Consider the following 97961-nt stretch of genomic DNA (forward strand, 5'->3'; position numbering starts at 1 on the left):
GCATCATCGCCAGCTTCGGCGCGACGATCGAGAAAATGGTCGTGCTCGCCGCCCTCTCCCCCATCGTCGCCTCCATCGGCGGCAACACCGGCAACCAGACGATGGCCGTCATCGTTCGCGCGCTGGCAACGGGGCAGATGACCAACGCCAACACCCGCCGCACGATCCTGCGCGAAGCCGCAGTTGCCTTCCTGAACGGCGTCACCATCGCCCTGCTGCTGGGCACGGGGGTGGCACTGCTGTTCTCCAACGCCCAACTGGGCGGCGTGATCGCGGCAGCCACGGTGTTCAACCTCATCATCGCGGGCCTCGCAGGCGTGATGGTCCCGCTCGGCCTCAAACGCCTCGGCGTAGACCCGGCAGTCGCCTCCTCGGTCTTCGTCACCATGATCACCGATTCCATGGGCTTCCTGCTGTTCCTGGGCTTCGCCACGGCCTCAGGTCTCGCCGCGTAGGCACCGCGTTCAGGCGGCGCGCGCCGCCGCACAAGTCGCAGGAGCACACAGATCAGCGCGCCCCTTTTAGCCCCTCCCCTGCAGGGGAGGGGTTGGGGTGGGGGCTAACCGCTTGGCGCGAGGTTGGGGGTTGTTGCCAGCGGCGCTTTCGCGCGTGTCCCACCCACCTCTCCACCCGCCGCCCCGGACTTGATCCGGCGCCCCGCTTTTCGTCTCCCACGTTGCCGGAGAACAGCTGGCCCCCGGATCAAGTCCGGGGTGACGGGTGTGGGTGTGGGGATGTCAGCGGATCAGGCCCGGCGGTGACACCCCCTCTCCATCTCTCCCCCTTGCAGGGGGAGAGCGCTCCGTAGCGCCGCAGGCAATCAAAGCGGATCACACGCACAACGCTTGAGTTCGGGTGCGACGCAAATGTTGAGGGGGCAGGGAAATCATTTCCTTGGCACGGGTTCCAAGGGCAAAGCCCTTGGCCGCCGGAGGCAAAACCAACCACCACCGGCAAAACCCATCCACCCTCAACTACAACGCGTAGTCCCGGACCCGGTTGCCTTGGACGTGCAGCGCGCGCCGCCCGCAACGGTGATGTCGCCCGATCCGGTCACGCGCAGGTCGGCCGTTCCGGTCGCGCGGGCGTCGATGTCGCCGGAGCCGGTGGTGGTTGCGGTCAGCGTTTCGCAGGTGAGGCGGCTGGCGTCGATATCGCCGGAGCCGGTCACGGAGAGGCTACCGGTGCCGCAGCGCCCGGCCGCGCTGATGTCCCCGGAGCCGGAGATGGAGAGCGAGAGGGTCGGCGCGTTGACGGTGTGCAAATCCATCTCGCCCGATCCGCTGATCCGGCCCGCGAACGGCCCGTTCACCCGGTCCACATCGATATCGCCGGAGCCGCTGATCGTCGCTGCGTTGAGCGCCGGCACGGAAACGCGGACTTTCACCCCGTCGCGGCTGCTCCAGTTCCATTTGCCGGGCTTGGTGCCGATCAGCAGCCGCTTGCCGTCCACGCGGATGTCCATCCGGTCCAGATCGGCGTCTGCGCCGGTGGCCACCACAGAGGCCCGGCCGCCGGTCGTCACCGTGACGTCGGTGGAGCCGGCCAGCACGATCTCGCTGAAATCGGTCACGGGAAAACTGCGTTCAGCGGCAAAGGCGGGCGCAGATGCGGCAAGGGCAAGAATGAGGGCAAAAGAGGTGCGCAAAGGAAAACTCCCCGGAAGCGTGGTCCCTCTCTCGCCAGCCCTTTAGGCCAGCCGAAAGCGCGGCGCAACCGCCCAAAATCCTCCCCTGAAAGGGGAGGTGGCTCGAAGGGCCGGAGGGGTGACAAACCGACCGCCAAATCCACAACGCAAAAAAACCGCGGGCCGGTGCCAAGGCACCAGCCCGCAGCTTTCATCCCGCAATCGGTCAGGCCAGAACGGCTTACGCCGCCTTCAGCACATCCTCGATCTCGCGCTGGGCGGCCGGTTCGTCGATGTTCTTCATCGCCGCCACTTCCCGCGCCAGACGGCTGATCGCCGCTTCGAAAATCTGCCGCTCGGAATAGCTTTGTTCCGGCTGATCTTCGGCGCGGTGCAGATCGCGCACCACTTCGGCGATGGACACCAGATCGCCCGAGTTGATCTTGGCTTCATATTCCTGCGCCCGGCGCGACCACATGATGCGCTTGATCTTCGGCTTGCCCTTCAGCGTCAGCAGCGCGTCTTTCAGCGTCGCTTCGCTGGACAGCTTGCGCATGCCAACGCCTTCGGCCTTGTTCGTCGGAACCTTCAGCGTCATCCGCTCCTTGTCGAAGCGGAGAACGTAAAGCTCCAGCCTCGCACCGGCGATTTCGCTCGCCTCGATTTCAATCACCCGACCAACGCCGTGCTTGGGATACACGACATTGTCACCCACCTGGAAGCTGAGTGCCTTGGCTGCCATATCGACTACTGTCCTTTCCTCGGCGAGAAACCAGCCATTACCCCGGCCACCGGCATCCGCGGATGCGACGGAAACCTGCCGGGCGAGTCGCGAAAGGAAAGATTCGCAGACAGCTTCGCCGGATGGCAGGTCAGGCATGGAATAGAGCCGGTCTCGCGCGACATCATCATGATCGTGGCGACGAACCCTGCAAGACCGGCGGGCCCGTTCGCCAGTTGGCGACACTCGGATCGCTGAAGCAGTGGGTCTATTCCGCATCAGGTGCCGACCCCTTCTGGTCGTCCTGCGGACAATGCGCGCCAGCGCCTGACTCCGGCTTTCAAGCTTTCCGAGGCCCTAGGCCATAGCAGAAATATGACATCAATTCTACCCTGAAGGCCCCTCCTGACGTCAAATCAGGCCTGTTCAGGGGTAAAATTCCGCAATTACACGTCATCTTCCGGGTCCGGGCCGGCCATCAGCGCATCCGAAACACCCGCAGAGTTCGCCCGGATCGCCGAGTCGATCCGCGCGGCCATCTCTGGATTTTCCGTTAAGAACTTCTTCGCATTCTCCCGGCCCTGCCCGATCCGCGTGCTGTCATAGCTGAACCACGCGCCGGACTTGTCCACCAGCCCGGCCTTCACGCCCAGATCGAGGATTTCGCCCACCTTGGAAATGCCGCTGCCATACATGATGTCGAACTCGACCTGCCGGAACGGCGGTGCCACCTTGTTCTTCACCACCTTCACCCGCGTGGTGTTGCCGATGATGTCCTCGCGGTCCTTGATCTGCCCCGTCCGCCGGATATCCAGCCGCACGGAGGCATAGAATTTCAGCGCATTGCCGCCCGTCGTCGTCTCCGGATTGCCATACATCACGCCAATCTTCATCCGTACCTGGTTGATGAAGATGACGATGCAGCGGCTGCGGGAAATGGAGCCGGTCAGCTTCCTGAGCGCCTGGCTCATCAGCCGCGCCTGCAAGCCCACATGGCTGTCGCCCATCTCGCCTTCGATTTCCGCGCGCGGCACCAGCGCCGCCACCGAATCCACCACCAGCACGTCGATCGCGTTCGATCGCACCAGCGTGTCGGTGATCTCCAGCGCCTGCTCACCGGTGTCCGGCTGGGAGACGATCAGATTGTCGGTGTCCACCCCCAGCTTCTTGGCATAGATCGGGTCCAGCGCATGTTCGGCGTCCACAAAGGCCGCAACGCCGCCCGCCTTTTGCGCTTCGGCGATCACATGCAGCGCCAGCGTCGTCTTGCCGCTCGATTCAGGTCCGTAAATCTCGATCACCCGGCCCCGGGGAAGCCCGCCGATGCCCAGCGCGATGTCCAGCCCCAGCGAACCTGTGGAGATGGATTCGATCTCCAGCGTCTCGCGCTGCCCCAGCTTCATGGCAGAGCCCTTGCCGAAGGCCCGGTCGATCTGCGCCAGTGCCGCTTCGAGCGCCTTTTCCCTGTCCATGCGAATCCCTTGTTCTCAAATGCCCCAGCGGGCAAAGACCCCGTCACCTGCTAGCCGCGCAAGCGCCGCCGCGCAAGCTTCGTACCTGTTTTGTTCTTGCTCCGCAAGCAGCTTGCACGCCGCTTTTCAAACCAGTTCGCGCAACCGCTCGCCAAGTGTCCGCACGGTATAGGGTTTGGGCAGATATCCCACCCCCAGCCCCGGCACGGCCGCCCGCGCGCCTTCATCCGCATAGCCCGATGTCAGCAGCACCGGCAGCCCCGGCCACAGCTCGCGCGCGGCACTCGTCAACCCGATCCCGTCCAGCCCCGGCATGCGAATGTCAGACACCATCACCGCAGGCCGCTCGGCTGCCAGCCGCTTCAGCGCCGCCTCGCCGTCCGCCGCCTGCCGCACCCGCCAGCCCAGCCGCTCCAGCCCGCGCGCGACGGACATGCGCAGCATCAGCTCATCCTCCACCAGCAGCAACAGCCGCCCGGCGGGCTGCACCGGCGCGGCAGCCGCCTCCACCGCCTCCGACACTTCCGGTAGATAAACCGCGAAACGCGCGCCCTTCGCCGAAGGTTCCAGCAGCAGGAAACCGCCCGATTGCTTCACCAGCCCGAAGGCACTGGAAAGCCCCAGCCCCTGCCCCTTCGGCCGGGTGGTGAAATAAGGCTCAAAAATCCGCGCCGCCACCGCGCCGTCCACCCCCGGCCCGTCATCGCTCACGCTCAGCACGCCATAGGAAACGGCGGGCATGAAGGCCCGCCCGGCCTCCGGCCGCTCGCCCGCACCGATCCGCGCCGCCGCCAGTTCGATCCGCCCCCGCCCGCGCGTTTCCAAGATGGCGTCACGCGCGTTCAGCACCAGATTCACCAGCACCCGCTCCAGCGCCGTCGAATCCACCCGCACCCGCACAGCGGCTCCGCGCCGCACGGCCAGCGCCACCTTCGGCCCCGTCAGCGCAGAGAGCACGGGGGCCATCTGCTCCAGCAACTCGCCCAGATCGGCCACTGCCGGGTTCAGCATGTCCTGCCGGGAAAAGGCCAGAATCTGCCGCACCAGCTCGCTCGCCTTCACCGCCTGATCGACGATGGCGGACAGATCGCGCACCTCCTCGGCCCCCGCCGCCCGCGCGTGCAGCAGCTCCGCCGTGGTGACGATACCACCCAGCATATTGTTCAGATCATGCGCCAATCCAGCCGCCAGCAAGCCCACCGCCTGCGTGCGCACAACCCCGTTCGAACCCGCAACCCCAGACATAGCGACAGCCAAGACCTTCCCGGAAAGCCCCTGCCGTTCCACGGCCGCACCGCGTCTGGCTTAAGTGCGCCCCGCGCCCAGCCCGGCCGGCTGCCCGTCCCGCGCGGCCCTTATCCGCTTGCGCCGGTTCCAGCGCTGGCCCACCCACAGCCGCCAGCCCAGATGCACGCTCATCCAGCCGGCGGCCGCCCCCACCACGGCGAAGATCAGCAGCCCCACATAGGTCGGCCCGGCCAGATTCACCGTCCAGCCGATCGCCTGCTCCAGCCTGCCCGCACCCGGTGCCAGGCGGAACAAGGTATCATTCTGCATACCGATGGCCTGCTTCCCCACGATGAAGGCCATCACCCAGATAAAGGGCATGGTCAGCGGGTTGGTGATGAAGGTGGCAGCGGCAGCCACCGGCAGATTGGCGCGCGCGGCCACCGCGAACACGGCCGCGAACGGAGTCTGTGCCATCGGCACCGCGAATCCGGCGAACAGCCCCAGCGCGGTGCCGCGCGCCACGCCGCGCCGGTTGAAACGCCACACCAGCGGCGATGACAGGTGCCGGGCAAAGGGACGCAGGTAGCGATTCGCTTCCAGCTCCTCCCGCTTCGGCAACTTCAACCACCCCGGCACCGGAACAACTCCCCTTGGATTCGGCGCGATGCAGTTTTCGCGCGCGGCAGCCATTCAACCGCCATTGCGGCAAAGATGTGTCTGCGAAGGCTGAACCGCAACCGAACAGCCCCGGAAACCGGCGGAATGAGACGAGAATTCGACGAAAGTCGCAGCTGGAAGGGCGTTCAGCCCCGTTCGCGCAGCAGGCGGCCCTGTTCGCGCTTCCAGTCCTTTTCCTTCTCGTGCGCGCGCTTGTCGTGCAGCTTGCGGCCCTTGGCGACGGCCAGTTCCACCTTCGCCCGGCCGCGCTCGTTGAAATACACGCTCAGGGGCACCAGCGTCATGCCCTGCCGGGCCACCGCGCCGTGCAGCTTCTCGATCTCTCGCGCGCGCAGCAGCAGCTTCCTCGGGCGCTTCGGCTCGTGGTTGTGGCGGTTGCCGTGGCTGAACTCGGGGATGTTGGCGTTCACCAGCCACACCTCGCCATTCTTCACCTCGGCATAGCTTTCCGCGATCGAGCCTTCGCCAAAGCGCAGGCTTTTCACCTCTGTGCCGGTCAGGGCGATCCCGGCGTCGAGCACATCCTCGAAGCTATATTCATAGCGCGCGCGGCGGTTTTCAGCGACGGTCTTTACCTTCACCGTCTCATGTCTGGGGCGTGCCATCAGGGCGCAATACCCGCGTGCGCCAGCGCCGCATCCACAGCCGCCTTCGAAACCGCAGACGGCTCCACCACCGGCAACCGCGTGGTCGCTTCCATCCGCCCCAGCAGCGAAAGCGCATATTTGGTCGGCCCCGGCGAGGCATCGGTGAACAGCGCCCGGTGCAGCGGATACAGCTGATCCTGCAACGCCAGCGCGGTCGCGAAATCGCCGTCCAGCGCCGCCTGCACCTGCTGCGCGTTCAGCGCGGGCGCGACATTGGCCGTCACCGAAATCGCCCCATGCCCGCCATGGGCGATGATCCCCAAACTCATATAGTCATTGCCGGACAGGATCAGGAAATCCCGCCCGCACTCCTGCCGGATCTGGCTGATCCGCTCGATATCGCCGGTCGATTCTTTCACGCCGATGATATTGGAATGATCGGCCAGTTCCGCCATCGTCTCCGTCGCCATGTCGATGCCGGAACGGCCGGGGATGTTGTAGATCAGGATCGGCAGCGGCCCATGATCGGCCAGATGCCGGAAGTGCGCGATCAGCCCACGCTGCCCCGGCTTGTTGTAATAGGGGCAAACCACCAGCGCCACATCGGCCCCGGCCTTCGCCGCCGATTGCATATGGTGCAGCGCCACGGCGGTGTCGTTCGAACCGCAGCCCGCGATCACCGGCACGCGCCCCTTCGCCGCCTTTACCGTCAGGCCGACCACATGGTCATGCTCCTCGATGGAGAGCGTCGCCGATTCGCCCGTGGTGCCGCAGGGCACCAGCCCGCCCGAGCCTTCGGAAACCTGCCAGTCCACAAAGGCTTCGAACGCTTTTTCATCCACCCGCCCATCGCGAAACGGGGTGACAAGCGCAGGGATGGAGCCAGTGATGAGCGGCATGAAATCAGGTCCTTGGAATGCGGCAATTCGCCTTGGCGTGCGGCAGGGTGACACCCACCGGCCTTGGCGCAATCGTCCGGCCTGCCTAAAGACTTCCCCATGACCCTGCAATATCGCCTGTCCGCCGCAATAGTTGCCGTGGCCGCAATCGCCGCCCCCGCGCTGGCACAATCCGATCCCGCCTCGCGCGCATGGCTCGCCCAACAGTTCGCCAGTTACCGGGCCGGCTCCAGCATGGCCCCGCAAGGCGCGCCCACCCCGCTCGCCAACAGCCTCGCCACTTGGGAATGGCTCCGCCGCCCGGTGCCTGCGGGCGTGACCTATCCATTGTCTCTGCAATCGCAATGGCTTGCCGCACATCCCGGCTGGCCCGGCCACAGCGCCATCCGCCGCCGCGCCGAAACGCAGGCCGCAGACCAGACGAAAGCGTCAGACGCCGAAGCGCTGGCCTATTTCCGCGCCGTGCCGCCCATCACCTCGGCCGGGCAGGCGCGCTACGCCCTCCTCCTCGCCGGCCCCGAGGCAGTTGCACAGGCCCGCGCCGCATGGGCACGCCCGTCCATCCCGCCGGAACTGGAAAGCGCCCTCCTCGCCCGCTTCGGCAGCAACTTCACCCGTGAAGACCATGCCGCGCGTGCCGATCAGCTGATCTGGGCCGGGCAAACCAGCGCCGCCGCCCGCCTCATCCCCTTCCTTGACGATGAAGCCCGCGCGCTGGCACAGGCCCGCATCGCGCTGCGCACGGGCGCGCCAGACGCAGAGGCACGCGCGGCGTCCGTCCCCGCCAAATACCGCCGCAACGCGGGCCTCACGCATGATCGCTCCATCTTCCTTGAACGGCAGGGCCGCCTCTCGGAAGCCGAAGCCCTGCTCGCCGCCGGAGATACGGACGCAGGCGCCACCGCGCCGGAAACATGGCTGGAACGCCGCCTCACGCTGGGCCGTGCGGCCATGCGCCGGGGCGATCACCAAACCGCCTATCGCATCCTCGCCAACCACAAGGCCGTCGCGCCCGGCGTGAATCCGGCCAGCCTCCCCCTTTCCGTCCGCGTGGACTTGTCGGATACGGACTGGCTGGCGGGCTGGCTGGAACTCAGGAAGCTGGGCCGTCCCGAACATGCGCGGGAGCATTTCACCCGCTTCAACGCCGCTGTCACCACCCCCATCAGCCAGACGCGCGGCGATTACTGGCTGGGCCGCGCCGAAAAGGCCGCCGGCAACCCGGCAGCCGCCACGGCCGCCTTCGAACGCGCCGCCCGCCACAGCGATTATTACTACGGCCAGCTCGCGGCAGAGGAACTGGGCCGCACGCCCGCCCTCCCCATGGTCCCGCGCATCACCCCCACCGCGGCAGACCGGCAGAAAGCCGAAGGCTCCTCGCTCGGCCGCGCCCTGCAACTGCTGATCGATGCCGGAGAGGCAGAGCGCGCCTCCCTGTTCACCCGCGCGCTGGCAGACAGCCTGACCACCCCAGCCGAAGCCCGCGCGGCCGCCGAATATGGCCAGCGCATCAACCGCCCCGATCTCGGCGTCTGGACATGGAAGGCCGCCCGCCCGCGCGGAGACCTCGCCACCTTCGATCTCGCCTACCCGCGCCTGCCCGCCAGTTCGCCCGTGCCCTCGCAGGACTGGATCATCAGCCACGCCATCGCCCGGCAGGAATCGAGCTTCGATCGCACCGCGCTGTCCTCCGCAGGCGCGCGCGGGCTGATGCAGCTGATGCCCGCCACCGCACAGGACGTCGCCCGCAGGCTGGGCCTCCCCTACAATGCCCAGCGCCTGTTCGACGATCCGGCCTACAATGTCACGCTGGGCAGCGATTACATCCGCCTCAGGCGGGACAATTTCTCGAACGCCGCCATGGCCATCGCCGCCTATAACGCAGGCGCGGGCAACGTCCGCAAATGGCTGACAATGAACGGCGATCCGCGCGGTGGCACCACCAACGACCTGATCGACTGGGTCGAGATGATCCCCATCACCGAAACCCGCAACTATGTGCAGCGCGTCACGGAAAACGCCGTCGTCTATTCGCTGCTGGAGCCCACGCGGCAGGGCGCACAACCCCGAGCCTCGCAATGGCTGAAAAACCCCTGATCCGGCCCCGCCAGCCCCACCCCCAACCCGTCACCCCGGACTTGATCCGGGGTCCAGCTTCCTGTCTTGGCACCGCATGAGCGACCCGATCACCCCCGCAGGCATGGCCGCCCTGAAGGCCCGCTACGATCACCTGTTCGCCACCGAACGCCCGCAAATGGTGGAGGTCGTCAGCTGGGCGGCAGGCAACGGAGACCGCTCCGAAAACGGAGACTATCTCTACGGCCGCAAGCGCCTGCGCGAGATCGACCGCGAACTGGGGCACCTGTCGCGACGCATGAAAGACCTGCAAGTCGTCGACCCATCCCGCCAGCCGGACAAGACCCGCATCTTCTTCGGCGCGACAATCAAGGTGGTGGACGAAGACGACCGCGAACAAACCCTCACCCTCGTCGGCCGCGACGAAGCCGACGCGGGCGCCGGCCGCATCGCCTGGAACAGCCCGGTCGCCATAGCCCTGAAAGGCGCCCGCATCGGCGAAACCCGAACCGCCCGCCTCCCAGCCGGGGAGCGGTATCTGGAAGTGCGGGAGATCAACTATCCGGGCTGATTGAGGATTATTTTTGCCGCATCTAAACAATTCATCGATTTCTTCAGTGAAATTGTTAACGTCTATCATCAGACATATCCGCACGGGGGCGCGCGCAATGTCGACGATGGACCTGATCGAAGAAATCTACAGTTCGATCGACGACGATGAAGCTTTTGCCCGTCTTCCGGACACTATATCTGCACTAGCGCGCTCCAGATCGACGCTCATCTACCGTATCCGCAACGACGACGGCGCCTGCACCATCTCCGCCTATAGTCATTTCACCTCCGCCCAGCACGATCTTTATGAGAACCGATACGCGTTCGACAATCCATGGGCCCGCCGCGTCCAGTCGCTTGGGCTAACGGGCCGCGCGATTGCCCTATGCGATCTCGTGCCCGAACAGGAAATTATGCGAAGTGAATTCTACCATGAATTCATGCGCGCCAACGGGGACGACACCGGCCGCTGCATAGGCGGTGAGTTCCACATGCGGGACAGCCGGCTGATCATCGCCTCCCACCGTGCCCTTCGGGCCCGTCCCTATGGCGATGCGGACGTCGCCCGGATGGAGATGGCGCTGCGCCACGTCCGCCGGGCACTGTCCACCCGAGACGAACTGGCAAACCTGCGCTGGCATGGCGGCCTGCTGGAATCCCTGCTGAATCAGGAGGAGCGCGCGATGCTGGTGCTCGGCGCCGGTGCGCGCGTCCGTTACTGCAACGCCGCCGCCGAACATATCCTCTCCGGCGGCCACGGCATGCGCCTGCGCGGCGGGCACCTCCTTCTTGCCGGCGCGGCCAGCCAATCCGCATTGCAACGCGCGCTGGACGACATCCTGAACCGCCGGGCCGAAACCCCCTCCAGCTTCGCGGTGCCGCGCCGGGACGCCGCCACGGCGTTCGAATTCCGCCTCAGCCCGCTGCGGCTGAAGGGCGAGGATCTCTGCATCCTCACCATCCTGGACCCGGCCCGCCCGACCACGAACGACTGGCCCATGGTCGCCCGCATGTTCGGCCTCACACCGACCGAACTCGCCCTCGTGCAGGAACTGCACACCGGCCGGTCACTGGCCGACATCGCCGACAGCCGCCACCGCTCCATCGAAACCCTGCGCACGCAATTGAAGGCCATATTCCAGAAAACCGGCTTCAACCGCCAAAGTACCCTGCTGGGCGGCATCGAACGCCTGCTGCGGCAGGGCTGACCGCCCTGAAAATCACCCGGACGGGTGATGGAATGCCGCATCGCGGCAGATAGTTTTCCCGCGCATCCATGTGGATGAAACAGCGGGGAAAAAACATCATGCGTCATTCAATCATGGCGGCGCTATTCGTCAGCGCCGCAATCGCCACACCGGCTGCGGCCGTCACCATCACCAACCTGTTCAACTTCAGCCCGGCCAGTGGCTACTCTTCGCGTGGCGAACTCGTCGCCGATGCCGCCGGCAACCTCTATGGCACGACGAGATCAGGCGGCGCGAACGGAGTTGGCACCCTGTTCCGCCTTGGAACGGATGGCGTCTATTCCGTGTTGCACAACTTCAGCAGCGCGAGTGGAGGCGTTGCCGAAGCCGGGCTGACCATCGACGCCGCCGGCAATCTCTATGGCACGACCTCTGCAGGCGGCGCCAACGGCTTGGGCACCGTGTTCCGGGTTGGAACGGATGGTTACTCTGTGCTGCACGATTTCGACTCGGCTGGCGGAGGCAATCCTCGAGGTGGGGTCATCCTCGATTCGTCGGGCAACCTCTATGGAACGGCATATAATTACGGAGCAGCCAACCGGGGAACAATCTACAAGATCAGCACGGACGGCGATTACACCGTTCTGCACAATTTCACGGCGCTGCAAACCGGATACCATCCGCAAGCCGGCCTGACGTTGGGCGCGGACGGCTATCTCTATGGCACAGCGAGCGGCGGCATTCCTGCGGTCCAGGCCGGAACCATCTTCAAGCTGGCCACCGATGGCAGCGACTACACCCTGCTGCACAGCTTCGGGATCTCCGGGGACGGCAGATACCCGCAAATGGAGATGATCGCAGACGCTGCGGGCAATATGTACGGAACGACGAATCAGGGCGGTGGGAGCGGATATAACAGTATCGGCACCATTTTCCGTATTGGAACGGACGGCGAATATTCCGTGATCCATACCTTCGTCGGCGAAACCAACGGATCTTACCCCGTTGGCAACCTGCTTCTGGATGCCGCCGGCAACCTGTATGGCACAACCACCTCAGGCGGAATCAACCAGAATGGCACAGTGTTCCGGCTGAGCGCGGACGGCGATTATTCGGTGCTGTATAAATTCGCGACCTATGGGGGGTACGGCAGAAGCCCCTATGCCGGCTTGTTGGCGGATGCGGAAGGCAATCTCTATGGATCGACTTCCAGCTCGGACGGATCAAATCTCTACGGCTCCATCTTCAAATTAAGCGACGTGGGCTATGTGCTCCCTGCCGTCACCCCGCCCCCCGTGGGCGGCATTCCGGAACCCGCCACCTGGGCCATGCTGATCGTCGGCTTCGGGCTGGTGGGTGTATCCGCACGCCGGCGTGCGCGCATCATGAGCATCGGAAATTAAACAGTTCAGGCGCGATGCCCGGATGTTGCCGGGCGCCTGCCGGGCGGGGGACTTCCCCGCCCGGCGAAATTCCGTGGAACATGTCCAACAAATCCAACAGCTCCTACCCGCAACGCGTTGAAATCAAAGTGTAGGACAATGTTCCACGTGGAACAACCAATGTGGTTATAGCGGAGAGGAGCGGCCGGCGGCATAGCCGCCGAGTCCGCTTTGCCAATGGGGAAGAGATAGAAGGATTGCGGGCAAAGCCCGCTCGTCGGACGGGTTCGTGGGCAGTCGCCCACGCCCCGCCGTCCGGGCCTGCGGCGAGTCTGCCGGTCAGCGCTGCGCGCTGACGTCAGCCGCCTTCGGCCGGCTCCAGCGTGCAGCCCAGTTCCCGTTCGGCCAGCTTCTTCATCTCCACCGTCAGCGGCGGGTCGGTCAGGTCCACGCCGTCCGCCAGCGCGTCCGCGATGATCCGCAGCCCCTCGATCCGCGCCGCCTTCTTGTGGTTGGCGCCAATGATGTGCCAGCGCGCATGTTCGGTGTCCGTGCGCTCGAACATCTCTTCATAGGCGTCCACATAGGCCCGGCGCTGCGCACGGTTGCGGAAATCCTCCGCCGTCACCTTCCAGCGCTTCCAAGGCCGTTCCAGCCGGTCGATCAGCCGCTCGTCCTGCTCGTCCTGGCTGATGTGCAGGAACAGCTTCACGATCCGCGTGCCATAGGTCACCAACGTCGATTCAAAGGCGTTGATCTCGCCATAGGCCCGGCCCCAGTCCTCGGCCGAAGCAAAGCCTTCCACCCGCTCCACCGCCACCCGGCCATACCAGCTGCGGTCGAACACGGTCCAATTGCCCTTTTCCGGCAGATGCGCCCAAAAGCGGGTCAGATAATGCTGCTTGCGCTCATGCTCGTCGGGGGCCGCAACGGGCACCACCTTCAGGAAGCGCGGATCCATTTCCGCCGTCAACCGCTTGATCAGGCCGCCCTTCCCGGCCGCGTCCCAGCCTTCCAGCAGGATGATCGCCGCCCGCTGCTGCCGGTGATAGGCGATCAGGATTTCCAGCAGCCGCAGCTGAAGTTTCTTCTCGATCTCCGCATAATCGTCGGGGCTGCGCCGATGCTCAACCTTGTCCAGCCGCCCCTTCGCCATGTCAGGCGGCTGCCTTCTTCGCGGGCTTCTCTTTCCGCGCCTTGTCCAGCTTTTTCAACACCATGTCCCGCTTCAGGCGGGAGAGATGGTCGATGAACAAAATGCCTTCCAGATGGTCCATCTCATGCTGCAAACAGGTCGCCGTCAGCTCGTCCAGCACCTCGTCATGCGCCGCGCCGGTCTCGTCCAGCCATGTGGCGCGGATCGTCGCGGGCCGCTCCACATCCGCATATTGGCCGGGAACAGACAGGCAGCCTTCGTTGTAGACGCTATAATCCTCGCTTGGATCGAACAGTTCCGGGTTGATGAACACGCGCGGATTGGGCGTGCCCTTGCCCTCCTCATCCTCCGGCCCGTCGCCCAGATCCATCACCAGCAGCCGGATCGGCACATCCACCTGCGCGGCGGCCAGCCCGATGCCTGGGGCGTCATACATGGTTTCGAACATGTCGACGATCAGCGCGCGAATGTCCTCCGTGATTTCAACCACAGGTTCGGAGATGCGCCGCAGGCGCGGATCGGGCACTTCAAGAATGGGCAGAATGGCCATCCACCCTAGCTAGGAAAGGGGGGCCGCCCGGTCAAGCCAGAGGTCTGCGCAACCGCAATGCCTGCGCCAGCGTGCCTTCATCCAGATAATCCAGTTCACCGCCCACCGGCACACCATGCGCCAGCTGCGTCACCTTCGCCCCCAGCCCCTCCAGCGCTTCCGCCACGAAATGCGCCGTGGTCTGCCCCTCCAGCGTGGCGTTCATCGCCAGCACCACCTCCGTGATCGGCGGATCGCCCGCCACCCGCGCCTGCAGTTGGGCGATGGAGAGATCATCAGGCCCCACCCCGTCCAGCGCAGAGAGCATGCCGCCAAGCACATGATAACGCCCGGCAAACAAGCGCCCGCGTTCCAGCGCCCACAGGTCCGCCACATCGGCCACCACACACAGCAGGGCGGGATCGCGCTTTGGATCGGTGCAGATGCGGCACGGGTTGCGCGTGTCCAGATTGCCGCAAATATCGCAGGCAGACAGCGCCGCATCCACCCGTTGCAGCGCAGCCAGCAGCGGCTGCAACTGAGTTTCCCGGTTTTTCATCAGCTGCAGCACCACGCGCCGAGCCGATCGCGGCCCCAAACCGGGAAGCCGCGCCACCAGTGCCATCAGTTGCTGCAAAGCGTCGTCCATTCTATCGGCTGTGCCATGCGAATTGCCTTCATGGGAACCCCGGATTTCGCGGCCACCGCGCTGAATGCTCTGGTTCAGGCCGGGCATCAGGTCGCCGCCGTCTATACCCAGCCGCCGCGCCCGGCGAACCGCGGACGGCTGACGCCCTCTGCCGTGCAGTTGCGCGCCGAAGCGCTGGGGCTCAACGTGCGCACGCCCGCCAGCTTGAAGGGGGAGGCGGAACAGGCGGCGTTCGCCGCGCTCGATCTCGATTACGCGGTGGTCGCCGCCTATGGGCTGCTGCTGCCCAAGGCCGTGCTGGAGGCGCCGCGCCACGGCTGCCTGAACATCCACGCCTCGCTGCTGCCGCGCTGGCGCGGGGCCGCACCGATCCAGCGGGCGATTCTGGCCGGGGATTCGGAAACCGGAGTCGCCATCATGCAGATGGAGCGCGGGCTGGATACTGGCCCCGTCCGGCTGGAGGGGCGGATGCCGATAGGTCGCGAAACCACCGGAGAGTTGACCGTTGCGCTGGCGGAAATGGGCGCGCGACTGATGCTGGAGGTGTTGGCAGACCTGCCCGGCCATCCGCCGGTTCCGCAGCCGGAACAGGGTGTTACCTATGCCCACAAGATCGACAAGGCGGAAAGCCGGATCGACTGGAGCCTGCCCGCGCGACAGATCGACCGGCTGGTGCGGGCGATGCAGCCCAGCCCCGGCGCATGGTTCGACAGCGGCGGCAGCCGGGTGAAGCTGATCGCCGCCGAACCAGCACCCGGCGGCGGCGCGCCCGGAACGCTGATCGGCGACAGTGTGGCCGCCACCGGCGGCGGGGGCATGGCCGCCACCGGCGACGGCGCGCTGCGGCTGCTGACCGTTCAGCCCGAAGGCAAGCCGCGCATGGCCGCCGCCGACTGGCTGCGCGGCCGCCGCCTGCAACCCGGCGAGCCGCTTTGAGCCGCCGAATCCGCTTCACGCTGGAATGGGACGGCAGGCCCTACATGGGCTGGCAGCGGCAGCCGCACGGGCCTTCGGTGCAGCAGGCTGTGGAAACGGCGCTGGCCGAGATCACCGGTGAGCAGGCCGTGGTGCATGCCGCAGGCCGCACCGATACGGGCGTGCATGCCAGCGGCATGGTGGCGCATGCGGAACTGCAATCGGAGCTGGCCCCGTTCCGGCTGATGGAGGGGGTGAACGCGCGGCTGAAACTGGCGGGCCAGCCCGTCGCGGTGCTGGCAGCGGAGAACGCCGGGCCGGACTTCCATGCGCGCTTTTCCTGCACCGGTCGCGCTTATGAATATCGGCTGCTCTGCCGCCGCGCGCCGCTCACATGGAACAGCGGGCTGGTCTGGCGGCGGCCCAACCGCTTCGACATCGACGCCATGAACGAAGCCGCGCGGCATCTGCTGGGGCAACATGATTTCACCACCTTCCGCCACGTGCATTGCCAGGCACAAAGCCCGGTGAAAACGCTGGACCGGCTGTGGGTAGAGGAGGATGGCGAAGCCGTGACGGTGCATGCCGCCGCGCGATCCTTCCTGCACCACCAGGTGCGCTCGATGGTCGGCTCTCTGGTGCTGGTGGGAGAGGGGCGCTGGCGGCCTTCGGACGTCGCCGAAGCGCTGGCGGCGCGGAACCGGGCTGCCCTGCGACTGAACGCCCCGCCAGACGGTTTGTGGTTCGTTCGGGCCGAATATAGGCAACCGTCGGAATAATTTACATAATCTTGGCCAAAGACTCCATAACCCCTTGATATCATGAATGGCGGCGGTTGGCATATTCCTTGCATATTCTATAGCGGAAGTCGCGTTAACTATTTGAAGCAGACCGCGAGCATGAATGGTATGGAAGAACGGCCCAAATCCGGATTTCGAGGTGCCGTCCTCGTGTGGATCGTCGGGCTGACGCTCGGGGTTGCGGCAGGGGCTGCCACGGCGATGCTGCTGATGCCTTCCAACGGGTCACGCAACAGCTTGCAATCCGCTATCGCCGACCGATTCCGCTGACGCCGAAGCCGGTTGAGACCCGTCAGATCAGCCGCTCTAGCGGCAGTCTCAGATCAGCCGCTCCAGCGGCGGTGTCAGATCAGCCGCTCCAGCGGCGGTGTCAGATCAGCCGCTCCAGCGGCGGGGGATGCCCCAGAAACGCCTCCGGGCTGGCGGAGCGGCCATAGGCCCCGGCCATGAAAACTGCCACCAGATCGCCCACCCGGCTTTCCGGGAATTGCGCCTTCTCGGCCAGCCGATCCAGCGGCGTGCACAGGCATCCCACCACCGAAACCGGCCCGCGTGCACTGCTATCGCGGCTGGCGTTCACCACCGGATAGTTGCGGCGGATCACCGTGCCGAAATTGCCGGTGGCGGCCAGTTGATGGTGCAGGCCGCCGTCCGTCACCAGAAATATCTCTCCACCAGACTGCTTGATATCGGTGATGCGGCACAGGTAAACGCCCGCCTCCGCCACCAGCCAGCGGCCCAGTTCCAGCGCGAACCGGCTGCCCGCCAGCACCGGAGGGCGTTCGGCAAGGATCTCCGCCAGCCCGGCCCCCAGCGCGCCGAGGTCCAGTTCCGTATCTCCGGGGAAATAGGGCACACCGAAGCCGCCGCCCAGATTGATCAGCGGGGCCTGCAACCCGGCCTCCGCCAGCAGCTGAGCCGACAGGGCGACGGACTGGCGCTGCGATTGCAGGATCGCCTCCACCGAGAGATTCTGCGATCCGGCGAACAGGTGCAGCCCGCGAAATTCGAACGGGGCCTCTGCCATCCGCGTCAGCAGCGGCCCGGCATCCGCCGCATCCACGCCGAACGGGCTGGCCGCGCCGCCCATCTTCATGCCCGAGCCTTTGAGCGCAAAGGGCGGATTCACGCGCAACGCCACCCGTGCCGGGCGCGCCAGCCGCCCGGCGATCGCCGCCAGCCGTTCCAGTTCGCCCGCCGATTCCACGTTCAGCGTCACGCCCGTCCGCACGGCGGCTTCCAGTTCCCGGTCCCGCTTACCCGGCCCGGCGAAGCTGACATGCGCCGCTGTCATGCCCGCCGCCAGCGCCTTGTCCATCTCCCCCGCAGACGCGACATCGAAGCCGTCCACAAGGCCCGCCATATGCGCCAGCAGCGGCGGATAGGGATTGGCCTTCACGGCATAATGCAGCCCAAGTTCGGGCGGCAGGGTGGCGCGGAACGCCTGCACCCGCGCCGTCAGCAGCGCACCATCATAGAGGAACAGCGGCGTGTCGCCGGCTTGCCTCACCCAGTCCCCGGCGCTGCGGCCCGCCACAAGCAACTGCCCGGCCTCGTCGCGCCCGAACCCCGCGGGCAGGCGATCTGTCATGCGCTGTAGTTCGCGCGCAACGCGCTGCGATCCAGCTTGCCATTGGCCGACACCGGCAGCGCATCCAGCCAGACGATCCCGGCGGGCAGCATATAATGCGGCGCTTCCCGCTTGAAAAAACCCATCAGCTTCGCTTCGGCCGCTGCCGGTTCAAAACCCGGCGCAGCAGAGGCCACCAGCCGGATTCGTTGCCCCGCCACTTCATCCGCCAGCCCCAGAGCCACCACCTGCGCCACCGCGCCGCTCAGATAGGCCAGTTCCTCGATCTCCGTGGGGGAGACGCGGGTACCCATGGTCTTGATCGTTTCGTCCGCGCGGCCGACGAAGGTGATCAGGCCCTGCGCGTCGCGCACCACGGTATCGCCGGACCAGACCGCCATACCGCCGTAGCGCGAGGCAGGCGGCGCGGGTTTGAAGCGGATCGCCGTGCGTTCGGCGTCGTGCCAATAGCCCTGCGTAACCAGCGGGCCGCAATGCACCAGTTCGCCCGGCTCGTCGTCGGCGGTGATCTGGCCATCGGCGCGCACCACCAGAATCTCGGCTTCGGGGATCGCCCGGCCGATGCTGGCGGGGTGGCTGTCTGCGAGGTCGGGCGGCAGGGTGGTGGAGCGGAACGCCTCCGTCAGCCCATACATCAGGTGCAGCCGTGCAGCCGGGAACAACGCCCGCAGCGCCTTCACCGCGGGCACCGGCAGCCGCCCCCCGGTGTTGGAGAGCGTGCGCAGCCGCGCGACCACGTCCGCCGGCCAGTCCTGCGCGATCAGCTGCACCCACAGCGGCGGCACCGCGCCCAATTGGGTGATGCCATAGCGCGCGCAAGCCTGCACCACGTCGCGCGGGGTGAGATAATCCAGCAACGCCACCGATGCCCCGGCATGGAAGGCCGTGGTAAGCTGGGAAAAGCCGAAATCGAAGCTGAGCGGCAGCACCGACAGCACATGATCATCGGGCGCGGTGCCCAGATAGGAGGAGACGCTGCGCGCCCCCACCAGAAGATTGGTATGCGTAACCATCACGCCCTTGGGCGCGCCTGTCGAGCCTGACGTGTAAAGCAGCGCCGCCAGCGTATCGCCGCCCTGCCCCCGGCCTTCGAGCGGCGAGCCAGCGGCGAGATCGGCCCAGTCCGTTTCCAGCAGCAGCACCGGGCATGGCGGATCGGCGAGACCGCCCGCACGGGCGCGGTGGGTGATCAGCAGCGCCGCGCCGGAATCGCCGAGGATGTGCCGCACCTGCTGGGCACGTAGCACCGGGTTCACCGGCACCATCACCAGCCCGGCGCGCAGGCAGGCGAACAGCAGCACCACACATTCAAGGCTCTTGGGCAGCCACACCGCCACCCGCTCGCCCTCGGGCAGGCGCGCGGCGAGCGCGCCCGCCACGGCGGACACCTGCGCGTTCAGTTCGGCGTAGCTCAGCCGCCGGTCGCGGTCTGCCAGCGCCGGGGCCTCCGGTGCGCCGCGCAGCAGCAGTTCATCCGCGCGCTGCATGGCCGTCAGTTGCCGAAGGGGTTGCGGCTCGATCGCATGTTGATGCGGATCGGCAGGCCCTTCAGGTCCAGATCGTCGCGCAGGCTGTTCACCAGATAGCGGTTGTAGCTGTCCGGCAGTTCGTCCAGCCGGTTGCCGAAGACGATGAAGGTGGGCGGCCTTGTGCGCGCCTGCGTGATGTAGCGCATCTTGATGCGGCGGCCGCCGGGCGCGGGCGGCGGGTTGCGTTCCTGGGCATGTTCGAACCAGCGATTGAGCGCGGCGGTCGGCACCCGGCGGCTCCAACGCTCGCGGGTTTCGAAGGCCACTTCCATCAGCACGTCCAGCCCCTTGCCCGTCAGCGCGGAGACCGTCAGCACCGGCACGCCCTTCACCTGCGCAAGGCCATCTTCCAGCGCCTTTTTGATGCCGTTGAACAGGCGGCTCTGATCCTCTGCCGAATCCCATTTGTTGATGGCGACGATCAGCGCCCGGCCTTCCTGCAGCACCATGTCGGCGATGCGCAGGTCCTGTGCTTCGAGGCCCAGCGTGGCATCCAGCAGCAGCACCACCACTTCGGCGAAATCCACCGCGTGGCGGCCGTCTGCCACGGCGAGCTTTTCCAGCTTATCCACCACCTTGGCCTTGCGGCGCATCCCGGCGGTGTCGATCAGGTGCACCTGTCGGCCCTGCCACTCCCACGGAATGGCGATGGAATCGCGGGTGATTCCGGCTTCCGGCCCCGTCAGCAGCCGGTTCTGCCCCAGCAGCTTGTTGATGAGCGTGGACTTGCCCGCGTTCGGGCGGCCGACGATGGCGAGCTTCAGCGGCGCGTCTTCGGGCAGATCCTCGTCGCCCTCGTCCTCCGGTTCGTCGGAGGGTTCGGGGATCAGCGGGGCGAGCGCTTCGAACAGGTCGGCCAGCCCCTCGCCATGTTCGGCGGACATCGCGACCGGGTCACCCAGGCCCAGTTCGAACGCCTCCATCAGCCCGGATTCGGCGGCCCGGCCTTCGGACTTGTTGGCGACCGCGATGATCGGCAGCCCCGCTTCCTGCCGCAGCCAGCGGGCGAAGTGGCGATCCGCCTCTGTCAGGCCGGTGCGGGCATCCACCACGAACAACGCGGCGGTCGCCCCTTCCAGCGCGGCGCGGGATTGCGCGCGCATCCGGTCAGACAGGCTGCCGGCCTCGGCTTCCTCAAGGCCCGCCGTGTCGATCACGGTGAACTCCAGGTCCAGCAGCCGCGCCTTCCCCTCGCGCCGGTCGCGCGTCACGCCGGGCTGGTCATCCACCAGCGCCAGCTTCTTGCCGACCAGCCGGTTGAACAGCGTGGACTTGCCGACATTGGGCCGCCCCAGAATGACGACGCGGGGAAGGCGGGTGTCGGCCATGGGTCAGCGATAGGCCGTGACCGTGCCGTCGTCTGTCAGCACATACAGGATGTTGTTGGCGACGACGGGCGGCAGGTAAGCGGCGGAGGACAGCTTGCGGCTGGACCGGGTTTCGCCCGTTTGCGGCGACACGAACGACATCTGACCCAGCGACGAGACCAGAATCAGCTGATCGCCCGCAAGCACGGGGCCGAACCATTCGACCGCGCCCTTCTTCGACTTGGGGTTCTTCCAACGGCCCAGATCGGACACCCAGCGGATCTTGCCGTCGGTGCGGCTCAGCGCGACGAGCTGGCCTTCCACGGTGACGGCGAACACCCAGTCGCCAGAGGGCCATGGCGTGTTGACGCCCGCGAACTCCCGTTCCCACACGCGCTGACCGGTGGCCAGTTCCAGCGCCACCATGCGGCCGCCGTTGCCGATGGCGAACACCCGTCCGCGATCGATCACGGGGGAGCTGGTGATGCCCGAGAGCGCGCCGAGCGCGGTGGTGCGGCCGGTGCGGGCCAGCTGATCCTGCCAGGCGGTGCGGCCGTTTTCCACGCGCAGCGCGAACAGTTCGCCAGAGGGGAAGCCGGCCACAACGGTGTCGAGCGCGATAGACGGCGCACCCGGCCCGAGGATGGCGGCCGGTTCAACCGTGGCGTTCGCTTCCCACAGCTGCTCGCCCTTGTCGGCGCTGAGCGTGGTGAGCTGGCCGTCCTGGCTGGTGACGAACACCCGGCCGCCGTCAACCGCCGGAGCGGCGCGCAGCGGGGTGGCCAGACGGACGCGCCATGCTTCGGCACCGGTGGCGGCGTCCAGCGCGGCGATGATGCCGAAGCCGGTGGTGGCGAACACCCGTCCGCCCATCACGCTGACGCCGCCGCCGAAGGCCGGGCGGGTGCCCTCGCCTTTCAGCGCGATGGTCTGGCGCCACAGCGGGCGGCCCGTCGTTGCGTCGAACGCAGAGACAAGCCCCTCGGTGTCGATGGTGAACAGCCGGTTTTCGGCGATGACGGGCGTGCCGTTAAGCTTGCGCGTGGCATCCGAACCCTTGCCGATCTTCACAGACCAGAGCCGCTGCGGCGCGGCACCCAGCGTGACATGGCCCAGATTGCCCGCTGCATTGCCGGCGGGCTGATTCCATTCCGCGTTCACATGCGCGGCGGGCAGCACCACGTCCACGCCCTGAAGCTCGGCCTCTGCCTCCACCTGACGCTCGTAATCGAGCACGGAAATGCGCTCGCCCATGGTCGCGGGCTTCTTGCCCTTGCCCTTGAACGATGCGCAGCCGGGCATCGCCACCAGCGCCACCGAAACCATCCCGAGGATGGCGGCCGTTCTGTATCGTGAAACCCGCATCATTTGGCCGCCGTCTCCGCCGGAGTCTCACCTGCCGCCTTGGCTGCAGAATCCGCCTCAGCCTTGGCCTTGCGGGTGCGTTCCTCTTCGATCTTCGTCACATCCTGCCCCAGCGCCGCCGCCATCTGCTCGGCACGGGCGCGCAGCGATTGCGGCGAACGTTCATCCGAAGCAATGCGGTAAAACAGCGGCCCGGCCTTGTCGGCCTCGCCCGCCTTCAGATGCGCAAGCGCGGCCATTTCACCGGCAATCGGGAACCACGGGCTGTCGCCTGCGAGGAACGGCGCGGTGCGCTTGATCACCTCTGCCGGGGGCAGCTTGTCGAACTCCAGCCGCAGCTGCTTCATCGCGGCGGCATCGCGGAAGGCCTGCGCGGCGCGGCCATCGTCCACCACCTGCTTCAGATCGGCGATGGCTTTCGCTTCATCGCCGCCCTGCAGCGCGATTCCGGCCTTGGCCATATTGCCCAGCGCGCGATAGCCGCTGCTGGAGGATTGCGTCACCGAGTCCAGTTCCTTCAGCGCCTCGGTGGAACCGCCGCTTTCGGCCTTCTCCAGCGCGCCGCTGAACTGTTCGGAGATCGCCTCGATCCGGCGGGTCTGTTCCGCCTTCCACCAGAACCAGCCACCCAGCGCGACAAGGCCCAGCACCACGGCCAGCAGAATCCACCGGCCCCAGCTGGACATGAACTTCTTCAGCTCGTCTTCGCGATAGGCCTCATCAACTTCCCGGATGAAGGCCTGATCCCTCGGGTCGGAGGGTTTCATGGGCGGTGTGCTGGCCAAATCTCGTTCCCTAAGCATGTCCGGGCCGGGCAGGCCCTAATTTGTCCGGCCGGGGATCCCGGCGTCATCGACGTCGCCTGTCCTTTAGAGAGAGGTTCGGTAAACCGAAAGCCCCCTCCCGTCCGGTGCGTTCCTGACGGGCGGCTATCGGGCCGCAATCTTTGCCCGCCGATGAACGGAGCGGTTCAGGCCTTCGGCACCTTGGGCAGATACAGCTCCGCCTCTCCGGGGAAGCTGCGGTCGCGAACCGCCTGCGCATAGGCCGCCGCCGCCGTCGTCACATGATCCGCCAGATTGTCGAAGCGGCGCACGAAGCGCGGCACGCGTTCGAACATGCCCAGCATATCATCGACCACCAGCACCTGCCCGTCACACGCGGGCGACGCGCCGATGCCGATGGTGGGGCATTTGATGGCGGCAGTGATGGCGCGGGCCACCGGCTCCACCACGCCTTCCACCACCAGCGCGAAGGCCCCTGCCTCGGCGATGGCGCGGGCGTCTGCCTGAATCTTCTCCGCTTCGGCAGCACTGCGGCCGCGCGCGCCATAGCCGCCCAGCGCGTTCACCGCCTGCGGCGTCAGGCCCACATGCCCCACCACCGGGATGCCGCGCTTCACCAGAAATTCGACTGTCGGGGCCAGCACTTCGCCGCCCTCCATCTTCACCGCAGCCGCGCCGGTTTCGCGCATCACCCGTGCCGCGGTCGCAAACGCCTGTTCCGGGGAAGCCTCGTACGTGCCGAACGGCAGATCGATCACCACCACGCTGTGGTAACTGCCGCGCACCACCGCTGCGCCATGGGCGATCATCATCTCCAGCGTGACGCGCACCGTGGTATCCAGCCCGTAGATCACCTGACCAAGGCTATCCCCCACCAGCAGCATGTCGCAATGCGGATCCAGCAACTGCGCCATGCGCGCGGTATAGGCCGTGAGCATCACCACCGGTTCGGCCGTGGTGCCATCTTTCTTGCGGCCCTGAATCGCGGGCACGGTCAGGCGGCGGACAGGCTCCGGCACGGGATGCGCGCGGGAGGTGGCGGTGTCGAGCGTGAAGGTCGTGGACATGGGGCTGCCTTAGCGGGTTGCGGCAGCGCTGTCAGGCTGCGGGGTTTTCACAGGGTGCTGCATTACAGCGGCTTGCCATCTTCCTTTACGAAACCGGCAGGCAGCGGCTGTTCCAGCAGATCGGCCACCAGCCCGGCCGGGCGGCACAGGCGCACCCCTTTCGCCGCGCAGACGAACGGCCGTTCCACCAGCACCGGATGTTCGATCATCGCCGCGATCAGTGCCTCGTCGTCGGCGTTTTCCAGCCCGGCGGCTTCGGCCTGCTTCGTGCGCAGCGCCTGCCGGGGGGAAAGCCCGGCAGCGGCGAACAGGCCCCACAGCTGGCCGCGAGTCCAGCCGGTGGCCAGATACTCGATGACGACCGGCTCCGTGCCGGAGGCGCGGATGGCGGCGAGCGTGTTGCGCGAGGTGCCGCACTTCGGATTGTGGAAGATAACGATCATGGCCGCCGCTGTTAGCGCCGCGCGCGGCCCACCGCCAGAATGATTAGCGCCACTGCGATTCCCGCCGTGACCAGCCCGGCCGGGGTGCAGCGCGCCCGCGCCCGCAGGTGGATCAGATCGCCAAGGCGGAATTCATAATCCGCAGTCAGTTCCTCCGGGTGAGAGGCGTGATCGCCCCACGGCAGCCGGTCCGGTTGTTTGTCGGTCAGTTCCGTCATGGCTCAGTCCCTCCCTCGAATCGGCGCAGCCTCACTGCGGAGTTTCCGCCGCTGCCCCCTCCTCGCTTTGTTCGTCCACCGTGTCCCCGTCTCTCCGGCTGGCAACGCCGGACGCGGCCCGCCCGGCGGCAACCCCGGCCGCAGGCACTGCCGTGACGCCGCCGACAGCGACGGACGCCGCAGCCGGAACCGCCACCCGCGCAGCGCTGCCCGCCACCTGCCCCACCGCCTGAACCGGGGCCGTCACCACCTGCTTTGGGCTGCACGCGGTCAGCGCCAGCGCGATCAGCAGCAACCCTGCGCGCGAAATCATCGCCTGCCTCTTTCCTTTGCCCGAATTCCGGACATTGTTCGTGCGCGCGCGGGAACTTTCGATCAACCGGATTGTTCACCGCGAGACATGGGGAGAGGAAGGAATTTCCATGACGGACGCCGCAAACCTGCCGACGCCGAAGCTGACGCCGCACCTGTGCGTGGCGGGCGCATCGGACGCCATCGATTTCTACACCCGCGCGCTGGGGGCCACGGAGTTGTTCCGGCTGCCCGGGCCGGACGGGCGGCTGATGCACGCTTCGCTGCTGGTGAACGGGGCGATGCTGATGCTGAACGATGAATATCCCGAAATGGGCGGGCTGGGGCCGAAGGCGCGCGGCGGCACATCGGTGACGATGCACCTGCATGTGCCCGATGTGGACGCCGCCGTGGCGCGCGCGGTGGATGCGGGCGCGCGGCTGGTGATGCCGGTGGCGGACATGTTCTGGGGAGACCGTTACGGCCTGATCGAAGACCCGTTCGGCCACCAATGGTCATTCGCGACCCCGGTTCGCAGCGTCTCCCCCGAAGAGATGCAGGAAGCTGTCAGCAAGATGGGGGGCTGAGGATGGCGCGCGATCTGATGCCCTGCCTGTGGTTCGCGGGCGAAGCGCTGGAGGCGGCGGAACATTATGTCGCCACCATCCCCGGCAGCCGGATCGACCGGATCATGCGCGGCCCCGACGGCGCGGCAATACTCGTCAATTTCACGCTGGCCGGAAAGCCGGTGATGGCGCTGAACGGCAACCCCTCTCCGGGTTTTGTCGATGCCAGCTCCATGGTGATCAGCTGCGAAGGGCAGGCCGAGCTGGATCATGTGTGGGACGGGCTGCTGGCGGGTGGCTCGACCAAGGCCTGCGGCTGGCTGGCGGATCGCTATGGCGTGGCATGGCAGGTGGTGCCCGACAATCTGCCTGCCCTGCTGGACCCGGCGGACCCTGTTGCCGTCGGCCGGGTGATGCAGGCAGTGCAATCGATGATCAAGCTGGATATCGCGGCGATGGAAGCCGCACGCAGGGGAGACGGAGAATGACTTACGTGGACGGATTCGTGCTGGCGGTGCCGACAGCGAACAAGGCGCTTTACAAGGCGCATGCCGAAGGCACCATCGACCTGTTCCGCCGCTATGGCGCGCTGAAGATGGTGGAGACATGGGGCGTGGACGTGCCCGATGGCGAAGTGACGAGCTTCCCCATGGCGGTGAAGCTGAAGCCCGACGAAACCGTGGTGTTTTCATGGATCATCTGGCCCGACAAGGCCACGCGCGACAAGGCATGGGCGGAGATGACCAGCGACCCGGACATGGCGGCGATGGTCGAGATCCCATTCGACGGCAAGCGCATGATCTTCGGCGCGTTCGAGCCGCTGATGGAGGTGACGCTTGGCTGAAATTCCCTTCGATCCGGCGTTGGATCTGAAACTGGTGCGCGACGTCGAAGCCTCGCCAGAGGCGCTGTGGCGCGGCTGGACGGACGTGGACCTGCTGAAGCAATGGTTCTGTCCCAAGCCATGGCGGGTGATCCATGCCGAGCTGGACCTGCGGCCCGGCGGAATCTTTCACTCCGTAATGCAAGGCCCGAACGGCGAGCGCCATGAAGGGCCACCCGGCTGCTATCTGGAGGTGGTGCCGCACAGCCGCCTCAGCTGGACCGACGCGCTGGGGCCGGGCTTCCGCCCGAACGCGCAGAGCTTCATGTCTGCCACCATCGGCTTCGATCCTCTGCCCGGCGGCAGCACCCGCTATACGGCCGTTGCCTATCACGCCACCGCAGAGACGCGGCAGACGCATCTGGAGATGGGCTTTGAAGCCGGATGGAACGCAGCGCTGGATCAGTTGCTGGAGTTGCTGGGGCCATCGGCTGACAAGGGGTGACCCCCAGCGCCGCAGGCATCAAATCCCGAACGCGCAAGCTGAAAGCAGCGCGCGACGCAAACTTAGAAGATTGCCAAGGAAATCATTTCCTTGGCCCGCCGGAGGCAAATATCAGCCCTTCGCAGCACCGGCCCAGCGCTCCAGCGTTTCGGCGAAAGCGGGGAAGCCTTTCTCCAGCGCGGCCCCGCCCTCGCCTGTCGGCTGGCCGCCCGCATCCAGCGCGAGGGAGATTTGCCCGACGCTGAGGCCGGTGGGCATGATCAGCATGCCCTGCGTGGCGAGCGTGGGGTGCCATGCGGCATAGGATTTCGCCCCGCCGAAGCGGCCTGCGGAGTAACTGGCGATGGCCGCCGGGCGGCCGCCCCATTGAGGCAGGACGAAGGTATCGACCAGATTCTTCAGCCCCGGCTGCACGCCGGAATTATATTCGCCCGCCACGAAGACGAAGCCGTCCGCTTCCGTGATGCGTTTCGCCAGCGCGGCCATGGCGGGCGGGGCCTCGCCGGGCGGGTAATCGCTGAAGCGCTTGTCCAGCATGGGCAGGCCCACGGCCTTCGCATCCACCAGTTCCGCCTTATGCCCGCGCGCGGAGAGGTTGCGGACGAGATAATCCGCCAGCCGGATTCCCAGCCGCCCCTCGCGATAGGAACCGTAAAAGACAAGCAGGTCGAGGCTCATGGGTCAGGCTCCTTGTCGCGGATCAATCCAGCAGCGGATCGTAATTCGCGGCCACCACCGCCTGCAACTGCGGAAGCGCATCGACATCCGCCGCGATGGCGGACAGGTGCGGAGCCTCGGCACCGAACCATGCCCGGCCCGGACGCCAGCGCGTCATCACCGCCAGATAAATGTCGATGGCGGAAAAGCGCGGCCCAAGGAACCATGGCGCGCCCGCCGCCGCTTCCATCTGCGCCCAGAGCCGCTTTTCATAGGCGTTCACGGCGACGCGGAACGGCTTCTGCGCACCCTCTGTCGAGACGAAGCGGGCGGGATCGTCGGCATAGGTGAAGCAGGGATAGATGTTGGCGACGAGGAAGATCAGCCAGCGCAGGAAGTCGGCGCGTTCGGGCGCGGCAGGCCCCGGAACCAGCGTGTCCGAACCCGTAAGATCGGCCAGCCACAGGGTGATCGCGGCACTTTCAGTCAACACCCGGCCATCGTCCAGCAGCAAGGTCGGGATCTGGCCCAGCGGATTGTGCCGCTCCACTATCGCCCGCCCCGACGGGGACTGGAACAGGTCTTCCACGTCCAGCGGCTCGAACGGCAGGCCATAGACGGCCAGCTGATATTCGATCAGCGCAGACCCCCAACCAGCGCGGCGAAACAGTTTCATGCGCGCGGCTTCAGCACATCGGCGTAAAGGTCCGGCTTGAACCCCGCCAGCAGCACGCCCTCCCCTTCCAGCACCGGACGCTTGATACAGGAGGGATGCGCCAGCATCAGCGCGATGGCCTTCGCCTCGTCCAGATTTTCCCGTTCGGCCTCCGGCAGCTTGCGGAAGGTGGTGCCCGCGCGGTTCAGCAGCTTCTCCCAGCCCAGCGCCGCGCACCAGCGTTCAAGGCCGGCACGATCCACGCGGGAAACCTTATAGTCATGAAAGGCATAGGAAATCCCCGCATCGTCCAGCCATGCGCGGGCTTTCTTCATCGTGTCGCAGTTGCGGATTCCGTAGATCGTCAGCGCCATCCGCCTGTCCTTGCCCGTGTGGCTGCCGGGTTTAGGGCAGGTGGCCGCGCCGGGCAATCACGGGATCAACCGCTTCACGATGAACTCTGCGGCTTCGTCTGGTGTAACCTGTGTTGTGTCGATGTGGAGGTCTGGGTTTATGGGTGGTTCGTAGGGGCTGTCTATTCCGGTGAAGTTTTTGAGTTTGCCTTCGCGGGCCTTTCGATAGAGGCCTTTGACGTCGCGTTCTTCGGCGACGCTGAGTGGCGTGTCGATATGCACTTCCACGAACTCGCCCGGTGCCATCATCTGCCGCACCATGTCGCGCTCTGCCCGGAACGGGGAGATGAACGCGGTGATCACGATCAGCCCGGCGTCGGTCATGAGCCGGGCCACTTCGCCGACGCGGCGGATGTTTTCGATACGGTCGGCTTCCGTAAACCCGAGATCCCGGTTCAGCCCGTGGCGGACATTGTCCCCATCCAGCAGGAAGGTGTGGCGGTTCATCCGCGCCAGCTTCTTCTCGACCAAGTTGGCGATGGTGGATTTGCCCGCGCCGGACAGACCCGTCAGCCAGACGACCGCCGGCCTCTGGTTCTTGAGGGTGGCGTGGTGGTCGCGGCTGATGTCGGTGGCCTGCCAGTGGACATTCTGCGCGCGGCGAAGCGAGAAGTGCAGCATGCCGGCCGCGACCGTGGCGTTCGACATCTTGTCGATCAGGATGAACCCGCCAAGGTCGCGGGCTGCAGCATAGGGTTCGAAGACGATAGGGCGGTCTGTCGCCAGCGTGACCACACCGATGGCGTTCAGATCCAGCGTCTTCGCCGCCAGATGCTCCATCGTGTTGACGTTCACCTGATATTTGGGGGGCTGGACGGTGGCGGAGACCGTCTGGGTGCCGAGCTTCAGCCAGTAGGAGCGGCCGGGGACCAGTTCCTGTTCGTCCATCCAGACAAGGGTGGCTTCGAACTGGCCGGAGACCTCCGGCGGATTGTCGGCAACAGCGATGACGTCGCCGCGCGAGCAGTCCACCTCGTCGGCAAGGGTGAGCGTTATGGACTGGCCGGCGACCGCCTGCGGGAGATCGCCATCGAAGGCGACGATGCGGGCGACCTTTGTGACCTTGCCGGAGGGGAGGATGCGGACAGGGTCACCCGGCTTTATGCTGCCCGAGGCGATCAGCCCGGAGAAGCCGCGGAAGTCGAGATTGGGGCGGTTGACCCATTGCACGGCCATGCGGAACGGGCGGGCCTGATCGTCGGTGGTATCGACCTCGACGGTTTCGAGATGGTGGATGAGACTGGGGCCGCTGTACCATGGCGTGTTGGGGCTGGGGCCGGTGATGTTGTCGCCCCTGAAGCCGGAGATGGGGATGGCGGTGAACTGCTCAATGCCGATGCTGGTGGCAAAGGCGCGGTAATCCGCCACGATCTCGTTAAAACGCGCCTGATCATAACCGACCAGATCCATCTTGTTCACCGCCAGCACGATGTGGCGGATGCCGATCAGATGCGCCAGATAGCTGTGCCGCCGCGTCTGCGTCAGCACGCCCTTGCGCGCGTCGATCAGGATCACCGCAAGGTCCGCGGTCGACGCACCCGTCACCATGTTGCGGGTATATTGTTCGTGGCCCGGCGTATCGGCGACGATGAACTTGCGCTTTTCCGTGGAGAAGTAGCGGTAGGCGACGTCGATGGTGATGCCCTGCTCCCGCTCGGCAGCAAGCCCGTCCACCAGCAGCGCGAAGTCGATCTCGCCGCCTTGCGTGCCCACCCGCTTGCTGTCCGCCTCCAGCGCGGCCAGCTGATCCTCGAAGATCATCTTCGAATCGTAAAGCAGCCGCCCGATCAGCGTGGACTTGCCATCGTCCACCGATCCGCAGGTGATGAAGCGCAGCATCGACTTGTGCTGGTGGAGGTCAAGATAGGCGTCGATGTCCTCGGCGATGAGGGTGTCGACCTTGTACTGGCTTTCAGTGGCTGGTGTGGCGGCCATCAGAAGTAGCCCTCCTGCTTTTTCTTCTCCATGCCGGCACCGCCCGCGTCCTTGTCGATGGCGCGGCCCTGCCGCTCGCTCGTGGTGGTGAGCAGCATTTCCTGAATGACGTCGCTGAGCGTCGCCGCCTCGCTTTCCACCGCGCCGGTCAGCGGATAGCAGCCCAGCGTGCGGAAGCGGATGGAGCGCTGGATGGGGGTTTCGCCCGGCGCCAGCGGGAAGCGATCATCATCCACCATCAGCAGCATGCCGTCGCGCTCCACCGTGGGGCGCTTCGCCGCGAAGTAGAGCGGGACGATGGGAATGTCGTTCAGCTGGATATATTGCCAGATGTCCAGCTCCGTCCAGTTGCTGATGGGGAAGACGCGGATGCTCTCCCCCTTCGCCTTATGGACGTTGTAGAGGTTCCACAGCTCCGGCCGCTGGTTCTTGGGATCCCAGCGGTGGGTGGCGGAGCGGAAGGAGAAGATGCGCTCCTTGGCGCGGCTCTTCTCCTCGTCACGCCGCGCCCCGCCAAAGGCCGCGTCAAAGCCATATTGATCCAGCGCCTGCTTCAGCCCCTCCGTCTTCCACATGTCCGTGTGCAGCGGACCATGATCAAAGGGGTTGATGCCGCGCGCCTCAGCCTCCGGGTTGCGATAGACCAGCAGCTCCATGCCGCTTTCCACCGCCATCCGATCCCGCAAGGCATACATGTCACGGAACTTCCATGTGGTATCCACATGCAGCAACGGAAACGGCGGAGGCGAAGGATAAAATGCCTTGCGCGCCAAATGCAGCATCACCGCCGAATCCTTGCCCACCGAATAAAGCATCACCGGCTTTTCGCATTCAGCAACCACCTCGCGCAGAATATGAATACTCTCAGACTCCAAACGCTCAAGATGAGTTAGAGGCTGCTTGTCGACCATGGATGCGTCACTCCTTGCTTCGGCCTGCCCTAGCGAAAACTCTTGCAACCAGAGCCTCCCATATGGGAGGGTAATCGGCGATGACCTTGGCCCGCACAGATCAGAGGGAGTTGCTGGGCGTGCTGCACGCCGCCGCAACCGAGGGGCCAGCGGGCATCTCCGCTTTCCTCGAACGCGTCCGGCGGCGGGTGGGCGCAGCCTCTGCCCTGCTGATCGAGCGGCGGGCGCATGGCGAATGGCTGGAACGGCGCGCGGATGCCGCGCATCTGCCGCCCGCCCCCGCACCGGAGCATCGGCTGCTGCTGAACCTGCGGCCGGAACGGCTCTATACGCTGGCCGAAGCCGCGCCCGAAGCAGTGGGGGCCGGGCGGATCATCCGCTCCCGCAGCAGCAGTGGAGATCAGTGGCTGGTCGCGCTCAACGCGGAGGACAGGTTCGACGCCGCCGACGGCACGCTGATGTCAGACCTCGCGCCGCACATCGCCATCGCCTGCGAAACCGCCGCCCGGCTGGAGGAGGCCCGCGCCGACCTCGCGCTGGCCCGCATCGCGCTGGCGCGCGCCGGGGTCGGCTGGGCGCTGATGGACCGGGGCGGGCATGTGATCGCCGGAGACACGCCGCCCACCGGCCAGCCCCGCGCCGCCTTCGCAGACACCGCCGAGGGCCGAAACGGCGTGGTGGCGGGCGGCCTGATCTCCGTCCGCCCACCGCCCGACGAGCAGCGCGGCGCGGCGCTGGCGCTGTTCCGCACCGGCCGGGTGCCGGATGATGCCGTGCCCGCCTTCGCCGCCAGCCACAGCGTGCCCCCCAGCGAGGCAAGGCTGGCCGTCGCGCTGGCACTGGGCGATTCCATCGAACAGGCCGCCGCCCGGCTGGGGCTGAGCCTTGAAACGGCGCGCTATTACTCCAAGCGCCTCTACGCCGCGACCGGCGCGCGCGGGCAGGCCGATCTCGTCCGCCTGTTCTGGCAGGGCATCGCCGCGCTCGCCTGAACGCGGCGGCTTACTCCCACTCGATCGTGCCGGGCGGCTTGGAGGTGTAGTCGTACACCACGCGGTTAATGCCGCGCACCTCGTTGACGATGCGGGTGGCGACCCGGCTGAGGAAGGCGGGTTCGAACGGGTAAATATCTGCCGTCATGCCATCCACGCTGGTCACGGCGCGCAGCGCGCAGACGCGGTCATAGGTGCGGCCGTCGCCCATTACACCCACGGTGCGCACCGGCAGCAACACGGCGAAGGCCTGCCAGATCGCGTCGTAAAGGCCCGCCGCGCGGATTTCCTCCAGATAGATGGCGTCGGCCAACCGCAGGATGTCGCACGCCTCTTTGGTGACTTCGCCGGGGATGCGGATGCCCAGCCCCGGCCCCGGGAAGGGGTGGCGGCCCACGAATACTTCGGGGAGGCCCAGTTCGCGGCCCAGTGCGCGCACTTCATCCTTGAACAATTCGCGTAAGGGTTCCACCAGCGCCATATCCATACGCTCGGGCAGGCCGCCGACATTGTGGTGGCTCTTGATCGTCACGCTGGGGCCGCCGATGAAGCTGACGCTTTCGATCACATCCGGGTAGAGCGTGCCTTGCGCCAGGAATTTCGCGCCGCCGATCTTCTTTGCCTCGGCCTCGAACAGGTCGATGAAGGCCTTGCCGATAAACTTGCGCTTGGCTTCCGGATCGGTGACGCCCGCGAGGCCCGAAAGGAACATCGCTTCCGCATCCACATGCACCAGCGGGATGTTGTAATGGTCGCGGAACAGGGTGACGACCTGTTCGGCCTCGTGCAGGCGCATCAGGCCATGATCGACGAACACGCAGGTGAGTTGTTCACCGATGGCTTCGTGGATCAGCACGGCGGCGACCGCGGAGTCGACACCGCCGGAGAGGCCGCAGATCACCTTGCCCGTGCCCACCTGCGCGCGGATTTCGGCGATCTTGGTTTCGCGGAAGCTGGCCATGCTCCACACCGGGCTGGCCCCGGCCACACGCAGCACGAAATTCTCGATCAGCGCCCGGCCGTCCGGCGTGTGGACGACTTCGGGGTGGAACTGCACACCATAGAAGCCGCGCGCCTCGTCGGCGATGAAGGCAAAGGGCGCACCGTCTGAACGGGCGACGACTTCGAACCCGTCCGGCAGGCTGTCCACCCGGTCGCCGTGGCTCATCCACACCAGATGTTGCGCGCCGTCTGTCCAGACGCCGTCGAACAGGCGGCAGGGGGCAGTGACCTTCACTTCGGCGCGGCCGAATTCACGCGTGCGGCCCGGCGAAACCTGCCCGCCCAGCGCCTTCACCATCGCTTGCTGGCCATAGCAGATGCCCAGCACCGGCACGCCCGCTTCCAGCACGTCGCCGGGCAATTCGGGCGAGCCGCCTTCCGTCACGCTGGCCGGGCCGCCCGACAGGATGATGGCCTTCGGATGCAGCCGCTCCAGCGCGGCCTTCGCCGCATGAAAGGGCACCACCTCGCAATAGACATGCGCTTCGCGCACGCGGCGGGCGATCAACTGGGTCACCTGGCTCCCGAAGTCGAGAATCAGGATGGTGTTGGCGGCGGCTTCGGCAGAGACTGACATGGCGAGCCCTTAAAGCAGGCCACGGGCTTCAACAAGCTGGGAGCAGCAGGCCATGGCGAAAACCCCGCCGGCGCCCGGCACGCGGGTGGCACCTGATCGCAGATCAGTCGGTGGAAGCGGCGATCTTGCCCAGTACGGCCTTCCACTCCGGCGTCAGCGGTGCAGGACGGCGGGTTGCGCGATCGACATACACATGCACGAAGAAACCCTGCGCGGCCGGCTGAGGACTGCCCTTCACGAACAGGCCGATTTCATAGCGCACGGAGCTGTTGCCGATCTTGGTTGCAACGATCCCCGCCTGCACTTCCTCGGGAAAGGCCACGGGGCGGGCATAGGTGCAGCCGGTTTCCACCACCAACCCGATCAGCGGTCCGCGCTCGATGTCCAGCAGGCCATGCTCCACCAGCCAGGCGTTCACCGCAGTATCGAAGAAGCTGTAATAGACGACGTTGTTCACATGGCCATAAACGTCATTGTCCATCCAGCGGGTGGCGATGGCCCGCCAGGCGCGATACTCCCCTCGCTTCCGAAGCTGTGCCCGTTCCGCCATGCATCCCCCTGCCCTGCTACTGTTCCAGCGGGACTCGTTAACCCATCAGACAAACGAATGGCACTGCCAATCCGGCCATCCGGCGATTTTTCCGGTCAGCTTCGCTCCGCAATCATCGACTTGGGGAGAAGCAGCACACGCTCGAATCGGTGCCTGGCATCCGGGAAAAGATACCGAAAACGTGTCCGCTCCAGCAGCACCACATTGTCGACGTGGCGCATCGCATGGGCGACATCTTTCGGCGGCGAACTCCAGCCGACCTTCATGCTGCGCTGCGCCTTCAAACGCAGGCTTTCGGGCAGCCAGTGGTAGAATGGAAGGCGAGGCGAATGCGGGTCAATCGGAAAGCCGGCATAAGGCGTCTGCACATAATAGGCGGGCGCCAGCCGCCGGACCTCGCCGGCGAAGGCCATCATTTCAGGAAAACGCCCCACATGCTCGATGACGGAGTTGCTGTGGACGAGGTCGAAACTATTGTCGGCATAGCCATTCAGATCGCAGGCGTTGCCGGTTTCCGCCCGCAGCCGACCGCCGCCGTCTGCCGCATCGATCCCCAACTCGCTTTCGACATAGTTGATGCAGGTGACGATGATATCGTTCTGCTCCAGAAAATCGATGCCGACGCGATTCCAATAGGCAAAGGTTCCACCAAGGTCGGCTATTCGAAAGGGACCATCAGGCCTGCGCGCAGCCTTCACCTTCGACAGGAAGGCCCGCAAATCCTGATTGCGCCCATCTCGGAAGCGGGAGGACATTCCGTCGAGCCATTTTCCGTGCCCACTTTTCGTATCCGCCATCCGACACCCCTCATTTCCGATACCCCGCCCTTGTGCGCAAGTAAAAGGGCGGGCTGAACAATGTCCAGCCCGCCCTGTCAGAAATTCAAGCTGAATCAGATCGCCTGCTATTCCGAAGCTTCGACCGGGCCCGAATCCAGACCCTTGGCGCTGACGTCACGGTCGACGAACTCGATCACGGCCATGGCGGCCTGATCGGAAGGGCGGAAACCGGCCTTCAGCACGCGCACATAACCGCCGGGGCGGCCAGCGTAACGCGGGGCCAGCACGTCGAACAGCTTCTTCAGCTGCGCATCGTCCTGCAGGCGGGCATCAGCCAGACGGCGATTGGAAAGGCCGCCCTTCTTGGCGAGCGTCACCAGCTTTTCGATATAGGGGCGAAGTTCCTTCGCCTTGGGCAACGTGGTGGTGATCTGCTCATGCTTGATCAGCGAAGCCGACATGTTCTTCAGCATCGCCATGCGATGTTCGGTGGTCCGGCCAAGCTTCCGGTGAGCAACCTTATGACGCATAATCCAGTCTCCGTTCGTAAAGGGGCCGTTTCAGGTACCCCAGTCCCCGCTCATTTGGCCCTGAGCGTTTCGGGCTTTTGCCCCGAGGCCTGAAGCCCCGGGGCATTGTTCGATCAAAACCACTGCTCGAGCTTCTTCGCCAGATCTTCGATATTCTCGGGCGGCCATCCGGGGATGTCCATGCCAAGGCGAAGACCCATGGAAGCCAGAACTTCCTTGATTTCGTTCAGGCTCTTGCGGCCGAAGTTCGGCGTCCGGAGCATTTCCGGTTCCGACTTCTGCACCAGATCGCCGATGTAGATGATGTTGTCGTTCTTCAGGCAGTTGGCCGAACGGACGCTGAGTTCCAGCTCGTCCACCTTCTTCAGAAGGTTGCGATTCATCATCACGTCAGTCGGAGCTTCTTCCGCAACGCCGCCGGCCACCGGGGTGGCTGCGACCGGGCGGGCGGCCGGCTCTTCGAAGTTGATGAACAACTGCAACTGATCCTGAAGGATGCGCGCGGCATAACCCACGGCATCTTCCGGGGCCACCGAGCCATCGGTTTCCACCGTCAGCGTCAGCTTGTCGTAATCAAGGTCCTGGCCGACGCGGGTCGGTTCCACCTTGTAGGCGACCTGCCGCACCGGGGCATAGAGCGCGTCCACCGGGATCAGCCCGATCGGCGCATCTGCCGGACGGTTCTGCGCGGCGGGCACATAGCCCTTCCCCGTGTGCACCGTCAGTTCCATGTTGAAGGTCGCGCCGTCGTCCAGCGTGCAGATCACGAGATCCGGGTTGGAAATCTCGATATCGCCCGTCACCGCGATCTGGCCGGCCGTGACTTCGCCGGGGCCGGAAGCGGAGAGGGACAGGCGCTTCACCTGTTCACCCTGCATCTTCACGACGACCTGCTTCACGTTCAGCACGATGTCGGTCACGTCCTCGCGCACGCCGGGCAGCGAGGAAAATTCATGGAGAGCGCCGTCGATCTTGATCGCCGTCACTGCCGCGCCTTGCAGGCTCGACAGCAGCACGCGCCGCAGCGCGTTGCCCAGAGTGAGGCCAAAGCCGCGCTCCAGCGGTTCCGCCACGAACAGCTTCTTGCTTGCCGTTCCGCCAGCCTTCACGTCCAGCGCGTTCGGCTTCTTCAGTTCCTGCCAGTTCTTCGCATAGGCTGCTGACACGATGTTCTCACCTTTGCCTTGGCGCGAAGGCCCGTCGGCCGTGCGCACTGTGTTTCGTGCCCCTCAGGCGGTTCCTGGCTGTCCCCGTGGGGTTAGCAGAACCGCTGTCGCGCGGGTGGTGGGCACCACCCGCGCGAAACTGCGAAATCGTCAGACCCGGCGACGCTTCGGCGGACGCACCCCGTTGTGCGGGATCGACGTCACGTCGCGGATCGCCGTGATCTGGAAGCCGACGGCCTGCAGCGCGCGCAGAGCGGATTCGCGGCCCGAACCCGGGCCCTTCACTTCCACTTCCAGCGTGCGGACGCCATGTTCGGCGGCCTTCTTGCCCGCGTCTTCCGCCGCCACCTGAGCGGCGTACGGCGTGGACTTGCGGCTTCCCTTGAAGCCCATCGTTCCGGCGCTGGACCAGGCAATCGCATTGCCCTGCGCATCGGTGATGGTGATCATGGTGTTGTTGAAGCTGGCGTTCACATGCGCGACGCCGGCCGTGATGTTCTTGCGCTCGCGGCGCTTCAGCCTTTCGGGTGCGCGTGCCATTACTTCTTCTTCCCTGCGATCGGCTTCGCCTTACCCTTGCGGGTGCGGGCGTTGGTGTGGGTGCGCTGGCCGCGAACGGGCAGGCCCTTGCGGTGACGCAGGCCGCGATAGCAGGCCAGGTCCATCAGGCGCTTGATCGCCATCGCGTTGTCGCGGCGAAGATCGCCTTCCACCGTGTAATCGCGGTCGATCGTTTCGCGGATCGCCAGCACTTCGGCGTCCGTCAGGTCCTGCACGCGACGCTCAGGCGGGAAGCCGAGCTTGGCGGTGATTTCCTTGGCGCTGGTGCGGCCGATTCCGTGAATGTAGGTCAGCGCGATTTCCACGCGCTTGTTGGTGGGGATATTGACCCCTGCGATACGTGCCACAAACTGCTCCTGCTCCACGGCGCGCCTTGGGCTGGGCGCTCCATCTCGTTGCGTTGCCGCCTTCGCCGCAAATGTGAAACCGGCCGCCCGGCATGAATCGGGGCAACGGCTGCACGCTGGCGGGAATCGGAAGAGGCGTCGCTATAGAGGACGCGCGCTGCTGTCAAGGGCGCGCAACCGAAAATCCATCAACTGTCAAGCCTGTTTCGCAGGCTCCGCTGTCGCCCCATCGAGGATGGCGGCGATCGCGGCCGTCACCACGTCCATCTCCGCCATGCCGTCCACGTGACGAACCAGCCCGCGCGCGGCATAGATGGGAAGGATCGGCGCGGTCTTCGCCCGATATTCCGCCATGCGCGTGCGCACGGTTTCCTCATTGTCGTCCGGGCGGCGCTTGAATTCGGTGCTGCCGCACTTGTCGCACACGCCCGTCAGCTTCGTCGGCTTGTAACGGTCGTGATAGCCTTCGCCGCATTGCGCGCAGGTGAAGCGGCCGGTGATGCGATCCACCAGCGCATCTTCATCCACCACCAGCTCGATCACATAGCCCAGCTTGCGGCCGCGCGTGCCCAGCAGGCTGTCCAGCAGCTCCGCCTGTTTCTCCGTGCGCGGATAGCCGTCGAAGATCACGCCTTTGTCCAGTGGGATGCCGTCCAGATGCTCGCCAAGGATCTCGGCCATCAGTTCGTCGGGGAACAGCTTGCCGGCCTTCATGATCTCGTCGGCGAGCTTGCCCACCTCGGTTCCGGCCTTCACCGCCGCCCGCAGAATATCCCCTGTGGACAGCTGCACCATGCCCCGGCTTTCCACCAGCCGACTGGCCTGCGTGCCCTTGCCCGCACCCGGAGGCCCGAGCAGGATGATGTTGGTGGCGTCTGTTCCCCCCGTAATCGTCAACGTCGTCCCCCCGTCCGCAGCTTCGCCTTCTTGATCAGGCCTTCATACTGGTGCGCCAGCAGATGGCCCTGAATCTGGGCGACCGTGTCCATCGTCACGTTCACCACAATCAGCAGCGACGTGCCCCCCAGATAAAAGGGAATTGCCATCTGACTGATCAGGAATTCCGGGAGAAGACAGACCAAGGTCAGGTAAGCCGCGCCGATCACGGTGATGCGGGTCAGCACGAAGTCGAGATATTGCGAGGTTTTCTCACCCGGGCGGATGCCGGGGACGAACCCACCCTGCTTCTTCAGATTTTCCGCCGTCTCGTCCGGGTTGAACACCACGGCGGTGTAGAAGAAGCTGAAGAAGATGATGCCGCCCGCATAGAGCGCCATGTAGAGCGGTGCGCCATGTTGCAGCGAGGTGGTCACGGTCAGCAGCCAGTCCGGCCCGCCTTCCTGCCCCATGAACTGCGCGATGGTCAGCGGCAGCAGCAGCAGCGACGAGGCGAAGATCGGCGGAATCACGCCCGCCGTGTTCAGCTTCAGCGGCAGGTGGCTGCTGTCGCCCTGGAACATGCGGTTGCCCACCTGACGCTTCGGATACTGGATCGGCACCCGGCGCTGCGCCCGCTCCATCAGGCAGATGAAAGCGACAACGCCGAGGCCGACGATCAGCACGGCAAGGATGAAGCCGCCCGAAATGGCGCCGGTGCGGCCCTGTTCGAACAGCCCGCCGATGGCCACGGGCACCTGCGCGACGATCCCGGCCATGATGATCAGCGAAATGCCGTTGCCGATGCCCCGGCTGGTGATCTGCTCGCCCAGCCACATCAGGAACAGCGTGCCGCCCAGCAGGGTGATGATGGTGGAAATGCGGAAGAACCAGCCCGGATCGATCACGGCGGAAATGCCCGAGGACGCCCCCCAGCTTTCAAGGCCCACGGCGATGCCATAGCCCTGGAATATGGTGAGCAGCACGGTGCCGAAGCGGGTATATTGGTTCAGCTTCTTGCGGCCGCTCTCGCCCTCTTTCTTCAGCGCCTTCCACGGTTCGTAGATGGAGCCCATCAGCTGCACCACGATGGAGGCGGTGATATAGGGCATGATCCCCAGCGCGATGATCGACATCCGCTGCAGCGCGCCGCCCGAGAACATGTTGAAGAAGTCCAGCATGCCGCCGGTGGTCCGGCTGAACAGATCGGACAGCGACTGCGGATCGATGCCGGGCAGCGGCACGAACGAGCAGAGCCGGAAAACGATCAGAGCGCCCACGGTAAACCACAGGCGCTTCTTCAGGTCGGTCGCCTTCGAGAAGTTGGCGAAACTCAGATTCTGGGCAAGGGAGTCGGCGGCTGTCGCCATGGTCTCATCCTGTCTGGGGCCGTTACCTGCTCAGAGCCGGCAAGAGGCACGCCGTGATCGCTGTCCCGGAAGACGGGGAGCGCCACATCGGGATGGGATGTAGGCGCTGGCCCCCTTCTTGAAAAGACGTCTTGAAAAGGCGTCTTGGGAAGGCCGAAGCTTAGGCTTCGGCCGCAACCTTTTTCGCGGGCAGCGTGACGCTGCCGCCAGCAGCTTCCACAGCCGCCTTGGCGGAGCCGGTGACACCTGCCACATGCAGGTCCAGCTTGGTCTTCAGTTCACCCTTGCCCAGCAGACGCACACCGTCCTTGGGCTGGTTCACGAGACCGGCGGCTTGCAGCGCAGCCAGATCGACCGGCTTCGAAGCGTCGAGACGACCGGCTTCCACTGCGCGTTGCAGCGCGCCGATGTTCACTTCGCTGAACTCAGCCCGGTTCGGCTTGTTGAAGCCGCGCTTCGGCAGACGCATGTGCAGCGGCATCTGGCCGCCTTCGAAGCCCTTGATGGCCACGCCCGAACGGCTCTTCTGGCCCTTCTGGCCACGACCGCTGGTCTTGCCGAGGCCGGAGCCGATACCGCGGCCAACGCGTACGCGGTCAACGCGGGCGCCGGGGTTGTCGTTGATTTCGTTCAGCTTGGTCATTGCACTCGCTTTCGCTTGGTTCGCGCTGTCTTGAGAAGGGCCTCCCACCGCCCCGCTCCCCCGCCCAACCGCCCGACATTCTCATGCTTGGGGCGGTTGGGCGGGGGAGCGGGGCGGTGGGAGGCTACGGCCGGAAGGCCGCTGGAAAGGCGCTCAGCCCTCCACCTTCACCATATGTTGCACCTTGGCGATCATGCCGCGCACCTCGGGGGTGTCCTGCAGTTCACGCGTCCGGTTCATCTTGTTCAGGCCCAGGCCGATCAGGGTCGCGCGCTGGTCCTTGGTGCGGCGGATCGGCGAACCGGTCTGCGTCACCTTAATCGTCTTTGCGTCAGCCATTGTCACTCTCCTCAGGCGACAACCGCGTCGGCGTCGGCCGCGGCCTGAGCCGGGCTGATGTCGCCGCGACGGGCCAGCAGGTCCGCCACCTTCTTGCCGCGCCGTTGAGCAACCGTCCGGGGGGAGGTTTGCTCTTCCAGCGCTGCGAAGGTCGCACGCACCATGTTGTAGGGGTTGTTGGAACCGGTCGACTTGGAGACCACGTCGGCCACGCCCAGCGATTCGAACACGGCGCGCATCGGGCCACCGGCGATGATGCCCGTCCCGGCGGTCGCCGAGCGGACATGCACCTTGCCGGCACCGAAATGGCCATAGCCATCATGGTGCAGCGTGCGGCCTTCGCGCAGCGGCACGCGGATCATCGCCTTCTTGGCAGCCGCAGTCGCCTTGGAAATGGCTTCCGGCACTTCGCGCGCCTTGCCATGGCCAAAGCCCACGCGACCCTTGCCATCGCCCACCACGACGAGTGCCGCAAAGCCGAAGCGCTTGCCGCCCTTCACCGTCTTGGAGACGCGGTTGATGTGCACGAGCTTTTCGATCAGCTCTTCGCCTTCGCTCTCAGCCGCGCGCGGTTCGCGACGGCGACGGTCGCCATCACGGCCACCCCGTTCGCCACCACGGCCACGGCCGCCCTGACCGCCGCCGGGGCCGCCACGGCCACGGCCGCGACGCTCTTCCTGCGGAGCCGCTTCGGCGCCGGGCGCCTGGGTATCGATCACGTCGTCAGCCATATCAGAACTCCAATCCGCCTTCGCGGGCGGCATCGGCCAGCGCCTTGACCCGGCCGTGGAAAATGAAGCCGCCACGGTCGAACACGACCTTGGAGACACCCGCCGCCTTGGCGCGTTCAGCCAGCAGCTTGCCGATGCTGGCAGCAGCCGCAACCGTCGCGCCGGTGCCGGCGAAATCCTTTTCGAGCGTCGAGGCGGCAGCCAGCGTCTTGCCGGCCGCGTCGTCGATCACCTGCGCATAGATATGCTGCTGCGACCGATGCACGGACAGGCGAGGACGGCCACCGGCCTTGGCGACGAGGGCGGTGCGCACGCGGCGACGCCGGGCCTCGAACTGGGAAAGATGCTTCACCATTACTTCTTCTTCCCTTCCTTGCGGAAGATGAACTCGCCGCGATACTTGATGCCCTTGCCCTTATAGGGTTCCGGCTTCCGCCAGCGGCGGATTTCAGCGGCGACCTGGCCGACCTTCTGCCGGTCGGAACCGGAGATTTCGACGGTGGTCTGATCCGGCGTCTTGATCGTGATCCCGTCCGGAATCTCGTAGTTGACGTCGTGGCTGTAGCCCAGTTGCAGCTTCAGGGTCTTGCCCTGAACGCTGGCACGATAGCCGACACCGGTGATTTCCAACACCTTGGTGAAGCCGTCGGAGACGCCCACCACAAGGTTGGAAACCAGCGTGCGCTGCATGCCCCAGAAGGCGCGCGCACGCTTGGTGGCGTTCGCCGGGTTCACCCGGATCTCACCCGCTTCAATCGCATAGGCGATGTCGTCGGCCATCGGCATGGAGAGGGTGCCCTTCGGGCCCTTCACCTCGATGATGCCGCCGTCGATCGAGGCCTGCACACCGGCAGGAATCGCGACGGGCTTCTTTCCAATGCGGCTCATGATCAGAACACCTGGCAGAGGACTTCGCCGCCGACGTTCTCGGCGCGGGCTTCCGCGTCAGACAGAACGCCCTTCGGCGTGGAGACGATGGTGATTCCAAGGCCGTTTTTCACGCGCGGCAGCTCGGTGGCGCCGGCGTAAACGCGGCGGCCGGGCTTGGACACGCGCGACAGATGCTGGATCGCCGGCTGGCCTTCGAAATACTTCAGCTCGATACGGATGTTCGGCTGCGGGCCGGTGGTTTCCTCGTTGGAGTAGCCACGGATATAGCCTTCGCGCTGAAGCACGTCGAGAACGGAGGCCCGAAGACGGGACGCGGGCGTCAGCACGCTGTCCTTCTTGGCGGACTGGCCGTTGCGGATGCGGGTGAGCATATCACCCAGAGGATCGGTCATGTTCATCTGTCGGCCCTTACCAGCTCGACTTCGTGACGCCGGGGATCAGGCCCTTGTTGGCCAGTTCACGCAGCATCACGCGGGAAAGCTTGAACTTGCGGTAGTAAGCGCGGCTGCGCCCCGTCAGTTCACAGCGGTTGCGCACGCGGGTGGGGTTCGCGTTGCGGGGAAGCTCGGCCATTTTCAGCCGCGCCACCAGACGCTCACCCTCGTCGCGGCTTTCATCGTCCGCGATCGCCTTCAGCTTCTCGAACTTGGCCGCATACTGTTTCACCAGCTGCTTGCGACGCTCGTTCTTGTTGATCGAACTCAGTTTCGCCATGGACTTAAGCTCTCTCTATCTCAAGCCGCTGCCTGCTGGCGCGCTTCGGCGTCGCCAACAAAAGGCATTCCGAACAGGCGAAGAAGCGCGCGCGCCTCGTCGTCGGTTCCGGCTGTGGTGGTGATGATGATGTCCATACCCCGGATCTTGTCGATCCGGTCATAGGGCACTTCCGGGAAGATGATCTGTTCTTTCAGGCCCATCGCATAATTGCCACGGCCGTCGAAGCTCTTCGGGTTCACGCCCCGGAAGTCCTTCACGCGCGGCAGCGCGATGGTGATCAGACGATCCAGGAACTCGTACATGTTGTCACGGCGCAGGGTCACCTTGCAGCCGATCGGCATGCCTTCACGCAGCTTGAACTGCGCGATCGACTTCTTGGCCTTCGTGACGACAGGCTTCTGGCCGGCGATTGCCATCATTTCGGCAGCCGCGATTTCGACCTTCTTCTTGTCCTGGGTGGCTTCACCGACACCCATGTTGATCACGATCTTCTCGATCTTCGGGACCTGCATCGGGTTGGTGTACCCGAACTGCTCGGTCATCGCCTTGCGGATGCTCTCGTCATAGAGCTTCTGCATCCGCGGCTTTGCTTTTTGGTCAGCCATTCAGCACCTCGCCCGAGCCCTTCAGGACCCGCACCTTCTTGCCGTCGCGCACTTCGAAGCCGACACGGGCAGCCTTGCCCGTCTTCGGATCCTTAATCGCCACGTTCGACACATGGATCGGCGCTTCACGCCGCTTCACGCCACCTTCCGGATCGGCTTGCGAAGGCTTGGTGTGACGCGAAATCATGTTCACGCCGGACACCACAACCTTGCCGTCCTTCGGCAGCGACTTGACGACCTGACCTTCGCGGCCCTTGTCCTTGCCGGACAGGATCACGACGGTGTCGCCCTTTTTAATCTTCGCCATCGACATCACAGCACCTCCGGCGCGAGCGAGATGATCTTCATATGGCCGGTCGAGCGCAGCTCGCGGACCACCGGGCCAAAGATACGGGTGCCGATCGGCTCCTCGTTCTTGTTGATCAGCACGGCGGCGTTGCCATCGAAGCGGATCACCGAACCGTCTGCCCGGCGGATGTCCTTGGCGGTGCGGACGACGACCGCGCGATGCACGTCACCCTTCTTCACCCGGCCCTTGGGGGAGGCTTCCTTCACCGAGACGACGATCACGTCGCCCACACCGGCGAAGCGGCGCTTGGACCCGCCAAGCACCTTGATGCACATCACTTCCTTGGCACCGGAGTTGTCGGCAACGTCCAGCCTGGTTTGCATCTGGATCATGGATCAGCCCACCTTTTCCAGCACGCGCCAGGTCTTCAGCTTGGAAACCGGCGCACATTCCTCGATCCGCACAACGTCACCGGCCTTGATGGCATTGGCTTCGTCATGGGCATGATATTTTTTCGAACGGCGGATGATCTTGCCATACAGGGGGTGCGGCACCTGCCGCTCCACCAGCACAACAACGGTCTTATCCGTCTTGTCGGAGACCACCGTCCCCTGAAGCACACGCTTGGGCATGGTTGGCTCCTTAAGATGCGGCTGCCTGGGTTTTGGCCCGGGCAGTCTGTTCGGTCTGGATGCGGGCGATGCTGCGACGCACCTCCTTCACCCGGCTCGGCTTCTCCAGCTGCGCGGTGGCAGACTGGAAGCGAAGGTTGAGCTGCTCGCGCTTCAGCGCCTGCAGGTCGTTGGCGAGGTCGGCGTCCGACCGGCCCTTGATGTCGTTCTTGGCCATGATCAGTCCTTCTGCTCGCCCAGGCGGGTGACCATCTTCACCTTGATGGGAAGCTTGGCGGCGGCGCGCTCGAAGGCACCGGCAGCGATTTCGTGGCTCACGCCGTCGATCTCGAACATGATCCGGCCCGGCTTCACGCGCGCAACCCAATATTCCGGGTTGCCCTTGCCCGAGCCCATCCGCACTTCGGCAGGCTTGGAGGAAACCGGAACGTCCGGGAAAATGCGGATCCAGAGGCGCCCCTGGCGCTTCATGTGGCGGGTGATCGCGCGGCGGGCGCTTTCGATCTGGCGCGCGGTGATCCGCTCAGGCGCCATCGCCTTCAGGCCGAACGACCCGAAGTTCAGTGCCGTGCCGCCCTTGGCGTCACCGTGAATGCGGCCCTTGAAGGCCTTGCGGAACTTTGTCCGTTTCGGTTGCAGCATCTTGTCTCGCCTTCAGACAGGGAATTGCCCCCGATAAGGCGACGCTTTTGAAGCGTCGCTTATCGTGCGGGGCGAACTCCGGAAGTTTGGGATTCCATCATGATCCGGTCTTGCGCCATCGGGTCGTGACCCAGGATTTCGCCCTTATAGACCCAGACCTTGATGCCGCAGACGCCATAAGCGGTGTGCGCCTGGCCTTCGGCATAATCGACATTGGCGCGCAGCGTGTGCAGCGGCACCTTGCCTTCGCGATAGGTTTCCGTGCGGGCGATTTCCGCCCCGCCCAGACGACCGCCGCAGGTGATCTTGATGCCTTCAGCACCAAGGCGCTGAGCCGACTGAACCGCGCGCTTCATCGCCCGGCGGAAGGCCACGCGGCGCTCCAGCTGGTCTGCGATGCCTTGCGCGATCAGGCGGGCGTCCACTTCCGGCTTGCGGATTTCGACGATGTTGAGCGACACTTCGCTCTTGGTCATCGCACCGATCTGCTTGCGCAGCTTCTCGATGTCGGCGCCCTTCTTGCCGATGATCACGCCCGGACGAGCCGCGAAGATCGAAACCCGGCACAGCTTGGCGGGGCGTTCGATCACCACCTTGGAGATGGCGGCCTGCGGATGCGTCTTCAGGATGAACTGACGGATCTTCAGGTCTTCCAGCAGCAGCCGACCATAGTCGTCACCGGTGGCGAACCAACGGCTGTCCCAGGTGCGGTTGATCTGCAGGCGAAGGCCGATCGGGGAAGTCTTCTGACCCATATTAAGCCTCCTGCCCTTCGGTCACGTCACGCTCCTGCACGACGATGCGGATCTTCGAGAACGGCTTGACGATGCGCGAAGAGCGGCCACGCGCACGGGTCGCGAAGCGCTTCATGCTGATCGACTTGCCGACCGAAGCTTCCTTCACCCACAGCCGGTCGATATCCAGATTGTGGTTGTTTTCGGCGTTGGCAATCGCGGACTGCAGGCACTTCTTCACGTCCACGGCCATCGCCTTGGACGAGAAGGTCAGCGCCACGACAGCCTCTTCCGCCTTCTTGCCGCGGATCAGGCCAGCGACGAGGTTCAGCTTCTGGGCCGAACCGCGCACGGTGGTCGCAACAGCAAGCGCCTCGCGCTCGCCGACCTTGCGACCTGCTTGGGGTTTCGACATCTCAGCTTACCTCTTCGACTTTTTGTCGGCGGCGTGGCCCGGGAAGGTCCGCGTCGGCGCGAACTCACCCAGCTTCATGCCAACCATTTCTTCCGACACCGAAACCGGCACGAACTTCTTGCCGTTGTACACGCTGAACGTGTGGCCAACGAACTGCGGCAGGATCGTCGAGCGCCGCGACCAAGTCTTGATCGGGCCACGAGCGCCCGATTCCACCTTCTTCAGCAGGCTCAGTTCGACGAACGGGCCCTTCCAAACGGAACGTGCCATCGCTTACCTCTTCTTCTTCGCGTGGCGAGAACGGATAATCATCTTGTCCGTCGCCTTGTTCGAACGAGTCTTGGCACCCTTGGTCGGCTTGCCCCACGGAGTCACCGGGTGGCGGCCGCCCGAAGTCCGGCCTTCACCACCGCCGTGCGGGTGGTCGACCGGGTTCTTGGCGACACCGCGCGTCAGCGGGCGAACGCCCAGCCAGCGCTTGCGGCCAGCCTTGGCCAGATACTGGTTCGAGTTGTCCGGGTTGGAAACCGCACCCACCGTCGCCATGCACTCAGAGCGGACATAGCGCTGCTCGCCCGAGTTCAGGCGGATGATCACCATGCCGCGGTCACGGCCGACAACCTGAATGAAGGTGCCGGCGGCGCGGGCCAGCTGGCCGCCCTTGCCGGGCTTCAGTTCCACGTTGTGCACGATGGTGCCGACCGGGATCTGGCCGATTTCCATCGCGTTGCCGGGCTTCACGTCCACCTTCTTGCCGGCCACCACGCTGTCGCCGGGGGCGAGGCGTTGCGGGGCGAGGATGTAGGCCTGCTTGCCGTCTGCATAGGTCACCAGCGCGATGAACGCCGAGCGGTTCGGGTCATATTCCAGACGCTCGACAGTCGCGGGGGCATCCCACGTGCGGCGCTTGAAATCAATGATCCGGTAGCTCTGCTTGTGGCCACCACCGATGCCACGGGCCGTTGCATGGCCCATGTTGTTGCGGCCGCCGGACTTGGTCTTGCCGACCGTCAGCGCCTTAACCGGCTTGCCCTTGTGGAGCGCCGAGCGATCGACGAGCACAAGGCCGCGGCGGGCCGGGCTCGTCGGATTATACTGCTTCAGTGCCATGGCGTCAGATACCTGTCGTCACATCGATCGACTGGCCGTCGGCCAGCGTCACGATTGCCTTCTTGACGTCGTTGCGCCGGTAGGGCTTGCCCCGCCAGGTCTTCGACTTACCCTTCTGGATCAGCGTGTTCACAGCCGTGACCTTCACGCTGAACAGCGCTTCGATCGCCGCCTTGATCTCCGGCTTGGAGGCCGTCTTGGCGACTTCGAACACCAGTTGGTTATGCTCTCCGACCAGCGTCGACTTTTCCGTGATGATGGGCTTCACCACCACGTCATAGTGCTTCAGGTCGATGGTTTCGGATTGCTTAGCCATTGAAACGCGCCTCCAGCGATTCGATCGCGGCGCGCGTCAGCACCAGATGATCGTGGTTCAGAATGTCATAGACATTGGCGCCGATCGCGGGGAGCACATCAACCTTGTACAGGTTGCGGCTGGCCAGAGCGAAGTTCACGTCGACAGCGGAACCGTCGATGAACAGGCCGTTGGCGACGCCGAGCTTTTCCAGATTGCCCTTCAGCGCCTTGGTCTTGGCAGCGTCCAGCACCAGATTGTCCACGACGACCAGCTTGCCTTCGCGCGCCTTGGCAGACAGCGCGACCTTCAGGCCCAGAACCCGAACCTTCTTGTTCAGGCCGGGGTTGAAGTCGCGGGCCACCGGGCCGTGCGCCTTGCCACCGCCGATGAATTGCGGGGCCGCACGGTTGCCGTGACGAGCGGTGCCGCCACCCTTCTGCTTGCCGAACTTCTTGCCGGTGCGGCTGATGTCCGAACGACGCTTCGAGCCACGGGCGGTGCCACGGCGCTTTTCCAGCTGCCAGGTCACGACGCGGTGCAGGATGTCGGCGCGCGGCTCCAGCCCGAAAATCTCCGGGTTCAGCTCGAGCTCGCCGGTCTTGCCGCCGTCAAGCGTTTGCACTTGCACCTTCATCACGCTTGCTCCTCAACAGTCGCTTCGACAGCCGGAGCTTCTTGCGCGGGGGTTTCAGCCGGAGCACCGGCCGTCTTCACCGACGCCGGATAAGGCGCATCGGCCGGACGCGAAACCTTCACGGAATCGCGGATCAGCAGCCAGCCGCCCTTGGAACCCGGCACGGAACCGCGCACGAACAGCAGATCACGCTCAACGTCCGTCTGGACGATTTCGAGGTTCTGCTGGGTGCGGTTCTTGTCACCCATGTGACCGGCCATCTTCTTGTTCTTGAACACCTTGCCGGGGTCCTGACGGTTACCCGTAGACCCGTGCGACCGGTGCGAGACCGAAACGCCGTGGGTCGCGCGCAGACCGCCGAAACCCCAACGCTTCATGGCGCCCGCAAAGCCCTTGCCCTGCGTCGCGCCCGTCACATCGACCAGCTGGCCGACGAGAAAATGATCTGCGGAAATCGTCGCGCCGACTTCGACCAGAGCGTCTTCCGCCACCGGGAATTCAGCGAGAACAGCCTTCGGCTCCACTTCCGCCTTGGCGAAGTGGCCACGCTCGGGCTTGGTCAGATTCTTGGCCTTGGCCGAGCCCGCGCCGAGCTGGATCGCGACATAGCCGTCGCGGTCCGCCGTCTTCTGGGCGACGACCTGGTTCGTTTCGAGGGCCAGGACCGTGACGGGCACATGGACCCCGTCTTCACGGAACAGGCGGGTCATCCCCACCTTCCTGGCGATAACGCCGGTTCGCATTTCCATTCCTTCATCAGAGGCCCTTGCCGGCGAAATGCCATCGGGGCTTGAAACTCAGAGGCCCGCCGAAAAACGCCGGAGGGCTTGGCTACAGCAGAAATCAACCTTGCAGTTTGATTTCCACGTCCACACCGGCGGCCAGATCCAGCTTCATCAGCGCATCGACCGTCTGCGGAGTCGGCTTCACGATATCGAGAAGCCGCTTGTAGGTGCGGACTTCGAACTGCTCGCGCGACTTCTTGTCGACGTGCGGCGAGCGGTTCACCGTGAACTTTTCGATCCGGGTCGGAAGGGGGATCGGGCCGCGGACATCGGCACCCGTGCGCTTGGCGGTGTCGGCAATCTCTCCGGTCGCGGCGTCAAGCACGCGGTGATCGAAGGCCTTCAGTCGGATGCGGATATTCTGCGTTTCCATATTCCCAAACTTCTCTCGTTCCGGCGAGGCGTTCCCAGCAAGACATGCTCACGGGGGTCAGCTTCACCGATTCAAACCAGGATCGACAGTCCAAACAGCTTCGCTTCACAGCGATCCGCCAAGCCCTGAAAGCGGGCTTCGGCATCACACCAAAAGCAATCCCGCCCAGCCAGCGACGAATCACCGGCCGGGCGGGAGGCAGCCCTATATTACTTAATGATCGACGCCACAACCCCTGCGCCGACGGTCCGGCCGCCTTCGCGAATGGCGAAGCGCAGGCCTTGCTCCATGGCGATCGGAGCGATCAGCTTCACGCCGAGCGTGATGTTGTCGCCGGGCATGACCATTTCCGTGCCTTCCGGCAGTTCGACAGTGCCCGTCACGTCGGTCGTGCGGAAGTAGAACTGCGGGCGATAGTTGGCGAAGAACGGCGTGTGACGGCCACCTTCATCCTTCGACAGCACGTAAACTTCGGCCTTGAACTCGGTGTGCGGCTTGATGGAGCCGGGCTTGCAGAGAACCTGGCCGCGCTCCACGTCTTCACGCTTCGTGCCGCGCAGCAGCGCGCCGATGTTGTCGCCGGCCTGACCTTGATCCAGCAGCTTGCGGAACATTTCGACGCCGGTCACCGTGGTCTTCACGGTGTCCTTGATGCCGACGATTTCGACTTCTTCGCCAACCTTCACGATGCCGGTTTCGACACGGCCGGTCACCACGGTGCCGCGACCGGAGATCGAGAACACGTCTTCGATCGGCATCAGGAACGGCTTGTCCAGCGGACGTTCCGGCTGCGGGATGTAGCTGTCGACAGCGGCCATCAGCTTCAGCACGGCGTCGCGGCCGATTTCCGGCTTCTTGTCTTCCAGAGCCATCAGGGCCGAACCCTTGATGATCGGAATATCGTCGCCCGGGAAGTCGTACTTGGACAGCAGCTCGCGGATTTCCAGCTCGACGAGTTCGAGGATTTCCTCGTCGTCGACCTGATCGACCTTGTTCATGAACACCACCAGAGCCGGCACGCCGACCTGCTTCGCCAGCAGGATGTGCTCGCGGGTTTGCGGCATCGGGCCGTCGGTGGCGGACACGACGAGGATCGCGCCGTCCATCTGCGCCGCGCCGGTGATCATGTTCTTCACATAGTCGGCGTGGCCGGGGCAGTCGACGTGGGCATAGTGCCGGTCGGCCGTTTCATATTCGACGTGCGCCGTCGAAATGGTGATGCCGCGCTCGCGCTCTTCCGGGGCCTTGTCGATCATGTCGTAGGCCGTGAAGGTGGCGCCGCCGGTTTCAGCCAGCACCTTGGTGATGGCAGCCGTCAGCGAGGTCTTGCCATGGTCAACGTGACCGATGGTGCCGATGTTGCAGTGCGGCTTGTTCCGCTCAAACTTCGCCTTCGCCATTTGGGTTTCCTCTTTGCTTTAATCTGTTGTCTGTTGCTTGTGGATCAGCCGGGTTCAGCCCAGCTTTGCCTTCACTTCTTCGGCCACGTTCGAAGGCACTTCTTCGTAATGGCTGAATTGCATCGTATATTGTGCACGGCCCTGCGTCATCGAACGCAGCTGGTTCACATAACCGAACATGTTCGCCAGCGGGACCATGGCTTCGATCACCTGGGCGTTGCCCCGGGTATCGGTGCCCTGAATCTGGCCACGGCGGCTGTTCAGGTCGCCGATGCAGTCGCCCATGAAGTCTTCGGGCGTCACCACTTCCACCTTCATCATCGGCTCAAGCAGCTTGATGCCGGACTTGGTGGCCGCTTCGCGCATCGCGCCGCGGCCGGTGATTTCGAACGCCAGCGCCGACGAGTCGACGTCGTGGTAGGCGCCGTCATACAGCGTTACCTTGAAGTCGATGATCGGGAAGCCGATCAGCGCGCCCGAAGCCGCGACTTCACGGATGCCCTTTTCAACCGCCGGGATATATTCCTTCGGAACGTTCCCGCCCTTCACTTCGTCGACGAAGAGGATGCCGGTGCCACGTTCGCCGGGCTCCACGATCATCTTCACACGGCCGAACTGGCCGGTGCCGCCGGACTGCTTCTTGTGGGTGAAATCGATATCGACCTTGCGGGCCAGCGATTCCCGATACGCCACCTGCGGCGCACCGACATTGGCTTCCACCTTGAATTCACGCTTCATGCGGTCGACGAGGATTTCGAGGTGAAGTTCACCCATCCCCTTGATGATCGTCTGGCCGGATTCGATGTCCGACGTCACGCGGAAGCTCGGGTCTTCCTGTGCCAGCCGGTTGAGCGCGATGCCCATCTTTTCCTGGTCGGCCTTGGTCTTGGGTTCCACGGCCACTTCGATCACCGGCTCGGGGAATTCCATGCGCTCAAGGATGATCGGCTTCAGCGGCGCGCACAGCGTGTCGCCAGTGGTCGTTTCCTTCAGGCCCACCAGCGCGACGATGTCGCCGGCATAGGCTTCCTTGATGTCTTCCCGGTTGTTGGCATGCATCAGCAGCATGCGGCCGATCTTCTCGCGCTTGTCCTTCACCGAGTTCAGCACCGAGGTGCCGGTCTCCAGCTTGCCGGAATAGATGCGCGCGAAGGTCAGAGAACCGACGAACGGATCGCTCATGATCTTGAACGCCAGCGCGCTGAACGGCGCGTCGTCGCTCGCGTCGCGGGTGTCTTCCTCTTCCGTGCCGGGCTTCACGCCCTGCACGGCCGGGATGTCCAGCGGGCTCGGCAGATAGTCGATCACGGCGTCGAGCAGGGGCTGCACACCCTTGTTCTTGAACGCCGAACCGCACAGCACCGGCACGAAATCGAACGCCAGCGTGCCCTTGCGGATCAGCGCCTTCAGCAGCGCCGTCTCCGGCTCGGTGCCTTCCAGATAGGCTTCCATCGCCGCGTCGTCCTGCTCGACGGCGATTTCGATGAGCTCGGCACGGGCAGCGGCAGCCGCATCGGCATATTCAGCCGGGATGGGCTGATATTCGAACTTCGCGCCCAGCGATTCTTCCAGCCAGATGATGGCGCGGTTCTCGACGAGATCGACGAGACCCTTGAAATCGCCTTCCAGACCGATGGGCAGATAAAGCACCGCCGGGCGGGCGCCCAGACGATCCTTGATCATCTGCACGCAGCGATCGAAGTTGGCGCCGGTGCGGTCCAGCTTGTTCACGAAGCACATGCGCGGCACGCGATACTTGTCGGCCTGACGCCACACCGTTTCCGATTGCGGCTCCACGCCGGCCACGCCGTCGAAGCAGGTGATCGCGCCATCCAGCACGCGCAGCGAACGCTCGACTTCAATCGTGAAGTCCACGTGGCCGGGCGTGTCGATGATGTTGATGCGGTGGTCGTTCCAGAAGCAGGTCGTCGCGGCGGACGTGATGGTGATGCCCCGCTCCTGCTCTTGTTCCATCCAGTCCATCGTGGCCGTGCCTTCATGCACTTCCCCGATCTTATAGGACTTTCCGGTGTAATAGAGAATCCGCTCGGTCGTGGTCGTCTTGCCGGCATCGATGTGGGCCATGATGCCGATGTTGCGATACTTCTCAAGCGGGTGAGAGCGAGGCATGATTTGCTCCGGAACTTTAGAGTTTGATGACCAGCGCCAGTCTTGGCACCAGCCGCTGTTACCAGCGGTAGTGCGAGAAGGCGCGGTTGGCTTCCGCCATCTTGTGCGTGTCTTCGCGCTTCTTGACGGCCGCGCCACGGTTGTTGGCGGCTTCCATCAGTTCAGCCGACAGACGCGCCGACATGGTCTTTTCCGGGCGGTTCCGGGCCGAGGCGATCAGCCAGCGGATGGCCAGCGCCTGCGCACGTTCCGCACGGACTTCGACGGGCACCTGATAGGTGGCACCGCCGACCCGGCGCGAGCGCACTTCGACGAGCGGACGCACATTGGCGAGCGCATCGTGGAACACGCCGATCGGGTCACGCTTGGCGCGCGCCTCTACGGTGTCCAGCGCCGAATAGACGATGGTTTCCGCAACGGACTTCTTCCCCTCGTACATCACGAGGTTCATGAATTTGGTGAGAACCTGATCGCCGAAACGGGGATCAGGCAGGATTTCGCGCTTCTCTGGGCGACGACGACGTGACATGTGCTTGGTCTCCCCAGCTTACTTCGGACGCTTCGCGCCGTACTTCGAGCGCGATTGCTTGCGGTTCTTGACGCCTTGCGTGTCGAGCACGCCGCGGAGCACGTGGTAACGCACGCCGGGCAAATCCTTCACGCGGCCGCCGCGAATCAGAACCACAGAGTGTTCCTGAAGGTTGTGGCCTTCACCGGGGATGTAGCCGATGACTTCGAAGCCGTTGGTGAGACGGATCTTCGCGACCTTCCGCAGAGCCGAGTTCGGCTTCTTAGGCGTCGTGGTGTAGACCCGGGTGCACACGCCGCGCTTTTGCGGGCAGGACTGCATGGCAGGCGCTGTCTCGCGAACACGCTGGGGCGTACGGCCCTTGCGAATCAACTGGTTAATCGTGGGCATTCGCTCAGTCGTCTTTCTCTGTTCGGCGATCTTCCCCCATGGAAGCGCGCCTACTCCAGTGCCAGGTCCGCCCATGGAAGGGTGCATTGCCTGTTCGCAATGCTCTCCACGGCATAAGCGCGAGCAGCCCCAAAGGGGCCTCCCGCGCACGGCTCGGCCTGTCGTTTTCTGTCTCGCCATCAATGGCCGCCAAAAGGCCGCCCCGGAAAGCGAGCGCCGCCCTTATCCCCGCAGCCCCAAAAGGTCAACAGCCCGTCAGCGACGGTCCGTCACCAGTTCCCCGCCCTTCACCACCGCTTTGGCATGCAGCAGAGGCTGAACATCCGCCAGCGGATCACCCGCCACCGCCACCATGTCGGCATAGCGGCCAACCGCGATTGCGCCCACATCCTTTTCGCGGCCCAGCGCTTCGGCCGCCGTGCTGGTGGCGGCGCGCAGCGCCTGCAGCGGGCTCATGCCATAGCGCGCCATCACCGCGAACTGGTTCACCGCCATATCGTGCGGCATCACCCCGGCGTCCGATCCGAACACCATCTTCACGCCCGCCGCATTGGCCTTGCGGAAGCCCTCGCGCTGGATCTCGGCAATCTCCCGGTCCTTGCGCAGATTGTCCTCCAGCACCCCGTTCTTCGCCCCTTCGGACTGGGTATATTCGGTGTTGTAGATATCCATCGACAGATAGGCGCCCCGCTCCTTCGCCAGCCTGATGCCCTCGTCGTCGATCAGGCTGGCATGTTCGATGGTGTCGATCCCGGCGCGGATCGCCGCCTTGATGCCTGCCGTGCCATGCGCATGCGCCGCCACCTTCACGCCCCACATATGCGCCTCATCGGCGATGGCCTTCAGTTCCTCCTCGCGCAGCTGCTGCTGCCCCGGCTCGGTGTTGCGGCTGAACACGCCGCCGGTCGCGCACACCTTGATCACTTCCGCGCCATATTTGCGCACTTCGCGCACCTTGTGGCGCAACGCCTCCGGCCCATCCGCGACACCCGGACTCGTCCGCGCGAAGCTGGGCGGATAAAAGGTCTCGTCGCAATGGCCGCCGGTCGCCCCCAGCGCATAGCCGGCCGGCACAATGCGCGGGCCGGGCAGCCAGCCATCCTCGATCACCTGCTTGATCGCCACATCGGCATAATCGCCCGAACCGACATTGCGCACAGTGGTGAAGCCGGTGTCCAGCATCCGCCGCGCCTGCACCGCGCCCAGAATCGGCCAATAGGCGTCCGTCTTCAGCTGCGCCTCCATCGGCGGGATGCGCGGATCGCCAGACAGATGCACATGCATGTCGATAAAGCCGGGCACCAAGGTCAGGCCGGGAAAGTCCACGCGCTTGTCGGTGGCGATCTTCAGCGTCAACTGGCTGCCGATCTGCCGGATGCGGCCATCTTCCACCAGAATCGCGGGCTTCTCCACCATCCGGCCGGTCAGCACGTCCAGCATCCGATCCGCCGTGATCAACACCGTTTCCGCCGCCGCCGGAGCGGCAACTATCAGCGCCGCGCCCGCAACCAGAATCGCCTTCAACGCCCGCGCCTTCATCGGTGCCCCCATTGTTATTGCTGCCGCCCCCTCGCCTGCACCGCTTCGCGCCGCTTCGCAACCTCGTCCGGCGTCACCGCCCCGTTCACCGCGCTGGAACGCGCATGCTCCAGCGCCATCCCCTCGCCGAACGTAGCGGCGAAGCCATCGTCGATCAGCTTCTTATAGGCAGCGGAAAAGCCCGGCTCGATCCCGGCCATATCGGCCGCCAGCTTCTTCGCCACCGCCAGCAGCTCGGCCGCCGGCACCACCCGGTTCACCAGCCCCCAGCGTTCCGCCGTGGTTGCATCCAGAAAATTGCCCGACAGGCTGAGTTCCTTCGCCCGATAAATGCCGATCAAACGGCTCAGCTTCTGGCTCAGCCCCCAGCCCGGCATGATGCCCACCCGCGCATGGGTGTCGGCAAAGCGCGCCGCCTCGCTGGCGATCAGCACGTCGCAGGCCAGCGCCACCTCGAAACCACCCGTGATCGCCACCCCGTTGATCGCGCCGATCACCGGCTTCCTGCACTGCTCGATCGCCTTCACAGGATTGGCCTCCGGCGTCTCTCCGGTGGCGTCGCTCATCGCCGTCGCGTCGGAACCAAGTTCCTTCAGGTCCAGCCCGGCAGTGAACGCCCGCTCGCCTGCCCCCGTCAGCACCACCACCCGCACATCGTCGCGCCGGTCCATCTCCACCATCACGGCGGCCAGTTCGGCCCGCAGCGCCTTCGACAGCGCGTTCATCGCCTCCGGCCGGTTCAGCGTCACCACCGCCACGCCGTCTGTGCCGATTTCCGTTTCCACATATGCCATCGCCGCTCCTTCCAGATTATGCCCTGTCTTAGCGCCACCGGCCGCAGCCGGGGCTAGCTATCCACTCTGCCAAGGGCCGCAGGTTGCCCTGCCCGCCGAAAATCCGCATTCAGAGATTATGGACCCATTCAGCCGCCCCATGGTTGAGTCCCCGATAATCAAGCAAGGAGATAAGCATGAAGCCCGCACTCGCAGTCGCAGCAGCCCTGTCCGCCCTCGGCATCGCCGCACTCGGCATGTCCGCCACCGCGCAAACACCCGCGGCACCCGCGCCGGTTGCCCCCAAGGCCGTGACAACCCCGATCCTCGGCGCGGGCGGCAAGCAACTGGGCACCCTCTCCCTCACCCCAGCGCCCACCGGCGTGCTGATTCAAGTGAGCGCCACGGGCCTCACGCCCGGCTGGCACGCCATGCACTTCCACGCCGTGGGCGATTGCTCGGATGAAGGCTTCAAGAAATCCGGCGCGCACATCAACCATGCCACCACCAAGTCGCCGCACGGCCTGCTGAACCCGCAAGGCCCCGATTTCGGCGACCTCCCCAACATCTACGCACAGGCAGACGGCAGCGTGAACGCGCAAGCCTTCAGCAGCCTTGTGCGCATGGGTGGAAGCGGCACCCAGCCGGACCTGACAGACGCCGACGGCTCCGCACTGGTGATCCACGCCAATGCAGACGATCATATCTCCCAACCCATCGGCGGCGCGGGCGACCGCATCGGCTGCGCTGTCATCAAGGGCTGACATCAGGGGCTGACCTGTCCGAAGGGGGCGGCTCCCCGCCCCCTTCCCTTCCCCGGATTTCCACGCCAGATGCAGCCCATGGCCCGCATCCTCCCCGCCCTCGCCGCCCTGAACGGGCTTCTCGCCGTCACCATCGGTGCCTTCGGTGCGCACGCGATCACCGATCCGCAGGCGAAAGAGTGGATCATCACCGCCACCCGCTTCCAGCTGCCCCACGCAGCCGCAGCCTTCGCCCTGCTCGCATGGCAACCCCGCGCGAAACTCGCGCCATGGCTGCTCACACTGGGCGCGCTGATCTTCGCGGGCGCGCTGCAAGGGCTGGCGCTCGGCGGCCCGCGCCTGCTCGGCATGGTGGCCCCGGTGGGCGGCACGCTGATGATCGCAGGCTGGGGGTGGGTTTTGGTGCAGGCGTTGCGCGGGCGGTGAGGTTTTTTGAGGGGGCGCTGCCCCCTCAACCCCCGGCAGGGAGCCGTGCTCCCTGCACCCACATTATAATGCCATACGGCGAAGTTGCGCTGGCGGAATGGTTCACTGCCTGCGGCGCTTGGGGGAGGCCCAACTCTCCCAAGCGCCGCAGGCAATCAAATCTGATCACACCCGCGACGCAGGAGTTTGGGCGCGACGCCAATTTAGAGGGTGCAGGGAAATCATTTCCCTGCCCGCGCGGCACGCAAAAAACCTCCCCGCAAAAACCCCTAAGCCGCAATCCCATGGCAATGTTTGAACTTCTTGCCACTCCCGCAGGGGCACAGCGTGTTGCGCGCCACCGTGCGCTGCCAGCTTTCCGGGTCTTCCGCGACGAAGTCCGGCCCGAACAGGTGGGCGACGCTGTGGGCAGCCTCTTGTTCGTCAGTGGAAAGCGCATCGCCCATGGCAAAGGCCCCGGTGTCGCCATAGCCGGTGAAGCCCATGGAGGTGCCGCCGTCTGAGGGCAGGATCCCGGCGAGCTCCGCTCCACCGTCCAGCTTCAGGAAATCGGGCAGGTCCGGCATGGGCATGGCTTCTGGCATGCGGAATTCGGCGAAGGCCAGCGTGCGGGTCACGTCTTCGCGCACATTCTTCAGCATCCGTTCGAACAGGGCGAAGGCTTCGGCCTTATATTCGTTCAACGGCTGCTTCTGTGCATAGGCGCGCAGGTGCACAACTTGCCTGAGGGCATCCAGCGTCGCCAGATGCTCTTTCCAGAAATGATCGAGGCTTTGCAGCAGGATCTGCTTTTCCACCTGAATCCAGTTTTCTTCGGGAATCCCTGCCTGCTTCCCGGCCATCTTCTCGTCCAGCTGCGTCTGCAGCCGCTCGATGAACAGCTCCTGATCGACAGACTGTTCCTTCACCCAGCCGTCGATATCGACATCCAGATTCAGCTGGTTCGTCACGTCGGTCTTCAGGCCTTCCACATCCCATTGCTCGGGATAGACGCCTTCAGGGCAGTGGCGGTCGACGATGTCGGCAACGGTGTCGCGGCGGAATTCCTCCACGATGTCAGACACCTTGTCGGCGTCCATGATGTCGGCGCGCTGTTCATAGACGACCTTGCGCTGGTCGTTCATCACGTCATCATATTGCAGCAGTTGCTTGCGGATGTCGTAGTTGCGCGCTTCCACCTTCTTCTGCGCGGTCTCGATCGCCTTGGAAATCCACGGGTGGACGATCGCCTCGCCATCCTCCAGCCCCGAATTCATCACCCGCGTCAGCATGTTCTGCTGGCCGAAGATGCGCAGCAGATCATCGTCGAGGCTCAGGTAGAAGCGCGAAAGCCCCGGATCGCCCTGACGGCCGGAACGACCACGCAACTGGTTGTCGATGCGGCGGCTTTCGTGGCGCTCGGTGCCCAGCACGAACAGGCCACCGGCTTCGCGCACCTTCTCGCGCTCGGCCTGAATTTCGGCCTTGATGCGGGCAATCCCTGCTTCGCGCTCAGGGCCTTCGGGCAGTTGCGAAAGCTCGTCCTCGGTGCGGAATTCCACATTGCCGCCCAGCTGGATGTCGGTGCCGCGCCCGGCCATGTTGGTGGCGATGGTCACGCGGCCCAGTCGCCCGGCCTGCGCCACGATATGCGCTTCCTGCTCGTGATAACGGGCGTTCAGCACCGAGTGGCGCACGCCCTCGGCGGTCAGAAATTCCGACAGCGTTTCCGATTTCTCGATGGAAACCGTGCCCACCAGCACCGGCTGGCCGATGGCGGACTTTTCCTTCACCGTCTTCACGATGGCCGCGAACTTGTCGGCTTCGTTCTTGTAGAATTCGTCCTGATCGTCCTGCCGCTTCACCGGCAGGTTGGTGGGGATTTCCACCACGTTCAGCTTGTAGATGTCGAAGAATTCCGGCGCTTCGGTCAGGGCGGTGCCCGTCATCCCGGAAAGCTTGGGGTAAAGCCGGAAATAATTCTGGAAGGTGATGGACGCCAGCGTCTGGTTCTCGGGCTGGATCTCCACCCCTTCCTTCGCTTCCACCGCCTGATGCAGCCCTTCGGACCAGCGGCGGCCGTCCATCATCCGGCCGGTGAATTCATCGATGATGATCACCTTGCCGTCGCGCACGATGTAATCGGTGTCGCGGCGGAACATATGCACCGCACGCAGCGCCTGATTCAGGTGGTGCACCACCTGCGTATTCTCGAAATCATAGAGGTTTTCGCCCTCCAGATGCCCGGCGGCTTCCAGCGCGCGCTCGGCGAACTCAGTGCCTTCCTCCGTCAGGATGATGGATTTCGCCTTTTCATCCTTCTCATAATGGTCCGGCTGGAAGGTCTTCACCACCGCGTCCACCGCCAGATACAGGTCTGTCTTGTCGTCGGTGGGGCCGGAAATGATCAGCGGCGTGCGCGCTTCGTCGATCAGGATCGAATCGACTTCATCGACGATGGCGTGGTTGAACGGGCGCTGCACCATCTGCGAACGCTCATATTTCATATTGTCGCGCAGATAATCGAAGCCGAACTCGTTGTTCGTGCCATAGGTGATGTCGGCGGCGTAGCTGGCGCGCCGCTCCACATCGTGCATGTTGGGCACGATCACGCCCACCGTCATGCCCAGCCATTTATAGAGCAGGCCCATATGCTCGGCATCGCGCTTGGCCAGATAGTCGTTCACGGTCACGACATGCACGCCCTTGCCGCCCAGCGCGTTCAGATAGGTGGCAAGCGTGGCGACCAGCGTTTTCCCTTCGCCCGTGCGCATTTCGGCGATTTCGCCCTTGTGCAGCACCATGCCGCCCACCAGCTGCACGTCGAAATGGCGCATGCCCAGCACCCGTTTGGAGGCTTCGCGCACGGTGGCGAAGGCTTCGGGCAGCAGCTTGTCCAGCTTTTCGCCATTGGCCAGCCGCTCGCGGAAGATGCGGGTCTGGTCCTGCAGTTCGGCGTCGCTCATCGCTTCGAACTTGGATTCCAGCGCGTTGATCTGGCCAACGGCGGGCTGGAGCGACTTCACATAGCGGTCATTCGACGATCCGAAGATGGCCTTGGCGACCTTGTTCAAGCCAAGCATGAGGAGCCTTCACAAATGGGGCGCGGATCGGCCAGGCAGCCGCCGCTTATCAAAGCGCCAAATAGGGTTGGGCCGGGGGAGCGTCAATTGCAGCAGCCCGCCTTTCCTGCGTTGGCTACAAAAGAAGCGGCCCGTCAGCGGCCGATCTCCACCGCGACCGCGTTGGACAGCAGGATGAGCTGGCCATCGCGAACAACATCCAGCCGCAGGATATGGCGGCCCGCTGGCAGGCTGTGCGCCAGCGAAATCGTCTGCCGCCCACCCGTCAGCGGCTGCTCGGCGAGCAACACCGCGCCATCGAACAGGCGCAGGCGGGTGCCTGCCGGGGCATCCACCTCCACCGAAAGCCGCAGCGAACCGGAAGCGGCCTTCAGCGCCCCGCCCATCACCGCAGCCGCCTTGCCGGACGTCACGCTGAAATCGAGCAGGCGGCCCGGCACGCCATCGATGTCGATGAAGGCCCTGCCCTGCCGCAACCCCTCGCGGATGGCGGGCCATGTCAGGTCCGCCGCTCGCACCACGGTAGCGGGGCGGCCGACTGTGCCCAGCCGGTCTGCCCGGCTGCTGCCGTCATGATTGTCAGAGGCACCGATGGCCGTAACCCGGCCAGACCGCGCCTGCCAGCCCAGCCAGAATGGCGTGCCGTCCACAAGGCCCGCCACCTTGTTGTCCACGCCCGCCACCGATGCGCCGTTCACCGCCTCGATGGCGTCCACCTTCGTGGGATCGACGTCCAGCATGGTCCAGCCGCAGCCCATGCAACGCTCGTCAGACGGCATCCCCGGGTGGTTGATCACCAGCAGACCGCCCAGCCGGTGCACCTCGTCCGCGATGGCGTTGAAGCTGGTGGTGCCGCCTTTTGCCGCAGGCGCGATGCGAAAATCGATGGGGCGCGTCACGCCATGAATGTTGAAATGGCCGAAGAAGGTGGTGATCTCCCGCCCCGGAATCAGCAGCATGCGCGGGAAGAATGGCTGGGCTTCGCGCAGCGTTGAATGATGGCTGACGCTGTTATGTTCGGTGATCGACACGAAATCGAGTCCCCGCGCCGCCGCCGTCTGCAACGTCAGGAACAGCGGGCACGGCACCCGCGCACTGCCCCCTTCGGGCGCGCAACTGCCATCCGAATGGGCGCTGTGCAGGTGCATGTCACCGCGATACCAGGCAGGGCCGCGCCCGGCGGTGGGCGGGGCTTCATCAGGCTCGCCCGCTTTCAGGAACCACAGCTTCGCCTGCCAGTTCGCCGTTACACCCTCGCGGATGTTGGGCACCGCCAGAATCAGCTTCCACCCCCCCGGCGTCATCGCGCCCGGCAGATAGGAGGGCGTCGCCTCCGTCTCGCCGATCAGAATCCGCCGCTTGTTAGAGCCGGATGCGCCGCGAAAGCCATTCGGATCGGCCAGCCCCACGTCGATGACAGTGCGCTGCTCCAGCTGGTCGAGGCTCATTTCCACCAGCAGCCGATCCGTCCCCGGCGGCAGCGTGAACGGCACCTCTTTGTAACTCTGATGATCGGCGCGGCTGATCTGGCCGTTCAGTTCCAGATCAGCCGGCCGGTCTGCGGCGGCCAGCGGCGCTGCGAACAGAAGCAGCAGCGCCGCCAGCCAGCCCCGCATCAGAAGGTCACCGTGGCGGACGCGCGGATCACTCGGCCGAAATCAGGCCGGGCAAGGAAATATTGCGCGCCCAGATCGCCCGAGATGAAGCTGCCCGCACGCGGGTTGCCTTCGGTCAGCCCCAGCTTGTTGAACAGGTTGCTCACGTTGAAGCCCAGCGCGATATTCTCCGTCACCTGCCCGCGCAGGTTCAGCCCCACCAGCGTATAGGCCGGCAGCACCTGCGTGTTGGCGATATCCGGGTAGCGCTTGGTGTAATGCTCGATCACCGCTTCGGCCCGAAGGCGATCGTCGAACAGATTCACCCCCGGCGTCACCCGCAGCCCCAGTTTCGGGACACGCATCAACTGGTTGCCGCTGAAGTCCCAGACCTTGCCCGCGCTGTCGGTGTATTTGAAATTCTTATATTGCGGGTCCTGCCAGGTCAGCGCCACGGCCAGATCGCCCCATTCGAACGGGCGGAACATCGCTTCGGCTTCCACGCCGAAGGTTTCCGAACCGGCAATGGCGATGCGGGATTTGTAGCTGTTGCTCGCATTGTCGAAATACCAGTCGGTCAGCGTCAGCCGCTCGAACTTGGTCCAGAAGCCGGTTACGAACAGGCTCAGCATCTCGCTGCCATATTTGAAACCGACCTCGCCCATCTTGATCGGAACCTTCGCCATGTCGGTGCGCGTCGGGTTGCCGTTCCATTCGCCCGGAGACGGCAGGCGGAAGGTGTCGGTATAGCGCGCGAACACCCCCATGTTCGGCTGGAACTGCCAGTTGGCCCCCAGCGTCCAGCCAAAGCCGGAGAAGCTCTCGTCCACATTCGTGAACGCGCCACTGAAAGTGGTGACGCTGTTGTCGGCCAGCGTCGTCGGATCGCCCAGATTCACCGTCGTCTTGCCCGCGACCAGCCCATTGAAGCTCAGCTTCTCATAACGGGCGGCGGCGTCCACCCGGATCTGCGGGGTGATCTGCCATTCGTCGCCGCCGTAAACCGCAACGCTGTCGGTGTTCATGCCCACATTGTCGAACAGCGATCCGTAACGCAGGAAGCCGTTGTCGGTCACGCGACCCACGGCCACGCCGCTCGCGTTCACTGCAGTCGCGTCCACCCGCCGCGCATTGCCGCGCACGTCCAGCAGGGTGGTGCCCATGTACCGGTCAAAGCGATATTGCGAATGGGCATAGCTCACGCCCACCGCCAGCGCATGGTTGGCGATGTCTGCGGTGATGCGGTTGTCGCTGATCATCTCGTCCAGCGGAACCGAGACGGAGAGCAGGTTGCCCTGCACCAGCAGGCCGTTGCCGTTGGCGTTGGAAGGCACTGCCGTGCCATCGTCGGCATAGGTCAGCCGGATGCCGGTGGCGGTGGAGAAGCCGCCCGCCTTCGCCTGGCTCAGCAGGCTGGCCTGATAATTGGCGATGGTATCCACATTGCCGGTGGGGAACAGCGCGTTGCGCAGAATGTCGCTGGTGCGATAGCGGTTGCGCGTTTCAAAGCGCACGCCGTCCATTATGCGCATCTTCGCTTCGAAGGTGATCACAGTCAGCTTGGTGTGGCTGCCTTCGGTCAGGTCGAACTCGTAGGGCCCGCCGACATTCTTGATGCTCACCAGCTTGTTGTTGCTGCCCGCCAGCGTGTCGTTCAGCGCGTCGAAGCCTGAAACCTGCTTGATGCCGCCATCGGCATCGAAGGTCAGCGGCACCGGCAGATAGAAGGGCGTGCGGTCGTCCATGTGGCGCACGTCCAGCGTCGCCGAATTCACGCCGTCGTCATAGTTCAGCGTGGCGCGGATCTGCCCGCCCTTTTCCGCCGTGAAGCCCATGTCGCGCATGCCGTCGCCCTGCCGGTAGAAGCCGCCCACGAACAGGCCCACGTTCGGGGCGATTTCCCGGCCATACCATGCGTCCACCCGGTGCGCGGTGGTGTCGGTGAAGGTATAGCGCACCGATCCCGCGCCGTCCGGCGTGTCCGTGCCCTTGCGGGTGATGAAGTTCACCACCCCGCCCGGCGCGTTGGGGGCAAAGATGGAGGCCGGGCCGCCGCGAACGGCTTCCACCCGGGCGATGGTGTCATCGATGCGGAAGCTTTGATCCGGGTTCAGATAGCCCAGCGCGCCATCATATTGCACCGGAATGCCGTTCTCATGCAGGCCGACCGAGGAATAGCCATCGGTCGGGATGCCGCGCGAACGCACGTTGTTCGAGCCTTCGCCGCCCGAACCTTCCACCCAGAAGCCGGGCACGCGGCGGAACAGGTCAGCCGTGGAAATCGGCGGCGCCACCTTCAGCGATTGCTGATCAATGGTGGTGATGGCGAAGCTGGCTTCCGCCTTGCGCATTTCGGACCCGGCCGCGCGGCCCGTCACGATGATGGTGTCCATATCGCTCTGCGGGGCGGCCTCCTGCGCGAAGGCGGGCATGGCAACGGCGGCGAGAAGAAACGGAACAAACGAACGGCGGAACATGCGCGAAACCCCTTTTGACATGTGCTGCATCTGGAATGCGCGCTGCGCCTAGGCCCGAACCGGGTCAGTTGGATGAAGGGGGCGTGACATTCGGATGACCGGCGCGCCCCACGCGCCACGCAAATTTTTCCTGTGGCACAAAGGCCTCACGCGGGGACCGTGCCCACAAAATCCTCGCGCGGGGGCCGCGCCGGGGTTATGCGCGGGCCATGACGACAACGCCCATCTCGCCGCTCGCCACCCCCTTCCCCACGCTTCCCGAAGTCGCAGGCGTCCGTCGCGGCACCGCGACAGCGGGCTATAAGCCATGGACGCGCGCCGACGTCACACTGCTCGCCTTCGATGAAGGCACCAGCGTCGCGGGTGTCACCACGCGGTCGAAATGCCCCTCTCCCGAAGTGGAGCTGTGCCGCCGCCATCTGGCATGGGGCACGGCGCGCGGGCTGGTGGTGAACGCGGGCAATTCCAACGCCTTCACCGGGATCACCGGCGCGGAAGCCTGCGCGAAGCAGGTCGCAGAGGCCGCCAACCTGATCGGCTGCGAACCCGCCGAGGTGTTCGCCGCCTCCACCGGGGTGATCGGCGTGCCGCTGCCGCAGGCCAAGGCCATCGCGGGCGTGCGCGCCGCCCACGCCGCGCTGGGCAGCGCCAGCTGGCTGGACGTCACCACCGCCATCGGCACCACGGATACCTTCCCCAAGGCCGCCGCTCGCGAAGCCATGATCGGCGGCGTGAAAGTGGTGCTGGTGGGCTTCATCAAAGGCTCTGGCATGATCGCGCCGGACATGGCGACCATGCTGGGCTTCATCGCCACCGACGCCGCCATCGCAGCGCCTTTCCTGCAGCAGCTGCTGGACGCGGCCAATCGCCGCACTTTCTCCTGCATAACCGTCGACGGAGACACCTCCACGTCAGACACCGTGCTGGCCTTCGCCACCGGAAAGGCCGGGCATGCTGAGCTGGAAGGCCCGGACTCGCCCGGCGCAGACGCCTTCGCCGCCGCGCTTCACGATCTGTGCCGCGAACTCGCCCAGCTGGTGGTGCGCGATGGCGAAGGCGCAACCCGCTTCGTGGAAATCCGCGTGAGCGGCGCGGTGTCAGACGACAGCGCGCACCGCATCGCCCTGTCCATCGCCAACTCACCGCTGGTGAAAACCGCGATTGCAGGCGGAGACGCCAACTGGGGCCGGGTGGTGATGGCCGTGGGCAAGGCCGGCGAGCCTGCGGAGCGGGACCTGCTCTCCATCCGTTTCGGCGGAGTGGAAGTGGCCGCGCGCGGCATGGTGGTGGATGGCTATGACGAGGCCCCCGTCGCCGCGCATCTGGCCGGGCAAGAGGTGGAAATCACGGTCGACCTGGGCCTCGGCGACGGCCGCGCGACGGTGTGGACCAGCGACCTCACGCACGGCTATATCTCCATCAACGCCGATTACCGCAGCTGAGTGCGGCGGCAACAGGGGGCGGCACGGCCATGTTGATCCTGCACCACTATCCCGCCTCGCCATGGTCTGAAGTGCTGCGTCTGGCGCTGGGGCTGAAGGGGCTGGATTATGGCGCTGTCGAGGTTCCCTCGCTGCGGCCCAAGCCGGAACTGGAACTGCTGACGGGCGGCTATGTCCGCACCCCCGTGCTGCAATCCGGCGCGGACATTTTCTGCGGCACCGCCGCCGCCATTGATGCGCTGGAAATGCTGCACCCCAGCCCCAGCCTGTTCCCGGAACCGCTGCGGCACGGCCACCGGCTGCTGGCGGAACTGGCGCAGGGCAGCGTGTTCGTCGCAGCCGCAGGCGCTGCCATGGGGGAATTGCCGACAACAGGGCTTGAAGCCTTCTGGGCAGACCGGGAACGGCGCTTCGGTCTGAAGCCGGACGCCTTCCGCGCCTTGGCCCCGCATCTGGCCGCGCAATTCGCCGCTCATCTCGCCAATCTGGAAGCCGCCCTGTCAGACGGGCGGGCCTTTCTGGGCGGAGATACGCCCGGCCATGGCGACCTCGCCCATTATCAGCTGCTCTGGTTCCAGAAGCCCCGCCTTGGCGGAGACCTCTCCCCCCTGCTGGCAAACAGGCCACATCTGGGCGCATGGGCGCTGCGCGTGGCAGACATCGGCCATGGCCGCCCCACGCCGATCACCGCGGCAGAGGCCATCGCCGCCGCCAGTTCGTCAGAACCACGCGTGCGCGGCATCGTCGCCGCCGATTCGGGCTTTCAGGCGGGGCAGACGGTGCTTGTGTCTCAGGAAGGCTCCACAGACGCAGCCGTGGAAGGCAGTCTCGCGGTGCTGACAGACAGGCGCATCACCCTGCTCAGGGACACGCCCGAAACAGGGCCGGTCGCCCTGCACTTCCCCCGGCTGGGGCAGATCGTGCGGGGGGCATAGCCCCCCACAACGCTCAGATCGCGCTTTCGATCCAGCCCTTCAGCGCCGATTTCGGCGCCGCGCCCAGCTGTTCGGCCACCTTCTCGCCGCCCTTGAAGATCAGCAGCGTCGGGATGGAGCGCACGTTGAACTTCGAAGCCCATTCCGGTTCGTCGTCGATGTTCACCTTGGCGATCGTCACCTTGCCCTTCAGCTCGTCGGCGATTTCCTCCAGCGCCGGGCCGATCATGCGGCAGGGGCCGCACCATTCCGCCCAGAAATCCACCAGCACGGGTGTCTCGCTTTTCAGCACATCATCCTCGAACGAGGCGTCGGTCACCTTCACACTTGCCATGGTCATTGCTCCTTTGCAGCCAGACATAGCCCCCTCCCGGCGTCATTCAAGCGGCAGCAGCCCCTCCATGTCCTTCTCGTCCCCCAAGAGGAACTTTGGCCCACTGCTATACAGCAGCGCCACCTCGATGCGGCGGCCGGGAAAGGCCTGCGCCAGCACCGCCCGATAAGCCGCCATCTGCCGCTGATGCGGCACCGGCGCGTCGGCAAAGCTGGCGGGCACGCGAAGGCCGGTCTTGAAATCCACCACCAGCACCCGGCCTTCTTCCACCAGCAGCCGGTCCACCGTGCCCGCGATGGCCAGCCCGTTCACCAGCCCGGCAACAGGCGCTTCCGCCAGCGCAGCCGGGCCGAACAGCGCGGCGTGGGCAGGGTCGTCCATCACCGCCAGCACCTCGGCCACAATGGCGTCGGCCCCGTCGCCCGCCCCTTGCCGCTGCAACCACGCCAGCGCCTGCGCCGCCCGATCCGCCGGGGGAACGGCGGGCAACCGCTCGAACAGGGTGTGAATCCAACTGCCCCGCCGCGCGGCCGCCCGCATCGCCTCAGCCGCCGGGCCTTCGGAAGGGGCATCCGCCAAAGCAGAGGGCGTTAACGGCCGCGAGGGGCGCGGCGGTGGCGGTGCCACGCCGGTCAACATCTGGTGCATCGGCTGCTCGGCTGTGGCGGGCTGCAGCAGCGTTTCATGCGGCCCCGGCTCGCTCCACGCACCCGCCCGGTGCCGCAGCGCCTCGCCCCTGTCCGTCGCGATCCGCTCCACCCCCGGCAGCGCCTCCAGCACCGGGCGAAGCCGCGCGTGCCAGCAATCCAGCTCGCCTGCCTCCAGCTTCTCCAACGTCTTGCGGCTGGCCGATCCGCCGATGAACAGATGATCCGCCGCCCGCGTCAGCCCCACATAGAGCAGCCGCAGATCTTCCTGCGCCTCCCGCTCATCCTGCGCCGCCAGCACGTCGGCCACGGCCTTTGGAATATCCGCTTTCGGCGGGTGGAACAGCGGCAGCACCCGCCCGTCCACCGGAACCGCCACAAAGCCGTCGCGCCGCGCCTTCGGCCGGTGCGCGCTGTCCGCCAGCACCACCACCGGCGCTTCCAGCCCCTTCGAGCCATGAATAGTCATCAGCCGCACCTGATCGGCAGCAGCCTCCGCATCCCGCTTCACGTCGGAACCGTCCGCCTCCACCCATGCCAGAAACCCGGCGAGCGCCGGCGGATTGGCCTGCTCATACAACAGCGCCTGCTGCACCAGCTCGTCGATAGGGTCATTGGCCTGCGCCCCAAGTCGCGCCAGCAATCGCTGCCGCCCTTTCAACGGGCCAGAGAGGATGCTGTCCAGAAAGCGCGCCGGGCCAACGGTGTCCGCTAGCGCCAGCACCGCCCCCAGCCAGCTGCGCGCCTCTGCCGCCTGCCCACCATCACCCGCCGCCCGCCACAGCGCCGCCCACAGGCCGGGGCGACCACCGTTCAGCTTGCGAATCTCCTCATGGCTCCAGCCCACAAACGGCGACACCAGCAGCGCGGCCAGCGTCAGATCATCCTCCGGCTGCACGGCGAAGCGCACCAGCGCCAGACAATCCAGCACCGCCAGCGGTTCCGTCAGCAACAGCCGGTCCACCCCGGCCACCGCCACCCGCTGGCCATGCAGTTCGGCCACCAGCGCGCCCATCAGCCAGCTGCGCTTGCGCAACAGGATCAGGATATCGCCCGGCCGCGCCCAACGCCCCTTCGCCGCCAGCCACAGCCGATCAGGTCCGCCCGGCAGCAGCCAGCCCGCGACCTCAGCCGCCAGCCATTTCGCCATGGCCCGCTCAGCCGCTTCGGAACCGTCCTCGATGCCCTCGTCGCCAGCGTCCTCCACACCATCATCCGGCGCGATCACCGGCCACAGCACCACTTCGCTCGCAGCCTCGGCCCGGTGCGGGCGATGATCGGGCGGCGCGCTTTCCATCCCCAACGCCGCAGGCCCCGCCGCCTGCAAAAACCCGTTCACAACATCCAGCACCGCCGGACCGGACCGGAAGCTCAAATCCAGATCGACCCCCTCGATGGGCCGCCCCGCCGCCGCCGCACCGGGCGACAACCGCGCCCGCACCCCTTCGAACACGCGCGGATCGGTGCCCTGAAAGCCGTAAATCGCCTGCTTATGATCGCCCACCACGAACAGGCTGCGCCGCCGCCGCGCCTGCTCGCCGCCTGCGTCGAAATAATCCTCAATCAGCCGACCAATGATCGCCCACTGCCGATCATTGGTATCCTGCGCCTCATCCACCAGCACATGATCGAAGCGGCTGTCCAGCTTCCAGCCGACATAACCGGGCATCCCCGCCGGGCCGAGCAGATCGACGGTGCGGGCGATCATATCGTCATAGTCAATGGCCACCGCCGCTCGCTTCAGCTGCCGGTAACGGGACACAATCCGATGCCCGGCCCGCAACGCCAGCGCCGCCAGTTCCGCGGTGACGACACGCCGGTCGAAGTCCAGCAACTGCAACAGGTCAGCCGCCAGATCGTCGATGATGCCGCGCAGTTCAGGCTGCTTCTTCACGGCATGCACATGCTTCTGCGGCTCTTCCTTCTGCGTCAGCACGCACGACATCAGCGTCCCAAGCTGCTGCACCCGCCCTTCAGCATCCAGCGCCATCCACCCCCGCGCGCGCTCCGCCAGATCCAGCCCGGTCTTGGCACCCCACGCCTCCATCCCCAGCGCGAACGCCTCCACCCGGCCATCATCGAACATGTCCGGAGACAGGAATTCGGCCAGCCGCTCGCCGAGTTTTTCCCCCTCGCCCACCCCCAGCCATCGCCGCACGGCCACCGGCAAACCTGCCGCATCGTTGAACGCCAGCAACGCGTCCGAATGGGCGATCATGGCGGAAATCGCCTGCATCAGCCCGCCCTCCCCCTTCAGGATGGAGAGTTCGGCCAGATCAGACAGGAACTGCGCGTCGCCGCTGCGCTGCGCCTCGGTGATGCAATCGGACAGCGCCCGCTGCTTCATCTGCCGCGCATCGCGCTCGTCCAGCGCGCGGAAGCCCGGCGGCAACCCCGCCTCCAGCGGGAAGGCTGCCAGCAAGCCCTGCGAAAAGGCATGCAACGTCTGCACCTTCAGCCCGCCGGGAACATCCAGCGCCTCGGCGAACAAGGCGCGGGCGCGGCGGCGACGCTCAGCCGTGGCCGCCACCCCCATCGCTTCAAACTCGGCATCCAGCCGCGCATCGTCATGGCCCAGCCATTCGCCCAGCCGCTTCACGAGGCGGTTCTGCATTTCCGCCGCCGCCGCCTTGGTGAAGGTCAGCGCCAATATGCGGTCGGGCGGGCTGCCCTCCAGCATCAGCCGCAGGATGCGGTCCGTCAGCACATGCGTCTTGCCGGTGCCCGCCGAGGCCGCGACCCACACATGGCGTGCCGGATCGGCTGCGATCCGCTGCGGCGGGGTTCGGGGCTGCGGCGTTCTGCTTTCGGGTTTCACCGGCCCAGCCATTCCGCCACCCGCGCCAGATGGTCATAATCGGCAAAGCGGCGGCCATAGACCATATGCTGCTTGGCCCGGAACGGCCGGTCGCCCAGCAACCAGCCCTCCACCAGCGCGGTGAAATCCGCAAACGCGGCAGACAGATGCGCCTCCATATCCTCCGCCGTCGCCCGGCTGCCCAACGCCGCGCTCATCTTGCCCGGATCGCGCCCGCCGGAGAGTTTCAGATAATCCAGCCGCTCCACCGGCAAGCTGGCGTCCACGTGAAATTCGCCCTTCACCGCCATCGCCGCCAGCAGCGCCAGCTGCGTCTGCCACAGCTCCTTCACGTCCAGCACCGCAGGCACCGCGCCTGTCTTGTAATCCAGAATCCGCAAGCCGCTGCCATTGCTGTCGATCCGGTCTACCCGGCCGTTCAACGTCACGCCCCGGTGCAGCAGCTGGCCCTTCGCCTCCCACGCCACCGGCACCCACTCCGGCTCTTTCGCCTGCTGCTCCATCACGAACTCCAGCATCCGCAGCACGCGCGGCCGCCACAGCGCCGCGATCTCCGGCCGCTCGCCCAGCTTCGCCAGCTCCTCGTCCACGATGGCCAGCCGCCCGGCTTCGTCGGCAGGTTTCTCGTCAGACCAGCGCTCCAGAATCCGGTGCACCGCCTGCCCGCGCTCGCCCGCCGTCGGCTCCGCATCGCGCGGGTCCAGCGGCTTCAGCCCCAACATGTGCCGCGCATAAAAACTGAACGGGTCGGCCTTCAGCGTCGCCACCTCGGTCACGCTCAGCTTGCGCGGCCGCTCCACCGCAGGCGGTGCAGGTTCGGGCCGCTTATAAGGCTCGGCGGCTGGCCCCACATCCAGCGAACGAGCCACCGCCAGCAACGTCGCAGCTTCCGCCGTCCACGCCCCGGAATCCGGCAACACCCCCGCCGCCGCGCGCAACCGCTGCCAGAAGCGAGACGCCACAGACGGCGCACCGCCTTCGCGCAATGATCGCGTCAACAGCACCTCCCGCGCGCCCAGCCCGGCGGCGAAATCATGCGCCTGAAAGCCGGTGCGCCGGGCAAGCCCGGGCAGATCCAGCGCGCGGCGGATCGCGGGCGCCAGAAACGGGTCCGGCGTCGGCATCGAAGGCCATGTCCCCTCGTTCAGCCCGGCCATCACCAGCAGATCGGCGGTCTGCAACCGCGCTTCCAGCGGCCCCCAGATCGCCAGTTGCGGATGCCGGTTGAAGCGCGGCCGCACGGACACGCCCTGCATCAGCCCGCCCACGAAGGCGGCCGCCTCCTCCGGCATCACTCGGATCGCCGCCAGGTCGGCCTTGCTCTCCGCCAGCGTGTCGAACAGCCGGGCCAGCGCGGTTCCCGCATCGCCCTGCCACAGCGCCGGGCCAGCAGCAGCCTCGGCCACCGCGCGCAACCGTTCCAGCAGCGCGTCGGCAGTCTGCGGCAACGGCTCCAGCGGGGCCAGCAACGCGGTCGCCTCGCCCGCCCACCAATCCTTCAGATCGTCGCTCGCCAGCTTGGAACGGCGCAGCCGCAGCGCCACACCGCCAAGGCCGGGGCTGGGGCGGATGCCGCGCAGCGCCAGCCGGTCCAGCGCGCGCACATGGTTCAGCCAGTCCAGCCGCCCCTCGCCCGCCCGCAGCAGCGGATGCTGCAACGCCGCCAACAGCGACACCGGCGCAAACCGCTCCCCGGCCGCCACCGCCAGCGCCAGCAACAGGCTGCCCGGCCGGGTGGCGGCCAGCGGCACGCCCGCGCTGTCGTCGATCTCGATGCCGAAGCGCTTCAGCTGCACCTGCACCCGCTGCGCCAGCGCGCGATCCGGCGTCACCAGCGCAGCGGTGGCACCGGGTTTCTCCACCACCTGCCGCAGCGCCAGCGCAATCACCAGCGCTTCCTCCGCCGGGTTGGCGGCCTCCACCATCCGCAAACCGTGCAGGGCTTCGGCGGAAGCTCCCGCCCCACCCGCCAGCGCAGGCGGGCTGAGCGCGCGGGACACCAGTTCGGCGCGCGCGGCCGGGCTGCCCGCCCGCTCGCTCCGCCCCACCCAAGGCGCGGCCTCCAGCGGAGACAGATCGGCCGCCGCCAGCAGCCGCGCCATGCCATATTGCGGATGGGTCTCCAGCCCGCCGCCATCCTCGCCCCAGATCAGCGCCCAGCCATCGGCATCCAGCGAAAGATCCAGACCCGGCAGCACGATGCGCCCATCAGGCATGCGCGCCACCGTGTGCGCCAGCCGGGCAACAGCAGGCGGCGCGCTGGCAAAGCCCGCCAGCAGCACTGGAAACGGCGGCGGCGTGACCGTCCAGCGCGCCGTCAGCGCATCCATCTGCAAATTCCGCCGCCGCGACGGATCCATCAGCCCGCGTGCTGCCAGCAACTCCGGCCAGCCACCCGCCACCAGTTCCAGCACCTTCGCGTTCGCCGCCCAATGCGCCTGCAACTCGCCTTCGGGCACGGCGGCGGCAATGTCGGCGGCGCGCACACCCTCGATCTCCAGCGTGTCCAGCACGGCGGCCAGCTGCGCCCCCAGCGCCAGCGCCTCAGGCGCCGGGCGGGAGGCCGACAACAGCTTCGCCAGCGCCACCCGCCGGGCTTCAGAGGTGATCGCCGGGCGCAATTCGGCCGCGCCATCCAGCCCGGCCAGCAACGGCCCGGCCTCCCAGCCTTCGGCCTCCTCCGGGTCCAGATCACCGGCCGGCACCATGCGCGGCAGCAACAGCGCCCGCCCCTCGGACTCCCGCACAAAGGCTTCCGTCAGCGCCCGGATGGCGCGACGGGTGGGCAGCAGCAACAGCACATGCGCCAGCGCCAACGGATCGGGATATTGCGCCAGCAACCCGGCCGCCAGATCGTCCGCGAAAGGCCGATGCGCAGGGATCGAGAAGAGACTGCCCCGCGCCAGAGACGACGCAATCCCGGCGTCAGAGGACGCCAAGAAGTGCCTCCGTCTCTTTCACGGCAGCGGCAGTGCCCACATCGAACCACAGCCCCTGATGCGCCACGCCATACAGCCGCCCCTCGGCAGCCGCCCTGTCCCACAACCGATTCATGGAAAAAGGCTCGACGGCAACGCCCTCGAACAGCCGCTTCGACAGCATCTGGAAACCGGTATAGACGAACGGCGCAACCCGCCCCGGTTTCCGGCGGGAGAGGCGGCCAGCGGCGTCCATGTGAAAATCGCCCGGCCCGCCATGGCAATTGGCGCGCGCCAGCGGCACCATCAGCAACAGCGCGTCCATCTCTTGTGGGTTCCAGCGATCCGCCAGCAACTGCGTCGCGCCGACGGGTCCGTCGATCCAGATGTTGTCGGCGTTGATGGACAGGAACGGGTCCGCATCGATCAGCGGCAGCGCCTTCGTCAGCCCGCCGCCGGTTTCCAGCAACAGCTCCCGCTCGTCGGAAATGCGCACGTCCAGCTGCTTCTCGCGCGCATTCAGATGCGCCTCCAGCCGATCCGCCATATAATGCACATTCACCACCAGCTGTGTGACGCCACCCGCCTTCAGCGTGCCGATGGCGCGGTCCAGCAACGTCTTGCCCGCCACCTCCACCAGCGGCTTCGGCCGCGTCGCCGTCAGCGGCCGCATGCGCTTGCCCAGCCCCGCGGCCAGCACCATAGCAGAGGCGGGCACTTCGCTCATCGGCACCACTCCGCCCGCAGCGCAGCGGGCACATGCGCATCGAACCATTGCTTCACCGGGGCCAGCGCCGGATGCGCGAAATTGCGATCCAGATAGCCCCACACGCGCGGCAGCCGCTCCACATAGCCCTGCCGCCCGTCGCGGTCACGCAACCGCACGAAGATGCCCAATATCTTCACGTTGCGCTGCGCCCCCAGCACTTCATAGGCCGCGCGAAACGCCTCGGAACCATCGAACCGCGCCAGCATCGCCGCCTCCAGCTCCGGCGAGACATCGCGGCGCGCATCCTGCAACAGAGACACCAGATCATAGGCCGGGTGACCGGCCAGCGCGTCCTGAAAATCCAGCAGCCCCAATCCCTTCACCCCCGGCCGCTCCAGCAGCATCAGATTGTCCGCGTGGTAATCGCGCAAGGTGACAATCGGATGTTGCGCGGTTTCCGCCAGCACATCGGCCCACACGGCATCCCATGCCGCCAGATAGGCGTCTGTATCCACCTCGATCCCGGCGGCGTTCGCATACCAGTCCGGGAACAGCATCACTTCGCGCGCCAGCACGGCGCGGTCATAGGGGGGCAGGCCATCCGCCTTTGTCGCCCGGTGCAGCTCTGTCAGCAGGTCCACAGCCTGCGCATACACATGCGCTTCCAGCGCCGGTTCCGCCTTCAGCACAGGCCCCAGCAGCCGGTCGCCGAAATCCTCGATCAGCAGGAACCCCCGCTCCAGATCGCGGGCCAGAATGGCGGGCGCGGAAAAGCCCGCCTCCAGCAGCAGGTCCGCCACCGCCAGAAAGGGCTTCACATCCTCATGCTCCGGCGGCGCATCCATCAGCACGGCGCGGCGCGCAGGCTCCACCACGCGGAAGTAACGGCGGAAACTGGCGTCTCCGGCCAGCGGCAATATCTCCGCATCGCCCCATCCGGCCGACTTCAGAAACTGGGCAGCGCCGTCACGGGCGATCATTCGGGGCCTTTCGGGGTTGGATTTTCGCGACATCTTGGCCAAAGCCGCCCGCCAGCATTCGTTCGAACGGGGCAGGCGCCAGCTTCAACGGATGGCCGAACGGGCTGGCGAATGCATGGATGAAGAACAGGATCAGCCCCGCAAACGCGCCATAGGCCCCCAGCATCACCCACACCTCGCGCCCCGGCGGATAGATGAAGAAGGGCGTTGTCACCAGCAGCAGCCCCATGATCGCGGGAATCGCGAACAGCCATGGCATACTATCCACCGCCTGCCGCTCGCGCTGGTTGCGAAGCTCCGACACGCTCGCCAGCCGGCTCACCATGGAGTCACGGATCGCCGTTTCACGAGGGTCTGCGGGCAACAGCGCGCGCGCCTCATCCTGCGCACTGTTGAAAGCGTCCCATGTTTCGCCCGACAGGCGATGATCCTTGCCCAGCTCGGGCCACTCCACCCGCACCAGCAACCGCACATAATCGGAAAGCGCCGCGCGGATCGTCCGCCCCGGCTCGCCGCCCAGCCGTCCGGCGTCGAAATACACCTGCGAGATCGCCACCGCCTCATCCGTCAGCCCGTCGCGGATATCCTGATAGCGGCGCAACTCCTGCGCATAGACCAGCGCCAGCAGGATGCCGAACAAGGCGGCGATGCGAAGCCCGGTGGTTGTCGCCATGTCGCGCACGGCCTGCGGATAATGATGCCCATCCTGCCCGTCCCGGGGCGGCAGCAGCTTGCGGACCAGCACATAAGTGCCGAAGGTCAACAGGATTCCCCCGCAGATCCACAGCAGCATCAAGGCCAGATCCCCCAGAAAGCTCATGCGCGGCGCGGGGGTTTGGGCATCGGGGTCAGATGGCGGGCCATCGCCCTTCCCAAGCCGGGGGCGCGTCCCAAGTCAAGCGCCTGTCTGGCCCGCCCGCACCCTCCAGCCGCAGCAACAAGCGATCCGGCCAGATCGCGTTGCCCAGCCGCTCGGGCCATTCCAGCAGCAGCGCGCCATCCAGCAGCCAGTCGTCCAGCCCCAGGGCTTCGGCCTCGGCGGCGGAATTCAGCCGATAGAGATCGGCGTGCGCCACCGGCACCGGCAGGTCAGGGTAAGTCTGCATCAGCGTGAAGCTGGGGCTGGGCACTTCGCCCGGATGCCCCAAAGCCTCAAGTATCGCGCGCGCCAGCGTGGTTTTCCCCGCGCCCAGATCGCCGGAAAGGGCGATCACGTCACCGGGGCACAAAACGGCGGCAAGCCCGGCCCCGACGTCGCGCAACGCCGCTTCGTCGAGGCCGGTCAGCATTTTAATAGCGGTAATGATCGGGCTTGAACGGCCCGGTTTCAGACACGCCGATATAGGCCGCCTGCTTCGGCGTCAGCTTCGACAGCTTCACGCCCAGCTTTTCAAGATGCAACGCCGCCACCTTTTCATCCAGATGCTTGGGCAGCACATGCACGCCAAGGCTGTATTCGCCCGCCTTGGTCCACAGTTCGATCTGCGCCAGCACCTGATTGGTGAAGCTGGACGACATCACGAAGCTGGGGTGGCCGGTGGCGCAGCCCAGGTTCACCAGCCGCCCCTTGGCCAGCACGATGATCTGCTTGCCGTCGGGGAACTCCACCAGATCCACCTGCGGCTTCACTTCCGTCCACTTCTGGTTGGCGAGGCCCGCGATCTCGATCTCGCTGTCGAAGTGGCCGATGTTGCAGACGATGGCCATATCCTTCATCGCCCGCATATGCTCGACGGTGATGACGGCCTCGTTGCCGGTCGCCGTCACGAAGATATCGGCGCGGCTCGCGGCCTCTTCCATCGTCACGACTTCATAGCCTTCCATCGCCGCCTGCAGTGCGCAGATCGGGTCGATTTCGGTGATCAGCACCCGCGCGCCGCCGTTGCGCAGGCTGGCGGCAGAGCCCTTGCCCACATCGCCGAACCCGGCCACGCAGGCCACCTTGCCCGCCAGCATCACGTCGGTCGCGCGGCGGATCGCATCCACCAGCGATTCCTTGCAGCCATAGAGATTGTCGAACTTCGACTTCGTCACCGAATCGTTCACGTTGATCGCCGGGAAGGGCAGCTTGCCCGTCTTCGCCAGCTCATACAGCCGGTGCACGCCGGTGGTGGTTTCCTCGGAGACGCCCTTGATGGCGGCCACCGTCTTGGTGAGGTAACCGGGGCGTTCGGCAAGGAAGCGCTTCAGCGTGGCGACGAAGATTTCCTCTTCCTCGTTGCCGGGCGTGAACAGCGTTTCCCCCGCTTCCACCCGCGCGCCCCACAGCGCGAACATGGTGGCGTCGCCGCCGTCATCCAGGATCATGTTGCAGGGGGTGTCGCCCCAATCGAAGATGCGGATCACATAATCCCAATATTCCTCAAGCGTTTCGCCCTTCACGGCGAACACCGGGATGCCGCGTGCGGCGATGGCTGCGGCGGCATGATCCTGCGTGGAGAAGATGTTGCACGAAGCCCAGCGGATGTCCGCGCCCAGCTCGGCCAGCGTCTCGATCAGCACCGCCGTCTGGATCGTCATGTGCAGCGAGCCGGTGATGCGCGCGCCCTTCAGCGGCTTTGCGGCACCGAATTCCGCGCGCAGCGCCATCAGGCCCGGCATTTCGGTTTCGGCGATGGCGATTTCCTTGCGGCCGAAATCGGCAAGGCCGATGTCTGCGATCACATAATCGGTGAATGCGGGGGTGCTCGCCACGGTCCGGGCTCCTGAAAAGGGGAAAATACTGGCGCGGCCATAGCCGTTCGGCAAATCATATGCAACTTTCTTTAAGTCTTTATGTGATGCCGCTCGATTGTCGCGGCGCGCGCCATGCCATAGGCTCCGCTTCGATGACATTGGCAGCGGCAATGGCCCCGGCGGCACTGGCGATCGCGGCGTCTCCCTTCGGAATCGTGCCTGCGATCCTGTTCCTGTTCACCCCCCGGCCCAAGGCGGGGGCAGCGGCCTTTCTGGGCGGCTGGGCGCTGGGAATCGCGGCGGGCTTTCTGCTGGCGATGCTGCTGGGCGTCTGGCTGGAGGGCTGGTCTCCGGGGCCCGCGCTGGCATGGGCGAAGCGCGGGCTGGGCCTGCTGCTGCTGGCGCTGGCGCTGCGCAACCTGCTAACGCGCAACCGCCCAACAGAGATGCCGGGCTGGATGCGCGGCATCGAAACGGCCAGCCCGGCGGGCGCGGCACGGCTGGGGCTGATGCTCTCGCTTGCGAACCCGAAAGTGCTGCTGCTGGCGCTGGCCGCAGGAGCCGCCGCGCTGGAGGCGGGGCTTGGCCTCGGCTCCGGCCTTGTGCTGGCGGCGGCGGGCTTCGCGGCGGCGGCGTCCCTCACGGTCGCCGCCCCGCTGATCGCCTATGCGCTGGCGGGCGAGCGGGCCTTGCGCCCGCTGGCCCGCGCGCGCGACTGGCTGGTGGCCAACAACAGCCTCGTCGTCGCCGCCGTGCTGGCGTTGATCGGCACGAAGCTGCTGCTGGGCTGACTTACTTCTTCAGCGGCACCAGTTCCTCGCGCTCCACCACGAACGGCGGCGGATAACCGGCCGCCGCGAAGGTGGCGGCAATCACCTTGTTGGTGTCGAAATAGACCTGCCAATAATGGTCCGTATGGCAATAAGGCCGCACGCACAGCAGCGTCCCCATCTCGTTGAAATCGAGGATTTCCACCGTCGGCGCAGGCTCTGCCAGCACATTGGGAATGGCCGCGACGGCGGGTGTCAGCTTGGCGATGGCATCCAGCGGATTCACCCCGAAGGCCAGCTGCGCCTGCCGCTCCACCCGCCGATAGGGGTTGGAGCTGAAGTTGCGGATCACGTCGCCAGACACTTTCGCATTGCCAACCACGCTCACCACATTGTCGGGCGTGTTCAGCACGGTGTTGAACATGCCGATTTCCACCACGGTGCCTTCCACGCCGCCCGCCACGACATAATCGCCCACCTTGTAAGGGCGGAAGATGATCAGGAAGGCGCCAGCGGCGAAATTGCCCAGCAAGCCGGACCATGCCGCGCCAACGGCAAGGCCGACACCGGCGAGGAGAGCCGCAAAACTGGTCGTCTGCAGGCCGAAATAGCCAAGGATCGCCACCACCAGCAGGATGTTCAGCACAACCCCCAGAATATTGGCGATATAGCGTTGCAGCGTCGCATCGAAGTTCCGCGCCGTCAGGATTTTGGACAGCATGTTGATGGCAAAGCTGATCAGCCAGCGGCCCACCATATACAGCGCGAAGGCCGCCGCGATCTTCAGCGCAGCCCCCGTCAGGATGGGCATCGCCCGATCCCACATCGAAATGACTTCAGCTTCCATTGTTGCTCCCCTGTTGCACGCCACGCAACTCGACCCTGCCCCCGCGACTCTGCGGGGGACGGGCACGGAATGGCCGATTTCCAACTGGCGAATATTGCGAAATTGAGCAATCCCGCGCGGAAGATGTCTGCCATGTTCGATCCTGCCCTACCCTTCGCCCTGCTCTGGGACGCGGAGTCCGCCTGCGCGCGGCTGTTCACCCACGCGGCCGAAACGCTGGAGAGCCAAGACCCTGCCGCCGCATTCGCCACCCTGCGCCGCTGGACAGCCGAAGGGGACTGGGCCGTCGGCGCGCTGTCTTACGAGGCCGGGCACATGGCCGAACCCCGGCTGGCGGCGCTGCCAAAGGGGTCGGCATGGCTGCGCTTCACCCGCCACCGCGATTGCCGCACGCTGGACTGCGCCGCGCTGGCAGACCTGCTCGCGCCCTACGCCACCCCGGCCTCCGCAGGCGCCCCGGAGCCGCTGGTCGCCCGTGAAGACTGGCTGGCGGCCGTCACACAGGTGAAGCGTTATATCGCTGATGGCGACATTTATCAGGCCAACCTCACCTTCCCCGCCCGCGTCGCCATCCACGGCCACCCGCTCGCGCTGTTCGCCCGGCTGTTCACCCCCACCGCCGCGCCGCATGGCGGGGTGGTTTATGCGGGCGGTGGGCGCTGGTGGCTCTGCCTGTCGCCGGAACTGTTCTTCGCAGCCGAACACGGGCAACTCACCGCCCGCCCGATGAAGGGCACCGCCCCGCGCGGGCTGACAGAGTGGGCAGACAGCGAAGCCGCCGCCGTGCTGGCGACAGACCCCAAGAACCGCGCCGAAAACCTGATGATCACCGATCTTATCCGCAACGATCTGGCGCGAGTGGCCGTGCCCGGCACTGTCAGAACCTCCGCCCTGTTCGCGGTGGAAACCTACCCCAGCCTGCACCAGATGACCTCCACCGTCACGGCAACGCTCGCCCCCGGCCACACCGCAATCGACGTGCTGGCGGCGCTCCACCCCTGCGGCTCCATCACCGGCGCGCCGAAAATCCGCGCCATGCAGATCATCGCCGAAACCGAAAGCGCAGCGCGCGGGCTTTACACTGGCAGCCTCGGCTGGATCGGCCCGGGCGCGGCACAGGCCCGCTTCGCAGTCGCCATCCGCACGCTGGAGGTTGCAGGCCGCACCGCCCGGCTGGGGCTGGGCGCAGGCATCGTCGCAGACAGCGATCCGCAAGCCGAATGGGACGAATGCCTCGCCAAGGCGCGTTTCTTGCGCCCCTCCGCGCCCGTCACCCTCATCGAAACCATGCGGCTGGAACCCGGCTGCATTCCCCGCCTCGCCCGCCATCTGGATCGGCTGCAACAATCCGCCGTGCGCTTTGGTTTCCCGTTCGACCGCCCCTCGCTGGAAGCCCGGCTATCCGCGCTCAGAACCGCCGAACCGCGCCGCCTGCGGCTGCTGCTGGGGCAAAGCGGTGCCGTGGCGCTGCAACTCTCGCCCCTGCCCCCCGCGCCGGAGGGGCCGGTGGCAGTTGCCCTCGCCCCGCTGCCGCTGCAACCATCGGACTGGCGGCTCGCGCACAAAAGCGGCGACCGCGCTGCGCTGGACGCCGCCCGCCGCGCAAGCGGCCAGTTCGAATGCCTGTTCGTCCGACCGGACAGCCTGCTGACAGAAGGCAGCTACACCAGCCTGTTTGTCCCGCGCGGGGGACGCCTGCTGACACCACCGCTGGCCCGCGGCCTGCTGCCGGGCGTGCTGCGGGCGGAACTGCTGGCGGAGGGCCGGGCCGAGGAAGCCGACCTTACGGCCGACGACCTCGCCCATGGCTTCTTCATCGGCAATAGCCTCCGGGGGCTGCTGCCTGCTGCGCTGGCCCCTGCTCCGGCCCCTATTCCCGGATGACAAGCGCGCCCGCAATCTCTACGCAACCGCGCGACTTTGACACCAAAAGGACTCGTGGACGGACATGCCCCTGCTTTCTGCCGCCATCAACCGCATCGCCCCCTCGCCCACCATCGCCGTCACCAACAAGGCGGCGGAACTGAAGGCTGAAGGCCGCGACATTATCGGGCTGGGCGCAGGCGAGCCGGATTTCGACACGCCGGACTTCGTGAAAGAGGCCGCGATCGAGGCGATTCGGCAGGGCCAGACGAAATACACCGCCGTGGATGGCACGCCCGCGCTGAAGAAGGCGATCCAGCACAAGTTCAGGCGCGACAACAACCTTGAGTATGCGCTGGACCAGATCAGCGTGAACGTCGGCGGCAAGCAGACCATCTTCAACGCCATGGTCGCCACGCTCGATCCCGGCGACGAAGTGGTGATTCCCGCGCCTTACTGGGTGAGCTATCCGGACATCGTGCAATTCTGCGGCGCGACCCCGGTGATCGTGAAGTGCGGGCTGGAACAGGGCTTCAAGCTGACGCCGGAACAGCTGGACCGCGCCATCACCCCCGCCACCAAATGGCTGATCCTGAACTCGCCTTCCAACCCCACCGGCGCGGCCTATAGCGAAGCCGAACTGCGGGCGCTGGCAGACGTGCTGCTGGGCCATCCGCATGTCTATGTGCTGACCGATGACATGTATGAACATATCGTCTTCGATGATTTCAAATTCCGCACGCTGGCCGAAATCGAGCCGCGCCTGTACGAGCGCACTCTCACGGTGAACGGCACCAGCAAGGCCTATGCGATGACGGGCTGGCGCATTGGTTTTGCCGGCGGCCCGGTGCCCATCATCAAGGCGATGGCGAAGATCCAGTCGCAATCCACCTCCAACCCCTGCTCCATCGCGCAAGCGGCGGCAACGGCGGCGCTGATGGGCTCGCTGGATTTCATGAAGCCGCGCAACAAGGCCTTTCAGGATCGGCGCGACCTCGTCGTCTCCATGCTGAATCAGGCTGCCGGCCTCTCCTGCCCGCGCCCGGAAGGCGCCTTCTATGTCTATCCGGATTGCTCAGGGTTGATCGGCAAGACGACTCCGCAAGGCCTTGTGCTGGAAACGGATGAAGATGTGGCGGCCTACTTCCTGAACACGGAAGGCGTCGCGGTGGTGCATGGCGCGGCGTTCGGCCTCTCCCCCGCCTTCCGCATCAGCTACGCCACCTCCACCCAGGCGCTGACGGATGCCTGCCAACGCATCCAGCGGGCCTGCGCCGCAGTTTCCTGAGATTTTGACTTTCCATGTATTCGATACAGCGAATATTGCACGAATCAGAATAATGTGCCAAATGAATAAAAGGGTCGGCATAGATGGGAGCAATTTCTATGTCGGTAGAATTTAGAGAAATGAGCGCAGGACTGAGCGCAGATATTTCTGGTGAACGCGATTCACTTAGAAATTTTGTTGCAATTCAAGATGTTCCTCCGCAAAAAACACTTTTCATTTCTGTTACCGGAAGCGTCCTTGTTTCAAATCCAGGCATCGATGTTACGCTGAATTACACAGAGCCTCAGGGCATTAATTCTAAAATACTAATTCTTGAAATCGACTTTCTTCAAAGACCCGGAATGTGGCCACAAATGCTTCGATGGAAAACTGTTTCCTACGTTCAAATGATTCATGAATACGGGCAATATGAATCTGTATACATAAGAAACGGCAACGGACTTTCTATAGAGGTGACAGACAGATCATAGGCGGAGTTTAATTCGAGAAAACGAGAGGATGTCCCGCATATTGTTCCGGCCATGATCAATTCATCACGTATTTCATTAAGATACACCCAACTCGTTTAGTAATTCCTCATTCAGTTTGCTGCTCTATAAGGTGGAATCATGCGCTTCCACCCCAAACCCGGCTGGCTGATCCCTGAGCGGGACGCGACACCCGAATCCCACTGGCTGAACCGCAGGCAGATGGCCGCTGCCATGGGGCTGGCGGGGCTCGCCCACCCGCTGCTGGCGCAGACGGACCCGGCCGCGCTCGCGCCGCTGAAGGCGAAACGCACGATCTCGTTGGGCGAAGACCTCACGCCGCTGAAGGCGGTCACGAGCTACAACAATTTCTACGAATTCGGGCTGGACAAATCAGACCCGTCCGAACGCGCCGGAACGCTGCGCCCCAGCCCATGGACGGTGAAGGTGGGCGGGCTGGTGCACAAGCCGCTGACGCTGGATGTAGACCAGTGGATCGGCAAACTCTCGCTGGAAGAACGCCTCTATCGCATGCGCTGTGTGGAGGGTTGGTCGATGGCAATCCCATGGATCGGCTTCCCGCTGGCCGGGCTGCTGAAGGCGGTGGAACCGCTGGGCAGCGCCAAATATGTGCGCTTCACCACGCTCAATGATCCCAAACAGATGCCCGGCCTCCGCCTCCCCGCGCTGGACTGGCCCTATCGCGAAGGGCTGCGGCTGGATGAAGCGATGCACCCGCTGACGATCCTTGCCGTCGGCCTCTATGGCCGCCGCCTGCCCAACCAGAATGGCGCGCCGCTCCGGCTGGTGGTGCCATGGAAATATGGCTTCAAATCCGCCAAATCCATCGTCGCCATCGATCTGGTGGAGCGCCAGCCGCTCACCAGCTGGAACCAGAGCCAGCCGTCCGAATATGGCTTTTATTCCAACGTGAACCCCGATGTGGATCACCCCCGCTGGAGCCAATCCACCGAGCGGCGGATCGGCGAATTCCGCAAGCGCCCCACCCTCCCCTTCAACGGCTATGGCGAACAGGTGGCCTCGCTCTATCGCGGCATGGATCTGGCGAAATATTTCTGAAGATGGCCCGGCTGAACGCCCCGCCCGTCTGGCTGAAGCCCGCCGCGCACCTGCTGGCGGCGCTGCCGGGGCTGTGGCTGCTGGCGGGCTGGGCCGAATTGCTCTGGCTCGATCCCGCCTCGCTGCGGCTCTCGGCCGATCCGGTCGCCCACACCCACAATGCGCTGGGGTTGCAGGCGCTCAGGCTGCTGATCGCCACGCTGGCGGTCACCCCGCTGTTCCGCCTGTCGCGCTGGACGCCGATCATGTCGCTGCGCCGCCCGCTCGGCCTGTGGGCCTTTGCCTATGCCGCGCTGCACCTCGCCTTCTATCTGGCGATGGAGCTGGATTTCAGCCTGTCCGCGCTCTGGCGCGAGGCGCTGAAAAAGCCCTTCATCTTCTTCGGCCTCGCCGCCTTCCTCTCCCTGCTGCCGCTCGCTGCCACCAGCACCCGGCGCGCCATCAAGGCGCTTGGCGGCCGCCGATGGCAGGCGCTGCACCGCCTCGTCTATGTGGCCGGGATCGCCGCCAGCATCCATTTCATCCTGCGGGTGAAGGGCTTCCAGCCGGAACCCTATCTCTACGCCGCGCTCCTCATCCTGCTGCTCGCCGCGCGCCTTTTGCCCAATCGCAAACGGCCCAACCGCGCACCTCAGCCAACTGCCTGAGCGGCTCATGCGGGTTGGCGGCCACCGCCACATCCGCCCAGTCGAACACCGGCAGGTCGCTGATATGATCGGAGGTGAACCTCACCGCCTCCGGCCGGGCCTGAAGCTCGGCCAGAATCTTCCGCAGCTTTCCCATCTCATAACAATTCTCGCCGCGAATCTCCGGCGTCAGCGCGTCGCCGTTCCACAAATTCTCGGTCGCGATCACCTTGTCAAACCCCCAGCGCCGCGCCAGCGCCTCCACGAAATAGCGGCAACTGGCGGTTGCCAGCCACAATTCGCAGCCCGCCTCCCGATCCGCCGCAATGGCCGCCAGCGCGCCGGGCAATTCCTGTTTCGCGCCGAACGTCGCGGCAAAACTGTCCGCCGCCCGCTCCACCTTGGCGCGCGGCACCCGCCGCCCCATCAGGATGCGCTGCGTCGCCTGCTTCAACGCCTTGCGGTCATGCGTGCCCAGCGCATAGCCCAGCAAAGGCAGCGCCAGCAGCGGCAGCAGCAACAGCCGCGCCGGGGCCTCCGTGCGGGCATAATGCAGCAGCCAGTGCGTCCAGCTGGCCTTGGCAATCACCGTCTTGTCCATGTCGTAGATCGAAAGCTTCGGCATCACTGCCCTCCGGTCGGGTGCCTGTCCCGCCAGGCGGCGGGAACGATGCGCTGTTCGGGGGGCAAGGCCCACAGCCCGCGCTTTTCGCGGCGCGCCTTGTCCTGCCCGGCCCTGATCTGCCTGTCTTTCATGTAACGGTCATAGGCCCATGCGTGGCCGCCCTCCGTCATCGCCGCATTCACATAAATGCGGCCCTGCCACACCTTGCCCACCAGCCGGTTGTAACGGTCCTTGTCCGTCACCTCCACCTCTACCTGCTTGCCCAGCACCAGCCGCCGCATCGCCGTGCGCGATTGAATGCCCCACGGCTGCGCCAGTTCCGGCGCGTCGATTCCCGCCAGCCGCACCTCGCTTATGCGTTTCACGTCCGGGCGATAGACCAGAATCGAATCCCCGTCCTTCACCCGCACCACTTCTCCCGTGAAGCTGGCGGCGGCAAGCGGCATGGCCAGAAACAGCCAGATCAGCAGAAGAAGGGGGCGCGACATCGGCGCCTCCCTTGCAACGGGCGGGCGCGATATGCAAAACCTGCCCGCCAGCAGGAGCCGTCTGAAGCCGCATGTCCCACCCCGCGCCCCCAGATGCGCCCGTGCCGGATATGCCGGTGCTCTCCATCCGGCTGGCGGATGGCGTGCTGGCGTTCGACGGCCGCCTCACCATCGCCCGCGTTTCGGAAACGGAACGCCAGCTGGAGGATATGCTCGCCCGTTCGCCGGGCCCGCTGCTGATCGATCTCTCCGGCCTCACCCGGATCGACACCGTCGGCGCATGGATCGTGCACCGGCTGCTCAGGGACCGCCCCGGCAGCGGCATCACCGGGGCCTCCGCCGATGCGGAACGGCTGCTCGCCGAAGTCTCCGCGGCGGATCGTCCGTGCGAAGTCCGCCCCGTTACCGAGCCCTTTATCCTGCGCGAACTCCGGCGGTTGGGCGAATATGTCTATGCCTTCCGGGACAGCGCCGTTTCGGCCCTCGATTTCATCGGCCTCACCATCATTTCCGCGTGGCGCGCCATCGCTGCCGGGCGCGGCGTGCGCTGGAACGCGGTGTGGGTGCAGATGGAACAGGTGGGCGTGAACGCGCTGGGCATCATCGGCCTGATGAGCTTCCTGATCGGCATCGTGCTGGCGCAACAGGGCGCGGTGCAGCTGCGCCAGTTCGGCGCGGAAGTGTTCGTGATCAACCTCGTCGGCCGCGCCACCTTCCGCGAACTGGGGATATTGCTCACGGCGATCATGGTCGCGGGCCGCTCGGCCTCCGCCTTCGCCGCGCAGATCGGCTCGATGAAGCTGGCAGAGGAAGTGGATGCGATGCGCACCATCGGGCTGGACCCGATCGAGGTGCTGGTGCTGCCGCGCACCATCGCCCTCATCCTGATGATGCCGCTGCTGGCCTTCTACGCCTCTGTGCTGGGCGTGGTGGGCGGCGGGCTGTTCAGCTGGGCGGAACTGGGCATCCCGCCCGCCACCTTCGCGCAGCGCCTGCGCGAAGTGGTGCCGATGTCCGATTTCTGGATCGGGCTGTCCAAAGCCCCGGTGTTCGGCGCGATCATCGCCATCATCGGCTGCCATCAGGGCTTTCAGGTGACGGGCAACGCCGAATCGGTGGGCCAGCGCACCACGCAGGCCGTGGTGGAGGCGATCTTCATCGTCATCGTGCTGGATGCCTTCTTCGCCGTTTTCTACACCGCGCTGGGGCTCAGCTGATGGCGACGCACGCAGACGAACCGCCAGTGATCCGCGTGCGCGGGCTGGTGAACCGCTTCGGCGATCAGACGGTGCATGAAGGGCTGGATCTGGATGTCCGCCCTGGAGAGATTCTGGGCGTGGTGGGCGGCTCGGGCACCGGCAAATCGGTGCTGATGCGCTCCATCATCGGCCTGCAAACCCCCGCCGAAGGGGATATCACGGTGCTGGGACAGCCGGTAACTGGCGGCGAAACCACGCAGAATCAGGAACTCACCCGGCAATGGGGGGTGTTGTTTCAGGGCGGCGCGCTGTTTTCCGGGCTGACTGTGGCGGAAAATATCGAAGTGCCGCTGCGCGAATATTTCCGGCTGACAGGCCAGTTGATGGATGAAATCGCCGCTTATAAGGTCGCAATGGTGGGCCTGCCGCCCGAAGCCGGGCCGAAATACCCCTCCGAACTGTCTGGCGGCATGAAAAAGCGCGCGGCGCTGGCCCGCGCGCTGGCGCTGGACCCGAAGCTGCTGTTTCTGGACGAACCCACCGCCGGTCTGGACCCGATCGCGGCCGACGGCTTCGACACGCTGATCCGCACGCTGGCGGAAACCATGGGGCTGACCGTGTTTTTGATCACGCATGATCTCGACACGCTGCACGCCATCTGCGACCGGGTGGCTGTGATCGCCGAAAAACGCATCATCGCCTCGGGCACCGTCGCGGAGCTGTCGCGCTTCGATCATCCGTGGGTGCAAGAATATTTCTCGGGCCCGCGCGGCCGGGCGGCGGCCATCGCCCAGCACCACGCCCCGCTGGAGGTCGGCTGATGGAACGGCGGCAATCGCATGTGCTGGTGGGCGCGATCACCTTCCTGCTGGTGGTCTCGCTGTTCGCTTTCGTGCTCTGGCTCGCCCGCTTTTCCCGCGATGAAAAGGCGGAGTATGATATCTTCTTCGCGCAATCGGTCGCGGGGCTGACGGTCGGCTCCAGCGTCTCTTTCTCCGGCGTGCCGGTGGGGCAGGTGCGGCAAATCGCGCTGATGCCGGAAACGCCGCAGTTCATCCGCGTGCGGGTGGAACTGCAACCGACAACCCCGGTGCTGGAAGGCACCACCGCCAGCCTGAACTCGGTGGGCTTCACCGGCGTCACGGAAGTGCAGCTGTCCGGCAGCATGAGCGGGCAGAAGCCGCTGACGGAATCCGGTCCCTATGGCGTGCCGGTGATTCCTGCCACGCAGGGCGGGCTGGGGCAGCTGCTGGAATCCGCGCCGCAGGTGATCGAGCGCGCCTCCACCCTGCTCGCCCGGCTGAACGAGGTGTTCTCGGACGAGAACCGGGCGAAATTCGCCGGCCTGATCGAAAATCTGGACAAGATTTCGGGTGAAGTCTCCGCCGAAGGCCCGGCCCTTCGCGCTGCGGTGAGGGAGGCTGAGCAGACGTTGAAGGCCGCCACCCGCGCCGCAGACAGCCTTGCCGAAACCAGCGCCACCGCCAATGCGCTGCTGAACGATCAGGGCAAGCCCGCCATCGCGGATCTGCAGCGTGCCATCGTCACGGCGGAAGCCACGCTGCAACGGGTGGATAAACTCGCCGCCGCCGCGGAACCGGGCGTCAACAGCCTCTCTGCCCAGACGGTGCCGCAGGTGAATCAGCTGGTGAGCGACCTGCGCGACGTTTCGCAGCAGCTTGGCGCGCTGGCCGCCAAGCTGGATGAAGATCCGCTGTCCGCACTGACGGGCGGCCGCCCGCTTCCCGATTACCAGCCGGAGGGCCAGAAGAAATGACCCGCGCCACCCGCCCTGTTTCGCGTCTGCCGCTGGCGCTGCTGCCGCTGATCCTGCTCCCCCTGATTCCGCTCTCAGCCTGCGGGCCTCTGGTGGAAATCGGCGGCAACACCCCCCGCCCTGACGCCGTCTATACCCTGTCCGCCGCCCCGCCCACCGCCGTCCCCGCGGGCCTCACGCCCATCGATCTTACAAAGGCGGTTTCGGTGGACACCCCCACCGTGCCCGGCGCGCTGCAGACACTGCGCATCCCCGTCATCGTGTCGGACACGGCGATCCAGTATGTGCAGGGCGCGCAGTGGAGCGAGCAGCCCAACCGGCTGTTCCAGCGCCTGCTGGCCGATTTGCTGGTGCAATCCGGCCGGGCCGTGATCGACCCTGGCTCATCCGGGCAGACAGCCGGGCGGCGTCTGACGGGCCAGTTGCAGGCGTTCGGCGTGGACGTGCGCGGATCGAACAAGGTGACGGTGCGCTACGATGCCACGCTGGCAGGCCCCGGCGGCATACGGCAGCGCCGCTTCGAACGGGAGGCAGAGCTGAGCGCCGTTCAAGGCCCGCAGGTGGCCGAAGCCCTGAACGGCGTGGCCAACCTCATCGCAGCCGATGTGGCGGCGTGGATTGCATCCGCACCCTAATGCCATACAGCGGGTTGACCAGCCGCCCCCGGGCGGCTATCCGCCCGGCCTCGCGAACCGCTGGCGGGGTAGCTCAGCTGGTTAGAGCACAGGATTCATAACCCTGAGGCCGCGGGTTCAAGTCCCGCCCCCGCCACCATGTGTAGCTAAGCATCTGAAATGCTTAGAACATGTTGAAATCATAGGAATTTTCTACACGCGACTGCTACACGTGTGGTAGTCGAAAGGCATCCTATGTGCAGTTATCTCCACCAGCGTCACGGCAGCCCGATCTACTATTTTCGCCGCCGCGTGCCTGACAACCTGCGGCCGATCATCGGCAAGCGGGAATGGCTGATTTCGCTAGGGGCGAAGGACAGGGGAGAGGCGAAGCGCCTTATCCCGTTTCATACGATCGAGACGGAAAAGCTGATTGCCGCGGCCCGCGCGAAGCTGGCCGCACTAGCCATGCCCGCGCCACAGCCACTGCCGCCCCTCACACCCGAGCAACAGGCACGCGACGTTGCGCAGCGGGAGCATGAGCAAGCCCAAGCCGCGCATGAGGATGAACTTGCCGCCGCCGAAGAAGCCATGGATGATCGGGCCAACAAGCACGATGACGCCATTGACGCGCTGTTGATCGCTGACCCAACTTCTCTGAACTCCCGCGACTGGGCAATCCGCCGACGCATCCATGACGCGGTTTCTGAGCGGGAAATTGCCCGGATGCAGACTATGGCCGCGAAATACCACGCGGCTAAACTCGAACGGCAGGTGCCAGACGCGGGCGGGCAACCGTCATCCATGGATGGCGCGCCCATGGTCGGGGAACCTGTGAAGCTGGAGGCGCTGTTAGACGCCTATGCTGCCGAGCATGGGAGCAGGGCAAAGCGCGGCTTCGCCAGCAGCCAGACACACATTCGGAGCTTGCGGGAATTCCTGCCCGCCTTGCAACCCCGCCACGCATGATCGCTTGGAAAGACTATCTGCTGCGGCCCGTTGCCGACGGCGGCAAGGGCCTGTCGCAAAAGACCGTGCGGGATGGATACCTTGCAACGACGCGGGCCTTGTTCGCTTGGGCCGCGATGAACAGGAAGGTTGAGTCCAACCCCGTTCAGGGCTTCAAAGTTCGCGTTGTGGCAAAGCCCAAGGTTCGGGATCGTGCCTTCACTGACGACGAGGCCAACAAGGTGCTGGCAGCAACCTTATTGCCCGAGATAATCTCTCGCCGCACTATCAACTTGCCTGCCGCTGGGTGCCTTGGCTGCTGGCCTATACCGGGGCGCGAGTCGGGGAGATTGCGCAGCTTCGGGCTGAGGACGTGATGAAGGTTGACGGGGTGCATGTGCTGAACATCACACCGGCAGCCGGGAGCGTGAAGACCGGGCAGTATCGCCATGTCCCGCTGCACACCCATCTGATAGATATGGGCTTCCTTGATGTCGCGGAGGCCAAGGGCAACGGCCCGCTCTTCTATGCCTCGGAAGCTGCAACCCGGCGGACGGATAAGGCCAGCAAGTCCCTTGCCGAGAAGGTCGGGCAGAAGGTGCGTGACATGGTGCGAGAAGTCGGCATCAGCGCGGCGGACGTGGAACAGCCGAACCATGCTTGGCGGCACAGGTTCAAGACCCTTAGCCGACGTTGGGGGCTGGACAGTGAAGCCGCGCACCACATGCAGGGGCACGCCACCGAAACCGAGGGGCAGGATTACGGAAGCTGGCCGGTGGAGCGGCTGTCGGCGGAAATTGAGAAGCTGCCCCGCTACGAGGTGAAGGCTCTGCAATCCAGCTAGGGAACTCGTGAAGTCCCATTAGCCGCTTTGCGCTACCTCCGCCTCTGAGTGGCGCTTTGACTCTCAGTGAGCCTCCTAGCGCCTACCAGCCCCACTCCAGCATCGGCATGTGTCGAAAACCAGCGCTCAAGTTGGCGAGTGCCGTGTGCGTCATGCAGTTGTCCGTGGGAAGGATCGTGCTGCCTACCAGTTCGGCGCAGCCAACAGTGTGGAGGGGCTGCTGGACAGCGCCTTGGCTATGCGGGCGATGTTCAGGATGGTGACGTTTCGCTCGCCGCGCTCGATCTTTCCCATGTGGGAACGGTCGATACCCGCCGCGTCGGCCAGGGCTTCCTGGGAAAGTTCCTTTGCTTGCCGGGCGGATCGGATGGCAGCGCCAAGCGCTGTTAGCATTCCAAGCTCGTCTAGCTGTCCCGATACCCTTGCCACCCGCAAGCTTGTGTCGAAATGAGGTTTTTTCGGCCACGGTATTTACGGCCCATCATTGTCTAACTACGAACTAATGGCAGGGTAATTGCTGGCGGAAGGTGTCGAGGTGTTTTCGAAATACGTGGATTTGTACAAGATGAGTGAGGCCACACAGATGGCTAAGGCGGCGCTGGAAATAGAGATTATGGGGGAACCAATATCACGGCACGCAGAACATATTTCTCGCAAGTTGGTTGTCGATGTGTGGCAACAAGCACCTGCCCTCTTCGGCGGCAAACAGGGCGGGCGGCCGCATGGAATTTCTGTTGCAGCGGCAGCATTGGCCCTCGGCGTCCGTTCCTTTTCGGCAGAAAGTGACGGCCACTCTGCTTGCTATACGGCCATGGGTCTGGTGCTTCGCGACATCGAGCGAAACCAATCACGATACAAGATGGCAAATCCCGACTTTGTACTCGTAAGAATCGCCCAGGATGCGTTTCTGGAGTTCGGGCAAGGCAAGATCGGCGGGGACTGGGCGAGCGCAATGGGCTTTGAGTCCTAGAACCATCTTGCCCAGATGAGGGCATCGCGCAGTTCGGGCAGCATGTCCATCAGCTCCCACACGCGACGCCCATCCACTTTGCCCAAGTCGGGCTCCACGTACCCGTCCGGGTAATGGACCTCCAGCCGCCCGCTCGGGAACAGCTTGACCGTCACGCTGCCGAAGGTCCGCTCCAGGAACTCCCCTGCCTTCTCCCGCCGCTGGCGGGACAGCACGTCGAGTTGGCTGTCCCGGCTACGCAGCTTGTGGGGCGATAGCCCGGCCCTCATCCGCTCGAAATTGTCGCGGCCACGGTTCAGGTGGCAAGCATAGCAGGATCGGTCGCGGACACGGCGACGGAAACCTTCGCAACGTGGGCAGGGTTCGGCCATGCGAATGTAAGATGTTGCGCCCACTGCGAACGCGGCGAACCTTCGCGGATCATTCACGCGGGCGCTCAGGGCGTCTGCGAAGGCTGGGTCTACCTTGCAGATGGCGCGTTGCCTAGCGTCCAGCTTGTTGGCCCGAGGCTGAGCGGCGTGAAGGACAAAGCGCGGATCGTGGCGCGGTTGGCGCGTCGGCTTATCGGTCAAATCGCAGGCTTTCGGTTCAAAGTTCGCCCCATGCCCCCGGCTTTCGCGGGGCTGGGCGCTTACGCGTTCTAGTTATGGATGGAAGGGGTGGGCTGGGGTTTGGTGGCTGGCTGCGCTTCGCTTTGTGCTTCAGCAGCGGAAATGCATCATATTTGGCCGCAAGCACTTGCTTCATAGCTGCCAGCACACCGCAGGCCAGGTCGCTATCCTCGCGCTGCAAATGGACGCCCTGTCCCTTTCCGAACCAGTGTCGTATCGGCCTGTTGTGGTCGATGAGGGCCGCAACGAAATCCCGGAATGTCGACCCCTTCGGCAGACGACTGATGTCATCATCCGCACTTGCACGAAGGACGCGGGGCGCAAGGTCGGCATCTGGCTCTCCGTTCAGCAGCCGCTGAAAGGTCGCCTTGGCCAGCTTTCGGTTGGCCGTCCCGAAGCCCGGAACCTCGTATGGATCGAACCGCAGCTTCTCCCCCTCGCGGCTGTACAGCATCACCGGATGCAGTTGGGAGTAGTCGCACTCCACCACGGGTTCGCCCCCTATGGTGATGTTCAACCGTTCCTCGCTCGGGATATTTATCCACCAACCGCCGTAGAACCGGCCGCCCTTCTCGAAAGCGTCGGTGAAGGAGCGGTAAAGTGACACTGCGGATTCATCACCACTGTAGTTCAATGAGCTGGAAACTGCGGAATTTTGCTTCTCCATGCCCCGCCGCCAACGGTCGGCAATGCAATCCCACCTGTCGGACGGCAGGGAGATTTGCGCTTCTGCAAGGCGCTGGTTAACCTTGCGCAGCATCTCCCTGCTGGCTGCAACATCATTGGGTATCGAGTCTGTCGCAGGCCGCTTGCCCATCCTAAGCAGCCAGTTATCGGCGATCGTAATGGAGTGAGGGCCGACACCGGCTTCTACCAGGGCAGCGCGCATGGCGGGCATGGCGCGCAGGCGGCTGTTGCGGGAGTGGCGGGGGTTGCCCCACGGGTCGCGCCCGAAATAGCCCGACCAATACTCAATCAACCCCCGCTCGTGCAGGCAATCGCGCAGCTCCACGGCAGACCGGAGGCTTATTTCCAGCCCGGCATAAGCCTGATTGTTGAAAGGCACGGCTAGGTATTTGCAGCTATCTGAGCGGTTGAATGAGGCGGCTACCAAGTTTGCCAGCATCCCACTGACAGTCGCGCGATGGTTGCCTTCGTCCAGCGTACGGCGGGCTCGTTCGCGCGGAAAGGTCTGCGCCAATTCCGCCAGCGTTGCGTCCAGAAAACGCAATCCCGCTTCGCCTCTGAGCCTGCGCCCCCAATCGACCGGGAAAGCGTTTTCGAGATTGTCGCCAGCCTGTTGGTCAGGCTGGGTGTCTGGCTTCATCATTGGCTACGCGACATTCACACGGTTTCCGTTGCTCGCTTGCGGCGGGTTTTTGTTTTCAGGGCGTTGAGTGGCAGCGCGCCGAGTGACGCCTCGTACAAGCCCAGCAGATGCTCGGCACGGGCGCGGTCTGACGGGAAAGTTGTTGGGCGATAGAGGCGGTCCACTGCGGCGTCGAGCTTGGCGTGGGCGGCGCGCAAGGCGGGCGGCATGGTGTCGGGGTCGTACAGGTCCGCAAGGCTGGCCAGCGTGTGCTTGGCGCGTTCGTCCAGGACAGTCTGCGCGAGGCCTTCAACACGCCGCATTTGCACTTCGTCCGCCTTCGGCCAGGGGAAGTTGTTGTAGTTGATGCCTATGCCATACTGAAAATCACTCTTGAGCCTTCCTCCGATGAAGGACGTCCAGGCCATGTGCATCGCACTTGTCAGAACGCCGAACTCCCACAAGGAAGCGTCGGCCAGGATGCGAAGCTTATCGCTCGGGATAGTAGGTGGCTCTATCCAGCCGATTGGGATGTATTGCCGCCTTTCGCTGCTGACTTGTGGAATGGCGAGAAAGGGTCGCTCTGGAAGCACGTTGAGGTGATAGAGCATAGGAGTTGCTGCGAGCGCCTTAGTTGGCTTGCTAGGGCTTGCTGCACGAAACTCTCGAACTCGCTCCAGTCGTTCCCGGACCTTCGGCATGGCCCGAAGCTCTTGCGGCGCGGCATTCTGCAAAGCAAGAATGTACCTCTGGCCTCCGTTAATGAACTCTTCCGCGCCGACGAAGGGCCGAAGAAATGACGCCGCTTGCGGCTCCGCTGATACCAAAGTCGCACGCTCGCCCGAGCTAAAGATTAGGTGCCCGCCGTCGATCGGCTTGGAGCCACAGACCAACTGGCGCGCGCCATTAATCGGCCTGCCTGCCTCCGCCACCACTACATGCGGATTGGCTAGGCCGCCCGCGTCGAACAGGTACGGGCTGATTGCCCGGTGTCGGCTTTCGGATGGCTCGCCCTTCAAGTCAGCATAAGCGAACAGCCGCTTGTCGGCTGGCTCATGACCACGGGCCGCCAGCCCTATGATGACAACATGCACATGCGCCATGCCGCGCGCTTCGCTGCTCCAGGCGAATGTCCGGTGCGCGAAGGCGATTTCCATGGCGTGTCGGCCGAACAGGATCGGCCATAGCTGCGCAACTTGTTCGCCCTGCGTGATGCTGTTGGTGGAAACGAACCCGATGCGGCCCTTGCCGCCTCCCCTCTGCACAAACGCCGCCGCCCGGATGAACCAAGCCGCCACATAATCCAGTGTGCCGCCGCTACCGCCTAGCCCGGCTACCCGCCGCACCTGTGCCCGCTGATATTCGCTCTGGAACTTCGCGCCGATGAACGGCGGGTTTCCCAGCACATAACTGCACCGTTCGGGCGACAGCACCTCTGCCCAATCTGTATCGAGCGCGTCACCCTGCACGATCTTCGCGGACTTGGTGAGCGGGATGCGGGCGAACAACTCCCCCAGGTCTGCTGACAGCAGCAGGTTCGCTAGATGGTCTGCCATCCACATAGCTGTTTCGGCAATGCGGGCGGGGAACTCTTCATATTCGATGCCGAAGAACTGATCGACGTTCACGCGGGAGAAGGCGGCGGCGCTAACGCCCGAACCGGAAATCAGGGTGCCCGCCAGCGTTTCCTTCAACAACTTACGTTCCAGCTCCCTCAGCTCCCGATAGGCGATGACAAGGAAGTTGCCGCAGCCGCAGGCCGGATCGAAGAAGGTGAGACTGGCCAGCTTGTCGTGATAGGCCTTCAGGGCGACCTGCCGCCCGCCGTCTTTCCGCGCCAGCACGCGGTCCAACTCAGCCCGCAAGTCGTCCAGGAACAGCGGTTCGATAACCTTCAGGATGCTCTGTTCGGTCGTGTAGTGCGCACCCTTCGCACGGCGGGCCTTGGCATCCATGACCGACTGGAAGAGCGAGCCGAAGATAGCCGGACTCACTTCGCCCCAATCGAAGGCACACGCATCCAGCAGCATGTCGCGCATGGCATTGTTGAACGAGGGGGTGCGGATACGCCCCTCGAACAATCCCCCGTTGATGTAGGGGAAGGCTGTAAGTTCCGGGTCTAGGGTGCTCTGACGCTGTTCTTCTGGCGTGTTGAGCACATCGAACAGGTCGTTCAGTACGCGACCCAGATCGCGCCCGTCTGCGCTCGTGTGTTGCTCGATGAGGTTGATAAGAAGGTCTTTCGGCTCAAAGATGCCCGTGTCATCCGCGAACAGGCAGAACAACAGGCGGACCAGCAGCCTCTCCAGGTCTTGCCCAGTGTAACCGCTTTCGGCCAATGCCTCGTGCAGCTTACCCATAAGTTCAGAGGCGGCGATGCTGGCCTTGGACTGGTTGCGGAAGAAGCGCGGTTGCGCGCCCAGGATGAAAGCGAAAGCCTCCACATGCCTGGGCAGGTCCGACAGGTGGAACTTCCATTCCCGCCCGTCAGCCAGATCGGTGAGTTGGAAACGCTGAAAGTCACAGACCAGAACGTATCGCGGACGTTCCTTTTCGGAAAGCCAGTCGAAGTAGTCCAGCGCTTGCTTGGTGGCGGATAGCAGATCGCGCCCGGCCGACTTGTGTTCGATGATAAGCGTGCCGGGCCAATACAGGTCTATGAAGCCGCGCTTGGTTGCGTCGAGCTGCTGCACGCGCTTCTCGAACGTGGTGACTCGGCGGCTATCCAAGCCGAAGATGTCGAAGAAGTCGATCCAGAAGCGCTGCGACTGCGACCGCTCGTCCTTGTCGTCTGCATGTTCGCGGGCGAACTTCGCAGCGCGTGCCCTGACTTCGTTCCAACTGAGACGCATGACTACCCCTTCGGCAGGCAGCGTAGCGACGGCTGACAGCAGACGCTAGCTAGAGCAGACTGCGAGGTCACTGGACGGTTGGGAATTGTGGCCGCTCCCGGCAGCCCGCTGCGCTCGCTGGATTGTGGCG

General features: G+C 65.2%; 109 protein-coding genes and 1 tRNA gene (1 of these 110 cut by a window edge). 32 read left to right on the forward strand and 78 right to left on the reverse strand.

Features of this window, described 5'->3' with window-relative positions; genetic code table 11:
- Positions 1-455: the final stretch of a magnesium transporter gene (mgtE, locus tag FJQ54_RS06715; protein WP_140927641.1), read on the forward strand. Its footprint begins 931 nt before the window's first position; 455 of the gene's 1386 nt are visible here — the last part of the coding sequence; its start codon lies off the left edge, out of view; it ends in the stop codon at positions 453-455.
- 515 nt (positions 456-970) lie between these two features.
- On the opposite strand, the gene FJQ54_RS06720 is transcribed toward mgtE, so the two are convergent.
- The 7 genes from FJQ54_RS06720 to dapA all read right to left on the reverse strand — a co-directional run bounded on the left by FJQ54_RS06720 (position 971) and on the right by dapA (position 7214).
- On the reverse strand, positions 971-1573 hold the full coding sequence (locus FJQ54_RS06720; protein WP_181160022.1) for a head GIN domain-containing protein: 603 nt from the start codon (positions 1571-1573) through the stop codon (positions 971-973).
- A 295-nt stretch (positions 1574-1868) separates the two neighbouring features.
- Complete coding sequence (locus FJQ54_RS06725) at positions 1869-2369, reverse strand: CarD family transcriptional regulator (RefSeq protein WP_140927643.1); 501 nt, start codon at positions 2367-2369, stop codon at positions 1869-1871.
- A gap of 425 nt (positions 2370-2794) precedes the next feature.
- Positions 2795-3820 (reverse strand): recombinase RecA, encoded by a 1026-nt coding sequence (gene recA, locus FJQ54_RS06730; RefSeq protein ID WP_140927644.1) that lies wholly within the window; start codon positions 3818-3820, stop codon positions 2795-2797.
- A gap of 126 nt (positions 3821-3946) precedes the next feature.
- A complete protein-coding gene (locus FJQ54_RS06735; protein ID WP_140927645.1) occupies positions 3947-5065 on the reverse strand; it encodes a hybrid sensor histidine kinase/response regulator in 1119 nt (372 codons plus the stop codon).
- A 60-nt stretch (positions 5066-5125) separates the two neighbouring features.
- Positions 5126-5686 (reverse strand): DUF2062 domain-containing protein, encoded by a 561-nt coding sequence (locus FJQ54_RS06740; RefSeq protein ID WP_235890346.1) that lies wholly within the window; start codon positions 5684-5686, stop codon positions 5126-5128.
- A 167-nt stretch (positions 5687-5853) separates the two neighbouring features.
- Positions 5854-6333 (reverse strand): SsrA-binding protein SmpB, encoded by a 480-nt coding sequence (smpB, locus tag FJQ54_RS06745; RefSeq protein WP_140927647.1) that lies wholly within the window; start codon positions 6331-6333, stop codon positions 5854-5856.
- Entirely contained in the window at positions 6333-7214 is an 882-nt protein-coding gene (gene dapA, locus FJQ54_RS06750) for a 4-hydroxy-tetrahydrodipicolinate synthase (protein ID WP_140927648.1), read from the reverse strand. The genes smpB and dapA overlap by 1 nt, the downstream gene beginning before the upstream one ends.
- 99 nt (positions 7215-7313) lie before the next feature.
- On the opposite strand from dapA, the gene FJQ54_RS06755 reads away from it, so the two are divergent.
- The 4 genes from FJQ54_RS06755 (at position 7314) to FJQ54_RS06770 (ending at position 12432) form a co-directional block, all read left to right on the forward strand.
- Positions 7314-9311, forward strand: a complete 1998-nt coding sequence (locus FJQ54_RS06755) for a lytic transglycosylase domain-containing protein (protein ID WP_140927649.1) — start codon at positions 7314-7316, stop codon at positions 9309-9311.
- 76 nt (positions 9312-9387) lie between these two features.
- Positions 9388-9861: a GreA/GreB family elongation factor gene (locus tag FJQ54_RS06760; protein ID WP_140927650.1), complete on the forward strand. Its 474-nt coding sequence runs from the start codon at positions 9388-9390 to the stop codon at positions 9859-9861.
- A gap of 97 nt (positions 9862-9958) precedes the next feature.
- On the forward strand, positions 9959-11050 hold the full coding sequence (locus FJQ54_RS06765; protein ID WP_140927651.1) for a helix-turn-helix transcriptional regulator: 1092 nt from the start codon (positions 9959-9961) through the stop codon (positions 11048-11050).
- A 98-nt stretch (positions 11051-11148) separates the two neighbouring features.
- Positions 11149-12432 (forward strand): choice-of-anchor tandem repeat GloVer-containing protein, encoded by a 1284-nt coding sequence (locus tag FJQ54_RS06770; RefSeq protein ID WP_181160023.1) that lies wholly within the window; start codon positions 11149-11151, stop codon positions 12430-12432.
- Between the two features lie 337 nt (positions 12433-12769).
- Here FJQ54_RS06770 and FJQ54_RS06775 read toward each other — a convergent pair whose 3' ends face one another.
- From FJQ54_RS06775 to recR, 3 genes are read right to left on the reverse strand one after another with little or no spacing between them, the layout of a single operon-like run.
- Positions 12770-13567: a polyphosphate kinase 2 family protein gene (locus FJQ54_RS06775; RefSeq protein ID WP_140927653.1), complete on the reverse strand. Its 798-nt coding sequence runs from the start codon at positions 13565-13567 to the stop codon at positions 12770-12772.
- A 1-nt stretch (position 13568) separates the two neighbouring features.
- Positions 13569-14117: a peptide deformylase gene (gene def, locus FJQ54_RS06780; protein WP_140927654.1), complete on the reverse strand. Its 549-nt coding sequence runs from the start codon at positions 14115-14117 to the stop codon at positions 13569-13571.
- Positions 14118-14148: 31 nt separating this feature from the next.
- Positions 14149-14745: a recombination mediator RecR gene (gene recR, locus FJQ54_RS06785; RefSeq protein WP_140927655.1), complete on the reverse strand. Its 597-nt coding sequence runs from the start codon at positions 14743-14745 to the stop codon at positions 14149-14151.
- A 15-nt stretch (positions 14746-14760) separates the two neighbouring features.
- On the opposite strand from recR, the gene fmt reads away from it, so the two are divergent.
- The 3 genes from fmt to FJQ54_RS06800 all read left to right on the forward strand — a co-directional run bounded on the left by fmt (position 14761) and on the right by FJQ54_RS06800 (position 16730).
- Positions 14761-15681 (forward strand): methionyl-tRNA formyltransferase, encoded by a 921-nt coding sequence (fmt, locus tag FJQ54_RS06790; RefSeq protein WP_140927656.1) that lies wholly within the window; start codon positions 14761-14763, stop codon positions 15679-15681.
- A complete protein-coding gene (gene truA / locus FJQ54_RS06795; protein ID WP_268920564.1) occupies positions 15678-16439 on the forward strand; it encodes a tRNA pseudouridine(38-40) synthase TruA in 762 nt (253 codons plus the stop codon). The genes fmt and truA overlap by 4 nt, the downstream gene beginning before the upstream one ends.
- Positions 16440-16541: 102 nt before the next feature.
- Positions 16542-16730: a hypothetical protein gene (locus FJQ54_RS06800; protein WP_140927657.1), complete on the forward strand. Its 189-nt coding sequence runs from the start codon at positions 16542-16544 to the stop codon at positions 16728-16730.
- A 100-nt stretch (positions 16731-16830) separates the two neighbouring features.
- Here the strand turns inward: FJQ54_RS06800 and FJQ54_RS06805 are convergent, their stop codons facing one another.
- From FJQ54_RS06805 to FJQ54_RS06845, 9 genes are all read right to left on the reverse strand, one after another.
- On the reverse strand, positions 16831-18051 hold the full coding sequence (locus FJQ54_RS06805) for a pyridoxal-dependent decarboxylase, exosortase A system-associated (protein ID WP_140927658.1): 1221 nt from the start codon (positions 18049-18051) through the stop codon (positions 16831-16833).
- A complete protein-coding gene (locus FJQ54_RS06810) occupies positions 18048-19538 on the reverse strand; it encodes an acyl-CoA ligase (AMP-forming), exosortase A system-associated (RefSeq protein WP_140927659.1) in 1491 nt (496 codons plus the stop codon). Before FJQ54_RS06810 ends, FJQ54_RS06805 begins: the two co-directional genes overlap by 4 nt.
- 5 nt (positions 19539-19543) lie before the next feature.
- The gene (der, locus tag FJQ54_RS06815) at positions 19544-20908 is read right to left on the reverse strand and encodes a ribosome biogenesis GTPase Der (RefSeq protein WP_140927660.1); all 1365 of its coding nucleotides are present in this window, start codon (positions 20906-20908) and stop codon (positions 19544-19546) included.
- A gap of 3 nt (positions 20909-20911) precedes the next feature.
- Positions 20912-22255, reverse strand: coding sequence for an outer membrane protein assembly factor BamB family protein (locus FJQ54_RS06820; RefSeq protein WP_140927661.1), 1344 nt, complete (start codon positions 22253-22255; stop codon positions 20912-20914).
- Positions 22252-23019 (reverse strand): tetratricopeptide repeat protein, encoded by a 768-nt coding sequence (locus FJQ54_RS06825; RefSeq protein WP_181160024.1) that lies wholly within the window; start codon positions 23017-23019, stop codon positions 22252-22254. The genes FJQ54_RS06820 and FJQ54_RS06825 overlap by 4 nt, the downstream gene beginning before the upstream one ends.
- A gap of 203 nt (positions 23020-23222) precedes the next feature.
- The gene (panB, locus tag FJQ54_RS06830; protein WP_140927663.1) at positions 23223-24104 is read right to left on the reverse strand and encodes a 3-methyl-2-oxobutanoate hydroxymethyltransferase; all 882 of its coding nucleotides are present in this window, start codon (positions 24102-24104) and stop codon (positions 23223-23225) included.
- A 62-nt stretch (positions 24105-24166) separates the two neighbouring features.
- Positions 24167-24547: an arsenate reductase family protein gene (locus tag FJQ54_RS06835; RefSeq protein ID WP_140927664.1), complete on the reverse strand. Its 381-nt coding sequence runs from the start codon at positions 24545-24547 to the stop codon at positions 24167-24169.
- Between the two features lie 11 nt (positions 24548-24558).
- On the reverse strand, positions 24559-24765 hold the full coding sequence (locus FJQ54_RS06840) for a hypothetical protein (protein WP_140927665.1): 207 nt from the start codon (positions 24763-24765) through the stop codon (positions 24559-24561).
- 31 nt (positions 24766-24796) lie between these two features.
- Positions 24797-25078: a hypothetical protein gene (locus FJQ54_RS06845; RefSeq protein ID WP_140927666.1), complete on the reverse strand. Its 282-nt coding sequence runs from the start codon at positions 25076-25078 to the stop codon at positions 24797-24799.
- Between the two features lie 109 nt (positions 25079-25187).
- Here FJQ54_RS06845 and FJQ54_RS06850 point away from each other — a divergent pair, with 109 nt between their 5' ends.
- From FJQ54_RS06850 to FJQ54_RS06865, 4 genes are read left to right on the forward strand one after another with little or no spacing between them, the layout of a single operon-like run.
- Positions 25188-25643, forward strand: coding sequence for a VOC family protein (locus FJQ54_RS06850; protein ID WP_140927667.1), 456 nt, complete (start codon positions 25188-25190; stop codon positions 25641-25643).
- A gap of 2 nt (positions 25644-25645) precedes the next feature.
- Positions 25646-26110: a VOC family protein gene (locus tag FJQ54_RS06855; RefSeq protein ID WP_207790380.1), complete on the forward strand. Its 465-nt coding sequence runs from the start codon at positions 25646-25648 to the stop codon at positions 26108-26110.
- On the forward strand, positions 26107-26466 hold the full coding sequence (locus FJQ54_RS06860) for a DUF1428 domain-containing protein (protein WP_140927668.1): 360 nt from the start codon (positions 26107-26109) through the stop codon (positions 26464-26466). The genes FJQ54_RS06855 and FJQ54_RS06860 overlap by 4 nt, the downstream gene beginning before the upstream one ends.
- Positions 26459-26950: an SRPBCC family protein gene (locus FJQ54_RS06865; protein ID WP_181160025.1), complete on the forward strand. Its 492-nt coding sequence runs from the start codon at positions 26459-26461 to the stop codon at positions 26948-26950. The genes FJQ54_RS06860 and FJQ54_RS06865 overlap by 8 nt, the downstream gene beginning before the upstream one ends.
- Positions 26951-27061: 111 nt before the next feature.
- Here the strand turns inward: FJQ54_RS06865 and FJQ54_RS06870 are convergent, their stop codons facing one another.
- Genes FJQ54_RS06870 through cysD form a run of 5 tightly spaced genes read right to left on the reverse strand, consistent with a single transcriptional unit; the run spans position 27062 to position 31569 of the window.
- Positions 27062-27628 (reverse strand): NADPH-dependent FMN reductase, encoded by a 567-nt coding sequence (locus FJQ54_RS06870; protein ID WP_140927669.1) that lies wholly within the window; start codon positions 27626-27628, stop codon positions 27062-27064.
- 22 nt (positions 27629-27650) lie between these two features.
- Positions 27651-28283, reverse strand: coding sequence for a glutathione S-transferase family protein (locus tag FJQ54_RS06875; RefSeq protein WP_140927670.1), 633 nt, complete (start codon positions 28281-28283; stop codon positions 27651-27653).
- Positions 28280-28636 carry an ArsC family reductase gene (locus FJQ54_RS06880; protein ID WP_140927671.1) on the reverse strand — a complete coding sequence of 119 codons (357 nt, stop codon included), beginning with the start codon at positions 28634-28636 and terminating at the stop codon, positions 28280-28282. The genes FJQ54_RS06875 and FJQ54_RS06880 overlap by 4 nt, the downstream gene beginning before the upstream one ends.
- 57 nt (positions 28637-28693) lie before the next feature.
- Positions 28694-30610, reverse strand: coding sequence for a sulfate adenylyltransferase subunit CysN (cysN, locus tag FJQ54_RS06885; RefSeq protein ID WP_140927672.1), 1917 nt, complete (start codon positions 30608-30610; stop codon positions 28694-28696).
- Complete coding sequence (cysD, locus tag FJQ54_RS06890; RefSeq protein ID WP_268920565.1) at positions 30610-31569, reverse strand: sulfate adenylyltransferase subunit CysD; 960 nt, start codon at positions 31567-31569, stop codon at positions 30610-30612. The genes cysN and cysD overlap by 1 nt, the downstream gene beginning before the upstream one ends.
- A gap of 32 nt (positions 31570-31601) precedes the next feature.
- Between cysD and FJQ54_RS06895 the strand changes: the two genes are divergently transcribed.
- The gene (locus tag FJQ54_RS06895; RefSeq protein ID WP_140927674.1) at positions 31602-32513 is read left to right on the forward strand and encodes a helix-turn-helix transcriptional regulator; all 912 of its coding nucleotides are present in this window, start codon (positions 31602-31604) and stop codon (positions 32511-32513) included.
- 10 nt (positions 32514-32523) lie between these two features.
- Here the strand turns inward: FJQ54_RS06895 and guaA are convergent, their stop codons facing one another.
- The 36 genes from guaA to FJQ54_RS07075 form a co-directional block, all read right to left on the reverse strand.
- Positions 32524-34092: a glutamine-hydrolyzing GMP synthase gene (guaA, locus tag FJQ54_RS06900; RefSeq protein ID WP_140927675.1), complete on the reverse strand. Its 1569-nt coding sequence runs from the start codon at positions 34090-34092 to the stop codon at positions 32524-32526.
- Positions 34093-34195: 103 nt separating this feature from the next.
- Positions 34196-34642 carry an acyl-CoA thioesterase gene (locus FJQ54_RS06905; RefSeq protein WP_140927676.1) on the reverse strand — a complete coding sequence of 149 codons (447 nt, stop codon included), beginning with the start codon at positions 34640-34642 and terminating at the stop codon, positions 34196-34198.
- 95 nt (positions 34643-34737) lie between these two features.
- A complete protein-coding gene (locus FJQ54_RS06910) occupies positions 34738-35439 on the reverse strand; it encodes a class I SAM-dependent methyltransferase (RefSeq protein WP_140927677.1) in 702 nt (233 codons plus the stop codon).
- 107 nt (positions 35440-35546) lie between these two features.
- The gene (gene rplQ / locus FJQ54_RS06915) at positions 35547-35951 is read right to left on the reverse strand and encodes a 50S ribosomal protein L17 (RefSeq protein WP_140927678.1); all 405 of its coding nucleotides are present in this window, start codon (positions 35949-35951) and stop codon (positions 35547-35549) included.
- 113 nt (positions 35952-36064) lie between these two features.
- A complete protein-coding gene (locus tag FJQ54_RS06920; RefSeq protein WP_140927679.1) occupies positions 36065-37117 on the reverse strand; it encodes a DNA-directed RNA polymerase subunit alpha in 1053 nt (350 codons plus the stop codon).
- A 150-nt stretch (positions 37118-37267) separates the two neighbouring features.
- Positions 37268-37657 carry a 30S ribosomal protein S11 gene (gene rpsK / locus FJQ54_RS06925; protein ID WP_140927680.1) on the reverse strand — a complete coding sequence of 130 codons (390 nt, stop codon included), beginning with the start codon at positions 37655-37657 and terminating at the stop codon, positions 37268-37270.
- Entirely contained in the window at positions 37657-38025 is a 369-nt protein-coding gene (rpsM, locus tag FJQ54_RS06930; protein ID WP_140927681.1) for a 30S ribosomal protein S13, read from the reverse strand. Before rpsM ends, rpsK begins: the two co-directional genes overlap by 1 nt.
- A 195-nt stretch (positions 38026-38220) precedes the next feature.
- On the reverse strand, positions 38221-38916 hold the full coding sequence (locus tag FJQ54_RS06935; protein WP_140927751.1) for an adenylate kinase: 696 nt from the start codon (positions 38914-38916) through the stop codon (positions 38221-38223).
- A gap of 2 nt (positions 38917-38918) precedes the next feature.
- Entirely contained in the window at positions 38919-40271 is a 1353-nt protein-coding gene (secY, locus tag FJQ54_RS06940) for a preprotein translocase subunit SecY (RefSeq protein ID WP_140927682.1), read from the reverse strand.
- Positions 40272-40431: 160 nt separating this feature from the next.
- Positions 40432-40914 (reverse strand): 50S ribosomal protein L15, encoded by a 483-nt coding sequence (gene rplO, locus FJQ54_RS06945; RefSeq protein ID WP_140927683.1) that lies wholly within the window; start codon positions 40912-40914, stop codon positions 40432-40434.
- A gap of 153 nt (positions 40915-41067) precedes the next feature.
- The gene (rpmD, locus tag FJQ54_RS06950; protein ID WP_140927684.1) at positions 41068-41253 is read right to left on the reverse strand and encodes a 50S ribosomal protein L30; all 186 of its coding nucleotides are present in this window, start codon (positions 41251-41253) and stop codon (positions 41068-41070) included.
- An 11-nt stretch (positions 41254-41264) separates the two neighbouring features.
- Positions 41265-41984 (reverse strand): 30S ribosomal protein S5, encoded by a 720-nt coding sequence (gene rpsE, locus FJQ54_RS06955; protein WP_140927685.1) that lies wholly within the window; start codon positions 41982-41984, stop codon positions 41265-41267.
- A 1-nt stretch (position 41985) separates the two neighbouring features.
- Complete coding sequence (rplR, locus tag FJQ54_RS06960; RefSeq protein WP_235890349.1) at positions 41986-42336, reverse strand: 50S ribosomal protein L18; 351 nt, start codon at positions 42334-42336, stop codon at positions 41986-41988.
- A 2-nt stretch (positions 42337-42338) separates the two neighbouring features.
- Entirely contained in the window at positions 42339-42872 is a 534-nt protein-coding gene (gene rplF, locus FJQ54_RS06965) for a 50S ribosomal protein L6 (RefSeq protein ID WP_140927687.1), read from the reverse strand.
- A gap of 2 nt (positions 42873-42874) precedes the next feature.
- Entirely contained in the window at positions 42875-43273 is a 399-nt protein-coding gene (gene rpsH / locus FJQ54_RS06970) for a 30S ribosomal protein S8 (RefSeq protein ID WP_140927688.1), read from the reverse strand.
- A 10-nt stretch (positions 43274-43283) separates the two neighbouring features.
- The gene (gene rpsN, locus FJQ54_RS06975; RefSeq protein WP_140927689.1) at positions 43284-43589 is read right to left on the reverse strand and encodes a 30S ribosomal protein S14; all 306 of its coding nucleotides are present in this window, start codon (positions 43587-43589) and stop codon (positions 43284-43286) included.
- A gap of 20 nt (positions 43590-43609) precedes the next feature.
- On the reverse strand, positions 43610-44197 hold the full coding sequence (gene rplE / locus FJQ54_RS06980; RefSeq protein WP_140927690.1) for a 50S ribosomal protein L5: 588 nt from the start codon (positions 44195-44197) through the stop codon (positions 43610-43612).
- On the reverse strand, positions 44190-44510 hold the full coding sequence (gene rplX, locus FJQ54_RS06985) for a 50S ribosomal protein L24 (RefSeq protein ID WP_207790381.1): 321 nt from the start codon (positions 44508-44510) through the stop codon (positions 44190-44192). The genes rplE and rplX overlap by 8 nt, the downstream gene beginning before the upstream one ends.
- On the reverse strand, positions 44510-44878 hold the full coding sequence (gene rplN, locus FJQ54_RS06990; RefSeq protein WP_140927691.1) for a 50S ribosomal protein L14: 369 nt from the start codon (positions 44876-44878) through the stop codon (positions 44510-44512). The genes rplX and rplN overlap by 1 nt, the downstream gene beginning before the upstream one ends.
- Positions 44879-44881: 3 nt before the next feature.
- A complete protein-coding gene (gene rpsQ / locus FJQ54_RS06995) occupies positions 44882-45118 on the reverse strand; it encodes a 30S ribosomal protein S17 (protein WP_140927692.1) in 237 nt (78 codons plus the stop codon).
- A gap of 10 nt (positions 45119-45128) precedes the next feature.
- Positions 45129-45335: a 50S ribosomal protein L29 gene (rpmC, locus tag FJQ54_RS07000; RefSeq protein ID WP_140927693.1), complete on the reverse strand. Its 207-nt coding sequence runs from the start codon at positions 45333-45335 to the stop codon at positions 45129-45131.
- 2 nt (positions 45336-45337) lie between these two features.
- Positions 45338-45760 carry a 50S ribosomal protein L16 gene (gene rplP, locus FJQ54_RS07005; RefSeq protein WP_140927694.1) on the reverse strand — a complete coding sequence of 141 codons (423 nt, stop codon included), beginning with the start codon at positions 45758-45760 and terminating at the stop codon, positions 45338-45340.
- Between the two features lie 59 nt (positions 45761-45819).
- Complete coding sequence (gene rpsC / locus FJQ54_RS07010; protein ID WP_140927695.1) at positions 45820-46515, reverse strand: 30S ribosomal protein S3; 696 nt, start codon at positions 46513-46515, stop codon at positions 45820-45822.
- A 1-nt stretch (position 46516) separates the two neighbouring features.
- Positions 46517-46909 (reverse strand): 50S ribosomal protein L22, encoded by a 393-nt coding sequence (gene rplV / locus FJQ54_RS07015; RefSeq protein ID WP_140927696.1) that lies wholly within the window; start codon positions 46907-46909, stop codon positions 46517-46519.
- 6 nt (positions 46910-46915) lie between these two features.
- On the reverse strand, positions 46916-47179 hold the full coding sequence (gene rpsS, locus FJQ54_RS07020) for a 30S ribosomal protein S19 (RefSeq protein ID WP_140927697.1): 264 nt from the start codon (positions 47177-47179) through the stop codon (positions 46916-46918).
- Between the two features lie 3 nt (positions 47180-47182).
- Entirely contained in the window at positions 47183-48019 is an 837-nt protein-coding gene (rplB, locus tag FJQ54_RS07025) for a 50S ribosomal protein L2 (protein WP_140927698.1), read from the reverse strand.
- Positions 48020-48023: 4 nt separating this feature from the next.
- Positions 48024-48335, reverse strand: coding sequence for a 50S ribosomal protein L23 (locus FJQ54_RS07030; RefSeq protein WP_140927699.1), 312 nt, complete (start codon positions 48333-48335; stop codon positions 48024-48026).
- Positions 48328-48951: a 50S ribosomal protein L4 gene (gene rplD, locus FJQ54_RS07035; protein ID WP_140927753.1), complete on the reverse strand. Its 624-nt coding sequence runs from the start codon at positions 48949-48951 to the stop codon at positions 48328-48330. The genes FJQ54_RS07030 and rplD overlap by 8 nt, the downstream gene beginning before the upstream one ends.
- On the reverse strand, positions 48951-49694 hold the full coding sequence (gene rplC, locus FJQ54_RS07040; protein WP_140927700.1) for a 50S ribosomal protein L3: 744 nt from the start codon (positions 49692-49694) through the stop codon (positions 48951-48953). The genes rplD and rplC overlap by 1 nt, the downstream gene beginning before the upstream one ends.
- A gap of 100 nt (positions 49695-49794) precedes the next feature.
- Positions 49795-50109, reverse strand: coding sequence for a 30S ribosomal protein S10 (rpsJ, locus tag FJQ54_RS07045; RefSeq protein WP_140927701.1), 315 nt, complete (start codon positions 50107-50109; stop codon positions 49795-49797).
- Positions 50110-50318: 209 nt separating this feature from the next.
- Positions 50319-51509 (reverse strand): elongation factor Tu, encoded by a 1191-nt coding sequence (gene tuf / locus FJQ54_RS07050; protein ID WP_140927702.1) that lies wholly within the window; start codon positions 51507-51509, stop codon positions 50319-50321.
- A 54-nt stretch (positions 51510-51563) separates the two neighbouring features.
- A complete protein-coding gene (gene fusA, locus FJQ54_RS07055; RefSeq protein WP_140927703.1) occupies positions 51564-53639 on the reverse strand; it encodes an elongation factor G in 2076 nt (691 codons plus the stop codon).
- Between the two features lie 58 nt (positions 53640-53697).
- Positions 53698-54168 (reverse strand): 30S ribosomal protein S7, encoded by a 471-nt coding sequence (rpsG, locus tag FJQ54_RS07060; RefSeq protein ID WP_140927704.1) that lies wholly within the window; start codon positions 54166-54168, stop codon positions 53698-53700.
- Between the two features lie 18 nt (positions 54169-54186).
- The gene (rpsL, locus tag FJQ54_RS07065; RefSeq protein ID WP_140927705.1) at positions 54187-54558 is read right to left on the reverse strand and encodes a 30S ribosomal protein S12; all 372 of its coding nucleotides are present in this window, start codon (positions 54556-54558) and stop codon (positions 54187-54189) included.
- Between the two features lie 255 nt (positions 54559-54813).
- Positions 54814-56109 carry a Xaa-Pro dipeptidase gene (locus FJQ54_RS07070; protein WP_328592161.1) on the reverse strand — a complete coding sequence of 432 codons (1296 nt, stop codon included), beginning with the start codon at positions 56107-56109 and terminating at the stop codon, positions 54814-54816.
- A 2-nt stretch (positions 56110-56111) separates the two neighbouring features.
- A complete protein-coding gene (locus FJQ54_RS07075; RefSeq protein WP_140927706.1) occupies positions 56112-56891 on the reverse strand; it encodes an enoyl-CoA hydratase in 780 nt (259 codons plus the stop codon).
- A gap of 176 nt (positions 56892-57067) precedes the next feature.
- On the opposite strand from FJQ54_RS07075, the gene FJQ54_RS07080 reads away from it, so the two are divergent.
- Together FJQ54_RS07080 and FJQ54_RS07085 are read left to right on the forward strand one after the other, a co-directional pair.
- A complete protein-coding gene (locus FJQ54_RS07080) occupies positions 57068-57634 on the forward strand; it encodes a superoxide dismutase family protein (RefSeq protein ID WP_140927707.1) in 567 nt (188 codons plus the stop codon).
- Positions 57635-57712: 78 nt separating this feature from the next.
- Positions 57713-58060 carry a DUF423 domain-containing protein gene (locus FJQ54_RS07085; RefSeq protein WP_328592162.1) on the forward strand — a complete coding sequence of 116 codons (348 nt, stop codon included), beginning with the start codon at positions 57713-57715 and terminating at the stop codon, positions 58058-58060.
- 269 nt (positions 58061-58329) lie between these two features.
- On the opposite strand, the gene secA is transcribed toward FJQ54_RS07085, so the two are convergent.
- From secA to FJQ54_RS07100, 3 genes are all read right to left on the reverse strand, one after another.
- Positions 58330-61122, reverse strand: a complete 2793-nt coding sequence (gene secA, locus FJQ54_RS07090; RefSeq protein WP_140927708.1) for a preprotein translocase subunit SecA — start codon at positions 61120-61122, stop codon at positions 58330-58332.
- Positions 61123-61256: 134 nt separating this feature from the next.
- Entirely contained in the window at positions 61257-62738 is a 1482-nt protein-coding gene (locus tag FJQ54_RS07095) for a CehA/McbA family metallohydrolase (RefSeq protein ID WP_140927709.1), read from the reverse strand.
- Complete coding sequence (locus FJQ54_RS07100) at positions 62738-65194, reverse strand: TonB-dependent receptor (protein WP_181160026.1); 2457 nt, start codon at positions 65192-65194, stop codon at positions 62738-62740. The genes FJQ54_RS07095 and FJQ54_RS07100 overlap by 1 nt, the downstream gene beginning before the upstream one ends.
- Before the next feature lie 209 nt (positions 65195-65403).
- On the opposite strand from FJQ54_RS07100, the gene argJ reads away from it, so the two are divergent.
- Positions 65404-66636: a bifunctional glutamate N-acetyltransferase/amino-acid acetyltransferase ArgJ gene (gene argJ, locus FJQ54_RS07105; protein ID WP_140927711.1), complete on the forward strand. Its 1233-nt coding sequence runs from the start codon at positions 65404-65406 to the stop codon at positions 66634-66636.
- Positions 66637-66665: 29 nt separating this feature from the next.
- On the forward strand, positions 66666-67571 hold the full coding sequence (locus tag FJQ54_RS07110; RefSeq protein ID WP_140927712.1) for a glutathione S-transferase family protein: 906 nt from the start codon (positions 66666-66668) through the stop codon (positions 67569-67571).
- A gap of 13 nt (positions 67572-67584) precedes the next feature.
- Here FJQ54_RS07110 and trxA read toward each other — a convergent pair whose 3' ends face one another.
- Genes trxA through ahcY form a run of 8 tightly spaced genes read right to left on the reverse strand, consistent with a single transcriptional unit; the run spans position 67585 to position 78671 of the window.
- Positions 67585-67905, reverse strand: a complete 321-nt coding sequence (gene trxA / locus FJQ54_RS07115; protein ID WP_140927713.1) for a thioredoxin — start codon at positions 67903-67905, stop codon at positions 67585-67587.
- Between the two features lie 42 nt (positions 67906-67947).
- Complete coding sequence (addA, locus tag FJQ54_RS07120; protein WP_140927714.1) at positions 67948-71382, reverse strand: double-strand break repair helicase AddA; 3435 nt, start codon at positions 71380-71382, stop codon at positions 67948-67950.
- Positions 71367-74309 carry a double-strand break repair protein AddB gene (addB, locus tag FJQ54_RS07125; protein WP_140927715.1) on the reverse strand — a complete coding sequence of 981 codons (2943 nt, stop codon included), beginning with the start codon at positions 74307-74309 and terminating at the stop codon, positions 71367-71369. The genes addA and addB overlap by 16 nt, the downstream gene beginning before the upstream one ends.
- Positions 74296-75015, reverse strand: a complete 720-nt coding sequence (locus FJQ54_RS07130) for a nucleotidyltransferase family protein (protein ID WP_140927716.1) — start codon at positions 75013-75015, stop codon at positions 74296-74298. The genes addB and FJQ54_RS07130 overlap by 14 nt, the downstream gene beginning before the upstream one ends.
- Positions 75012-75977: an aminoglycoside phosphotransferase family protein gene (locus FJQ54_RS07135; protein ID WP_140927717.1), complete on the reverse strand. Its 966-nt coding sequence runs from the start codon at positions 75975-75977 to the stop codon at positions 75012-75014. Before FJQ54_RS07135 ends, FJQ54_RS07130 begins: the two co-directional genes overlap by 4 nt.
- Entirely contained in the window at positions 75964-76797 is an 834-nt protein-coding gene (locus FJQ54_RS07140) for a bestrophin-like domain (protein ID WP_140927718.1), read from the reverse strand. The genes FJQ54_RS07135 and FJQ54_RS07140 overlap by 14 nt, the downstream gene beginning before the upstream one ends.
- Before the next feature lie 28 nt (positions 76798-76825).
- Positions 76826-77266 carry a tRNA (adenosine(37)-N6)-threonylcarbamoyltransferase complex ATPase subunit type 1 TsaE gene (tsaE, locus tag FJQ54_RS07145; RefSeq protein WP_140927719.1) on the reverse strand — a complete coding sequence of 147 codons (441 nt, stop codon included), beginning with the start codon at positions 77264-77266 and terminating at the stop codon, positions 76826-76828.
- A 1-nt stretch (position 77267) separates the two neighbouring features.
- Entirely contained in the window at positions 77268-78671 is a 1404-nt protein-coding gene (gene ahcY / locus FJQ54_RS07150; RefSeq protein WP_140927720.1) for an adenosylhomocysteinase, read from the reverse strand.
- Positions 78672-78805: 134 nt separating this feature from the next.
- Between ahcY and FJQ54_RS07155 the strand changes: the two genes are divergently transcribed.
- The gene (locus FJQ54_RS07155) at positions 78806-79444 is read left to right on the forward strand and encodes a GAP family protein (RefSeq protein ID WP_181160028.1); all 639 of its coding nucleotides are present in this window, start codon (positions 78806-78808) and stop codon (positions 79442-79444) included.
- A 1-nt stretch (position 79445) separates the two neighbouring features.
- Here the strand turns inward: FJQ54_RS07155 and FJQ54_RS07160 are convergent, their stop codons facing one another.
- Positions 79446-80270: a mechanosensitive ion channel family protein gene (locus FJQ54_RS07160; protein ID WP_140927722.1), complete on the reverse strand. Its 825-nt coding sequence runs from the start codon at positions 80268-80270 to the stop codon at positions 79446-79448.
- A 132-nt stretch (positions 80271-80402) separates the two neighbouring features.
- On the opposite strand from FJQ54_RS07160, the gene pabB reads away from it, so the two are divergent.
- The 5 genes from pabB to FJQ54_RS07185 all read left to right on the forward strand — a co-directional run bounded on the left by pabB (position 80403) and on the right by FJQ54_RS07185 (position 85615).
- Positions 80403-82154 (forward strand): aminodeoxychorismate synthase component I, encoded by a 1752-nt coding sequence (pabB, locus tag FJQ54_RS07165; RefSeq protein WP_328592163.1) that lies wholly within the window; start codon positions 80403-80405, stop codon positions 82152-82154.
- Between the two features lie 64 nt (positions 82155-82218).
- The gene (locus FJQ54_RS07170) at positions 82219-83421 is read left to right on the forward strand and encodes a pyridoxal phosphate-dependent aminotransferase (protein ID WP_140927724.1); all 1203 of its coding nucleotides are present in this window, start codon (positions 82219-82221) and stop codon (positions 83419-83421) included.
- Between the two features lie 83 nt (positions 83422-83504).
- Entirely contained in the window at positions 83505-83891 is a 387-nt protein-coding gene (locus tag FJQ54_RS07175; RefSeq protein ID WP_140927725.1) for a hypothetical protein, read from the forward strand.
- Between the two features lie 138 nt (positions 83892-84029).
- Positions 84030-84968 carry a protein-methionine-sulfoxide reductase catalytic subunit MsrP gene (gene msrP, locus FJQ54_RS07180; RefSeq protein ID WP_140927726.1) on the forward strand — a complete coding sequence of 313 codons (939 nt, stop codon included), beginning with the start codon at positions 84030-84032 and terminating at the stop codon, positions 84966-84968.
- Between the two features lie 2 nt (positions 84969-84970).
- Positions 84971-85615, forward strand: a complete 645-nt coding sequence (locus tag FJQ54_RS07185) for a protein-methionine-sulfoxide reductase heme-binding subunit MsrQ (protein ID WP_140927727.1) — start codon at positions 84971-84973, stop codon at positions 85613-85615.
- Here the strand turns inward: FJQ54_RS07185 and FJQ54_RS07190 are convergent.
- Both FJQ54_RS07190 and FJQ54_RS07195 read right to left on the reverse strand, forming a co-directional pair.
- Complete coding sequence (locus FJQ54_RS07190; protein ID WP_235890347.1) at positions 85542-86219, reverse strand: HAD family hydrolase; 678 nt, start codon at positions 86217-86219, stop codon at positions 85542-85544. The genes FJQ54_RS07185 and FJQ54_RS07190 overlap by 74 nt on opposite strands.
- Positions 86219-86707, reverse strand: a complete 489-nt coding sequence (locus FJQ54_RS07195) for a thermonuclease family protein (RefSeq protein WP_140927728.1) — start codon at positions 86705-86707, stop codon at positions 86219-86221. The genes FJQ54_RS07190 and FJQ54_RS07195 overlap by 1 nt, the downstream gene beginning before the upstream one ends.
- A gap of 110 nt (positions 86708-86817) precedes the next feature.
- Here FJQ54_RS07195 and FJQ54_RS07200 point away from each other — a divergent pair, with 110 nt between their 5' ends.
- From FJQ54_RS07200 to FJQ54_RS07235, 8 genes are all read left to right on the forward strand, one after another.
- On the forward strand, positions 86818-87924 hold the full coding sequence (locus FJQ54_RS07200) for an ABC transporter permease (RefSeq protein WP_140927757.1): 1107 nt from the start codon (positions 86818-86820) through the stop codon (positions 87922-87924).
- Positions 87924-88727: an ABC transporter ATP-binding protein gene (locus FJQ54_RS07205; RefSeq protein WP_140927729.1), complete on the forward strand. Its 804-nt coding sequence runs from the start codon at positions 87924-87926 to the stop codon at positions 88725-88727. Before FJQ54_RS07200 ends, FJQ54_RS07205 begins: the two co-directional genes overlap by 1 nt.
- Entirely contained in the window at positions 88727-89683 is a 957-nt protein-coding gene (locus FJQ54_RS07210; protein WP_140927730.1) for an MlaD family protein, read from the forward strand. Before FJQ54_RS07205 ends, FJQ54_RS07210 begins: the two co-directional genes overlap by 1 nt.
- Positions 89680-90318 (forward strand): ABC-type transport auxiliary lipoprotein family protein, encoded by a 639-nt coding sequence (locus FJQ54_RS07215; protein ID WP_140927731.1) that lies wholly within the window; start codon positions 89680-89682, stop codon positions 90316-90318. Before FJQ54_RS07210 ends, FJQ54_RS07215 begins: the two co-directional genes overlap by 4 nt.
- Before the next feature lie 62 nt (positions 90319-90380).
- Positions 90381-90457: transfer RNA gene (locus FJQ54_RS07220), tRNA-Met, on the forward strand.
- A 95-nt stretch (positions 90458-90552) separates the two neighbouring features.
- A complete protein-coding gene (locus FJQ54_RS07225) occupies positions 90553-91266 on the forward strand; it encodes a DUF6538 domain-containing protein (RefSeq protein WP_140927732.1) in 714 nt (237 codons plus the stop codon).
- Complete coding sequence (locus FJQ54_RS07230) at positions 91263-91622, forward strand: hypothetical protein (RefSeq protein WP_140927733.1); 360 nt, start codon at positions 91263-91265, stop codon at positions 91620-91622. Before FJQ54_RS07225 ends, FJQ54_RS07230 begins: the two co-directional genes overlap by 4 nt.
- Entirely contained in the window at positions 91622-92089 is a 468-nt protein-coding gene (locus FJQ54_RS07235; protein WP_235890350.1) for a site-specific integrase, read from the forward strand. The genes FJQ54_RS07230 and FJQ54_RS07235 overlap by 1 nt, the downstream gene beginning before the upstream one ends.
- A 183-nt stretch (positions 92090-92272) precedes the next feature.
- On the opposite strand, the gene FJQ54_RS07240 is transcribed toward FJQ54_RS07235, so the two are convergent.
- Positions 92273-92482 carry a helix-turn-helix domain-containing protein gene (locus FJQ54_RS07240; RefSeq protein ID WP_207790382.1) on the reverse strand — a complete coding sequence of 70 codons (210 nt, stop codon included), beginning with the start codon at positions 92480-92482 and terminating at the stop codon, positions 92273-92275.
- A gap of 157 nt (positions 92483-92639) precedes the next feature.
- Here FJQ54_RS07240 and FJQ54_RS07245 point away from each other — a divergent pair, with 157 nt between their 5' ends.
- Positions 92640-93059, forward strand: a complete 420-nt coding sequence (locus tag FJQ54_RS07245; protein ID WP_140927736.1) for a hypothetical protein — start codon at positions 92640-92642, stop codon at positions 93057-93059.
- Here the strand turns inward: FJQ54_RS07245 and FJQ54_RS07250 are convergent.
- Genes FJQ54_RS07250 through FJQ54_RS07260 form a run of 3 tightly spaced genes read right to left on the reverse strand, consistent with a single transcriptional unit; the run spans position 93056 to position 97831 of the window.
- Positions 93056-93631, reverse strand: coding sequence for a hypothetical protein (locus FJQ54_RS07250; protein WP_140927737.1), 576 nt, complete (start codon positions 93629-93631; stop codon positions 93056-93058). The two genes, FJQ54_RS07245 and FJQ54_RS07250, sit on opposite strands and share 4 nt — an antisense overlap.
- A 16-nt stretch (positions 93632-93647) precedes the next feature.
- On the reverse strand, positions 93648-95000 hold the full coding sequence (locus tag FJQ54_RS07255; RefSeq protein ID WP_140927738.1) for a hypothetical protein: 1353 nt from the start codon (positions 94998-95000) through the stop codon (positions 93648-93650).
- A 14-nt stretch (positions 95001-95014) separates the two neighbouring features.
- Positions 95015-97831 (reverse strand): class I SAM-dependent DNA methyltransferase, encoded by a 2817-nt coding sequence (locus tag FJQ54_RS07260; protein ID WP_140927739.1) that lies wholly within the window; start codon positions 97829-97831, stop codon positions 95015-95017.
- Positions 97832-97961: the final 130 nt, after the last annotated feature.

The sequence above is a fragment of the Sandaracinobacter neustonicus genome (genome assembly GCF_006385875.1).
GTDB classification, from domain to species: Bacteria; Pseudomonadota; Alphaproteobacteria; order Sphingomonadales; family Sphingomonadaceae; genus Sandaracinobacteroides; species Sandaracinobacteroides neustonicus.

Bases quoted from the DNA above. Each gene is read 5' to 3' on its own strand.
- rplP (WP_140927694.1), bottom strand. From the start codon at position 45,760: ATGCTGCAACCGAAACGGACAAAGTTCCGCAAGGCCTTCAAGGGCCGC.
- FJQ54_RS07140 (WP_140927718.1), bottom strand. From the start codon at position 76,797: ATGAGCTTTCTGGGGGATCTGGCCTTGATGCTGCTGTGGATCTGCGGG.
- rpsK (WP_140927680.1), bottom strand. From the start codon at position 37,657: ATGGCACGCGCACCCGAAAGGCTGAAGCGCCGCGAGCGCAAGAACATC.
- FJQ54_RS06875 (WP_140927670.1), bottom strand. From the start codon at position 28,283: ATGAAACTGTTTCGCCGCGCTGGTTGGGGGTCTGCGCTGATCGAATAT.
- FJQ54_RS06910 (WP_140927677.1), bottom strand. From the start codon at position 35,439: ATGGCGGATACGAAAAGTGGGCACGGAAAATGGCTCGACGGAATGTCC.
- FJQ54_RS06805 (WP_140927658.1), bottom strand. From the start codon at position 18,051: ATGACAGATCGCCTGCCCGCGGGGTTCGGGCGCGACGAGGCCGGGCAG.
- rplO (WP_140927683.1), bottom strand. From the start codon at position 40,914: ATGACCAAGCTGAACGAAATCAACGACAACCCCGGCGCCCGCGTTGAC.
- smpB (WP_140927647.1), bottom strand. From the start codon at position 6,333: ATGGCACGCCCCAGACATGAGACGGTGAAGGTAAAGACCGTCGCTGAA.
- fmt (WP_140927656.1), top strand. From the start codon at position 14,761: ATGCGAATTGCCTTCATGGGAACCCCGGATTTCGCGGCCACCGCGCTG.
- rplX (WP_207790381.1), bottom strand. From the start codon at position 44,510: ATGTCGATGGCGAAGATTAAAAAGGGCGACACCGTCGTGATCCTGTCC.
- FJQ54_RS06755 (WP_140927649.1), top strand. From the start codon at position 7,314: ATGACCCTGCAATATCGCCTGTCCGCCGCAATAGTTGCCGTGGCCGCA.
- FJQ54_RS07235 (WP_235890350.1), top strand. From the start codon at position 91,622: ATGAAGGTTGACGGGGTGCATGTGCTGAACATCACACCGGCAGCCGGG.
- tsaE (WP_140927719.1), bottom strand. From the start codon at position 77,266: ATGCTGACCGGCCTCGACGAAGCGGCGTTGCGCGACGTCGGGGCCGGG.
- FJQ54_RS07230 (WP_140927733.1), top strand. From the start codon at position 91,263: ATGATCGCTTGGAAAGACTATCTGCTGCGGCCCGTTGCCGACGGCGGC.
- trxA (WP_140927713.1), bottom strand. From the start codon at position 67,905: ATGGCAAGTGTGAAGGTGACCGACGCCTCGTTCGAGGATGATGTGCTG.
- FJQ54_RS06850 (WP_140927667.1), top strand. From the start codon at position 25,188: ATGACGGACGCCGCAAACCTGCCGACGCCGAAGCTGACGCCGCACCTG.
- rpsN (WP_140927689.1), bottom strand. From the start codon at position 43,589: ATGGCGAAACTGAGTTCGATCAACAAGAACGAGCGTCGCAAGCAGCTG.
- FJQ54_RS06725 (WP_140927643.1), bottom strand. From the start codon at position 2,369: ATGGCAGCCAAGGCACTCAGCTTCCAGGTGGGTGACAATGTCGTGTAT.
- FJQ54_RS06840 (WP_140927665.1), bottom strand. From the start codon at position 24,765: ATGACGGAACTGACCGACAAACAACCGGACCGGCTGCCGTGGGGCGAT.
- FJQ54_RS07130 (WP_140927716.1), bottom strand. From the start codon at position 75,015: ATGAGCGAAGTGCCCGCCTCTGCTATGGTGCTGGCCGCGGGGCTGGGC.
- rplE (WP_140927690.1), bottom strand. From the start codon at position 44,197: ATGGCTGACCAAAAAGCAAAGCCGCGGATGCAGAAGCTCTATGACGAG.
- FJQ54_RS07170 (WP_140927724.1), top strand. From the start codon at position 82,219: ATGCCCCTGCTTTCTGCCGCCATCAACCGCATCGCCCCCTCGCCCACC.
- FJQ54_RS07160 (WP_140927722.1), bottom strand. From the start codon at position 80,270: ATGGAAGCTGAAGTCATTTCGATGTGGGATCGGGCGATGCCCATCCTG.
- def (WP_140927654.1), bottom strand. From the start codon at position 14,117: ATGGCCATTCTGCCCATTCTTGAAGTGCCCGATCCGCGCCTGCGGCGC.
- FJQ54_RS07100 (WP_181160026.1), bottom strand. From the start codon at position 65,194: ATGTTCCGCCGTTCGTTTGTTCCGTTTCTTCTCGCCGCCGTTGCCATG.
- FJQ54_RS07175 (WP_140927725.1), top strand. From the start codon at position 83,505: ATGGGAGCAATTTCTATGTCGGTAGAATTTAGAGAAATGAGCGCAGGA.
- guaA (WP_140927675.1), bottom strand. From the start codon at position 34,092: ATGTCAGTCTCTGCCGAAGCCGCCGCCAACACCATCCTGATTCTCGAC.
- cysN (WP_140927672.1), bottom strand. From the start codon at position 30,610: ATGGCCGCCACACCAGCCACTGAAAGCCAGTACAAGGTCGACACCCTC.
- FJQ54_RS06835 (WP_140927664.1), bottom strand. From the start codon at position 24,547: ATGATCGTTATCTTCCACAATCCGAAGTGCGGCACCTCGCGCAACACG.
- FJQ54_RS06810 (WP_140927659.1), bottom strand. From the start codon at position 19,538: ATGCAGCGCGCGGATGAACTGCTGCTGCGCGGCGCACCGGAGGCCCCG.
- recR (WP_140927655.1), bottom strand. From the start codon at position 14,745: ATGGACGACGCTTTGCAGCAACTGATGGCACTGGTGGCGCGGCTTCCC.
- rplV (WP_140927696.1), bottom strand. From the start codon at position 46,909: ATGTCGAAACCCCAAGCAGGTCGCAAGGTCGGCGAGCGCGAGGCGCTT.
- rpsJ (WP_140927701.1), bottom strand. From the start codon at position 50,109: ATGGAAACGCAGAATATCCGCATCCGACTGAAGGCCTTCGATCACCGC.
- FJQ54_RS06855 (WP_207790380.1), top strand. From the start codon at position 25,646: ATGGCGCGCGATCTGATGCCCTGCCTGTGGTTCGCGGGCGAAGCGCTG.
- rplD (WP_140927753.1), bottom strand. From the start codon at position 48,951: ATGAAGGTGCAAGTGCAAACGCTTGACGGCGGCAAGACCGGCGAGCTC.
- FJQ54_RS07225 (WP_140927732.1), top strand. From the start codon at position 90,553: ATGTGCAGTTATCTCCACCAGCGTCACGGCAGCCCGATCTACTATTTT.
- rpmD (WP_140927684.1), bottom strand. From the start codon at position 41,253: ATGGCTGACGCAAAGACGATTAAGGTGACGCAGACCGGTTCGCCGATC.
- FJQ54_RS06845 (WP_140927666.1), bottom strand. From the start codon at position 25,078: ATGATTTCGCGCGCAGGGTTGCTGCTGATCGCGCTGGCGCTGACCGCG.
- rplC (WP_140927700.1), bottom strand. From the start codon at position 49,694: ATGCGAACCGGCGTTATCGCCAGGAAGGTGGGGATGACCCGCCTGTTC.
- FJQ54_RS06735 (WP_140927645.1), bottom strand. From the start codon at position 5,065: ATGTCTGGGGTTGCGGGTTCGAACGGGGTTGTGCGCACGCAGGCGGTG.
- FJQ54_RS07095 (WP_140927709.1), bottom strand. From the start codon at position 62,738: ATGCGGGGCTGGCTGGCGGCGCTGCTGCTTCTGTTCGCAGCGCCGCTG.
- der (WP_140927660.1), bottom strand. From the start codon at position 20,908: ATGGCCGACACCCGCCTTCCCCGCGTCGTCATTCTGGGGCGGCCCAAT.
- FJQ54_RS07085 (WP_328592162.1), top strand. From the start codon at position 57,713: ATGGCCCGCATCCTCCCCGCCCTCGCCGCCCTGAACGGGCTTCTCGCC.
- rpmC (WP_140927693.1), bottom strand. From the start codon at position 45,335: ATGGCCAAGAACGACATCAAGGGCCGGTCGGACGCCGACCTCGCCAAC.
- rpsC (WP_140927695.1), bottom strand. From the start codon at position 46,515: ATGGGTCAGAAGACTTCCCCGATCGGCCTTCGCCTGCAGATCAACCGC.
- FJQ54_RS07070 (WP_328592161.1), bottom strand. From the start codon at position 56,109: ATGGGGGCACCGATGAAGGCGCGGGCGTTGAAGGCGATTCTGGTTGCG.
- FJQ54_RS07185 (WP_140927727.1), top strand. From the start codon at position 84,971: ATGGCCCGGCTGAACGCCCCGCCCGTCTGGCTGAAGCCCGCCGCGCAC.
- rpsH (WP_140927688.1), bottom strand. From the start codon at position 43,273: ATGAACATGACCGATCCTCTGGGTGATATGCTCACCCGCATCCGCAAC.
- FJQ54_RS07255 (WP_140927738.1), bottom strand. From the start codon at position 95,000: ATGATGAAGCCAGACACCCAGCCTGACCAACAGGCTGGCGACAATCTC.
- FJQ54_RS07215 (WP_140927731.1), top strand. From the start codon at position 89,680: ATGACCCGCGCCACCCGCCCTGTTTCGCGTCTGCCGCTGGCGCTGCTG.
- FJQ54_RS06880 (WP_140927671.1), bottom strand. From the start codon at position 28,636: ATGGCGCTGACGATCTACGGAATCCGCAACTGCGACACGATGAAGAAA.
- recA (WP_140927644.1), bottom strand. From the start codon at position 3,820: ATGGACAGGGAAAAGGCGCTCGAAGCGGCACTGGCGCAGATCGACCGG.
- secY (WP_140927682.1), bottom strand. From the start codon at position 40,271: ATGGCGACAGCCGCCGACTCCCTTGCCCAGAATCTGAGTTTCGCCAAC.
- FJQ54_RS06760 (WP_140927650.1), top strand. From the start codon at position 9,388: ATGAGCGACCCGATCACCCCCGCAGGCATGGCCGCCCTGAAGGCCCGC.
- FJQ54_RS07200 (WP_140927757.1), top strand. From the start codon at position 86,818: ATGCCGGTGCTCTCCATCCGGCTGGCGGATGGCGTGCTGGCGTTCGAC.
- msrP (WP_140927726.1), top strand. From the start codon at position 84,030: ATGCGCTTCCACCCCAAACCCGGCTGGCTGATCCCTGAGCGGGACGCG.
- rpsG (WP_140927704.1), bottom strand. From the start codon at position 54,168: ATGTCACGTCGTCGTCGCCCAGAGAAGCGCGAAATCCTGCCTGATCCC.
- FJQ54_RS06905 (WP_140927676.1), bottom strand. From the start codon at position 34,642: ATGGCGGAACGGGCACAGCTTCGGAAGCGAGGGGAGTATCGCGCCTGG.
- FJQ54_RS07110 (WP_140927712.1), top strand. From the start codon at position 66,666: ATGTTGATCCTGCACCACTATCCCGCCTCGCCATGGTCTGAAGTGCTG.
- FJQ54_RS06860 (WP_140927668.1), top strand. From the start codon at position 26,107: ATGACTTACGTGGACGGATTCGTGCTGGCGGTGCCGACAGCGAACAAG.
- FJQ54_RS07075 (WP_140927706.1), bottom strand. From the start codon at position 56,891: ATGGCATATGTGGAAACGGAAATCGGCACAGACGGCGTGGCGGTGGTG.
- rpsE (WP_140927685.1), bottom strand. From the start codon at position 41,984: ATGGCTGACGACGTGATCGATACCCAGGCGCCCGGCGCCGAAGCGGCT.
- FJQ54_RS07240 (WP_207790382.1), bottom strand. From the start codon at position 92,482: ATGCTAACAGCGCTTGGCGCTGCCATCCGATCCGCCCGGCAAGCAAAG.
- FJQ54_RS06870 (WP_140927669.1), bottom strand. From the start codon at position 27,628: ATGAGCCTCGACCTGCTTGTCTTTTACGGTTCCTATCGCGAGGGGCGG.
- rplN (WP_140927691.1), bottom strand. From the start codon at position 44,878: ATGATCCAGATGCAAACCAGGCTGGACGTTGCCGACAACTCCGGTGCC.
- FJQ54_RS06825 (WP_181160024.1), bottom strand. From the start codon at position 23,019: ATGAAACCCTCCGACCCGAGGGATCAGGCCTTCATCCGGGAAGTTGAT.
- FJQ54_RS07155 (WP_181160028.1), top strand. From the start codon at position 78,806: ATGACATTGGCAGCGGCAATGGCCCCGGCGGCACTGGCGATCGCGGCG.
- fusA (WP_140927703.1), bottom strand. From the start codon at position 53,639: ATGCCTCGCTCTCACCCGCTTGAGAAGTATCGCAACATCGGCATCATG.
- rpsL (WP_140927705.1), bottom strand. From the start codon at position 54,558: ATGCCCACGATTAACCAGTTGATTCGCAAGGGCCGTACGCCCCAGCGT.
- FJQ54_RS07205 (WP_140927729.1), top strand. From the start codon at position 87,924: ATGGCGACGCACGCAGACGAACCGCCAGTGATCCGCGTGCGCGGGCTG.
- rpsS (WP_140927697.1), bottom strand. From the start codon at position 47,179: ATGGCACGTTCCGTTTGGAAGGGCCCGTTCGTCGAACTGAGCCTGCTG.
- addA (WP_140927714.1), bottom strand. From the start codon at position 71,382: ATGGCTGGGCCGGTGAAACCCGAAAGCAGAACGCCGCAGCCCCGAACC.
- rplF (WP_140927687.1), bottom strand. From the start codon at position 42,872: ATGAGCCGCATTGGAAAGAAGCCCGTCGCGATTCCTGCCGGTGTGCAG.
- pabB (WP_328592163.1), top strand. From the start codon at position 80,403: ATGTTCGATCCTGCCCTACCCTTCGCCCTGCTCTGGGACGCGGAGTCC.
- argJ (WP_140927711.1), top strand. From the start codon at position 65,404: ATGACGACAACGCCCATCTCGCCGCTCGCCACCCCCTTCCCCACGCTT.
- FJQ54_RS06895 (WP_140927674.1), top strand. From the start codon at position 31,602: ATGACCTTGGCCCGCACAGATCAGAGGGAGTTGCTGGGCGTGCTGCAC.
- dapA (WP_140927648.1), bottom strand. From the start codon at position 7,214: ATGCCGCTCATCACTGGCTCCATCCCTGCGCTTGTCACCCCGTTTCGC.
- FJQ54_RS06765 (WP_140927651.1), top strand. From the start codon at position 9,959: ATGTCGACGATGGACCTGATCGAAGAAATCTACAGTTCGATCGACGAC.
- panB (WP_140927663.1), bottom strand. From the start codon at position 24,104: ATGTCCACGACCTTCACGCTCGACACCGCCACCTCCCGCGCGCATCCC.
- FJQ54_RS07030 (WP_140927699.1), bottom strand. From the start codon at position 48,335: ATGGCTAAGCAATCCGAAACCATCGACCTGAAGCACTATGACGTGGTG.
- FJQ54_RS06770 (WP_181160023.1), top strand. From the start codon at position 11,149: ATGCGTCATTCAATCATGGCGGCGCTATTCGTCAGCGCCGCAATCGCC.
- FJQ54_RS07195 (WP_140927728.1), bottom strand. From the start codon at position 86,707: ATGTCGCGCCCCCTTCTTCTGCTGATCTGGCTGTTTCTGGCCATGCCG.
- tuf (WP_140927702.1), bottom strand. From the start codon at position 51,509: ATGGCGAAGGCGAAGTTTGAGCGGAACAAGCCGCACTGCAACATCGGC.
- FJQ54_RS07190 (WP_235890347.1), bottom strand. From the start codon at position 86,219: ATGCCGAAGCTTTCGATCTACGACATGGACAAGACGGTGATTGCCAAG.
- rplB (WP_140927698.1), bottom strand. From the start codon at position 48,019: ATGGCACTGAAGCAGTATAATCCGACGAGCCCGGCCCGCCGCGGCCTT.
- FJQ54_RS07135 (WP_140927717.1), bottom strand. From the start codon at position 75,977: ATGATCGCCCGTGACGGCGCTGCCCAGTTTCTGAAGTCGGCCGGATGG.
- FJQ54_RS06820 (WP_140927661.1), bottom strand. From the start codon at position 22,255: ATGATGCGGGTTTCACGATACAGAACGGCCGCCATCCTCGGGATGGTT.
- FJQ54_RS06775 (WP_140927653.1), bottom strand. From the start codon at position 13,567: ATGGCGAAGGGGCGGCTGGACAAGGTTGAGCATCGGCGCAGCCCCGAC.
- FJQ54_RS07080 (WP_140927707.1), top strand. From the start codon at position 57,068: ATGAAGCCCGCACTCGCAGTCGCAGCAGCCCTGTCCGCCCTCGGCATC.
- rplQ (WP_140927678.1), bottom strand. From the start codon at position 35,951: ATGCGTCATAAGGTTGCTCACCGGAAGCTTGGCCGGACCACCGAACAT.
- FJQ54_RS07210 (WP_140927730.1), top strand. From the start codon at position 88,727: ATGGAACGGCGGCAATCGCATGTGCTGGTGGGCGCGATCACCTTCCTG.
- FJQ54_RS07260 (WP_140927739.1), bottom strand. From the start codon at position 97,831: ATGCGTCTCAGTTGGAACGAAGTCAGGGCACGCGCTGCGAAGTTCGCC.
- secA (WP_140927708.1), bottom strand. From the start codon at position 61,122: ATGCTTGGCTTGAACAAGGTCGCCAAGGCCATCTTCGGATCGTCGAAT.
- rpsQ (WP_140927692.1), bottom strand. From the start codon at position 45,118: ATGCCCAAGCGTGTGCTTCAGGGGACGGTGGTCTCCGACAAGACGGAT.